Annotated in this window: 84 protein-coding genes and 9 pseudogenes; 32 read left to right on the forward strand and 61 right to left on the reverse strand. The window is 63.5% G+C overall.

Annotated features, from left to right (window positions below; all coding sequences use genetic code 11):
- Positions 1-213: NAD-dependent epimerase/dehydratase family protein (locus Q7V45_RS00245; RefSeq protein ID WP_304845097.1), on the reverse strand; the 213-nt coding region annotated here is incomplete at its 3' end.
- Positions 214-377: 164 nt separating this feature from the next.
- On the opposite strand from Q7V45_RS00245, the gene Q7V45_RS00250 reads away from it, so the two are divergent.
- Positions 378-716, forward strand: a complete 339-nt coding sequence (locus tag Q7V45_RS00250) for a hypothetical protein (RefSeq protein ID WP_304845100.1) — start codon at positions 378-380, stop codon at positions 714-716.
- A gap of 45 nt (positions 717-761) precedes the next feature.
- Here Q7V45_RS00250 and Q7V45_RS00255 read toward each other — a convergent pair whose 3' ends face one another.
- Positions 762-1,124 (reverse strand): hypothetical protein, encoded by a 363-nt coding sequence (locus Q7V45_RS00255; RefSeq protein WP_304845103.1) that lies wholly within the window; start codon positions 1,122-1,124, stop codon positions 762-764.
- A gap of 144 nt (positions 1,125-1,268) precedes the next feature.
- Between Q7V45_RS00255 and Q7V45_RS00260 the strand changes: the two genes are divergently transcribed.
- The 3 genes from Q7V45_RS00260 (at position 1,269) to Q7V45_RS00270 (ending at position 5,719) form a co-directional block, all read left to right on the forward strand.
- Positions 1,269-1,877 (forward strand): J domain-containing protein, encoded by a 609-nt coding sequence (locus Q7V45_RS00260; RefSeq protein WP_304845106.1) that lies wholly within the window; start codon positions 1,269-1,271, stop codon positions 1,875-1,877.
- A gap of 731 nt (positions 1,878-2,608) precedes the next feature.
- Positions 2,609-4,879, forward strand: a complete 2,271-nt coding sequence (locus tag Q7V45_RS00265) for a hypothetical protein (protein ID WP_304845109.1) — start codon at positions 2,609-2,611, stop codon at positions 4,877-4,879.
- 123 nt (positions 4,880-5,002) lie between these two features.
- Positions 5,003-5,719, forward strand: a complete 717-nt coding sequence (locus tag Q7V45_RS00270) for a hypothetical protein (RefSeq protein WP_304845112.1) — start codon at positions 5,003-5,005, stop codon at positions 5,717-5,719.
- Between the two features lie 93 nt (positions 5,720-5,812).
- Here Q7V45_RS00270 and Q7V45_RS00275 read toward each other — a convergent pair whose 3' ends face one another.
- The 4 genes from Q7V45_RS00275 to Q7V45_RS00290 form a co-directional block, all read right to left on the reverse strand.
- The gene (locus tag Q7V45_RS00275; protein WP_304845115.1) at positions 5,813-6,154 is read right to left on the reverse strand and encodes a hypothetical protein; all 342 of its coding nucleotides are present in this window, start codon (positions 6,152-6,154) and stop codon (positions 5,813-5,815) included.
- Between the two features lie 249 nt (positions 6,155-6,403).
- Complete coding sequence (locus tag Q7V45_RS00280; protein WP_304845118.1) at positions 6,404-7,120, reverse strand: FkbM family methyltransferase; 717 nt, start codon at positions 7,118-7,120, stop codon at positions 6,404-6,406.
- Positions 7,121-7,450: 330 nt separating this feature from the next.
- On the reverse strand, positions 7,451-8,089 hold the full coding sequence (locus Q7V45_RS00285; RefSeq protein WP_304845121.1) for a hypothetical protein: 639 nt from the start codon (positions 8,087-8,089) through the stop codon (positions 7,451-7,453).
- A 75-nt stretch (positions 8,090-8,164) separates the two neighbouring features.
- Positions 8,165-9,151 (reverse strand): DUF563 domain-containing protein, encoded by a 987-nt coding sequence (locus Q7V45_RS00290; protein WP_304845124.1) that lies wholly within the window; start codon positions 9,149-9,151, stop codon positions 8,165-8,167.
- Positions 9,152-9,486: 335 nt separating this feature from the next.
- On the opposite strand from Q7V45_RS00290, the gene Q7V45_RS00295 reads away from it, so the two are divergent.
- Positions 9,487-9,771, forward strand: a complete 285-nt coding sequence (locus Q7V45_RS00295; RefSeq protein ID WP_304845127.1) for a hypothetical protein — start codon at positions 9,487-9,489, stop codon at positions 9,769-9,771.
- A gap of 129 nt (positions 9,772-9,900) precedes the next feature.
- Here the strand turns inward: Q7V45_RS00295 and cysN are convergent, their stop codons facing one another.
- Complete coding sequence (cysN, locus tag Q7V45_RS00300; protein ID WP_304845130.1) at positions 9,901-11,799, reverse strand: sulfate adenylyltransferase subunit CysN; 1,899 nt, start codon at positions 11,797-11,799, stop codon at positions 9,901-9,903.
- Entirely contained in the window at positions 11,799-12,713 is a 915-nt protein-coding gene (gene cysD, locus Q7V45_RS00305; protein ID WP_304845133.1) for a sulfate adenylyltransferase subunit CysD, read from the reverse strand. Before cysD (Q7V45_RS00305) ends, cysN begins: the two co-directional genes overlap by 1 nt.
- A gap of 279 nt (positions 12,714-12,992) precedes the next feature.
- Here cysD (Q7V45_RS00305) and Q7V45_RS00310 point away from each other — a divergent pair, with 279 nt between their 5' ends.
- Positions 12,993-13,646 (forward strand): hypothetical protein, encoded by a 654-nt coding sequence (locus Q7V45_RS00310; protein ID WP_304845136.1) that lies wholly within the window; start codon positions 12,993-12,995, stop codon positions 13,644-13,646.
- A 154-nt stretch (positions 13,647-13,800) separates the two neighbouring features.
- Here Q7V45_RS00310 and Q7V45_RS00315 read toward each other — a convergent pair whose 3' ends face one another.
- Together Q7V45_RS00315 and Q7V45_RS00320 are read right to left on the reverse strand one after the other, a co-directional pair.
- Positions 13,801-14,433, reverse strand: a complete 633-nt coding sequence (locus tag Q7V45_RS00315) for a MarR family winged helix-turn-helix transcriptional regulator (RefSeq protein WP_304845139.1) — start codon at positions 14,431-14,433, stop codon at positions 13,801-13,803.
- Positions 14,434-14,522: 89 nt separating this feature from the next.
- Positions 14,523-15,029, reverse strand: coding sequence for a hypothetical protein (locus tag Q7V45_RS00320; RefSeq protein WP_304845142.1), 507 nt, complete (start codon positions 15,027-15,029; stop codon positions 14,523-14,525).
- 172 nt (positions 15,030-15,201) lie between these two features.
- Here Q7V45_RS00320 and Q7V45_RS00325 point away from each other — a divergent pair, with 172 nt between their 5' ends.
- The 3 genes from Q7V45_RS00325 (at position 15,202) to Q7V45_RS00335 (ending at position 18,112) form a co-directional block, all read left to right on the forward strand.
- Positions 15,202-15,747 (forward strand): MarR family winged helix-turn-helix transcriptional regulator, encoded by a 546-nt coding sequence (locus Q7V45_RS00325; RefSeq protein WP_304845144.1) that lies wholly within the window; start codon positions 15,202-15,204, stop codon positions 15,745-15,747.
- Between the two features lie 119 nt (positions 15,748-15,866).
- Positions 15,867-17,012: a DUF563 domain-containing protein gene (locus Q7V45_RS00330; RefSeq protein WP_304845147.1), complete on the forward strand. Its 1,146-nt coding sequence runs from the start codon at positions 15,867-15,869 to the stop codon at positions 17,010-17,012.
- Positions 17,013-17,047: 35 nt separating this feature from the next.
- Entirely contained in the window at positions 17,048-18,112 is a 1,065-nt protein-coding gene (locus Q7V45_RS00335) for a hypothetical protein (RefSeq protein WP_304845150.1), read from the forward strand.
- A gap of 306 nt (positions 18,113-18,418) precedes the next feature.
- Here Q7V45_RS00335 and Q7V45_RS00340 read toward each other — a convergent pair whose 3' ends face one another.
- From Q7V45_RS00340 to rfbA, 5 genes are all read right to left on the reverse strand, one after another.
- Entirely contained in the window at positions 18,419-19,240 is an 822-nt protein-coding gene (locus Q7V45_RS00340; protein WP_304845154.1) for an ABC transporter permease, read from the reverse strand.
- Positions 19,241-19,462: 222 nt separating this feature from the next.
- Positions 19,463-20,854 carry a hypothetical protein gene (locus Q7V45_RS00345; protein WP_304845157.1) on the reverse strand — a complete coding sequence of 464 codons (1,392 nt, stop codon included), beginning with the start codon at positions 20,852-20,854 and terminating at the stop codon, positions 19,463-19,465.
- Positions 20,855-20,963: 109 nt separating this feature from the next.
- Positions 20,964-22,052 carry a glycosyltransferase family 4 protein gene (locus tag Q7V45_RS00350; protein ID WP_304845160.1) on the reverse strand — a complete coding sequence of 363 codons (1,089 nt, stop codon included), beginning with the start codon at positions 22,050-22,052 and terminating at the stop codon, positions 20,964-20,966.
- 48 nt (positions 22,053-22,100) lie between these two features.
- A complete protein-coding gene (locus tag Q7V45_RS00355; protein ID WP_304845163.1) occupies positions 22,101-25,085 on the reverse strand; it encodes a glycosyltransferase family 2 protein in 2,985 nt (994 codons plus the stop codon).
- Positions 25,086-25,193: 108 nt separating this feature from the next.
- Positions 25,194-26,081: a glucose-1-phosphate thymidylyltransferase RfbA gene (gene rfbA / locus Q7V45_RS00360; RefSeq protein WP_304845166.1), complete on the reverse strand. Its 888-nt coding sequence runs from the start codon at positions 26,079-26,081 to the stop codon at positions 25,194-25,196.
- A 90-nt stretch (positions 26,082-26,171) separates the two neighbouring features.
- Here rfbA and rfbC point away from each other — a divergent pair, with 90 nt between their 5' ends.
- The 3 genes from rfbC to Q7V45_RS00375 all read left to right on the forward strand — a co-directional run bounded on the left by rfbC (position 26,172) and on the right by Q7V45_RS00375 (position 28,651).
- A complete protein-coding gene (gene rfbC, locus Q7V45_RS00365) occupies positions 26,172-26,723 on the forward strand; it encodes a dTDP-4-dehydrorhamnose 3,5-epimerase (protein WP_304845169.1) in 552 nt (183 codons plus the stop codon).
- Between the two features lie 2 nt (positions 26,724-26,725).
- Positions 26,726-27,622: a dTDP-4-dehydrorhamnose reductase gene (gene rfbD, locus Q7V45_RS00370; protein WP_304845172.1), complete on the forward strand. Its 897-nt coding sequence runs from the start codon at positions 26,726-26,728 to the stop codon at positions 27,620-27,622.
- A gap of 69 nt (positions 27,623-27,691) precedes the next feature.
- Positions 27,692-28,651: a hypothetical protein gene (locus tag Q7V45_RS00375; protein ID WP_304845174.1), complete on the forward strand. Its 960-nt coding sequence runs from the start codon at positions 27,692-27,694 to the stop codon at positions 28,649-28,651.
- 19 nt (positions 28,652-28,670) lie between these two features.
- On the opposite strand, the gene Q7V45_RS00380 is transcribed toward Q7V45_RS00375, so the two are convergent.
- From Q7V45_RS00380 to Q7V45_RS26995, 3 genes and pseudogenes are all read right to left on the reverse strand, one after another.
- A complete protein-coding gene (locus tag Q7V45_RS00380) occupies positions 28,671-29,606 on the reverse strand; it encodes an NAD-dependent epimerase/dehydratase family protein (RefSeq protein WP_304845177.1) in 936 nt (311 codons plus the stop codon).
- 29 nt (positions 29,607-29,635) lie between these two features.
- Positions 29,636-30,307 (reverse strand): annotated as a pseudogene (locus Q7V45_RS26990) (NAD-dependent epimerase/dehydratase family protein); the annotation flags it as partial.
- Positions 30,305-31,306, reverse strand: a pseudogene (locus tag Q7V45_RS26995) (ABC-F family ATP-binding cassette domain-containing protein); the annotation flags it as partial. The pseudogenes Q7V45_RS26995 and Q7V45_RS26990, both read right to left, overlap by 3 nt.
- Positions 31,307-31,466: 160 nt before the next feature.
- Between Q7V45_RS26995 and Q7V45_RS00390 the strand changes: the two are divergent.
- Together Q7V45_RS00390 and Q7V45_RS00395 are read left to right on the forward strand one after the other, a co-directional pair.
- Positions 31,467-31,709, forward strand: coding sequence for a type II toxin-antitoxin system Phd/YefM family antitoxin (locus tag Q7V45_RS00390; RefSeq protein ID WP_304845183.1), 243 nt, complete (start codon positions 31,467-31,469; stop codon positions 31,707-31,709).
- A complete protein-coding gene (locus tag Q7V45_RS00395; protein ID WP_304845187.1) occupies positions 31,709-32,134 on the forward strand; it encodes a type II toxin-antitoxin system VapC family toxin in 426 nt (141 codons plus the stop codon). The genes Q7V45_RS00390 and Q7V45_RS00395 overlap by 1 nt, the downstream gene beginning before the upstream one ends.
- A gap of 241 nt (positions 32,135-32,375) precedes the next feature.
- Here the strand turns inward: Q7V45_RS00395 and Q7V45_RS00400 are convergent, their stop codons facing one another.
- Genes Q7V45_RS00400 through Q7V45_RS00410 form a run of 3 tightly spaced genes read right to left on the reverse strand, consistent with a single transcriptional unit; the run spans position 32,376 to position 34,989 of the window.
- Positions 32,376-32,552, reverse strand: a complete 177-nt coding sequence (locus Q7V45_RS00400; RefSeq protein WP_304845190.1) for a DUF2256 domain-containing protein — start codon at positions 32,550-32,552, stop codon at positions 32,376-32,378.
- Positions 32,549-34,084 carry a cryptochrome/photolyase family protein gene (locus Q7V45_RS00405; protein WP_304845193.1) on the reverse strand — a complete coding sequence of 512 codons (1,536 nt, stop codon included), beginning with the start codon at positions 34,082-34,084 and terminating at the stop codon, positions 32,549-32,551. Before Q7V45_RS00405 ends, Q7V45_RS00400 begins: the two co-directional genes overlap by 4 nt.
- A 32-nt stretch (positions 34,085-34,116) precedes the next feature.
- A complete protein-coding gene (locus tag Q7V45_RS00410; protein ID WP_304845196.1) occupies positions 34,117-34,989 on the reverse strand; it encodes a LysR family transcriptional regulator in 873 nt (290 codons plus the stop codon).
- 105 nt (positions 34,990-35,094) lie between these two features.
- Between Q7V45_RS00410 and Q7V45_RS00415 the strand changes: the two genes are divergently transcribed.
- From Q7V45_RS00415 to Q7V45_RS00435, 5 genes are all read left to right on the forward strand, one after another.
- Positions 35,095-36,666 (forward strand): proton-conducting transporter membrane subunit, encoded by a 1,572-nt coding sequence (locus Q7V45_RS00415; RefSeq protein WP_304845199.1) that lies wholly within the window; start codon positions 35,095-35,097, stop codon positions 36,664-36,666.
- 26 nt (positions 36,667-36,692) lie between these two features.
- The gene (locus Q7V45_RS00420; protein ID WP_304845206.1) at positions 36,693-39,098 is read left to right on the forward strand and encodes a YbcC family protein; all 2,406 of its coding nucleotides are present in this window, start codon (positions 36,693-36,695) and stop codon (positions 39,096-39,098) included.
- Complete coding sequence (gene cysD, locus Q7V45_RS00425; RefSeq protein WP_304845209.1) at positions 39,095-39,991, forward strand: sulfate adenylyltransferase subunit CysD; 897 nt, start codon at positions 39,095-39,097, stop codon at positions 39,989-39,991. The genes Q7V45_RS00420 and cysD (Q7V45_RS00425) overlap by 4 nt, the downstream gene beginning before the upstream one ends.
- 12 nt (positions 39,992-40,003) lie before the next feature.
- Positions 40,004-40,243: a hypothetical protein gene (locus Q7V45_RS00430; RefSeq protein ID WP_304845212.1), complete on the forward strand. Its 240-nt coding sequence runs from the start codon at positions 40,004-40,006 to the stop codon at positions 40,241-40,243.
- 306 nt (positions 40,244-40,549) lie between these two features.
- The gene (locus Q7V45_RS00435) at positions 40,550-41,557 is read left to right on the forward strand and encodes a DUF808 domain-containing protein (protein WP_304845215.1); all 1,008 of its coding nucleotides are present in this window, start codon (positions 40,550-40,552) and stop codon (positions 41,555-41,557) included.
- 430 nt (positions 41,558-41,987) lie between these two features.
- Here Q7V45_RS00435 and Q7V45_RS00440 read toward each other — a convergent pair whose 3' ends face one another.
- From Q7V45_RS00440 to Q7V45_RS00520, 17 genes and pseudogenes are all read right to left on the reverse strand, one after another.
- The gene (locus Q7V45_RS00440; RefSeq protein ID WP_304845218.1) at positions 41,988-42,335 is read right to left on the reverse strand and encodes an outer membrane protein; all 348 of its coding nucleotides are present in this window, start codon (positions 42,333-42,335) and stop codon (positions 41,988-41,990) included.
- Between the two features lie 8 nt (positions 42,336-42,343).
- Positions 42,344-42,748, reverse strand: coding sequence for a hypothetical protein (locus Q7V45_RS00445; protein ID WP_304845221.1), 405 nt, complete (start codon positions 42,746-42,748; stop codon positions 42,344-42,346).
- 32 nt (positions 42,749-42,780) lie between these two features.
- Entirely contained in the window at positions 42,781-43,761 is a 981-nt protein-coding gene (locus Q7V45_RS00450) for a GSU2403 family nucleotidyltransferase fold protein (protein ID WP_304845223.1), read from the reverse strand.
- A gap of 824 nt (positions 43,762-44,585) precedes the next feature.
- Positions 44,586-45,344 carry an HNH endonuclease gene (locus Q7V45_RS00455; RefSeq protein ID WP_304845226.1) on the reverse strand — a complete coding sequence of 253 codons (759 nt, stop codon included), beginning with the start codon at positions 45,342-45,344 and terminating at the stop codon, positions 44,586-44,588.
- A 24-nt stretch (positions 45,345-45,368) separates the two neighbouring features.
- The gene (locus Q7V45_RS00460) at positions 45,369-47,339 is read right to left on the reverse strand and encodes a DUF2326 domain-containing protein (protein ID WP_304845228.1); all 1,971 of its coding nucleotides are present in this window, start codon (positions 47,337-47,339) and stop codon (positions 45,369-45,371) included.
- A complete protein-coding gene (locus tag Q7V45_RS00465; RefSeq protein WP_304845230.1) occupies positions 47,326-52,152 on the reverse strand; it encodes an N-6 DNA methylase in 4,827 nt (1,608 codons plus the stop codon). Before Q7V45_RS00465 ends, Q7V45_RS00460 begins: the two co-directional genes overlap by 14 nt.
- Before the next feature lie 3 nt (positions 52,153-52,155).
- Positions 52,156-54,921 (reverse strand): DEAD/DEAH box helicase, encoded by a 2,766-nt coding sequence (locus Q7V45_RS00470; RefSeq protein ID WP_304845233.1) that lies wholly within the window; start codon positions 54,919-54,921, stop codon positions 52,156-52,158.
- Positions 54,918-60,098 (reverse strand): DEAD/DEAH box helicase, encoded by a 5,181-nt coding sequence (locus Q7V45_RS00475; protein WP_304845236.1) that lies wholly within the window; start codon positions 60,096-60,098, stop codon positions 54,918-54,920. The genes Q7V45_RS00470 and Q7V45_RS00475 overlap by 4 nt, the downstream gene beginning before the upstream one ends.
- A 148-nt stretch (positions 60,099-60,246) precedes the next feature.
- Positions 60,247-61,263, reverse strand: coding sequence for a nucleotidyl transferase AbiEii/AbiGii toxin family protein (locus tag Q7V45_RS00480; protein WP_304845239.1), 1,017 nt, complete (start codon positions 61,261-61,263; stop codon positions 60,247-60,249).
- Complete coding sequence (locus Q7V45_RS00485) at positions 61,256-61,849, reverse strand: DUF6088 family protein (protein ID WP_304845242.1); 594 nt, start codon at positions 61,847-61,849, stop codon at positions 61,256-61,258. Before Q7V45_RS00485 ends, Q7V45_RS00480 begins: the two co-directional genes overlap by 8 nt.
- Positions 61,850-61,921: 72 nt before the next feature.
- Positions 61,922-63,151 (reverse strand): hypothetical protein, encoded by a 1,230-nt coding sequence (locus tag Q7V45_RS00490; RefSeq protein ID WP_304845245.1) that lies wholly within the window; start codon positions 63,149-63,151, stop codon positions 61,922-61,924.
- Between the two features lie 71 nt (positions 63,152-63,222).
- Positions 63,223-63,552: pseudogene (locus Q7V45_RS00495) on the reverse strand (conjugal transfer protein TrbE); the annotation flags it as partial.
- Positions 63,553-63,562: 10 nt separating this feature from the next.
- The gene (locus tag Q7V45_RS00500) at positions 63,563-63,826 is read right to left on the reverse strand and encodes a VirB3 family type IV secretion system protein (protein WP_304845248.1); all 264 of its coding nucleotides are present in this window, start codon (positions 63,824-63,826) and stop codon (positions 63,563-63,565) included.
- Complete coding sequence (locus Q7V45_RS00505; protein WP_304845251.1) at positions 63,826-64,152, reverse strand: TrbC/VirB2 family protein; 327 nt, start codon at positions 64,150-64,152, stop codon at positions 63,826-63,828. The genes Q7V45_RS00500 and Q7V45_RS00505 overlap by 1 nt, the downstream gene beginning before the upstream one ends.
- Positions 64,149-64,711 (reverse strand): annotated as a pseudogene (locus tag Q7V45_RS00510) (ATPase, T2SS/T4P/T4SS family). The gene Q7V45_RS00505 and the pseudogene Q7V45_RS00510 overlap by 4 nt, the downstream one beginning before the upstream one ends.
- A gap of 139 nt (positions 64,712-64,850) precedes the next feature.
- Positions 64,851-65,291: a CopG family transcriptional regulator gene (locus Q7V45_RS00515; RefSeq protein WP_304845254.1), complete on the reverse strand. Its 441-nt coding sequence runs from the start codon at positions 65,289-65,291 to the stop codon at positions 64,851-64,853.
- Positions 65,292-65,299: 8 nt separating this feature from the next.
- Positions 65,300-66,106, reverse strand: a pseudogene (locus Q7V45_RS00520) (type IV secretory system conjugative DNA transfer family protein); the annotation flags it as partial.
- Position 66,107: 1 nt separating this feature from the next.
- Here Q7V45_RS00520 and Q7V45_RS00525 point away from each other — a divergent pair.
- A pseudogene (locus tag Q7V45_RS00525) lies at positions 66,108-66,854 on the forward strand (type IV secretory system conjugative DNA transfer family protein); the annotation flags it as partial.
- On the opposite strand, the pseudogene Q7V45_RS00530 reads toward Q7V45_RS00525, so the two are convergent.
- A pseudogene (locus tag Q7V45_RS00530) lies at positions 66,842-67,294 on the reverse strand (conjugal transfer protein TraG); the annotation flags it as partial. The pseudogenes Q7V45_RS00525 and Q7V45_RS00530 overlap by 13 nt on opposite strands.
- A 133-nt stretch (positions 67,295-67,427) precedes the next feature.
- The gene (locus Q7V45_RS00535; protein ID WP_304845257.1) at positions 67,428-69,521 is read right to left on the reverse strand and encodes a DUF3363 domain-containing protein; all 2,094 of its coding nucleotides are present in this window, start codon (positions 69,519-69,521) and stop codon (positions 67,428-67,430) included.
- 363 nt (positions 69,522-69,884) lie between these two features.
- Between Q7V45_RS00535 and Q7V45_RS00540 the strand changes: the two genes are divergently transcribed.
- The 3 genes from Q7V45_RS00540 (at position 69,885) to Q7V45_RS00550 (ending at position 72,754) form a co-directional block, all read left to right on the forward strand.
- Entirely contained in the window at positions 69,885-70,805 is a 921-nt protein-coding gene (locus tag Q7V45_RS00540) for a transposase (RefSeq protein WP_304845260.1), read from the forward strand.
- Positions 70,802-71,155: an IS66 family insertion sequence element accessory protein TnpB gene (gene tnpB, locus Q7V45_RS00545; RefSeq protein WP_296321565.1), complete on the forward strand. Its 354-nt coding sequence runs from the start codon at positions 70,802-70,804 to the stop codon at positions 71,153-71,155. Before Q7V45_RS00540 ends, tnpB begins: the two co-directional genes overlap by 4 nt.
- Before the next feature lie 69 nt (positions 71,156-71,224).
- Entirely contained in the window at positions 71,225-72,754 is a 1,530-nt protein-coding gene (locus Q7V45_RS00550; RefSeq protein WP_370692526.1) for an IS66 family transposase, read from the forward strand.
- Between the two features lie 406 nt (positions 72,755-73,160).
- Here the strand turns inward: Q7V45_RS00550 and Q7V45_RS00555 are convergent.
- From Q7V45_RS00555 to Q7V45_RS00590, 8 genes and pseudogenes are all read right to left on the reverse strand, one after another.
- Positions 73,161-74,250: pseudogene (locus tag Q7V45_RS00555) on the reverse strand (IS110 family transposase).
- A gap of 192 nt (positions 74,251-74,442) precedes the next feature.
- Positions 74,443-75,261, reverse strand: a complete 819-nt coding sequence (locus Q7V45_RS00560; protein ID WP_304845268.1) for a lytic transglycosylase domain-containing protein — start codon at positions 75,259-75,261, stop codon at positions 74,443-74,445.
- Positions 75,262-75,263: 2 nt separating this feature from the next.
- On the reverse strand, positions 75,264-75,776 hold the full coding sequence (locus Q7V45_RS00565; protein ID WP_304845271.1) for a S26 family signal peptidase: 513 nt from the start codon (positions 75,774-75,776) through the stop codon (positions 75,264-75,266).
- Entirely contained in the window at positions 75,773-76,237 is a 465-nt protein-coding gene (locus Q7V45_RS00570) for a DUF2840 domain-containing protein (RefSeq protein WP_304845274.1), read from the reverse strand. The genes Q7V45_RS00565 and Q7V45_RS00570 overlap by 4 nt, the downstream gene beginning before the upstream one ends.
- 244 nt (positions 76,238-76,481) lie before the next feature.
- Positions 76,482-77,369, reverse strand: a complete 888-nt coding sequence (locus Q7V45_RS00575) for a replication initiator protein A (RefSeq protein WP_304845278.1) — start codon at positions 77,367-77,369, stop codon at positions 76,482-76,484.
- Positions 77,370-77,509: 140 nt separating this feature from the next.
- Entirely contained in the window at positions 77,510-78,004 is a 495-nt protein-coding gene (locus tag Q7V45_RS00580; RefSeq protein WP_304845281.1) for a DUF2285 domain-containing protein, read from the reverse strand.
- A 16-nt stretch (positions 78,005-78,020) separates the two neighbouring features.
- Positions 78,021-78,266: a transcriptional regulator domain-containing protein gene (locus Q7V45_RS00585; protein WP_304845284.1), complete on the reverse strand. Its 246-nt coding sequence runs from the start codon at positions 78,264-78,266 to the stop codon at positions 78,021-78,023.
- 153 nt (positions 78,267-78,419) lie between these two features.
- The gene (locus Q7V45_RS00590) at positions 78,420-78,683 is read right to left on the reverse strand and encodes a DUF2285 domain-containing protein (protein ID WP_304845287.1); all 264 of its coding nucleotides are present in this window, start codon (positions 78,681-78,683) and stop codon (positions 78,420-78,422) included.
- Positions 78,684-78,922: 239 nt separating this feature from the next.
- Between Q7V45_RS00590 and Q7V45_RS00595 the strand changes: the two genes are divergently transcribed.
- Complete coding sequence (locus tag Q7V45_RS00595) at positions 78,923-79,150, forward strand: helix-turn-helix domain-containing protein (RefSeq protein WP_304845290.1); 228 nt, start codon at positions 78,923-78,925, stop codon at positions 79,148-79,150.
- Positions 79,151-79,581: 431 nt separating this feature from the next.
- Here the strand turns inward: Q7V45_RS00595 and Q7V45_RS00600 are convergent, their stop codons facing one another.
- The 5 genes from Q7V45_RS00600 to Q7V45_RS00620 all read right to left on the reverse strand — a co-directional run bounded on the left by Q7V45_RS00600 (position 79,582) and on the right by Q7V45_RS00620 (position 84,407).
- Positions 79,582-80,664: a Cj0069 family protein gene (locus tag Q7V45_RS00600; RefSeq protein ID WP_304845293.1), complete on the reverse strand. Its 1,083-nt coding sequence runs from the start codon at positions 80,662-80,664 to the stop codon at positions 79,582-79,584.
- 16 nt (positions 80,665-80,680) lie between these two features.
- Positions 80,681-81,301, reverse strand: a complete 621-nt coding sequence (locus Q7V45_RS00605) for a hypothetical protein (RefSeq protein ID WP_304845296.1) — start codon at positions 81,299-81,301, stop codon at positions 80,681-80,683.
- Between the two features lie 11 nt (positions 81,302-81,312).
- Positions 81,313-81,909 (reverse strand): superoxide dismutase, encoded by a 597-nt coding sequence (locus Q7V45_RS00610; RefSeq protein ID WP_304845339.1) that lies wholly within the window; start codon positions 81,907-81,909, stop codon positions 81,313-81,315.
- A gap of 150 nt (positions 81,910-82,059) precedes the next feature.
- Positions 82,060-83,427 carry a chromate efflux transporter gene (chrA, locus tag Q7V45_RS00615; protein ID WP_370692527.1) on the reverse strand — a complete coding sequence of 456 codons (1,368 nt, stop codon included), beginning with the start codon at positions 83,425-83,427 and terminating at the stop codon, positions 82,060-82,062.
- Positions 83,424-84,407 (reverse strand): chromate resistance protein ChrB domain-containing protein, encoded by a 984-nt coding sequence (locus Q7V45_RS00620; protein WP_304845298.1) that lies wholly within the window; start codon positions 84,405-84,407, stop codon positions 83,424-83,426. Before Q7V45_RS00620 ends, chrA begins: the two co-directional genes overlap by 4 nt.
- A gap of 118 nt (positions 84,408-84,525) precedes the next feature.
- On the opposite strand from Q7V45_RS00620, the gene Q7V45_RS27000 reads away from it, so the two are divergent.
- The 6 genes and pseudogenes from Q7V45_RS27000 (at position 84,526) to Q7V45_RS00650 (ending at position 90,650) form a co-directional block, all read left to right on the forward strand.
- Positions 84,526-85,494 carry a Fe-Mn family superoxide dismutase gene (locus Q7V45_RS27000; protein WP_370692528.1) on the forward strand — a complete coding sequence of 323 codons (969 nt, stop codon included), beginning with the start codon at positions 84,526-84,528 and terminating at the stop codon, positions 85,492-85,494.
- Positions 85,491-85,943: a chromate resistance protein ChrB domain-containing protein gene (locus Q7V45_RS00630; protein WP_304845300.1), complete on the forward strand. Its 453-nt coding sequence runs from the start codon at positions 85,491-85,493 to the stop codon at positions 85,941-85,943. The genes Q7V45_RS27000 and Q7V45_RS00630 overlap by 4 nt, the downstream gene beginning before the upstream one ends.
- 10 nt (positions 85,944-85,953) lie before the next feature.
- Positions 85,954-87,342 carry an MATE family efflux transporter gene (locus Q7V45_RS00635; protein WP_304845302.1) on the forward strand — a complete coding sequence of 463 codons (1,389 nt, stop codon included), beginning with the start codon at positions 85,954-85,956 and terminating at the stop codon, positions 87,340-87,342.
- Positions 87,343-87,346: 4 nt separating this feature from the next.
- Positions 87,347-88,261 carry a YncE family protein gene (locus tag Q7V45_RS00640; RefSeq protein ID WP_304845304.1) on the forward strand — a complete coding sequence of 305 codons (915 nt, stop codon included), beginning with the start codon at positions 87,347-87,349 and terminating at the stop codon, positions 88,259-88,261.
- A 183-nt stretch (positions 88,262-88,444) separates the two neighbouring features.
- Positions 88,445-89,737, forward strand: a complete 1,293-nt coding sequence (locus Q7V45_RS00645) for a hemolysin family protein (protein ID WP_304845306.1) — start codon at positions 88,445-88,447, stop codon at positions 89,735-89,737.
- A gap of 101 nt (positions 89,738-89,838) precedes the next feature.
- Positions 89,839-90,650, forward strand: a pseudogene (locus tag Q7V45_RS00650) (sulfite exporter TauE/SafE family protein).
- A gap of 42 nt (positions 90,651-90,692) precedes the next feature.
- Here the strand turns inward: Q7V45_RS00650 and Q7V45_RS00655 are convergent.
- Positions 90,693-91,571 (reverse strand): nickel/cobalt efflux transporter, encoded by an 879-nt coding sequence (locus tag Q7V45_RS00655; protein ID WP_304845308.1) that lies wholly within the window; start codon positions 91,569-91,571, stop codon positions 90,693-90,695.
- An 8-nt stretch (positions 91,572-91,579) separates the two neighbouring features.
- Positions 91,580-91,852 carry a metal-sensing transcriptional repressor gene (locus Q7V45_RS00660; protein ID WP_304845310.1) on the reverse strand — a complete coding sequence of 91 codons (273 nt, stop codon included), beginning with the start codon at positions 91,850-91,852 and terminating at the stop codon, positions 91,580-91,582.
- A gap of 264 nt (positions 91,853-92,116) precedes the next feature.
- On the opposite strand from Q7V45_RS00660, the gene Q7V45_RS00665 reads away from it, so the two are divergent.
- Positions 92,117-92,890 carry a hypothetical protein gene (locus tag Q7V45_RS00665; RefSeq protein ID WP_304845312.1) on the forward strand — a complete coding sequence of 258 codons (774 nt, stop codon included), beginning with the start codon at positions 92,117-92,119 and terminating at the stop codon, positions 92,888-92,890.
- 24 nt (positions 92,891-92,914) lie between these two features.
- Here Q7V45_RS00665 and Q7V45_RS00670 read toward each other — a convergent pair whose 3' ends face one another.
- Together Q7V45_RS00670 and Q7V45_RS00675 are read right to left on the reverse strand one after the other, a co-directional pair.
- Entirely contained in the window at positions 92,915-93,205 is a 291-nt protein-coding gene (locus tag Q7V45_RS00670; protein ID WP_304845313.1) for a hypothetical protein, read from the reverse strand.
- Positions 93,206-93,278: 73 nt separating this feature from the next.
- Complete coding sequence (locus tag Q7V45_RS00675) at positions 93,279-93,557, reverse strand: metal-sensing transcriptional repressor (protein WP_304845317.1); 279 nt, start codon at positions 93,555-93,557, stop codon at positions 93,279-93,281.
- A 94-nt stretch (positions 93,558-93,651) separates the two neighbouring features.
- On the opposite strand from Q7V45_RS00675, the gene Q7V45_RS00680 reads away from it, so the two are divergent.
- Positions 93,652-94,974, forward strand: a complete 1,323-nt coding sequence (locus Q7V45_RS00680) for an MFS transporter (RefSeq protein WP_304845320.1) — start codon at positions 93,652-93,654, stop codon at positions 94,972-94,974.
- 2 nt (positions 94,975-94,976) lie between these two features.
- Here Q7V45_RS00680 and Q7V45_RS00685 read toward each other — a convergent pair whose 3' ends face one another.
- The 4 genes from Q7V45_RS00685 to Q7V45_RS00700 are packed head-to-tail and all read right to left on the reverse strand — an operon-like array spanning position 94,977 to position 100,496.
- On the reverse strand, positions 94,977-96,029 hold the full coding sequence (locus Q7V45_RS00685; RefSeq protein WP_304845323.1) for an adenylate/guanylate cyclase domain-containing protein: 1,053 nt from the start codon (positions 96,027-96,029) through the stop codon (positions 94,977-94,979).
- Between the two features lie 4 nt (positions 96,030-96,033).
- Complete coding sequence (locus tag Q7V45_RS00690; RefSeq protein WP_304845327.1) at positions 96,034-96,342, reverse strand: DUF3240 family protein; 309 nt, start codon at positions 96,340-96,342, stop codon at positions 96,034-96,036.
- The gene (locus Q7V45_RS00695) at positions 96,339-99,422 is read right to left on the reverse strand and encodes an efflux RND transporter permease subunit (protein WP_304845330.1); all 3,084 of its coding nucleotides are present in this window, start codon (positions 99,420-99,422) and stop codon (positions 96,339-96,341) included. The genes Q7V45_RS00690 and Q7V45_RS00695 overlap by 4 nt, the downstream gene beginning before the upstream one ends.
- Positions 99,423-100,496 (reverse strand): efflux RND transporter periplasmic adaptor subunit, encoded by a 1,074-nt coding sequence (locus Q7V45_RS00700; protein WP_304845333.1) that lies wholly within the window; start codon positions 100,494-100,496, stop codon positions 99,423-99,425. It abuts the gene before it with no gap.
- Between the last annotated feature and the right edge of the window lie 442 nt (positions 100,497-100,938).

Genomic DNA, 100,938 nt, shown 5'->3' on the forward strand with positions numbered 1-100,938 from the left:
GTAGATCTCGTCGACCTCGACATAGAGCGGGAAGGTCACGTCGTGGCGCAGCAGCTCGAAGCGCCGGTTGTCGAGGCAGGCCGCGAGGTTGGCCTTGCTGCCCGTGAAATAGTTGTCGACGCAGAGCACGTCGTGGCCCGCATCGAGCAGCCGCTCGCAAAGATGCGAGCCGAGGAACCCCGCACCGCCCGTGACCAGAATACGCTTGCCCATGATGCCTCTTGGAATCGCCTCCGACGTCGCGAGCGACACTAGGCGATCAAGCTCCGGGATTCACTTCAAAATCATTACAGGCACGGGCACACACGGTTTGCCGCCTTCCCCCTTCGCACGACTGTCGCTATCGTCTGAACGCGCCAGCGGCTGGGGAGATGGACATGTTCGAACTCGAGAAAGACGAACGGATTCGCGGCATCGATTCAAGTACGGCCGCCCTCTCGATGGCAATGGCACATGACTTCATCCTCGAGATTCTGCTCACGCGCGACATGCTGGAAACCGGCCATGACGAGGCGCGAAAACTCGCGCGTCTCGCCATCGAGCGTTGGGAGCGGCGATACGGCCAAGGCTCGAACTCGAGCGTCCTGCGCGAAGACGATCGCGACCGCCTTCACAGTTCCGGAAAGGCATTCGTCGACCGGCTGATGAGAAAGGCGCTGGCGCGATCCGATCATATCCGCGAGCAAATGGCCCAGGACGCAGACGACAAGCGTTGAGCCCCCGGCATAGCGAGGCGCTTCGATGGAAAGCTGTCTGACCTGTCAGGCTGCCGAAAGCAGCTTGCGCGCCACCTCGTTGAGATCGACGGTCCCCTGAATCTCGGTCAGCGCACCCGTTGACGGGTTTCCCGTCACCTTTGCAGTGCCGGACTCCGACAGGACTTTGTACAGGCCCGCCGCAAGCCGATCCGGACTCGCCTGCTGGCGCGCCCTCTTTTCCGGCTTGTCCTTGGCATCGTCCTGTTTGGCGCGCTTTTCCTTCTTCAGGGTCTTTGCAGCCTTGCGGATTGCAGTGGCCACGATCTTCTTTTCTTCTTCGGACGCGCCTTTCTGATAGAATTCCATCGCCTTTTTCGTAACGCGCGGGAACTTCGCTGCGTTGAACTGCGATTGCTCTTCGGCCATGGGTACACCTCCGTTGAAGCGATGGTTCGGACTCATCATAGATCGCATGGTATCTGGTTCAAAAGGACAAGTGCTGACCGGCAAACTCACAATGCGACTCCCCTCGCGGGCCGTCCGGCGTCAGCCGAATGACGGCGCCCCTGCATGAAGAAGGCGACATCCTCTCCGCTCATGTGGCCGGAGGCCTGGCAGCGCACGCCGGCGGCGAAGCGCCTCCCCTTCGCCGATGCGCGCAAGGGAATGCCCCTTCCCGCGGCCGTGAAGCGTCTGAAGCGGGTCCTCGAAGGGCTTGGCGCGGGACAGGTAATTGTATCGCTGAATGCCGAGCCGCGAAGGCTGCGCGAGGCCGTCACGCCCCAAGACCCGGGCGCCGCCGTCTATTTCTCGCTGGGATCGCAACACTATGTGCTGGCATGTGATCGCTGGCAGCGCGCCGGCGACAATGTCATTGCCCTCGCCCGCCATATTCGCACGGTGGCCGCATCCCTCGAGCATCTGGGGATCGGCTTGTTGGCACAAGCCTTCGCCGGGTATGCTGGTTCTCCCCCGCCTCCCGATGTATCCGGCACATCGCGGGGATGGCGTGTCGTCCTGCACATCCGCTCAAGCGAGGGTATTACCGTGGAACACATCAATGCGCGCTATCGCGCGCTCGCGAAGAAGCTGCATCCGGACCAGCCCACCGGCTCGCATGGGGCCATGACCGAACTCAACCTCGCGCGGGCCGCCGCCCTGCGCGAATTGCGGCGCTGACACCTGCTCCTTTCATGAACACGCCTCCCCCTTCGGATCGCGACCAGGATATGGCCGCACGGATGCAGGCTCGCGAGGAGCGCCGGGCACGGAAACGCCTGCAACGTGCCGCACGACAAGCCGCCATGAACCAGGCAGCCCATGCGCCAGCAGCCCCTGCCCCAGCGACTCCGGTCCCGATCGCCGTTCCCGCCGCGCCGCCACCCTCCCGGCGGGCGGCCCCGGTCCAACCAAAAGCTCCTTCCTCCTCGCCGATGGGCCCAATGGCGCGCCGTGTCGCAAGAACGGCCGGCAACACGATGATCAAGCAGATCATCAAGACCCTGATGCGAACACTGCTGCGTGGACGGTGATCTGGCGGACGGGCGATCGGATCCGGTCGAACGCCAGGGCACCGCGCCGATCACTTTTGAAATCGGTGGATCGCACGTCAGGCCGATGAAGAGTCGGCCATCAACTCCACAACCTCAAGCAACGGCATCTCGAAATTGGAGCGGCGTGGTCGTGTGTAGCGCCCCACCGCAATCTACCACTGCCGTGCACCAACCATAATGGAGGGCCAAAGGACCCCTCGAGCTCGGCCAACCTTGCATTCCCACGCCATCGTCCAGAGGCGACGACAACAGCCACCGCGGGGCCATATTTCTTCGCGATCTTCACCCCGCCCCAATCCGCTTCCCTATCGCACCATCAGGCGGCATAGAGTGGGCGTTTGAATGTGCGGAGCGGCAATGCGGCTCAAGTTCCTCCTGGCCTTCCTGGCGGTCGGGTACTTCCCGGCGGTTCATGCCCAAGATGCGGCCAGCCCGGCCATCACGGCCGATGACGCGGCAACGAAGCGGCAGGATGCCCGCCCGGGTGCTCAACGCCGAGCAAACCGAGCCGCCGCCGCCGAGCGTCCGGGCTGTACTCTTTCCGTAGCGCCTTACGTCGTTCTCAAGCCGGGGCAGCAGCAGGTCAGGGTGACTTGGACGACAAGGCACGCGACATCCGCGAGCATAGAAGGCATCGGGTCGGTATCGCTCGCCCCGCAGCAGAAGGTGCTGGATCATCCGGATCGCACCAAGATCTACGAGATGGAAGTCTCCGGCCCGAAGGGTACCGGGACCTGCCGTGTTGGCGTCGCCGTTCCCCAGAGGGTCGAACCTCTTCACTGGCCGCCGCTGGCGATGGCGGGCATGCCGGCCGACTACCTGGAACGGGCACGGGCGTCGGTCGCATTGGCGATCACGGGAGCCAAGCTGATAGACGACTACCGGTGGGTGGGCTACGCCACCGCATCGCTGCTCTTCGAGCAGGACATTGAAATCGTCAACGCGTACCTCGCCGGCCCCTGGGAGGCACCGCAGCATCCGGAGTTCGGGTTCGGCCTGTTTTCGATGGACACCGTGCGCCTCTACGGTCTTTTCAACGCGAGGTCCGGAACGTTCCCGGGCCGGCTGACATCCGCCGCACAGCGCCACATGGAAGCGGAGTTCCATAAGGTGGCGTTCCAGACCCGCTTCAATGACTATAGACATTCGAGCAGTCTCGAAGACCTTTGGACGTTTCGCGGGTCCGACAATCATATCTTCGCCTCGCGTTCTTCCTCCCTCCTCGCATCCCAGTTCCTGAAGAACAGCCCGGACTTCGCCGACCGGGCCTTCGAGGACGGCAGAAAGCCCGCCGAACACTACGAAGCCTGGCGCAAGTACTGGTCAAAGGTGTTGGACGAACGTGCCAAGCGCGGCATCTACATCGAAGTAGGCTCTCCTTCGTACGAGGACGAGACGCGCCAGGCGATCCAGAACATCCGGGACTTCGCCGAGGATCCGATCCTTCGGCAGAAAGCCGAGATGCTGCTTGACGTGACCTACGCGCTCATCGCCCAGGACAGCTTGCGGAACGGCGTCAGGGGCGGCGCCAAGAGCCGCGTCTATACCTTCAAGGACAAGTTCTTCTATGGGGGCGACGATCCGAACTACAATCTCATCTTTGGGCCGCCGGGCTCTCCGCCGGCTCGAACGGATCAGGCGACCAGCACATATTTTCCGCCACCCGTTGTCTTGAAGCTGGGCCGGGACGTCTTGGCGCGCGGCATCTATGAGAACGTCCAGAGGGTCCCGGGCGTCGGTGAGCGCAAGGCCAAGGTCAGCACATTGGCTGCGGAAAGAAGCGTCCTTCGTTATGGCTTCGTGACGCCATCTTACGTGATGGGGTCGTTCGTTCTCGACCCCGCGGCGACCTATGCCCCGATCAGCGGCCAGAACCGCTGGCAGGGGATCGTTTTCGAAGGGGATCGCGCGGCGCGCATCGCTCCTCGAATCGCCAGGATAACACGCAACGGAGCACTCGACCGGGAACAGCGGGTCATGGACGGCTTCGCCTCCCTGCAGGACCGCAATGTCCTGATCGTCCAGCGGTCGAAGGGTGTGGGCGGGTCCAACATGCGAGTCGAGGTTTACCTGTCGAGTACCTTCGACCGCGTGGACGAAGAAGAGGGCTGGATATTCGTCAGGGAGGGTACGGCTTTTGGCGCGGTTCGAGTGGTGGGAACCGCCCCCAAAGCCTATCAATGGCTCAACCCTGCGGAGAAGAACAAGAACTCGGACCCCAACAGGAATGTCGTGACGCTGCAGGATCCGGACTCGCCGGTCATCATCGTGGCGGGCGAAGCAAGCGACTACGCCAACGACTTCGCGAAATTCAAGGCGGCCCTGAAAGCCCAGAAGGTCGAGCATGATCGCCAGGGGCTCAGGTTCGCCGACCTGACGTTCTACGGACCGCAGAAGGTCGGAAGCCGAACGGGCCAGACCGTCGACCTGTCTCCGGCGCGCCTGTACGACTCGCCGTTCGTCCGGTCGGAATGGGAAAGCGGAAAGATCTTCATGCGCTTCGGCAACGACGCCGCAAGCTTCGATTTCAGCGACGCGACCAAACCCCGGAAGGACACTTCATCGGCCAACGGCTCTGATTTTCCGCCAGGCGTCGGCCGATCCAGGGCAATCGTCTTTCCGAAATGAGACAGCTAAGGATGCCCTCTCCGCCTCCGTCAATTTCGACGGCTGTCTCTCTTCCCGCAACTTTCCCTTTCCGGCTTGCAGGCGTAGAGTGACGTCTTATGGGGCACCCGATGTCGTGGACACATGATCGCTTCGCGTAAATACGGTTTCATTTTCATCAAGACGATGAAGACCGCCGGCACATCCATCGAGATGGCGATTGGGCCGCACTGCGGTCCGGAGGATATCCTTTCGCCCATCAACCCGAAGTTCGATCGTCAGAGGGTGGAAGCTGGGGTCTACCCGCGCAATTTCGCTCCCGAGGCTGTTGTGACGGCCTATGTCGATGCTTTGAAGCGGAACAAGCCGAAGGCGGCGCGCGAAGCCATGGCCCTCATCCGCAAGAAGGGCAACAGCGCCTCTTCACATGCGAGGGCGGTCAGTATCAAAGCCGTAGCCGGCGACCTTTGGGATACGGCCTTCAAATTCACGGCGGAGCGGCACCCTTATGAAAAGGCCGTGTCCCTCGCCTTCCACGTCAACCGACACGCCTCCCGCCGGGCCCGTGAATTTGGCGAGGCCCTGGAAACCGTCGTGCGCTCCGGGAAGCGCTACGTCGGCTACCCGTGGTACATCGTCGGAGGACAGGTCATCGTGGACGATTTCGTGAAGCACGAGACGATCCAGGCCGACATGCAGCGGATATGCGAACGAGTGGGCCTTCCTGCCATCGAGCTTCCTCGTGCCCGGGAACTCGAACGGGACAGAAAGCCGGCAAGAGAGATGCTGACAGCCGAGCAACGGCGCATTGTTCAAGAGACTTGCGCTCCGGAGTTCGAGCTTTTTGGCTGGGAGCGCTGACAGGCGTTTTTGACGGCAGGCTCCTCACCCTGCCAGCGGGTCGCGCTTCCAGATGCGGCGCCGACTGAAACGGTGTCGGCCCAGTCACGCCCTTTATGCAGGGTCGTCGAGCGATATTATCTGCTGGCAAATCCTCGCCACTTCTCGGTAGTTCTTCAGGTCCATGTAAGCCTGCGCGAGATGCGCATAGGGAGCAGCCTTCGTGTGCTCGATCGCGGCAATGCCGGACAGGAGCTTGCGAGCTCCCGGTCGATTCTGCATCCCGACCATGGCTCTGGCGGCCAGGCAAGTAGCCTCGACACGGGCGTTTCGCGGAAGTTTCCCGAAGCTTCTCACTTCGTCGAACAGCTGAACGGTCTCTTCCCAGCGCCGCTCATCAAAGGCAGTTCGCATCTGCTTCAGCAGGCCATCCAGTCGTTCGGATTCTGTCATCATGACGAACGCCTTCTCACTTTCCTCGATTAGTCCGCTCGCAGAACTTTAAGCTTTGCCACGACGCTCAAGCAAAACACTCCACGAACCCATATCATAGCAAAAATACCCTATTGGTGACTGCGACATCAAAGCTTGGACGCCCTACCCTGCCTGAGCCCAGCCACCCTTTGGCGATGATGTCGATGGATCAATCCGCAATCGGAATGGTTGACCGCCCACACTCGGACCACGCAGCCAGATGACCGTCCTTCATGTCTTCGGCATGGCGGCGTGAACGTCATACCAGCCTCCGCCGTACAAGATGCCTCTGCCCAGCCAAGCGTACAGCACCTGATCCGCCGTCAGCCACCGCCCCGAAAGGTCGTTGCCAAACGGGCCGGACGAATGCCGCATGAACTTATGCCCTACGACCAGACCGTCGGCGGTGGTGATCTTGCTGGGCTTGTCCCGCTTCCCGATCACCGAGCAGCGAACCAGCTTGAATCTCTGATACCCCATGCTCACCAACTTGCACACGACCTCGACCTGGTGCGCCTCGCATGAGATGTTGGAGGGAAGCACTCTGTGTCGATACAGATCCTCCAGAGCCAGCAAGTCCGCGCCCTCGATATCCAGTTTCACGAACTCGATGGAATCGGGCGATTCGAGAATCGATGTCAGCGGCAGCGATTTGCATTCAACCTCGCGCCATCCCGACATATCGGCGGGCTCGTGCAACGTACTGAGGACGCTCTTCTTGTCGTTTACGTAGAACTTGATCACCCCGGCTTCCGCCGCGATCGCTACGTTGTGAACCTGCAGTTGCCCGCTCGCAATTTGCTCGGCAAAACGCGTCTTGGCCGCCTCGCAGAGCGATGGGTTTGCTTCCACGGCAACGACACGGAATCCCTTCTTGAGATAGTACTCCGTGTCATCTCCGTTATGCATGCCGATATCGTAGATAACCTTCTGGTTCACCGTTTCCATAGAAACCTCTCCCATCTCAAACGCCCCCCAGCCGACACGCCTTGGCCATAGCACTCTGCATCATTCAGTACGGTTACTCGTTCAGAACCGCATTTGTGCCCTCGCTGTCTCGACAACTGGCGGCGTCCACTCGGAGCAGAACACCGTCCCCAGCTTCGGAGAAGCCGGACTGCCGGGCAATCCAAATCTCGGCCATGGCGACTTCCCCAATCAACGCTTTCAACGATCAAAGGCCGCTCCCGGGACACGGCCGTCGATCGTCACGACAATCAGCTCGACCAAGGCGTCGAGCCGACGCGCACAACGGTAGCGTCTCAGCGAGCTAACGGATCATAGCGCGGCCAAGGCTACACCCCTTCCAGGTGCAGCGCCGCTGTCCTTCTTCCTGCGGGCGGTCTTGGGGGAGACGCCCCACCAATTGATATCGACTCCGAGAGCCTTCTGGAGCGTCGCCCGAGACTCGTCATTCCTGGTAATTGGAAGCTCGACGAACTTCGGGTCATTGGCGAAGACAGTTCGGCACGCGTGATAGTGATTCTCCATCCAGATGCGCAGGTGCTCATCCTTCTTGCCATAGCCCGTCGGCAGGCCAACTATGTCGGCGTCGATAATGCACTGACGAAGGTCTGCCCAGCCATTGATGCTGGCGATATGGCCGGCGATATCCCTTGTATTCAGAATGAAACAACATTCCGGATGAAAGCGGCGAATGGTAAGCAATAGCGCAATGTCGAGATTCGGCCAGAAATTCAAACCCGATGCGGGACGGCAAATGTCGGCCTGGGCGATCACGTCGTAGGCCTTGAGATCCAACAGAGGATCTTCACCCGCGAGATACCTCTTGTAGATCATCTTGCCGCAGAATCCCTCGGGGACTCGCCAGTGGGCCGACTTAAGCCCACTTTTGATACAGGCTTCATGAATAGTGGTCGTGCCACACTTCGGAAACCCGACGACAAAACCCTTCATTATTTCACCTCTAGTGTTCTCGACGCAATAAAGATGCCACGCGTTGACACAGCCTTGCCGCGCCCCAGGAGCGGATCAGCGAATTTCGAGATCATTCAAGGCCGTCGCCAATGCCGGAAGGTTGACCTCGAACTGCTCCTTCCGAAAGCCGATACCCCCGGCGACGCGAACAAAATGGTGGCCGGCACCCGTGCTGATATTCTCGAAGAACCGGCGGCCGGGTTCGCAGTCTTCCGGGGCGATCTCGACAACCTTACACCCCGGAGGGGAGAATACGACGTTCGATAAGCCAGCTCCATGCGCACCGACAACGGCTTCACACTCGGCAAAAAGCCCAACCTGAGCCTCGAACGACAACTCCTCCAGAGCGACATCTTCGAACCCCCTGCCGCTCAGGAGAGCTACAACCTCCGCCTCATTGCTCGCCCTGCGCTGCGCCGCCAAACGCCGGGATATGTAGATGCGGCGCCCCCGATGACCCGCTCGCCCGCCGACGAAGCGCTCTCTGATCCAGTCGAAGACACCTGGCTCCAGCGCGGATCCAAACTTTCGGAATGATCTTGGAATAACGCTCAGCGCCCTGCAACGCACCGCACTCAAAGGCTTCACTTCTATGAGGCGATCCGGGGTGAGCTCCAGATACCGGGCAATATCCTTCTGGAAAGGATGCTGCATCTCCAATACCAGGAACGGCAGCGACTTGTTGGCGTGCGGACTTCGTTCCACGTAGTAGAGATTGAACATGTAGTCCACCAAGTGGTGGTAATAGTTCGAATAGCCACCCAGCAATATGCAAGGCCGTTCGACGCTGCACCAGGACCGAGGATAGTAGGCCACAGTAGGCTCGGCACGGCCTTTCTGAACCAGCCACTTCTTATGTGCGACTTCGGAATTGACGAGTATTCCCCTTCCCGGCGCGATCACATGCCAGCCGAGCGTCAGAACTCTCGCGTTCTCGATCTCGATCGGGCGCTGAGACAAGGGGGCGGCCGAGCGATGATAGATTCGATTGAGCCCAATCGGGCGAGTGGTTGCGGAGACGCGGAGGTCAGCGACGGTCATGAGCTGACGCGGTTCTAAAGGACTGAAACGGGACTAGCAAACCGCCCGTCATCGAAGCGTCCAATCCCCGGATGCAGCGACCGAAGGCTCCAGCGAAGCCGGCTCTCCTTCATCTTGCAGCATTTGTCCATAACAGCCTACGCTCCAGTCGACTTCAGAATGCCAAGATGGGGCGACGAAGACTATCACATCGGATTTGGGCCTCATCTCCCCAAGTTCAATTTTGGAATGCCTCGACTATGCTGTCCTTCCACTGCTTCAAGAGAAGGATCGTGCTATGCTTGGTATGACGAGCGATAAAATGCACGAATAATGCAATCCCCCGAAGCCATCCAATGTCTGTGATTTACTCCGAAATTCTGTCGTTGGGCGCGATCGTTCTCGTCCTGACGACTGCTGCTCTGATCGGGCTCTGGAGACGTCAGGATCCCCGGGGGTTCGAGCCTGTGAAGCCGCTGCTGCTTTCTCCGGCGGAACGTGAACTGCTCCTTGAGGAGAAGACCTCGACGATCCAAAAGGCCGTGGGTGCCAGGAAGGCCGCAAAGAAGGCGGTCCGGGCCAACCGTCGCGAGCTGCTGAAAAGCCGGCGTGCGGCTGAAACCACTGACCCGACGACGTGAGCGCATAGTCACGCCGCCTCGAATTCAAGCGGACCGCTTCAAGCCCTGAGCGGGCTGGGTCCGCCCCGCTCCCGCCGCCCCCGAGCTCGAGGGCGGCTCCGCAACAGGCCTTGACGGCCTGCATTGCCTTTATACCTTCAAGGTCCCGCTGCCGCTCAGATGAGCGATCAACTGCTCCACCGATTCCTCGACCGACTGCGCGCCGGTCTCGAGGCGGATCTCGGGATTCTCCGGTGCTTCATAGGCCGAACTGATCCCGGTGAAATTGGGAATCTGGCCCTTGCGAGCCTTGCGATACAGCCCCTTCGGATCCCGGGATTCGCAAACCTCGAGCGGCGTATCCACGAAGATCTCCACGAATTCGCCATGACCGATCAGTTCCCTGGCCATCCGGCGCTCGCTGCGGAACGGAGAGATGAAGGACACGATCACGATGAGCCCCGCATCGGCCATCAGCCGCGCCACCTCGGCGACCCTGCGTATGTTTTCCACGCGGTCCGCATCGGTGAATCCGAGATCGCGATTGAGGCCGTGCCGGACATTGTCGCCGTCCAGGATGTAGCTGTGACGCCCCAGGCTGAAGAGTCGCTTCTCGAGCGCGACCGCAATGGTGGACTTCCCCGACCCGGAGAGGCCCGTGAACCAGACCACGGCGGCTTTCTGCCCCTTCTGCAAAGCGCGGCTCTCGCGGCTGACGTCCAGCTCCTGCCAGTGAATGTTGGTGGCACGACGCAGGGGAAAGTCGAGCAGTCCCATGCCGACGGTCTGGTTGGTGACCCGGTCAATGAGAATGAAGCCGCCGAGTTCGCGGCTTTCAGCGTACGGCGCGAACGGAATGGCCTTCGCCAAGGAGAGATTGCAGACGCCGATCTCGTTCAAGGCAAGCGTCTTGCCGGCGGTATGCTCGAGCGTGTTGATGTTGATCTTGTGCTTGAGCGACGTCACCGTCACTTCGGTCGTGGTCGCCCCGACCTTGATCAGATAGGTGCGGCCCGGAAGCATCTCTTCGGGCGCCATCCAGAGCAGCCGCGCGACGATCTGGTCCGCGATCGGCACGGGATGCTGGTGGTCGCAGACCAGATCGCCGCGACTGACATCGATGTCCCGATCGAGGACGAGCGTGACGGCCTGTCCGGAAATCGCCGCCGGAAGGTTACCGTCCGCGGTGACGATCTGCGTTACAATCGCCTCCTGCTCCGACGGCAGGACCTTCACGCGGTCGTCCTGCCGGATCGTTCCGCTGACGATCGTGCCGGCATAGCCGCGAAAATCCGCATTCGGACGGTTCACCCACTGAACCGGCATCCGGAACGGCCGCTTCTCTTCCTGGGGAGCGAACTCGACCGTCTCCAGGTAGGGCAGCAACGCGGGGCCGTGATACCAGGGCATGTGCGGGCTGGGCGCGACGACATTGTCGCCGAGCAGCGCCGAAATGGGAATGCAGGCGACGTCTTCGATGCCCAGCTGCTTGGCGAATGCGATGTACTTCGCGGTATAGGCCGCGAAAACGGCCTGATCGTAACCCACGAGGTCCATCTTGTTGACGGCCAGCACCAGCTTCTTGATGCCGAGCATCGAACAGATGTAGGTGTGCCGCCGGGTCTGCGTCAGCAGCTCCCGGCTGCGATGGACGTCGCCCAGGATGATCGCCAGGTCGGCCGTCGACGCGCCGGTCGCCATGTTGCGCGTGTATTGCTCGTGACCCGGCGTGTCGGCGACGATGAACTTGCGCTTGTCGGTCGCAAAGAAGCGATAGGCCACATCGATGGTGATGCCCTGCTCGCGCTCCGCAGCCAGGCCGTCGACGAGAAGCGCGAAATCGAGTTCACCTCCCTGGGTGCCGACCTTCGCGCTCTCCGTCTTGAGGCTCGCCAACTGGTCCTCGAAGAGCATCTTGCCTTCGTAGAGAAGTCGGCCAATCAGGGTCGACTTGCCGTCGTCGACGCTTCCGCAGGTGATGAAGCGAAGAAGTTCCTTGTGCTCTTGCTGGCGCAGATATGCTTCCAGGCGCTCTTCCGAACCATCCATTAGAAATAGCCTTCCTGCTTCTTCTTCTCCATCGACCCTTCGCCATCGCGATCGATGACCCGTCCGTGCCTCTCCGAATGCTTGGCGCGGAACATCTCCTCGAGGATCGCCGGCAATGTGGTCGCCTCACTCTCGATGGCGCCGGTCAGCGGATAGCATCCGAGAGTGCGGAAGCGCACCAGCTTCATTTCAGGCTTCTCGCCCGGCTGCAGCGGCATCCGTTCATCATCGACCATGATCAGGTTTCCGTCGCGCTCTACGACCGGCCTGTCCTTGGCGAAATACAGGGGCACGATCGGGATCTTCTCCTGATGGATGTATTGCCAGATGTCGAGTTCCGTCCAGTTCGAGAGCGGGAAGACCCGGATGCTCTCTCCCTTGCGCTTGCGTGTATTGAAGAGATTCCACGGCTCGGGTCTCTGGTTCTTCGGGTCCCAGCGGTGGTGCTCGCTGCGGAAAGAGAAGACCCGTTCCTTGGCGCGCGACTTCTCTTCGTCGCGGCGCGCACCGCCGAATGCCGCATCGAAGCCGTGCAAATCGAGGGCCTGCTTCAATCCCTGCGTCTTCATGACATCGGTATGGATCGCCGATCCATGCGTGAAGGGATTTATGCCCCGCTCGACCCCTTCGGGATTTATGTGGACGATGAGCTTCAGCCCCAGTTCGGCCGTAATGCGGTCGCGGAACGCGATCATTTCCCGGAACTTCCAGGTGGTATCGATGTGCATCACGGGAAAGGGCGGCTTGGCCGGATAGAATGCCTTCATCGCGAGATGAAGCATCACAGACGAGTCCTTGCCGATCGAGTAAAGCATGACGGGATTTTCGCACTCCGCCACGACCTCGCGCATGATGTAGATGCTTTCAGCCTCCAGGCGCTGAAGGTGACTTAGACGATCGGTAACAGTGAGCAAATTTCCGTTCCTCTGCTTGGAGACATTTCGGGGCGCCTCGCACTTCGTTTGCTCGACGGCGGCACGCAGCATTCTGCTACTCGCCATCCGATGAAGGCCTTCCCCGCGTGACCTCTGGTGAAATTTTGGATGCGTGCATTCGCTGGTGCCCATAGAATACCGGCTAGCCCAAGCGAATCCAAGAACCCCCCTTCTTTACGGCGCCAGTTGACGATTAATTTATACTCCGTCTCGAAGGTGATCGGACATAGGCGCTTTCAGCGCACGATTGCCCGGGACGTGACGTGGACGATCGAGCCCCGCTCGAAGTACGTCATTCTCAGCCATCAGCAGGCTGCCCTGTCGGTTTTCGTGAATATCATCGCGGGCCTTTCGATACCAAGCGAAGGATGGGTCAAACCCGAAGGCAAGATCTCGCCGCCGGGAGGATTTCTCAGATATTCCAAGGGCGGAACGCCGCCAGAGCTCATTAAGCTTCTCGCGCCTCTTTATCGATTCGACGCCGAACAGGTCATCGATTTCGTAGCGGCCACCGTTCAGTATGATCGCCTGCTCCGCACGCCGACGGGCCAGCTTCCCATCGCACTCAGGCGCGAACTGAACCTGGCTCTAACCTTTGCCATCCCTTGCGATCATTACTTCTTCGTAGGTATGCCCACCGGCGGCCGCTCCCAGTTTCGCAAGCTCTGTCAACAGGCACTGGCCCGCCGAAGCGAAGAAGCGGCCGTGGTGGTCGGAGCTGGCTCAGATCGAGTCGCCAGGTCACTGGGGCCGGATGCCAAGGCTGCCATTCTATACCGTGGCAACTTCACGCTTTATCAGCGGCTGGATGACGCTCTCGCGGTATTCGAACGACTGGAGCCAGAATCGGCTATCCCGAACGAAGCGCTGGAGGATGAGAACTACGAGGACGACGTAGATCTCGTTATCTGAAAACTGCGCCTCCCCTGCTCAGACGACGCGAGGGAGTCATCAGGGGTTCTCAATCCCACTCCAACGGCACAGCTTGCGTCACCTTCTCCCCGGCACGCCGGCCGGGACACCGCCCCGGCCTCGAAGTGCTTGCCAGCGCCTCAGCCGTAGATAATCAGCTCTGCGACGAAGCAGCCTGCGCCTCGGATGCGGCCGCCGCTTGCTTCGCCTTTTTCCCCTTCTTCTTTCCCACCTTCTCGGTATTCACAGCACGAAGACCGCGTCCCAAGGGGGCCATTCGTTTCAACGCAGCACTCAACGTGCGGGCCTTCATCATACCGCCCAGAACCGACTTGAGTTCGCCGTTGATGGCCTCCAACTTGGCCTTGCCTGCGTCCGTGACCTTAATCACTTTCCCGGCCTTGGCCCCTTGGGACTCCGCCTCGGTTGTTTGCCCGACCGAAATCAGTCCGCTCTGCGTGAGCGAACCGGTGATTTGTGAAACGCGCTGAACCGGAACGCCGAGATTCCGACTCATCAACTTGATGGTCGCGCCCTCCTGCCTCGCCAACATGCCCAGCGCCACCCACTCGCCAAGCCCCAGGCCGGCTTCTCTCAGGGGCTTCAGTTGACCAAAACCGACCAGCAGTCGGCTCATGCTGGCAACCAGGCGACCGAAGTCATCGACGTTGATCTCTTCCGCGGGAGCTGCGGCGGCAGCCTTCTCGGCAGGCGCCGCGTCCGCGTTCTGCCCGCCAGGATTCGCCACTGCCTCGGGCTTGTCCTTGCTTTCCTTCTTTATAGCCATAAAGGTCCCTCCAATCGCCCAAACTCGCATACAGATACTAAAGCCGCTTGTCCATATTGGTCAATCTCCCGTCTCGCCGGGCGACCAGACTACTGCGCTTCCCGCCGCCGCTTCCGGCGTCCAGCTGCGGCATCGGCGTCGGCCTGCCGATGCTTCATCTTGCGCTTCGCCTGCGACCCACCCGCATCAATCTCGCCAAGCTGACGCTGCCTCTTCCGCTTCGCGCCCGGGGCTCCGACGCCCATCGCAATGTCGACAAGCTGATGAGCAATCTCGCGATTTTCAGACTCCGCGGCAGGTTCCGCGACCAGGCGTCTCGCCCTGCGCTCCTTTCGCCGCTTCACGAGCGATGGCGATTGCACCTCTCCGCCACCCGGTCTGCCCGCACCTTCACCGGCCGGTTCCACCTGGTGAGTCGCGGGTGGCAACTCGGAAATCGCGGAGGCTTCACCAACATCCACACCTCCGGTCTTTTCGTCGCGCCGGCGTGCAATTGCCTGCTTCAAGGCCAGTTCGTGTGCGGGCGCACCGCGCTTCTCGGATGGAGGCGAGGTCTGCACTCCCAATCCTATCAGATAGCGAAAGAGCTTCTTCATCCTTTGCCCGGGAGCTCAATGCAGTTCGAAGGCAGACAGGCGTCGTACATCGACTGGATCCGCAACATCAGAGGCACCGCTCGCAGCCTCTTGCACAATAGACAAGGGACTTTACAATAACCCCGCACCGGACGCAATTGGAGGCGGAGTGGAATGAGAATGGATTCATGTCATGCGAGCGGCTGACGCGCAGGCGTCCCATGACCCGATCGACATTCTAGACCTGGCAACGCTGGTGGTGGCCGCAAGCCGGCTGATCGGCGGTTTGGCGAGCCTTCCTCTGTTCAAGAACGCCCGCGTAAGCCTGACCGAATGGCTGGCCTTGTCGGTCCTCGCCGACAAGGAGGGTGTGAGCAACAAAATCCTCGCACGGAGCCTGGGTGTAACCGGACAGCGCGCAAACCAGCTGTGCACATCGTTGAGCGAAGCCAAGCTGATATCGATCACTCACGCCGAGGACGACAGCCGAAGGAACGTGATTCGCATCACGGACAGCGGAAAGAAGCAGCTCGGAAGTCTCAACACCCAGTTGCAGGGGCTTTTTACAGAGGCCTTGCGGGGGAAACGACGCCCCCTGACAATGGCAAGCAAGCAGATGCGCCTCATGCTGAGAATCGTCCAGGATGGGACTCCGGAGTTGGCGGCCAAGCGAACCAAGAGAAGAGAAAAGAAGAAGGCGGAAATGGATAGGCCAGACGATGCACTCAGCAAGGAATGAACTGGCTGGGAGCGCCGTGTGCCAGCGAAATGCGGGCGGGTATTCTCCAAAGTTGACGAACGTGAGGACATGCTGTTGTGTATTTTTGTTCTCGGTAGGTTTCGAAATGGGAGGGCCGTGTGAGTCCCAGTGACACATTGCCGGCTGACGTCTTGTCTCTGTCGAATTCCGCGAGAAACAAAGTCGGCGTCTTCGAAGTTCAGAAGGGGGTCTTCCTCGAGGTATTGGAGACCCAGAAGTTCAAGACACATCGGCATTTTCGCGCTTCCTTGCCGGAATCGAAAGGGATCGAGCCGGGCTTCGACTCGGGGCCGGTGTACGTCGTCTACGCCGAGGACACTCACGTCGACATCCAGGCGGGTCTCACGTTGATCGACGGCAATCCGGTGCGGGAAACCGCCGTCGTGCCGAAGCTCGTGACGACCTATCAACGTGCGTCCGCAGAGGATTTGGCGGCAGCGCCGTTGATCGACGACGGACGCATCGTCCTGCCGCTAGCTTCCCAGCGTATGGGCAACTATTGCCGTTGGTGGCTCGACAGCGTCGCCAAAATGTTCGTCTGCGGACGGTCAACCGTGCTCCGCGACAACCTGCGGGGAAGCAATCTGGATGTCGTGATTCCCGAACTGGGAACCCAGTTTCAGAAGCAGGTCGTCGACCTCTTCACCTGGCAGCCGTTCGTTGCCGACCACAGCAATCGCTTCCTGCGCGGCCGCTCGGTCAATTCCTCTGGCCTCACCTTTGGCGGCGGCCAGCGCATCGCCGGATTGGTTCGGGAAATGGCTTCCTTCCTCGACAATCTGATCATCCCTCCGGAACATCGAACGCGCGACAGGTCCGGCGAACTCCTCTATGTCTCCCGCAACGAATCCTCCATGCGCCGTATTCTGAACGAGAACGACCTTCTGCCGGGGCTCAGGGACATGGGGTTCCGCATAATTTCGCCAGGAAAGCTCTCACTCACCGAACAGATCGAGGCCTTCCGCAACGCAAGGATCGTCCTTGCCGCCCATGGAGCGGGCCTCACGAACATCATTTTCTGTCGCCCGAATACGACTTTGATCGAGATATTTCCGGAAGGCGGCGTGCATGGCTCGGCGTTTCTGCGCATCGCGAGCCAACTCAACTTCAACTACTACTACGCCGTCGGGCAGAAAGTTGAGAACAGGCAGTCGAAGAAGAACCCGAACAATTCCGATCTGATCCTCGACAAGTCGTCATTTCTCTCGTTTGTGCGCCGCGCCGTCGACGCCGATCTGAAGTAATGAATGGCCAAGACTACGACACGACAGGTGCGCAAATGACGCAACAGGAACAGGTCGGCGAAGGGCAAGTCCGTACAGATTCCCCGACAAAGACTTCGGTCCTGCCTCCGCTCTTTGTCCATATCGGGCGTGGCAAGTCAGGTTCGTCGACGATCCAGAGCCTTGCCAGCGACTACGTCGAATTCATGAACGCGATGGGGGTTGCCTGCCCTCTCACCGTGCACGGCCTCGCGAATCACTCGCGGTTGGCGGCGGCCCTGCAGACTCCCAAGAGCGACCCGGAAACGATCGAAAAGCTGCGCAAGGATGTTCGTCGAAACAAACGAAAGAAGGTCTTCATTTCCGCCGAGGCGCTGTTCTCGCTGACGACGGACGGCATGGCTCAGTTGAAGCGCCACGCCGGAGGTCGAAAGATTCATCTCCTTTGCTATATCCGCGACTACCCAAGCTGGCTCCAGTCGATCTATGGCCAACGCACCAAGCGGGCGGCCAACATCGAGAATTTCGACGTCTACTACACCGCGATGCGGAAGAGCATATCCGCTCTACCGCGCATAGAGCGCTGGGCGGAAGTATTCGGATGGAAGGCAATGCACGTTCGGCCCCTGCTTCCCGAAGCTCTCCATGACGGAGATCTCATCTGCGATGTCCTGCACGCACTCGGACTGAACGCCATCTCTCCCGATGTCGAGACGCTCAACGTCTCGCCACACTGGATGAGTCTCGAATTGCAGCGTGCCGTTGCGCGGGCCGCCAGGTCGGCGTCAGTGGCCTTTGACCTGCGCTCAGCAAAATTGACCCGACAGCTTTTCGAGAAGTGCACGGAGGGCGTCGAGCCTCGCCGGGTGCAGTATCTCACCCGTGAGCAATGGCTCGACCTCGCCGAACTGTACCGGTTGGACATGGAGGCTCTTGGCCGGCACATGGGCCAGCTGTTCCCCGTTAATCTGACGCCGCCCCCCGAGAGGCCCTTCCTACCCGACTTTTCGGCTGTCCCTGACAAGGTGAAGCGCGACGTGTTGGAAAGTCTGGATCAGGGCTTGTACCAGTCGCGGCTCGACCCAGCCCTGGTCGACGTGCTGCGGAAGGCACTCGGTTAAGGGAGTCGTCCGTCAACCGCCGGCACATCGCGCGATTGCCTGCGGATGGCACGGGACAGCGGCTCACCCTGCGTCCGAGCCCAAAGGTGGCGGTAACGGCGGGCCCGCGTGAGCCCGGCGGAGCTCAATCGGCGCAATCGCGAAGAGGCCTGCCCGCTGATCCGGCCCGGTCCGCCAGCGATATTCGCCGCGAGATCTTCGACAGCTACAGCAGGACACGCCCTACGACGGTGTCAGCTCACGAAACGTCATGGCTCATGAGGAACGAGCGACGCGCCCAGCGTCCAATATCTTGGCGACCGCCGACTATCTGAATCGTCCCAGCGTCCTGATCGATCCGCGGTCAATGACCATGCCCAGAAACAAGCAAACCAGGACCCATGTAATCAGGTAGCCTTCGTCCAATGAGTTGTGGGGATAGCGCTCCCAGACGCCGAGACGAAACCACTCGACTGCATGCGACAGCGGATTGAGTATTGAGTAATACCGAAGGTGGGGGGCTTGAAGATCGACGATCTGCAGGATGCCTGACAGGAACACCAACCCTCTGGTCGCAAGCGAGTAGAAGAGGTTCCAAAATGGAACGTAGCGACTGATGGCCGTGTTCAGCATGCCCACGCCCATGGCCAGCATGATAAGCAGGAAAATCGGCACCGCACACACGGAAATGGAGATATTGCTTATTTCCCGGATGTCCGACAGCCACCACATGCCAAGAAAGAGCGCCACCATCATGGTAATCCAAATGGTGGAATTGACCAGAAGACTGGCGATGTAGGCATCCAAGGCGGACATCCCAGGCAACCGCTTGTCTGGACCGGTGCCGGCATTCCGAGTCCCGCTCGAGAGGCGTAAAAACATGAAGTAGGGAATGAACCCAGTTGCATAGAACAGGAACAGCGATGAGCCGTAGTTCGGCGTGTTCATCTTGAGCAGGCCGCGAATGGCATAAATCATCGACACGGCGACAAGCGGTTCGGCCAGCGCCCAAACCAGTCCCAGACTGTTTTTCCGGCTGAGGCCGAGGAAGATCTGACACATCGCCAGCCAGATCACGCGTCGCCACGCGGAGAGCGCCACGAACCAGTTGGAAATACCCAACCACAAACTGCTGGCCTGACCGATCATTTGAATCTCACCGCAATACTCGCGTAACCTCCCCCGCACTGGTGAATGACCACATGAGGCACCTTCCACATGACCGCCATTGCCACAGCGCTCGAATTCCTCTCACACTGGTTCCTGGACCACACGATGTGGGCCGTCCTGATCGTGGGGGTTGTCGTTGGCACCTTCGCTATAACGCTCCAAATGGATCACGACCAATGACGCCGGGCTTCGTACTGCCCATCAGGTCAGGTGTTCACCGATCGACCGGCTGAGCAGAAGGCTGATCGTCCACAACAGCAGGCTGGCGGCCGCCACGGTCAGCACGGCGATGAAGCGCCTGGGATGGGTCGACACCTGGGGCTCGGCCGGCTTGACGAATGCCGTCACGTAGAGCCGCTTCGCCGCAGCGTTGGCGCGGGCCTGCTCCAGGGACTGCATTGTCGACGTCAGCATGTTCTGCGCAAACAGGCGCTCGAGTTCCAACTGCTCGAATCGACCGACGATCTTCGAAATCGACGAGTCCCCCGACTGCTTGGCTTTGGAAATCTGCGCCTCGACCTCCTTCAACTGCTCCTCGGTCGCCTTGAGCTTCATCTGCTGCGTTTGAAACTGCTGTGAGTTCGTGTTGAGGCCCTGCTTCCTCAGCATTGCCATTTCGGTCTGAATCATGGCCATGGAACTGCGCAGTGTCGCTGCCACCGTGGCATTCGACGTCACCAGGTTGCTCATGGGATCGATCACGCCCGACTGATCCCGGAATGCCGCCAACTCCCCCAGGACGGACCTCAGCCGATCTTCGGCCCGTTTGACCTCGACCTCCGCATACTGAACGGCTTCGCGCTGCGGACGCTGCACAGTCTCGTTGATCAGGTCTTCTGCCAGCGACAACAGCGTCTTCGCGATCAAAAAAGCGTCCTCGGGCGTGAATGCCCGCACCTCTGCGGCCGACGACCCCTGAATGGTGTCGTACTCGACCTTGGTCATGATCTTCCAATACCTGGCGAAGCGCTCCAACGAAGCGTCGTCGGGCAAACGCGACCAGACGTCGATGAACGGCCGGGAATAGCGCGATGAAATGTCGATCCTGCTCTGAAGATCCTGCACCGCCTGACGGCTGAGCATGTACTCCACGACCATGTAATTCTCGATCGGGCTCGTCGAGGCGGTGACGCCGACCATCGCCGTCAGCGCATCGGAAGCCGACGACGTGCTGGTCATCGTGCTGATGTCCCGGACCGTGAATTTGAAGCTGGCCACGAATTGGTCGGTTGCGTAGGCGAAGTAGTAGACGCCGGCGATCAGCGTAGGCAGCACCACACAGAGCAGGAAGGAAACAATACCGCCCCACCGACGCTTCAAGGAGCGTCTCGGCAGTTCAGGCAATGGTATGTCGACCGTGGTGTCCACGGCATCGGCCCGGCCCGTTGGACCAACGGGCGGCGTCCGCGCCTCTTCGGGGCTCAGCAACCCGGCAGGAGCCCCATCCCGCCGGTCCACGCTTCCGGCGCCCGCCGACCGATCGTGGGCCCCGCCAGCAGGGGTCCCGCCCCTCTGCCTGACCTCCTGCTCCCCGCCATCAGAATTGATCGCCTCGAGCAGCGAAAGGTGCTTTCCGGATTTTGGGTTCGCCATCAAGCTCCCGACCGGTTGAAATGATGCGGCTATGTCCTTGTATAGACTAGAACATCCAGGACATCGTTAACAGCCAAAATGTTCTAGGGCATTGTGCATTTCCGGCCTGCTAGCCCCCCGCGAACTGCTGGAGAATCCGCAATTCCGACAAGGCCGCCTTTGTCACAGTGAATTCAGCGCTGGTCTCGAGGGCGGCTTGGCGCAATTCCGCACGGGCAGCGGGCGTCATCGTGATGAAGGTATCGATCGCCGACAAAACCTCCTGGTCGCTGCGCGTATCGACGACAAAGGCATTCCGGCCATGGACCGCGTACTCGCTGGTCCCGCCCAGCACGGGAACGATGGGAATGCATCCGCAAGCCATTCCCTCCAGACCGGTTCGCCCGAACGCCTGATAGTCGGACAGGTCGAGAAACAGGTCACTGGATCGAAGCAGGTCTGGCACCTGTGAGCGCTTCAGGACACCCCAGTTCTTGACGTTGGCCGGCAGCACGATGCCCGCAGCTTCGAGTTCCTCGTCCGAGGCGCCGAACACCTGCATGGACACGTCGCTGTACTTCCCGGCGATCGCCCGCATGATCCGCACCGTCCGCTTTGGCGCGCGCCGCGGGGTCGCCGGTCGCAGCATGGCCACGACCGAGAGAGGCGAGCCGGCGCGACGGAGATTTGGATAGTGAACCTCATGGTCGATCGACGGGATGACCTTGAGGACCTTGATGCCGTGATTGGCGTAGACGATGTCACACAGCCAGTTCGTCTTGGCGAACAACATGGCATCCTTCAACGCCGTGTAGGACTGGCCGGCCTTGACCCAACGCTCGCTGTTGGCAGGATAGAACAACGGCTCGTAATCCTGCACGTAATAGGCAAATTTGGGGGCCGCCTTGGGCTCGCCCTTCATCATCTCCGCACGCGCATTGGCGACATCGAATACCGATGCATTGGTCGTGGCGACTGCGATCTGGCACGAGGCCAAATGCTCGGCGAGCCCCGCACCATCGGCATAGGAGAGAACCGGGATCTTGAGTGCCTCGAGTTCGGGATAGCTTGCGAGAAACTTGCTGTAATTGGGCACGTTGACCGCCAACCGCACGTCGACACCCAACCTCGCCAGCCCCATGGCCTCCTGGGCGACGGAATTGGATCCACCTCCGCCGCCGCCGGAGGGCAGCACGAACATGATACTGACGGCTTCCATGGATGTTGCCCCGTCCCAGAAAACTCTATTGCCGCCTCAGCCTTGGCATCAGGTGACGGCCGTGCCGGTGGAAGCCAACCGCTCGTGCTTCCCGGCCGACGGCGCCGCCGCTTGCGGGGCTTCGCCGCGCAACCGCCGACGCAACCGCTTGCGCAGCTCCGTCAACGATGTCAGTTCCGCCATCTCGCGCTGAACCGCCTTCATATCGACCTCTGGATGCTTGAGCGCCAGCTGGGCTGTCCCCCGCTTGGAAAGTTCAGCCCGACGCGCACTTCCAAAGCTCGCGGATTTGACGTGGTAAACATAGACGTGGTCGGCGACGACCAGCGTGTAGCCAGCCTTCCTCACACGAAGGCACAAGTCGTTTTCCTCCCCATAGCCCATGGGGAACGCAACTTCGTCGAGGTATCCGACCTGCTCGATCACCTCTCGCCTCATGAGCGTACAAAAGCCATTGAGCAGGGTCGCTTCGGGAAACTGCCTGGGCGACAGGGTGTTGACCAGCCGCGACACATCCTCAGGCCGGACTCCCTCCGGCAACGGATTGCTGCTCCAACCGCCCTTCACGTCATGCAGGTCCGGCACCGATTGCCACGAGGCCGCATTCGAAACCGGTCCGATCATCGCCGCCTTGGGGTGGGCTTCGACGGCCTCGAACATTCCTTCCAGCCAGCCTGGCGTGACGATCGTGTCACTGTTCAGCAACACGACCCATTCGGCGGTGGAACGGCTCATGCCGATGTTCGCAGATTTCGTGTAACCGAGATTCGTCTCGTTCTCGATCAGTCGAATCCAGGGCTTGCCTCGTACATACGACCGCAGTTGCAGACGTGTCGTATCGCCCGACTTGTCGTCGATGATCGTGACCGTGTGCGGGACTGACGTATTCCGGGCGATCGACTCGAGGCAGTCCAGAGTCTCCTCGACGGCATTGTAAACGCAAATGACGATGTCGACCGAGTGCTTCGAGTCGGGCAACCATGCCCAGCTGGTCGCCCCGCCCTCTTCAGCGGCAGAACGAGGGGCCATTGCCTGGATGGGCTGCGTCGACTGCCAGTGCTCGAGGCCCTTCACGAGGGCCAGCTGCCCGGCAATGTTGGGGTCCTCCATCCTGACTTCATGAGACTGGGACCCGGCATTCTCCGCCACGGCTGTTCCGCTGCCCAGATAAACGTCGCCGATGGCAATATCGACAACGCCGGCGAACTCGAAGATCAACACAAGCCCGTGGCCGACGTCGCGCAACGTTTCCCTGGCTTTCGTCTCCAGAAGCTGGCGATGGTCGTTCCGAAGCGGCAGCGTATGGTACTCGCCGATACGACTGATCCTGACGTTCTTGCGGATCGTGAACAGGCGCTTGACGTCGAAGTCGGGCCTGTCAGGAGCAATCCGTCGACGCTCGGCGACGATGATCTGCTGGATGACAAGAGCTTCCCGCTTGCCGGCCGACCCTGCCGGCTCGGCCGCGCGCGCGCAGAAGCCGAGCTGGCGTGCCGACGCTGCCAGGATCTGGAGCGAGTCCAGCCCCGCCTCGAGACGCAAGTAGGGTCCCGCGATCTCGCCATGGAGCGCCAGGGCGAGAACGCTGGAATGGTCACGACCATCCCTCAATCCGCGCGGCGCGATTTCGGTGAGCCTCGCCTCGACGGCGGGGCACGGCGACTTGCACGCCAGGAGCCATTCATCCGTGATCTCGGTGCGCCGTGTCGCCAAGGCGAGCCTGAGCTTGCCCGACCAATGCTCGAAACGTCCGTTTACGACGGCGTTCGAGTCGAGCGGCACCTGGCGCGGCTTGAACTCCTCGGCGATCGCCTCGCCTGCGGCGCCGGCGGCGACAAAGGCCAACTGAACGGTGCTGCTCTGTCCGTCGCGAACGATCAGGGCCACTCCCTGCTGCCCCGCCTCGAGTTTCGCAGGCAGTCGCAGCCGTGCCGTGCGATAGAGCCACTTCGACCAAAGTATGACGGTTGTCCGCGCTCCCGGGATGATCTTGCCCGAGGAATTGGTGAGGGCAACCTCCACTTCCGTGCGGGCGTCAGCTCGCCCGACGACCACGACGTCCACGAATTGCTGCGCAGAAAATCCTTCGATCCGTTGGGCAATGGAAACAACGTGGTTTGCCGGCGACTTGCCGAAAACCACCGCCAGACTGGGCGTCGCAAACGGTCGCTCTCGCGTCGGTGACTCACGCCTGATCGTCACGCCAGGCGGTGCGGTCACGCTCCAGTGGGCCGGCCTGTTCTCCGTCCATTTCTCGAATCCCGCATTGAGCAGTACATTGGAGACGGCCGGGCTGACCGGCGACGACGGTGCAGCCGCAGGCTCGATCTTGACGCTCGTGACCTCGGTGGTGCTGGCGGATACGACCAGTGGCGGCTCGACAACCCCATGGCCCTCATCGTGCACTCCGTCGGTGCCAGCCGCCACGGGGGCGGTGCGACGGAAGCCCGTAACCAATTTCGCGGCGAAGCTCTTGGCCGAGGCCAGAACCCTGGTCGCAACAACAGGATCCTCGATGCGACAAAATTCGATTTCGACCGTGCCCGCACCGGAGAACCGCAGCGAGAGATAGCGTTGTCCCGGTGGAGACGTGCCACTTGGCCGCAGCGGGACAGAGAACTCGTGCCAGTCACGGTTCAAAGGAACGGCACCGATCAATCGGCGGTCCACTTTCCGCTGCTCGTCATTGCCATTGAACAAGGCAATCGAATCCAGCTGCAGTTTCGCGCCGTCGCCCTGCACTCCCCTCAGGCGAACCCTTACGACTTTGCTGCCGCCCTCTATCGCTCCTTGGTCCAATGGATGCCAAAATCGCACTTGCTCGGGCGGCGTGGTGAGCAGCAACCGAACGCCCCTCTCCGATCGCGGCTCCAGAGGCTCGAGTGCAATCTGCATCGGCTGACCGCGGCTCACATGCGTTAGGAACCACTCCCTGCAGAAGCGGAACCCGCTTCTCGGGTTCACAACGCTTGCAGATACCCAGTTCTCGAACGTCGAGTTGAAAAGATGCCCGCCGCCGGCGTCGCCCAGCATTCTTTGCCCCGCAGTTCCTAGCGATACCTAGACTTTTAGCAATATGCGTACCGGCACAAAAGGCGGCTAAAGCCGCCGACCACCGGCTGCCATTCCGGCCTTGGCGGGCTACAGCCGTCTATCGCTTGTGAAGCTATTATACACGGACATCAGGTACTGACCATAGCGGCTCTTCCCTGCGGAAGCCGCCAGCTTGAGAAACGCCTCGAGCGAAATGTAACCCAATCGCAGGGCAATCTCTTCCGGACAGGAAACCCGCAGTCCCTGACGCTGCTCGAGAATCTGCACGAACTGGCTGGCTTCCGTCAGTGCTTCGTGGGTGCCGGTATCGAGCCAGGCGAACCCCCGCCCCAGAACCTCGACGAAGAGCTCGCCCCGCTCCATGTAGGCACGGTTGACATCGGTAATCTCGATTTCGCCCCGCGGCGAGGGCTTCAACCTCGCGGCAATATCGATCACACGATTGTCATAGAAGTACAGACCGGTCACCGCGGCATTCGACTTGGGATGGGCGGGCTTCTCCTCGATCGAAATCGCCTGCCCGCGCGCGTCGAGTTCGACGACGCCATACCGTTCGGGATCGGCAACGACATAGGCAAAGACCGTGGCGCCCACCTCTCGCGCCACTGCGCCAGCCAGCGCTTCCGGCAAGCCGTGACCGTAGAAAATATTGTCGCCGAGGATCAGGGCAACGCGATCCGATCCGATGAAGTCACGCCCGACGATGAAGGCGTCAGCGAGACCGCGCGGCGTCTCCTGGACCGCATATTCGAGGCGCAGCCCCCATTGGCTTCCATCGCCCAACAACCTCTGGAAGAGCGGCATATCGAGCGGCGTCGAGATTATGAGGATTTCCCGAATCCCCGCGAACATCAGCGTCGAAAGCGGGTAATACAGCATCGGTTTGTCGAAGACGGGCAATAGCTGCTTCGAGACCACCGCCGTCACAGGATAGAGGCGGCTGCCTGTGCCGCCCGCCAGAATAATGCCTTTCATCCAGTGCCCCGCGCTGCCAGTTCGTCGCCTTGCCATTAGACCAGAATCGTTCCTATAAAAAGGACGTTACGTGTTGGGAGCAGTTGCGGCATGCGGACAATCGAGGCGCCATTGCCAGGAGTGATTGTCTTCGAGCCTCGCCGGTTCGGCGATGCCCGTGGCTTCTTCGTCGAGACATTCCAGGCCGAGCGTTACGCGGCGGCAGGCGTTCCCGGCCCGTTCGTGCAGGACAATCTGTCGAGATCGACTCGCAACGTGTTGCGCGGCCTGCATCTGCAGAATCCCCGCTCTCAGGGCAAACTCGTGAGCGTTCTGCGAGGTGCGGTGCTCGATGTCGCGGTGGATGTCCGGGTCGGCAGCCCGGCCTTCGGCAAGTATTTCGCGATGGAACTCAGCGAGGAGAACGGCCGGCAGATGTTCGTACCACGAGGCTTCGCGCACGGGTTCGTCGTCCTGTCGGAAACGGCTGATTTCTTCTACAAGTGCGACGGTCCCTACAGCCCGACTGACGAGATCACCGTGCGGTGGTGCGATCCGGCGCTCGGCATCGATTGGCGTGTCGACACCCCCCAGGTGTCGGCCAAGGACGCAGCCGCTCCCCTGCTCTCGGAGATACCGAACCTTCCCCGGTACGAGGGCTGACGTTGCGTATTCTCGTTACCGGCGTGACGGGTCAGGTCGGATCGGCACTGGCAACGAAGCTGGCGGCCTTCGGAACCGTGGTGCCCGCCGACCGCTCGGTTCTCGACCTGACACGACCGCAGGATATCGCATCGCGTCTCGACGAGATTGCGGCGGACGTCATCGTGAATCCGGCCGCCTACACGGCGGTCGATCGTGCCGAAGACGAACGCGATCTCGCCTTCCTCGTGAACGCCGAAGCCCCGCGAGCCCTGGCGCAATGGTCGGCCCGGCGAGGGGTCCCGCTGCTGCACTTCTCGACCGACTATGTCTACAGCGGCCGCGGAAGCACCCCTTGGAAGGAAAGCGACGAGACCGGCCCGCTTTCGGTTTACGGCGCCAGCAAACTGGCTGGCGAGGCCGCCATCCGCGAAGTTGCCGGCCCCCATCTCATCGCCCGGACATCGTGGGTTTATGCCCCGACGGGCAGCAACTTCCTGCGCACCATCGTGCGACTGGCCCGGGAACGCGAGGAACTGCGCATCGTCGCGGATCAGATCGGAGCCCCGACGTCGACCGCCATCATTGCGGATGCGCTGGCGGCCTTCTGCGCGTCGCCAGGGGGGCTTGCTTCGGTCATCGAACGCACGGACGGCCTCGTCCACGTCGCCGCCGCGGGCAGCACCAGCTGGCATGGCTTCGCAACGTCCATCGTAGAAGGCCTGCGGGCGCGAGGCGTTCCATTGAAAGTGGAACGGGTCACAGCGATCGGCACGGCCGACTTTCCCACCAAGGCGCAGCGTCCGATCAATTCGCGCCTCGACTTGTCAAAGCTGTCGCAGGTCCTGGGGCGCTCGACGCCGGACTGGTCGGTCGGCCTCACCACCGTGCTGGACGATCTCGCTGCTTCAGGCGTCTAGCGCCTGATCTGATCGCTCGGAACGATCACGGTATAAACGACGGTATGCTTCGTGCCTAAAGTCTGCTTCGTGCCGATCTGGTATCCGCTGGAACAGTACGCCACCTCCCGCCTGAGGGCGAAGAGCGTGGTCGACCTGATGCGTCACGACCCGCGCTGGGAGGTCGAACTGGACTACAGGGACGATGCCGACATTGCAGTCATCGTCCAGCTCTGCAGCGACCGGACGCTCGAGGAGATCAACAGGAATCGCGACCAGGTGGTAGTCTATGACATCTGTGATCGGTTCTTCGCGACGGACAGCATCTTCAGGACCGACGAAGGTGTTCTGCATTCGCAAAGCCGCTGCCTTGAAGTCATCGATCGCGCCGATGTGCTGATCGTCCCGACTCCACATTTGAAAGCCGAGCTCAACAGATTGTTCCCTGCGAAGCCGTGCGTGCACCTGCCCGAACTCGTCGACTACGGCGCGACGCCAGGTCCTGCGAGCCCGGCTGATTCCCGACGCTTCGTCTGGTTCGGCCATACAACGCGCGGCAACTTCGAGAGCGTGCGCTGGATGATCGATCACCTCAGGTCGGCGCACGGCTATCAGCCGGTCCTCGTCACCAACCCGTCCACGCTCCGCCGCCGCTATCCGGCCTATGCCGATTTCTGCACAGAGTGGTCCGGCGATACCGTCAGGTCGGAACTGGCCGCCGCGGCGCTTTGCATCGTGTCACACTCTCCAGCGGAGCCCTTCAAGAGCCCCAATCGCTTTGCGACGGCGATGACGCAGGGCGTCCCCACCCTGGCAAGCGGATCGCCGGCCTGTGACGAGATTCTCGTGGCGGCCGGGTATCCTCAATTTTCCGTAAGCACCACGCTCGACGTGGATCGTGCCCTCGAGTTCATCGCCGATCCCGCGCGGCGCAACCTCTATGTGGCGGACGTGCAACGGGAGATATGGCGACGACATGCTCCCGAGGTCGTGCGCGACGCCTATGTCGGGCTCTTCGAACGAATCCTGCCCGACAGCGACAACTACTGATCGCCTGCCGACCTCGCAGTCATCTCTCCCGGTCGAGAAACCATTGCCATGTTGCCTGCAGACCCGCTTCCAGTCCGGTTTTCGGCGAGTATCGAAAAGCTCTAGCGGCCTTGGCGATGCTTGTATGGGTTCGCCGGACTTCGCCCGCACGCCAGGGGGCATAGCGTACCTCGAGAGGCCAGTCGGGCCCGATGACACGGCCAACCTTCTCCAACAGCTCCGTGAGGGACGTCGGGCTTCCCGAACCGAGGTGGAAAATACCGGAAGCTTTCACGTCCATTGCCTCGACTATGCCGTCGCACAGGTCGTCAACGAAAACGAAGTCCCGAGCCTGACTTCCATCGCCGTAGATGGTGATCGGCTCGCCGGCCAGGATCTGACGGAACAGATGGGCGATGATGCTGCCTTTGCGCGTCGAATAGGGCCCATAGACGTTGGCGAACCGCATCACGGCCGACGGCAAACCATAGGACCCGGCGAAGGCGTGCGCATAGCCTTCCATCGCCAGCTTCGAGGCGCCATAGGGAGAAGACGGCATGGGCAGCATGTCCTCATGAATGGGACCGGCTGCATCGCCGAACATGGCGCCCCCCGTCGAAGCCAGCACGACATGCTCGATGCCGGCTTCCCGGGCGGCCAGCAGCACGTTCAGTGTCCCCCGCGCGTTTACCTCGAAACCAAGAACGGGATCCTGGATTGATTCAACCACGCGCGTCTGGCCAGCGAGATGAACGATCGCGGTACAGCCACTGGCCGCACGCCTCACCGCGGCCATGTCTCGGATATCGCCATCCTGATCGACGATGGTGGCGTCTGCCGGCAGTCCGGGCACCGTCATCGATCCGTTGTCCAATACGACGAGTTCCGTCTCCGGGCTCTTGTCCCTGATCCGGCGAATCAAATTGGTTCCGATGAAGCCACGCCCACCGGTAATCAGGATCTTCTGTCTAGCCACGCGATGAACCGCTGCCCAAATCAGCGCTTCTATTCGGCAGCGATCGTGTCGAAATGCTCGCGTGCAATGCGCGCGCGCTCCGACGTCCAGTATGAGGCGCAAGGTATCTTCGAGAAATCCGCACGGTCGCGATAGAGGCGCGCGATTGCCGAGATTTCCTCGAGCAAGCCCCGCTCCAAAGTCGTCGAAGAGACCCCCAGGGCGTGGAAATTCGGGTTCGAGACTTGAAGCTCGTTCTCCTCGAGCTCGTTGCGCGGATTGGGTATGTTCTCGATGGCAGCGCCGGTCAGTCTCTGCACGATCGCCGCAAGGTCGCGAATTCGATGCGTCTCGGTCATCTGATTGATGATGCGGACGCGATCACCGGCCGCCGGCGGGGATTCGATGGCCCGGCGGACACAATTCACCGTATCGCGAATATGAATGAAGGCCCTGGTTTGCCCGCCCGTCCCGTGCACGGTCAGGGGATAGCCCACCGCCGCCTGCATCAGGAATCGGTTGAGGACCGTCCCGTAATCGCCATCGTAGTCGAACCGGTTGATGAGTCTCTCGTCGAGCACCGTCTCGGGAGTCTGTGTCCCCCATACGATGCCCTGATGCAGATCGGTGATCTTCAGCTTGTCGTTCTTGGCGTAGAACTGGAAGAACAGAGCGTCCTGCGTCTTGGTCATGTGGTAGATGCTGCCGGGATCCGGCGGATAGCCCTTGTGGACGCCTCGGAAGCTCACCACGTCCTCGCCCGAGCGCGGCGGCGCGCGGAACTCGAACCGCACCGACTGGCGGCGCCGCGGCGGCTCGACCTTCTCGATCTTGTCGAGCTTCTTCACCCGGCTCTGCACCTGGGCGGCGTGGGAGGCGCGCGCCTTGAAGCGCTCGATGAACTTCATTTCCTTGGCCAGCATCGCCTGCTGGCGCTCGAACTGCGCCTGGCGCTGCTTCTCGGAGAGCGCGCGCTGGACCTCGTAGAAATCGAAGTTGCCCGAATAGGTGATGAGCGTGCCGCCGTCGATCTCGATGATCTTGCCGACGATGCGGTTCATGAACTCGCGATCGTGGCTGGTCATCAGCAGCGCCCCCTCGTAGTTCTTGAGGAAGGCCTCCAGCCAGATCAGGCTTTCGAGATCGAGATGGTTGGAGGGCTCGTCGAGCAGCATGCCGTCGGGCCGCATCAGCAGGATGCGGGCCAGCGCCACCCGCATCTTCCAGCCGCCGGACAACAGCCCGACATCGCCGTCCATCCGCTCCTGGCTGAACGACAGCCCCGCCAGCACCTCGCGCGCCCGCGCGTCGAGCGCATAGCCGTCCAGCTCCTCGAAGCGCCCCTGCACCTCGCCGTAGCGCTCGATCAGGGCGTCCATGTTGTCGGCCTGCTCGGGATCGGCCATCGCCGCCTCGACCTGGGCGATCTCGACCGCCAGCGCGCTCACCGGCCCGACCCCGTCCATGACCGCGGCGACGGCGCTCATGCCCGACATTTCACCGACGTCCTGGCTGAAATAGCCGATGGTCATGCCGGCATCGATCGTCACCTGGCCGTCATCGGGCTGTTCCTGCCCCGAGATCATCCGGAACAGCGTCGTCTTGCCGGCGCCGTTGGGCCCCACCAGCCCCGCCTTCTCCCCCTTCTGGAGGCCCATCGACGCGTCGATGAACAGGATCTGGTGGCCGTTCTGCTTGCTGATGTTGTCGAGGCGAATCATGGGGACCGGGGGTGCGCGGGAGGGAGCCGGCGGTAGTATCGGTGGGAATGCCGTCGGTCCAGATGACGGTAGCGCGCAGAGAGCCGAGAACGTCCGTGGCGGCTCTGGAATCAGCCGCTCATCCACGCTACATGACCATCTAGATGGTCAGGAGCAGGTCATGGATACCATCACGCTCGCCGAAGCCAAGGCCCACCTGAGCGAACTGGTCGACCGGGTCGAGGCCGGGGACTCGATCGACATCACCCGCCGGGGCAAGCCGGTCGCGCGGCTGACCGCACCCGAGAGGCCGCGCAAGCGGGTCGACGCGGCGCTGCTCCAGGCCCTCACCGCGACCTTGCCCCCGCAGGGGCAGGATGCCGCGAACCTCGTGTCGGCGATGCGGGAGGGCGACCGCTACTGATGCTCTATCTCGACACCTCCCTGATCGTCGCCGCGCTTTCCAACGAGGCCATGACCGCGCGGACGCAGGCCTGGCTGGCACAGCAGGACCCTGCGCAGCTTCTGATCAGCGACTGGACGCTGACCGAGATGTCCTCCGCGATGGCCATCAAGGTGCGGACCGGACAGATCGATCTGGCCCAGCGGGCCACCGTGCTCGCCCTGTTCAACAAGCTCGTTGCCGAGAGCTTCACCGTTCTGCCGGTCACGAGCGCGCATTTCCGGACGGCGGCGAAATTCGTCGACCAGCAGGCGCTCGGGCTGCGCGCCGGCGGTGCCCTGCACCTCGCGACGGCATCGGCGCAAGGCGCCACGGTGCAGACGCTCGATCAGCGACTTGCGACGGCGGGCCCGGCTCTCGGTGTTCCCACGCAGCTGCTGCAGTAAGGACGCTCGTCACCAACGGGGCCTCGCGCTCGAAGACTGGACCCGGGACTGAATTCTTTATGACGTGATCGACCGTCGAAGATCGTTAGGGGGAATCGCCTATTGGATCCCGTCGTCTCGACCGGAGCGCGCAGCGCGGAGTGGAGAGACCTTTTTTTCACCAAAGGTCGTCAAACCGAGGAAAAGAGGTCCCTCCACTTCGCTTCGCTCCGGTCGGGACGACGGGTCGCCCGGAAAGATCCTAAGACACCCGCCCCGCCGCCGGCGCCTTGCGCCTCAGCTCGCCCTTGCAGCGGTCGGAGCAGGTCTTCACCTGGTCCCAGTCGCGCGCCCACTTTTTGCGCCAGGCGAAGGGTCGGCCGCAGGCGGCGCAGATTTTCTGCGGCAAGGTCGACTTGGTGTAGCGCTTCGCGGTCACAGGCCGGCCAGGAAGGCGGCGGCGCTGTCGGCGATGCGCTGTTGCTCCTCGGCCGGAAACTTGTCGTAGGTGCGAACCATCTGCGCCATGCGGGGGTTGCTGCCGATCTTCGCCCGATGGCGCGAGACGAAATCCCAATAGAGCGCGTTGAAGGGGCAGGCCTCTGGCCCGGTCCGCTGCTTCACGTCGTAGGGACAGCCGCCGCAATAGTCGGACATGCGGTTGATGTAGGCGCCGCTCGCCGCATAGGGCTTGGAGGCGAGCAGGCCGCCATCGGCGAACTGGCTCATACCCACCGTGTTCGGCAGCTCGACCCACTCGTAGGCGTCGGCATAGACCGTCAGATACCATTCGTGCAGCGCGTGCGGATCGATCCCGGCCAGCAGCGCGAAGTTGCCGGTGATCATCAGCCGCTGGATGTGATGGGCATAGGCGTGCTCGCGCGTCTGGCTCACCGCCGCGCGCAGGCATTCCATCGGGGTCTCGCCCGTCCAGTAGAAGTCAGGCAGCTTACGCGCATGGCCGAAGAAGTTGCTGCGCTCATAGCCCGGCATCTTCAGCCAGTAGATCCCGCGGACATATTCGCGCCAGCCGATGATCTGCCGGATGAACCCTTCCGCCGCGTTCAGCGGCACCCGGCCCGCCCGCCACTCGCTCTCGACCCGGCGGCAGACGCGCAGCGGATCGAGCAGGCCGCAGTTGAGATACTGCGACATGACGGCGTGATAGAGGAACGGCTCGCCCGTCAGCATCGCGTCCTGGTAGTCGCCGAACTTCGGCAGCGCGCGCGCCACGAAGGCGTCGAACGCCGCCTCGGCATCGCTTCGGGTGACGGCAAAGCCGAACGGCGCGAGATCGCCGAAATGATCGCCGAACCGCGCCTCGACCAGCGCCAGCACCTGCTGCGTGACGGGATCGGGCTCGAACACGGGCGGCCGCGGCATGAAGAGATCGGCCTTGGCGGGCTTGCGGTTCTCCGCATCGAAGTTCCAGCGCCCTCCGGCGGGCGCGTCGCCGTCCATCAGCAGCCCGCTGCGCCGCCGCATCTCGCGATAGAAATACTCCATGCGCAGCTGCTTGCGTCCCGCCGCCCAGCGCGCGAAGTCGGCGGACGAACACAGGAAGCGCTCGTCCGGCAGGATGTCCACCGGCCGCGAGAACCGCTCGGCCCAGGAGGCCTGCATCTGCCGGACCCGCCACTCCCCCGCCTCGGTGACGACCACGCGCTCGGGCCGGTGACGTGCGATGGCCTCGCCCAGCTGCGCGGTGAAGGAGCCGCGATTGTCGGGCGCATCAAGCGTCACGTACTCGACCGTCCAGCCGAGCCCGCGCAGCTCCGCCGCGAAGTGGCGCATGGCGGAGAACAGGAAGGCAATCTTCTTCTTGTGATGGCGCACATAGCGCGCCTCGTCCCCAAGCTCTGCCATGAGCACGAGGTCCCGCGCCGGATCGCCGCCCGCGAGGCTGGTGATCGAGGGCGTCAGCTGGTCGCCGAGGACGAGGATGAGGTTGCGGATGGGCGCCATCGACATGCAGGCAGATACGGGCGAGGCCCCTGCCCGGTTCAGTGCGGGGTCAGGAGAAGCCGGACGAGAGGATTGGGGAACCGCCGCGCCATGGTGACGGCGTAGAAGGTCTCGACGATCCCCGCCAATTGTTCGCCTTCCACCAGCACGCCGGCCGCGATCTCGTCCTTGACCACGATCGGGGGCAGCACCGCGAGGCCGATATCCTCGCGGGCGAGAAGACGCATCATCGCCATGTCCTCGACTTCCGCGACGATCTGCGGCCGGACCCCCAGGCGATCCGCCAGCGCGTCGAAGCCGGTGCGCACGCTGCTGTCCACGGTCGGCAGGATGATCGGATGTTTGTGCAGTCGTTCCGCCAGACCGGCCGCGGACCGCATGCGATCCGGCGTGCCCACCAGGCTGACCGGACGCTCGGCCAGGCGATGGGTGACCAGCGGAGTGAGCGCGTCGCCCGCTGGCGCCCGGTTGAGTAGCACGACGTCGAGATTGAGCGCCTCGAGCGCGCGCAGCAGCTCGGCCGCGCCGCCGGAGCGCAGGATCAGGTCGATGTCGGTGCGGCCGAGAACCGGGCGCAGGAACTCCATCTGGAAGTTGCGCGACAGGGTGGCGAGCGAGCCGACGCGCAGCGCCTGTCGCGCGACACCCGTCTGGCGCAGCGTGCCTAAAAGTTCCTCGCCGGTGGCGAAGATCGCATCGGCATGGTCGAGCACGATCTGTCCCGCCTCGGTGAGATGCAGCTGCCGCCCGCGCCGCTCGAACAGCGCATGCCCGAGACGCTCCTCGAGCTTGCGGATCTGCACCGAGAGCGCCGACTGCGTGAGGTTCAGCCGCTCGGCGGTACGGGTGAGGTTGCCGTCATGGGCGACCGCCCAGAAGTACCGAAGGTGGTTGTAGTTCAGCGACTGCATGACGTTCGATTTTATCGAACGATTTAACTCATACAATGCATTTTATTGAACCATCGGGGAGAGCCATAAGGCGGGCGCACGCCCTCTCCGACCTCTGGTGACCCCTTGTCGTACGCCCTGCTGCCGCTCGCCGCGCCCCTCCTGCTGCTCGTTGCCGCCCTCCTCGGGTTCGTCCGACCGGGCCAGCGGCCGCGCCTGGTGCCGGTCTTTGCTGTCGGCGCGGCGCTCGGGGCGCTGCTGATCGCGATCCTGTCCCTCGCGCTCCTGATCGTACGCGGCGCCGGCACCAGCGCGCTCATCGGATTTGGCGGCATCGGCCTGTCGGTCCGGCTCGACGCGGTGAGCGCCACCATGCTCCTCCTGGTCGCCTTCGTCGGCTGGATCGTCGTGCGCTACGCCCGCACCTACCTCGATGGCGAGGCGCGGCAGGGCTACTTCCTCGGCTGGCTCTGCGCGGCGCTCGCTGCGGTCCTCCTCCTCGTCCAGGCCGGCAATCTCGTGCAACTGGTCGGTGCCTGGATCGCGACCGCGGTCGCGCTGCACCGCCTGCTCCTGTTCTACCCGGAGCGCGCGGCGGCCCGGCGCGCGGCGCGCAAGAAGGCCCTGTTCTCGATGATCGGCGCCGCCGCCCTGATCCTGGCGTCCGTCCTCGTCTGGGCGAGCTTCGGTACGAGCGACATCGCCAACATCAACGCGATGGCCCGGAGCGGCGACGCGACCTGGGCCGGCATCGTCGCGGCCGCCCTGCTGGCGCTCGCCGCGGTGCTGAAATCGGCGCAGTTTCCGACCCACGGCTGGCTCACCGAGGTCATGGAGGCGCCGACGCCGGTCTCGGCCCTGCTGCATGCCGGCGTGATCAATGCCGGCGGCTTCCTGCTGATCCGCTTCGCCGACCTGATGCTGTCCGCCCCCGGCGTGCTCGCGGTGCTGGCGATGGTCGGCGGCTTCACGGCGCTGTTCGGGGCCCTCGTCATGCTGACCCAGCCCGCGGTCAAGACCTCGCTCGCCTGGTCGACGGTGGCGCAGATGGGCTTCATGGTGCTGCAGTGCGGGCTCGCGCTGTTCCCACTGGCGCTGCTCCACATCGTCGCCCACTCGCTCTACAAGGCGCACGCCTTCCTGGCCTCCGGCGGCGCCGTCGAGCAGGTGGCGGCCATTCGCCGGCCGGGACCGGTCGCGGTTCCCAACGGGCTTGCCGTGGGCCGCGCCTTCCTGATCGCGCTGGCGATCTATGCCGCCATCGGCACCGCGTTCAGCCTCGCCTTCGGCTTCGACCACAAGTCACCGCAGGCGCTGGCGCTGGGCACCATCCTGATCTTCGGCGTCGCCTACCTGCTGGCCCAGGGGCTGGCCGATGCCGCGCCGCGTGAACTGACCCGCCGGACCGCGCTCTACGCCAGCGCCGCCGCGATCGGATACTTCGCGCTCCATTCCGCGGCCGAATGGCTGACCGCCGGCGTACTGCCGGCGACGCCGGCACCCGGCCGTCTCGAATGGACCCTGATGGCGCTCGCGGTGCTGACCTTCGGGCTGGTCGCCGTCGCCCAGGCGCTCTTCCCGCTGTGGGCGACGCACCCCGCCGCCACCGGCCTGCGCGTCCACCTCTCCAACGGCCTCTACGTCAACGCCACGATCGACCGGCTGCTCGGCGGCTGGTCGGTGTCGAAGGCGCCGTGATCCCCCGACCGCAAGGACCCAGTCCCATGACGACGACCACGATCCTGCAGGCCGCCGACCGGGCGGCGCGCGCCATCCCGCCGCTCTGGCCGCTCGCGTCGAGCGTCGCCGTGAACCCGTTTCTCGGCCAGACCGGCGAACCGCTGGCGACCGCGTCCGCCCGCCTGCGGCGCACCGCCGGCATCGCGCTCACCATGCCGCGCAGCTGGTACGCGGCGCGGCTGCGGTCGGGCGAGATCGCCGACGCGGATCTGCAGGCCGCCTTCGACGCGGCGCCCCAAGGCCAGCGCCCGAAGACGCTCGCGGCGCTGAAGCAGGCGGCCGCGGCCGAGCGTCCGGCCTCGCAGGCGATCCCGACCGTCGCCGAGCTGGCGCGCGACCTCTCCGCGATCGACTGGCCGCGCCTCGTCGAGGAGCGGATCAGCCACTTTGCCTCCGCCTACTTCGATCAGGGCCAGGCGCTGTGGATCGGCGGCCCGGCGCGCGGCGCCTACGCGGCCTGGCGGGCCGTCGCCACCCACGACCTGACGCCGGAAATCGTCGGCCTCGAGGGTTTTGCCCAGACCGTCGCCGATGCCCCCGCCGATGCCGGGGCCGCGCTGGAGGACTGCGTCGCCCGCCTCGGCCTGAGCGGGCCGGCGCTGGAGAGCTATTTCCACCGGCTGCTGACGACGCTCGGCGGCTGGGCCCAGGTCGCCCGCTACCGGCTCTGGCAGGCGGAGCTGGGCGGCGGGACCAACGGCGCCGTGACCGACCTGCTCGCCATCCGGATCACCTGGGAGGCGGCGCTCCTTCGCCAGTACGGCGGCGCGCTCGAACCCCAGTGGCAGGCCGCCATCGCCAACCATGCCGAGCCGGCCGCCCCGACCCCGGAAGATGTCGTCGACGCGATCCTGCAGGAGGCGGCCGAACGCGCCGCGCAGCGGCGGCTGCACGCCCTTCTCGGCGCGACGCCGTCGGCGCCGGCGGCCCCCGGTCGCCCGGCACTCCAGATGGCCTTCTGCATCGACGTGCGGTCGGAAGTGTTCCGGCGGGCGCTGGAGAGCGTCGATCCCGCCATCCGGACCCTGGGCTTCGCCGGCTTCTTCGGCCTGCGGCTCGGCCATCGCCGCTTCGCCTCGGACGTGGTCGAGGACCGCCTCCCCGTCCTGCTCGCGCCGACGCTGCTGACGTGCTCCGGCACCGCGACTCCCGCGACGGAAAGCGCCGACCGGACGGCGCGGATCGCGGCCCGCGCGCAGCGCGCCTGGGGCCGCTTCAAGCTGGCGGCGATCTCCTCCTTCGCCTTCGTCGAGGCCGCGGGTCCGCTCTATGTCGGGAAGCTCCTGTCCGACGGACTGGCGCTGAAGCGGCATACGGCGCCGAACGACCCGGCACCGCGCCCGGCCGAGAGCCTGGATCACGAAACGAGACTGGCGATGGCCGCCAGCGTGCTCAAGGCGATGTCGCTCACCGAGGGGTTCGCGCGGCTGGTCCTGCTGGCCGGACACGGCGCCAACGTCGTCAACAACCCGCATGCCAGCGCGCTGCATTGCGGCGCCTGCGGCGGCTATTCCGGCGAAGTGAACGCCCGGCTGCTCGCCGTCCTGCTCAACGACCGCGAGATCCGCAGCGGCCTCGCCGCCCAGGGCATCGCGATCCCCGACGACACGCTGTTCCTCGGCGCCCTGCACGACACCACGACCGACGCGGTCACGATCTACGCCGACGACCACCCCTCCGCCGCCCATGCGAACGACCTGGCGCAGGCCGGGCGCTGGCTGAAATCGGCCGGCCTGCTGGCGCGGGGCGAACGGGCGCTGCGCCTGCCCCGGGCCGCGCACGGCGAGGACATCCCGCGCCGCGCCCGCGACTGGGCCGAGCTGCGGCCCGAATGGGGGCTGGCCGGCTGCAACGCCTTCATCGCCGCGCCGCGCGCGCGCACCGCGGGGCGCGACCTCGCGGGCCGCGCCTTCCTGCACGACTATGACTGGCGGCGCGACGAGGGCTTCGGCGTGCTGGAGCTGATCCTGACGGCGCCGGTCGTCGTCGCCAGCTGGATCAGCCTGCAATATTACGGATCGAGCGTCGCGCCCGAGATGTTCGGCGCGGGCAACAAGCTCCTGCACAATGTCACGGGCGGGATCGGCGTGGTCGAGGGCAATGGCGGCCTGCTGCGGGTCGGACTGCCCTGGCAGTCGGTCCATGACGGCGAGGCGCTGACGCACGAACCGCTGCGGCTGTCCGTGCTGATCGAGGCGCCGCGGGAAGCCATCGCGGACGTGCTGGAGCGGCACCCCGAGGTGCGCGCGCTGTTCGACAATCGCTGGCTGCACCTGTTCGCGCTCGACGACCAGGGCCGCAGGACCTGGCGCTATGCCGGCGACCTCGGCTGGGAGGCTGCGACCGGTGAACCGACGACTCAACACGAACCGGAACGGGTAATCGCATGACCGACCTTCCCCGCCATCTCGCCGCGCTCGAATCGGAATCGATCCACATCCTGCGCGAAGGCGTCGCCGAATCGCGCAACCCCGTGCTGCTCTTCTCCGGCGGCAAGGACTCGACGGTGCTGGCCCATCTGGTGCTGCGCGCCTTCTATCCCGCGCGCCCGCCGATCCCCCTGCTCCACATCGATTCGACCTGGGAGTTCGCCGACGTGCTGGCCTTCCGCGACGCCTTCGCGGAAAAGCACGAATTCCGTCTGCTGGTCCACGCCAACGAGCAGGGCCGCGCGGAGAACATCAACCCGTTCGACCACGGCGACGTCTACACGACCGTGATGCGCACCGAGCCGCTGAAGGCGGCGCTGACGGAAGGCGGCTTCGACGTCATCTTCGGCGGCGCCCGGCGCGACGAGGAGGCGACCCGGGCCAAGGAGCGCATCGTCTCGGTCCGCAGCGCCAGCCATGGCTGGGAGCCGCGCGCGCAGCGCCCCGAGCCCTGGCGCGCCTTCAACTGGCGGCTCTCGCCCGGCCAGTCGATCCGCGCCTTCCCGCTCTCCAACTGGACCGAGCAGGATCTGTGGCTCTACATCCTGGCGCGCCGGATCGAGCTGGCGCCGCTCTATCTCGCCGCCGAGCGCCCCGTGGTGATGCGCGACGGGCTGCGCATCGTGGTCGACGACCCGGCGCGCATGCGCTGGCGGCCGGGCGAAGAGGCGGCCCGCGAAACCGTCCGCTTCCGCACCCTGGGCTGCTGGCCCGTGACGGCCGCCGAGCCCTCGCACGCCAACACCCTCACCGAGGTGGTCGCCGAGACCCTCACAGCAAAAGCCTCCGAGCGCCGCGGCCGCATCGGCGACGCCGGCTCGCTCGAGAACCAGAAGCGCCAGGGCTATTTCTGACGGAGGACGCCCATGCCGCCGCCCGATGACGCGCTGAAGACGAACGAACAACGCATCGCCTGGGTCCTTGCGCACCCCAGCACGAGCGCCTGGCTGAAGGACGCGCTCCGGGGCGCCCGGCAACGCGATCCGGTCGAGGTGCTGAACGAGCTGGAGATCCTGACCCTGCTGCTGCGCAACGACTGCGATGCCCGGATTCGTTTGTTTCGTTTGGAGGCGGAGACCGACACGGACGGCCAGAGGAAGGATTGAGCGGGCAAAAGCCGTCGTCTCGACCGGAGCGCGCAGCGCGGAGCGGAGAGACCTTCTCTCGACGATTCGCCGGCTTTTGTTGGAGAGAAGATCTCTCCACTCCGCACCTTCGGTGCTCCGGTCGAGATGACGGGCTGCATTTGGAATTCCTTGCGGACCCATATAGAGAGTCAAACTCAGCAAGGGCTGGCATAACAAGTCATCCCGGCGGCCCGCCGAGCCCCTTGGCAAAACAGGAAATCTCGAAATGGCAGTGACGGGCCCCGTGGGCTGCTCTCCCCGGTCGCTTCGGCGTTCAGTGCGGCCATGAGCGGCGGTCTCGTGGCGCTGCTCGACGACATCGCGTCCCTGGCGAAGCTCGCCGCCGCGTCGATCGACGACATCGCCGGACAGTCGGCAAAGGCCGGCGTCAAGGCAGCCGGCGTGGTCATCGACGACACGGCCGTCACCCCACGCTACGTCACCGAGTTCAGCCCGGCGCGCGAGCTGCCGATCATCGGCCGGATCGCGCTCGGCTCGCTGCGCAACAAGCTCCTGATCCTCCTCCCCGCGGCCCTGGCCCTGAGCCTCCTGCTGCCCGGGGCGATCACGCCGCTTCTGATGATCGGCGGGGCGTACCTCTGCTACGAAGGCGCGGAGAAGCTCTACGAAGTCGTTTTCCCGCACGCGGCGCAGGCTCACGAGGCGACGATCGAGCCGGTCGCCCTCGATGCGCAGACCCTCGAGGATGAGAAGATCGCGAGCGCCATCAAGACCGACTTCATCCTCTCGGCCGAGATCATGGCGATCACGCTGGCCGCCCTGCCCGCGGGCGGCTGGCTGAAACAGGCGATTATCCTCGCCGTCGTGGCCGTCGGCATCACCGCGGCGGTCTACGGCGCCGTGGCCCTGATCGTCAAAGCGGACGATTTCGGCCTGGCGCTGGCCCGGCTGTCGCCGGCATCGGCGCTTGCCGCGCCGTTGCGCGTCACGGGCCGCGCGATCGTGCGGGCCATGCCGCATCTCCTGAAGGCGCTCGCGGCGATCGGCACGGCGGCGATGATCTGGGTCGGCGGCGGCATCATCCTGCACGGCCTCGACGCCTATGGCCTTGGCGGACCGACGCATATGCTGCACGACGCCGGCGCCGCCGTCGCGTGCGCCGTTCCCGTGGCCAAGCCGCTCGTCGCCTGGGGGGTGGAAGCCGCCGGCTTCGGCGTGGCCGGACTTGTCATCGGGCTGCTGGCGATCCCGTTGACCAGCCGCGTGCTGTCGCCGCTCTGGCGCCGGGTCAAACCGCTGGGCCGCCGGATGCTGTCGAGAGGCCGGGCCTGACGGCGGCAAGCGATTCTCGGCGAGGCAGAAATCCATTGCCAGTGCTCAGCCGGTCGCGGAGGACGAGGATGAGGTCGCGGATGGGCGGCATGCGGGCGAGGAATTAAGGCCTCAGGTATCCGCTCAGCCGGCTTACAGATGTTATCGAAGGCAATTAAGGAGGCTGCACTCACCGGGAAGACGCCGCGAGGCAAGCCGCAGCTGGAGCCAATTGTCGCCCCTCGATAAGCGAAGGCTCGGCGAAACGCGGCGCCAAGCGCTATTCTCAAGCCATGCCCAAGAATTCTTTCTTGTCTTGCGTAACGTGTTTGAGCGCGTCCTGGCCAAAAAGGTCGGCAATCAAATGACGGGTAACTTCTCGCGCGTTGCAGGAGATGACGTACAGTCATGCCATTCAGAACCTAACCTGCAGCCCACCAACGAACAGGTTTCAGGATTGCCGCCCCAGGCCCACCGTCCAGGAATCCGTCGGCAAGTGAGGGGGAAGCGTTTCGCCGAACGTGTACTGCGTGGGATTGATGGACAGGTGCCTGTATTCGGCGAACAGGAGCAGGTTCCTGGCCACCTCCCCTTTCACGCCCGCCTTGAATTGCATTGCGAAGGCCGTCGCCGACGCATCCGGTCCTGAGTCGAAATGATTGATGCCGGGCTCGCTGGGATTGGTCGAATTGGCCCCCTGGATGGAGACGCGCGCCACGCCCGCGCCCACGCCGAGATAGGGAAAGATCTTGCTGGAATAAGGCGTCTGGACGGTGAAGACCGCGTTCGCGAGCAACACGCCGACGGTCAGGGGAGGGTGACGTACTGCGTTCCCAGCACGCCGGGGTTGATGGGCATGTCGCCGACCGGCGATTGCTGCCCGATGTAGAGGCCCTCCAGCTCGGCGGCAGGCTTCAGGCTCCATTCCGATGGCCCGAAGGTCTGGCGCTTCCCTTCGTAGCCCGCCTGGAGGCCCAGCACGCCAACGGGTTCGCCGCCGGTCTTGCCCTGCGCATCGACACCGACGCGCGTGTTCAAGGGGCCGGGAAGGTAGAAGCCCCCTTCCTGCCGCGCGCTCATCGACGAGGCCGTGCCGGCGCCGCCGAACACGCCGATGTAGACGCCCGGCTCGCTCGTCGTGTCCGACGCGAAGCACGGGCTCGCGCCGAGCGAACAGATGAGGGCTAACAGGGAAATCAGCCGGCTTTTCATCTGCGGACGCCTGTCCCTTCCGATATCACGCGTCATTGCCCCCGAGCCGCCCAATGCTCGAAATGCCGCTTCAGGGCCTCGGGAAGTTCACCAAAGAAGGCCGCATCGAGCGGATAGTGCGGCATCGTTTGCCGAACGGCGTCGAGCAGCGCGATGCCTTGCTTGCGGTCCTTGGGCTTCTTCTGGGGATTGCGCCCGGGCTTTTCGGCCATCCACAGTTTGTGAAGCGCAAACCAGCGTGGGTCCGGGACGATCATGCGCGCGGCTTCCCCACCGTACACGCCAACCACCCGATCGATCGGGCGGCCGTTCAGCAGCCATTCCTGTTCCGGCAGCGCCACCGGGCGCGGCTTGTCGCGCGCCTGCTGCCCGCCGATCCGGCTGGGCGCCGAGAGGATTTCGACCTCGTAGGCCTTGGCATTGCGGGCCTGGAACGGACGTTCGGCGTTGACGGTATAGGTCATGTCGACCTCCTTGAGCACTTTCCACAAGGTCGGGCGGGTCGTGTCCGCCGCGATCGCGGTCAGGGCCATGTCGAAGTCGAGTGTCGAATCCGGCGCATCGCGGATGAAGGCATTGGCTTCGAGTGCATAGGCGACGAGTGCATTGGTGCCGACGACCATGGCCTGCTCGCCCAGAAACCGAATGCGATCGGCCTCGCGCAGGATCTTGCCGGCTTCGGCGGGAAGCATTGGCAGGCGCAGCGCGCGGTAGAGACTGGCTTGCTCCTTGAGCGTCTTCTTGCTCTGGGCGAGGCGGTCCTTCAGTTCGGCCTTCCCGGTCTTGTAGGTCTCGAACTCGGCTTGCTTGTCGGGGTCGAGCGGTCCCTTGCTCCTCATGTTGCCGGCCCGGTCCGTCACCTCGTAGAGATACTCCCGGCCCGAGACCTCCTTGATCCGCATGTTGTAGGGGATGTCGTTCAGCGTGCGCAGTGTCTCCATCCAGACCTGATAGGCCTGTTCGAGATTTACGATGACCCGCGCCTGTTCATCGGAGAATGCTTCGAGCGCCATGGATTACCCTGCAAATTCTGTATCTAACAATATGCAGGGTAAATACTTATATTTCAATGATTACCCTGCATATTATACATTTCTCTATTTTGCAGGGTAAATCGGAGAAATTACCCTCTCGAACGAAATGACCGAAATAAACGAAACATTCGAAGCCGATGCCGCACCCTCGAATTCGCCGCGAATGGTTCTCATTTCTGGGCATGCGCGGCCGGCAGCGCGTTTCCGGCGCCGGGCACGGGTTCGCGCCGACGGCGCGGGATGCCGGCGCGTTCGGAATCGATTCAGGCACTTGCCTCATCCTGAGGAGCGCCGCGAAGCGGCGCGTCTCGAAGGATGGGTACGAGCACCGCATCTGTTGCCCATCCTTCGAGACGGCTGCTGCGCAGCCTCCTCAGGATGAGGTTGTAGGGGTAAACCTGGCGCGGAGACTCAAGCGACGTAACTCACATCACGTGGGAGCAGATCCCTCGCAAAGGCTCGGGATGACGGCCACGGGCCGTCACTCCCACTCGATTATTTCCTGTCGACATATCACATTGATTTTATTCAAGAAAATAATTTCCTTAGACTTCTATACCGTCATGCACACCGTCAGAAAACGCCGCTGTTGAAAGCATTGAATTTTTTGGCCTGATCTCTGAGATGCGCCTTCCGCCATCTATCGCCAAGCCCGGCTAAGAAAGCCCGCGCAAGGCCCACTCAAATCGACCCCGCCGATTCCCCGCCTGAATAGCCGAGGTTAATGGCGACCTGTGAACTATACCGTCACGGCCGCCCCACCGCCCATGAGCGGCGCGCGCTACCCTCTTCGAAACAACCCGCTAACCAGACGCTTGCAACCGCTCGCGATGACGGGCCAGCCTCCGCCGATGTTCGTCGTTAAGCGAGATCGGCGAGCACCAGCGCAATTCGCTCCGTGCAGCTTCGCTCAGGGTTCGCGAGAGTTCTGGTTTGCCCTCGTCGTCAAAGGTCACAAGCGCGCGGTCGAAGGCGGCATCCCATAGGGCCGACAGAAGTAGTCCGTTGTGCACATCAAGCCGCTCGGCATCACTTTCGCAGTCCGCCCATGGGACGATGTGCGAGGCGCGCAGAAGGGCCGCATCGGAGATACCAGTAAGGGGGCAGCGTCCCTGCCAGTAATCCATCAGGCGCGCCCGAAATATGTCCTGGCCGATTCTCTGCACTACAAGCCGTTCGGCCTCAGTTGTTCGGGGCAGATCTGCGACGCAACGCTCAAACTCCCTTAGCGGTGCATCGGGCAGGCTGACACTTAATTCATATACGCGACGCAGCACCACGTAGAGCGCTCCGAGAGCCTCGAAAAAATAACGAGCGTGGCCGGGACCAGGAACGTCGGCGGCGGGTAAATCCAGTTCTTGGATGACGCCAAAATGGTCGAGGGCCAGAAACCACGGCCCTGACGGTGTTGTAGCAGCTACAAAAATTGAGCCCCTAGCGGTGGTCGAGCCGAAAGCCGCCCAACCCGCTTCTTCCCCGAGAACGCGACGGAAGCCACTCTGCGACGCGACCTTCTGGCACTCCTCGCGGACAACGAACGATTGAGGCGATTCGATTGTCATAGTTTCGGTCGCCTCCTCTGAGAATCAGATGTCCATTCCAAACAGACGCATCTCCGCCGGCGTCGAGCTCATTCGAAGTCTTATATGATTGTCGCCCTGCAGCTCGGGCGGGGGAGCGGTAGTGGTCGTAACGATGTACTGGAAGCATGGTATTTCCACCTCTTTCTCCCATTGATGCACAAGGCTGAAGAGGCGGGCGTAGAGCTGCCCATCCAAGTCCGCTTCACGCGGACTGTCGTGAATGAGGAAGGCTGGCAGGTCGGCTTTCTCCTCAATAGCCATGTGCAAAGCGGCAAGGTCGAAGGCCACAATCTTGAGGGAGTCCAAGGCGGCGGTTGATACCTCACCTCGTCCCGAGAATTCGGCATCAACTTTCAAGCCGTGGCCATCCAGCTTGATGGTGCCTTCCACTCCGTCGGGGAGCCAGGCGGCCATGATCCCTTGGTATCTCTCCTCAAGCGTCCTGATGGCTGCCCGCGCCCGCGAGCGCCCCGACTCCAGCTGCGCGCGAACTGCTTCGAGCGCCGCAGTCCCCGGGGGTGTTGGTTTAGCGGCTGCTTCGGCTGCGCGCAGCGACCGCGCATCATCGAGTATTCGCCTCGATCGATAGATGCGGTCTTGGACCTCCTTCGCAGCCACCTGCGCGGTGCGGCTAGCGGTGTCAGCGGCTTTGGCCTCCGCCTCAAGTGCTTGCCGCCGAGGACCGAGCTGCTGAATCTGGGCTTCGACGCCCTTGGCCGCCTGTTCCGCACTGTTCGCCTCTGCGTCCAGCTCGGCGGCCCTCTTCTGCTTCTCAGCAATTGCGACCTTCAGCGCAGACAGGTCACATGCTTCGAGTGAAATGCCACACCCCTTCGCTCTGACCTCATCTATGCTGACTCTACAGACGGGGCAGACCCGGATCCGTCCCTGAGTGATATCGATCTCGCCCAAAGTTGCTTCGGAACGGTAACGCCCGGCTTCGTCCCGCTTGAAGCGCGTCTCGTTTTCGAACTTCTGTTGTTTCGCAATGAATACTCCGCGCTCCTCATTGAGTGCGTTCAGACGCCCGAAGATCGAACTGACGTCGGGCGGCTTCGGCAGATCGGTTCGCATGGCGTCCGCCAATGCCCTCTCTGCCAACGAGACTAAGCCTTTCTGGTCGATGGTATCGTCGAAACCAACTTCATCGCCCACGCCCAATTCTAGCCTCACGGCTTTCAGACCATCGGCATACCGCTGCTGCTGATAAGCTTGGCGTCGCCGTTCATCCTCGACAGCAGCCACGAGGTCTCGCTCGCGGCCGGCCGCCGCGCGCTCTTCCGCGTCGAGCGCGCGCAAAGCGAGGCGCACCATGGTCAGCTTAGCTGTTTCGCCCAGCACTTGTGCGCGTGAACGGGTTTGCGTCTGTGATGACCGCCACGCCAGAATGTCGGCAAGACGGCACTCCTGATCGCGCGTCAACCAAGCACGAAGGACATCCCAGACTTGGTCATGGCTGACCTCAGGCGGCGTGACTCCTGCGATCGTCGGGAAAAAGGTGTCGATTAAGACAGGGTCGATGAATGTTTGATCCCCGTCGAGACGACCGCGCGCGATAGCCTCCTCTATGGACTCTGCTCGAACGGCGAACTCCCCGCCCAGAAATCCTAACGGGCGGACAATTACCCAGCATGCGCCATCGATTAGAACTTCCGCCGCTATCACGCCGTTCGGCAGCCTTGCCATGATCCGTGATCGCTGCGGATCGGTCGCATAGGCGGGCTCCCCCAGACAAGCTCGAAGCAAACGGCAGAAGGTTGTCTTGCCGCTGCCATGGGCCAAGGCGCGGTTGCCACTGCTCGACATATCCGGCGTCCAGATGATGTTGAGGCCGGGTTTCAACGACACGTCGCGGATGATGGTCTGCGGGTCCTTGAAGACGGCCAGCCGACGAAACCAAAACCGGGGCCCAGTGCGGCCTTCCGGCGCCATCGGCGGGTGCATCGTCGGGGCGAACAGGTCAGGCTGCGCCATGTCCAAACCTCGCCCAGATCACGTTGTCCTCCTGCGCAACAGCCGCGGTAAGGCTGCTGACGTCGAGATCCCGAGTTGCTCGGATTACGAAGGCCGCGCGCTGAGCATCGGCTGAAGCGGCTTGCAGTCCGACTGAACTAAAGTGCGAACCTCGTGTCCACGCCCCGTCGGCGCGTTCCTCCAACTGGCCTGAGGCGATCAGCGTCTCGAACATTGATCGCCACCCCGCGTTGATGGGCGGGCTCAATCGGATCGTACCTTGTGCCGGGCGCGCCTCCGAGCCGACAAGTCTGATCCATTGATTGCGATCGCTGGTTGCCAGCAGAGGCGTGAGCAGTGCGGGCTCTGCAAGACTTGCGATCACGAAGCGCGCTCGTGTACCGTCGCTCGCGGAATCTATCTGCGAAAGCACGTACTGGGCTGCGTAGCGGAGGCGGTCTCGACCTTGAATGCTTGTCGGCCATGCCCATGCGGCGTCAAACAGGTCTTCGAGAGGCTGCAATGTAGTCGGCGCAGGTAGCGTGTCAGACGCCTTATCCGCGTTCATTCGCTTCCACGCCTCTAGCACCAAGCGTTCTGTGCGGTATTCGCCAAACTGGCGGGTCTCCCTATCCTTCAAAACACGGAAGGTTTCGGAAGGGTAGCCCACCCCTTTAGCCTTAGCTGGATCAAGGACGTAGAGGAGCTCTTCCTCTGTGAAACCGTATTTTTTAGCGAAAAAAGCGTCTAGCTCGGCACGGAGCTGGGCGCGTCGATCCTCGTTCCACGCGAATGGATGACCGGAATACCCCAGATCCTCTGCCCAAGGTTTCATGGCGTGGCTGGTATAGGTTAGCTCCAACACACGCGAGCTAAGGAAGTTGAGATCATCCATCGTGTAGGCGGATGGCGGAAGAACAGGAAACTGCTTCAAGTAAAAATACGTGAGAGAAGTCCCTCCGATTTTCTGTCGAGCTATGTAGTCAAATGATAAAGCTGTCATATTTGCAAGAAATGCAGCAGCAAGACGGGGCGGTTGGGCTAGGTAAAACAACGGCATTTTATGATTCGTGCCGACCTTCGGAAACACACTCGCAATTACCGTCCGCTCGACGCTTCGAAGTGCGATGTCCCGCCAACCCATGAGCCAGCTCGGTTGCTTAGCGTCGATTAATAGTTCAGCCAGAGCGAGCGCTTCTTTCGGACCCTCGGCGATGAGGATAAGATCCGCTTCTATCAGCGGCGTCTCGCGCTGCATCTCCCCACCGCTGACGAGCGTCTTGGGATCCATCAGGAAACGCTCGGCCGACACCTTCAGCGCGCCGCGCCAGTCCTGTGTGCGGCCGAGCAAGTGAAAAATGTCAGCCTCCCGCGCTTGGTGGCCTTTGAGGGCAGAAATGGCCCCGGCAAGCCAGGTAACGAGCGCCTTAAGCGCGGCTGCGCGGGCGGGTTCGTCCACATCGGCGTCCGTCTTGCGGCGTCCTTTCCCGCTGTCGCTGCGTGCAAGTCTCACGGCGCTTTTCAACGCCGTCGGTACACGGGCAGCGCGTAACCATACCTCCTCCTCCGGCACCCAGTAACGCGGTGACGGCTCGAATGTCGGTGTCCCTTTTTCGTCGAGGGTGCAATCGCGAGCACCTTCTTCTTCCTCCTGCGCACCGGCACCATAAGTCGCCCAGCGATGATCGAAATGGTGGATCATCTTGGCTTCATAGAGCGGAACGCGACGCTCGACGCCCACCGCTGTCCCCCGGACCCAATCCGCTCCCTCGCGCAACCAGCCCTCAAGTTCCAGCTGCGAAGATGTGCGGAAGAAGCCGGAGTCACCAGACATGTGGAACATCGTTTGGAACGTGATGCCCCAGGGATTGATATCTCCGCCTTCTTCTTGCGGCCGTTCCTCGATCAACACCGGCGCCCGGGCGTAAAGCTTCGCCGTCAGCTCTGCATCGGCACGGGAACGAAAGACAGGAGCGGTCTTGGTATTGGGGTTAATGCGCGCAATTTCGTCTTCCGTTAACGCGAAACGGCGTTCGGGATACTCGATTTCATTGATGGCCTTTATGTCGAAGCAGAACTCCGCTGCCCTTGCGGTACCGCCCGTGCAAATTATGCAGAAAGATTTTCTGTCATCCGTCCCTCTAAACCATCCTCTAATTTCATAAAAACTGAATAGCGACTGAAGCTTTCTAGTTGAGACAAGATATCCGAAGAATGCGGATGTGAAGGAGTCAGTCGCAATTCCCGTCGGCACGATTACGCCCGCACGCCCGGTAGTTTTGACGAGGCGCGAGAACAACTCCGCAAAAAGAGCATAGGTGTTGACATCGCCCCGCCCGGTGAGCGGATAGCGGTCGGATGAACGCGCAAATTCGCTAGCTGCTTCAGCCGCGCGCTTGGCGAAGACAAAATCCCGCCACAAGCGGCCATCTGCGCTGTCAGGATCAGCTTCTTCCAAGGTGTCAATCAACTTCTGCCGCGCCGCCTTGTTGAGCGCGCTGGCAATAGCGGGCGAGCGGGCGGCGAAGAACTCCTGTTCCTGGAGCTTGATCCGCTCCCATGGCGGGTTGCCGATAACGACATCGAAGCCGCCATCGCGTTCCATGATTTCGGGGAATTCAATGAACCAATGGAAGGCGCTTACTTTCTCAGATGTCAGTCTTGCGCCTTGCCGTAGATGTTCGGGAGGTGCTTCGCCTCCGGCGGCTTGCCACACATGTTCAGTAAGTGGCATGGCGTCCGCGCCCATAGCGGCTTTCGGCATAAAGAAAGCCGCCATGTAAAAATTGGCCGAGATATAGAGATCGCTGGCGGTTTTCAGACTCTGCCAGTCCTGCGATGCACGCATGTCTGCAAAGCCAAGTGCTTTTGCCTCGACGCTCTCTAGATCGTCCTGCGCCATCTCCCGCAGCTTGTGATCCCGCTCAGTCAGAATTTCCGGCGGCGCCCAAGTACGGAACAATTGCGGATGATCTTTCGCCCGATCCCGCTGTTCCCTGTTTAGGCGGGCGTAGCGGCGGGAGAGTTCCTTATCGTCGCCGGTCAGCGGCTTGTAAGCCTCATCAGGCAATCCCGCTCGCAACATCGATCGGCCAAAGACGCCGATCAAACTATCACCACAGCGAATCTGCGCATCAAAGAAGGCGAGCGGACGGCCCGGCTCAAGAGCTTCGATCCAAAGCGCCACCTTGGTCAACTCCACCGCCATGGGGTTACGGTCAACGCCGTAAAGGCAGCGGCAGGCGACCTCGCGCAGTGCATGGCGGAAGTCGGCGGCCGATGGAATCCCACCGGCGCGATGGCGGGCGACGCGAGTGGCGATGCGCCGTGCGGCCGCAAGCAGGAAATGACCAGAGCCGCACGCGGGGTCGATGACGGTCAACCCCAATAGCTCCTCGGCAGGATCCGCCGCCTGCGCTTCTCGCTCATCCAGCACGGGATTGAGAGTGTTATCGAGCAGAAGCTGCACCAGGGTGTCGGGCGTGTAATAAGAGCCCGTCGTCTTCCGCTGGTTGCCCCGCTGCTCAGAGACTTCAGAAGCGAAGAAAAGAGTCTTACCGTCGTCGCCCAGTTGCGGTTGGAGTTCGAGCAAGGATTCGTAGACCGAACCTAACTCCTCGGTCTCCATCGCGCGCCAGTTCACCGGGACAATACCGGTTTTGTCGGACAGCCACGAGAGGCGGTAGAGTGTCTCCATGAACGCGCGATTGCGCAGGCGAGCGGTTTCTAAATGCGGCAGCATGTCGGCGCCGAAGAGCCCGCCAAGGGCGGGAAGTCCGAGCGCCTCCTGACCATGGGCAAGCGACCGGAAGACGATTTTGACGCCTTCGTAACGGTCGTGATGCTTGTCCCAAGTGATCGCGCGGACGCATTGTGCACGCAACGCAGTCAGGCTGTAACCCTCAGCATAGAGCTTTCGGACGATCGATTTCACATTCTCGGGGTGAAGCAGATTCCGATCCTCTGCTACCATCAGGAAGATCAAGCGATAGACGAGGCGTAGAAGCTCATTGAACCATTTGGTTAAGTCGACCTCACCGGACTTCAGCCGTGCAGCCAGATCGGGGTTGGCTTCCAAGAAGCCGGAGCCGAGCACTTTAAGCGCTGTTTCTACCTGGGCCGCCAGTCGATCGCGGACAGCCTCGCCTTCGCGTGAGCCGGCCTCACGCCAGCGTTCGAGCGCACAGTCGGTCGCGGATGTGTCCGCAACGCCGAACCGGGTTCGATGAATCAGCGACCAGAGAACAGCGAAAGAAGTGGCGTCCTCGTTCGTGAAAATCTGGGCAAGGTCGGCTTCGACATAGGCCGGCCGGGTTAACGAGGCGTTATCTCGCATGAGGCGGATGACGACACCATTAGTGACAAGACCCCAGACCGCATCGCCGTTGTCGTTGAGGTAATCCTGGAGCGCGAAAGCCGGAGACCGTGAACGGTCGGCGGAAAGCGTCGGACTACGTCTGTCGAGCTTTTCGTCGGAAGGCGGCACGACCACGATCGCAACACGGCTGCCCGCTAGGAAAGAAACTACACCGTCGGTCGAGACGAGATCGTCAAAGCCGAAGGTTTCCGCAAGGAAACCGCGCACGAAACGGCGTGTTGCTTCGACCGAGGGGTTCTCCAGTTTTGCGAAGGAGTCAAAATGAGACTGGCCGACACGAAAGGCGGTCGAGATCTCCTCGCGAATGGTCAGCCCTTTGCGGATCCGGTAGTCTTCTTCCGTCTGCTCAGAGGCTTGTCCGCGGTCGATGTTCGCGACCATCGCCGGTGCGATGAGATTGCCTTCGAGTGTGAGCGAAGGCCAGGCCGAAACATCGGTGACGAGCTTGCGTGCCATGGCTCAGGCCTCAGCCGGCATGAGCACGAACAAACCGATCATGTCCGGCGGCAGCACGACTTCCACTGAGACGCGCGATGCCGACCCTGACGCGGCGCGAAGGCTTGCATGGTCCCCCATGAGTTCTTGCGCGCGCGCCTGACCAAACTCGGCGATTGGTCCGTCGAGCAGGTTCGGGAGACCTTCCCTAGCCTTCGCGATGAACCTGTCGCGTGCGACCGGAGCCAGATCGGCCATCGCTGGTGTGTTCAGCAATCTCTGGGCAGCCTCGCCAACCGCAACGATCCGGCCGCCCTGGAGCGCAACGATGGCCGCCTCCTCGGCTAGCAGCAACCTTTCCTTGCGGGCATGAACGGTCAGCTTGAAGCGGACACGGAGAAGAGCAAGGCAAGTTATTTTGTCCACAGCAGTTGTCGGCCAAGCGCCGACACGGCCGATCCCGAGACCTGAAAGCGTCTCGGGATCGAGCGACGCCTCGACCAGCGCTTCGGCAAGCGTGGACGTCAGAGGATGGGTTCTGGTCAACAGCGCCGTGCCCGATGGTGCCGGCTCGGTCATCGCCAAGCGCACTGATCCTGTTAGGCCGCGTCCGCTCAAGCGTTCGCGCAGGCCGGCGTCAAGCGCATCAACATGGGCTAGGAGCACCGCCTTCCGGACTTCGAGGGGGACCCCAAAGCGCGCCATCGCCCGCTCGACGAAGAGTCTCGCATCCGTCGGAGAGCCGAGCAGCGTTCGGACTTTCTCCCATGCAGGGGCGACCTCCTGCGGCTTCATTGCGTTCTGGGCGAAACGCGCGCGGGATTTTTTTTCGTTCTCGGCAGCATCGCGCCACCGGGCCTCCATGACCTTGCCGCCGTCGCCGAGACGCAGATCTAGCGTAAGCTGGCGGGGCACGCCGCGGCGCAACATCATCGACGCCATTAGCGCTTCCGTCACCGGCCCTCGTTCATCCGGAAGCGGAACGGTTACGCCCGTCGCGTCGCGGATCTCCGCCGCTTTGCGCAGGATGACATCGAGCACGGCGCCATCGATCGCACTGTCCGGCGAAAACATCATGATCGATCGGACAAGCTCTGCCGGTTGACCGAAGCGATTGACCCGTCCCTCGCGCTGCTGATGTCGGGTCGGATTCCATGACAGGTCGTAATGGACGACCGTATCGAACAGCTGCTGCAGGTTGATTCCTTCGGAAAGACAGTCGGTGGCGACGAGGATGCGCTGAACCTGCTTTTCCTCATCCACCGACGCCATGTCCGCCACGCGGTCTCGGCGTTCGTCGGGCGTAAGAACACCTGTTACGGCTTCGACGATCAGCTTTGGGAAGGCCTTGCGCAGGCCATCGCGGACATGTTCGGCGGTTGCTAGATAGCGACAGAAGACGACGGGATTGGCGCCCTTCTTGATGAGGGGGGTCAAAGCATCGACCAAAGCGATCAGCTTCGGGTCGGGTTTGCTAACCATTTCCTCGGCGCGCTTGACCAAAGCGAGAAGATCCGTATCGACGTCGAAGGCTGTACCTGGCTCGATGTCGACCGCGTCCTCGTCGTCGCTGTCCTCGTCAAAGATTTGCGGCTCGAGGCGGTCACTCTCGCTCGACATACGGTTCCGCAGCGCGCTCTTAGCTGCAGCCGGCGAAGAGCCGACACAACGCATCAGGGCCAGCGTACCCCAGAAGGCCAAGCGTCGCTCACGCTGACCGGATCCTACTCGGGAAACGATGCCGAGGCAGTAGTCGAGCGCAGCTTCCTGGAATTCGAGGTGGGCCGGAGAAAGACGATATGGAAATTCCGTTGTCTCGTGGTTTGGGAAGGCGCGATCCTCGTCCCAATCCCCTGAGACGAGATCGATCCGGCGCCGCTGCACGAAGTGTCGCGCCAAACGCTCCCGGTAGCGAGCGTCCTCGAAGTTCATCGAGGTGAATGATGGCTCGACCAGGGAGAGAAGGCGCGCGAAGGCTTCTTCATCTCCGGAATGCGGCGTCGCGGTTAAAAGGATCATCCGACGATCCGGATTCCGGGCCAACCCTGCCAGAAGCTCAAAGCGCTGCTGCCGACCCTTGTGCGTGCCTATGCAGGCATGCGCCTCATCGACGATAACGAAATCCGGGCATGCGCGTGCGAAGTTCTCCCGGCGCTTCTCTGCTTTAATGTAGTCGAGACTGACGATCGTGAAGGGATAAGCATCAAACACGGTCTGAGCGAGTGGCAGGCTGCGCTCCAGCCTAGCGGCAGTACCCGACGTCACTGCGACGGCTTCTATCCCGAAACGCACCTTCAGCTCCCCGACCCACTGTTCAACGAGATGCGGAGGACAGAGCACTGAGAACGCGTCCACTTCGCCCCGATCCATCAGCTCGCGTAGGATCAGGCCAGCTTCAATCGTCTTGCCGATACCAACATCGTCCGCGATGAGCAGGCGCGGCACCGGCAGCCGAAGGGCCATGAGCAACGGGACCAGCTGATAGGTCCGAGGTTCGAAGGCGAGTTGCGCTGCGGAGCGAAAAGGACCCGCACCACGGCGCAGCGTCAGACGCATTGCATCCGCGAGGAGCGCCGCCTTCGTCTGAACGGTTGTCGCAGCGTCGGCAGGCAAATCGAACCGTGCGGGCTCGACCGGGAGGATCTCAAAGTCCGGGTCAAGGATGACCGCGTCGTTCTCACCGCCTGAGAGTGGGCGGAGAGCCAGAACGCCATTGTGCGGGGAAGGTAATGCGACCCATTCACGCCCTCGGGCGCGCACTAGGTCTCCGGGGGCAAAGTTCACAGTCATCGGGTCTCCCCCCCAAACATCGAGATCAACGCTTGAGGCACACCTGCTGCGACCGTGTCCGGCAGCTCGAACAGCATCCAGCCCTTGATTTCCGCCGCCTCGCGCGTTGCCTGGCTGAGAGGAGTGAGACAAGCGGCGACGAAATGACTGCGCCAGGCGAAGCTCATCTCCTGATTAGAGAAGCTCACAGTGGAGGCGTCGGAAGCCGGAAGCCCAATCTCCTTGAAGGCGCTCGGCCATCCACTACCTTCAGCCGACTGGCCCGGCGCGACAGCGAGCATCACCTTGCCTCGCGCCAGATCGATCAGCATCTGCTTCGCTTCATCGCTCGTTCGGTCGATCAGCTCGTGATCTGGCTGATTGAAATAGGAGAGTAGGCAGCGATAGCACCCGCGGACACAGGCCTCCCCATCATGAGCGGCGAGCAGCTTGGCATCGCCCGCTGCGATCGCTTCATCGACCTTCTCAAAGTGCATAAGGATCAGCGCTTCTCGGGCGACTTTGCCTAGGGCTAGCGGATCCTCGATCAGACGGCTCAACACCCCGGCGCCGCCCTCCGCAGCTTCGTAGGCTAGGACGGCGCGGCGGTTGTCACGGGCAGGCAATGGCTCGCCAAGTATCTCGCCCTCTTCCAATTGAAAGACGACCGCAATCCCTCTCATGAGGGCGTGCTGAACCGTGGGGATAGTTTTTGGCGCGTAGGCTGCAGGCTCGTTAAAACGGAAGAGAAGCGCGTTCTTGTGGTCGCGGACGATAGGCACGATCCGAACCGGCCTCACGACGTCCGGCGGCACATCGACATCTGGATCTTCGTCTTCGGACTTCGACCAGTAGCCGCTGCGCGGATCGATATAAAAACCGAACTTGGTCTGTTGTGCCCGGCGTTTCAGCCCTTTGTTGATCCGGCTGATCTCGGCGCTATTGGCATATTGCAGATTGATGATCGAGGTGTCCTCGCAACGAAAATCCGCCTCGGTGATCTGGACTCGGCCGTCGCGCTTTGGCCAGGAGAAGACGGTCTGAATCTCGAAGCCCTGCCGGACGCGCTCTTCGTCATTTGCCGTGATCCGCTCGGTAGGCGCGGCTTCCACGTTGTCGATCCGGAGCGTCCTCTGCACCGGCATCTCGCCCGCCATCGGAGCATTGCAGGCGTGGCAGCGCTCGACCTCGCCATCATGACAGCCGCCGCAGTTCGAGCAGATGAAGATGTCTCGAGTGGCGAGCTCCGACCCATCATCCGTTCGGACTTCCGGCGGCAACTTCGCCTTCATGACTCTGTAAGCGCGGCCTTCGTGATAGATCAGGCTGCGCGGCCCGAACTCTGAGATTGCCAAGAAGCGGGCACGCTGGAGGAACGAGCCACTTTTTCCATCTCCAGGGATGAAGGCATAGAGCGGCAGCCGAGGAAAATTGTACCCCGGCAGGAAGCCCTCCGTCGCGAGATAGCGGTAGGAGTAAAAGTCCGAGCCGTTCGTGGCCTTGCCCTGCTCTAGGATCGTGATCTGATCGCTCGCCTGCATTTGCGCAGCCTTGATTCGACGACGGTCTGCGCCCGAGAGACCCGTAATCTCGGAGCGGGCATTGGCCTCCATCAGCTGCGTTCGTGCTGAGTTATACAGTTCCCGCCAGCGACCGAAGGCACGATCGAATTCCTGCGGCGCGCGCTGGGCGACCGCGGAGACGAAGTCATCTGGCTCACTCATCCAGACCGGTTTTCGACCAGCCACCGAGCCGAGAATCTGATCGAGAACGCGCTTCATCGGGAAATGCGCAGCAACCACCAACTCAGGCCGGTCGATGACGTCTTGGATCTCTTGCTTCAGCGGAGAGCCTGGCTTCGCTAAGTCTAGGATGTCGGGGATGTCAGGAGACAGAGCGAGCTTCGCTTCGGCAAGCCAGACAGCATGTAGATGCGAGCGCACGAGCTCTTCATTGGTGATGTCGAGCGCCGGGGGACGAACGACACCAGCCACCATCTCATTGCGCCGTTCGAAGAAATACTGGTCGTGAGGTGATTGAGCCGCGCAATAGGTCACAATGACGGCGGCCTGCCCGGAGCGGCCGGCACGTCCGGCGCGTTGCGCGTAATTCGCCGGCGTAGGCGGTACGTTTCTCAGATAGACGGCATTGAGCGCAGAGATGTCGACACCAAGCTCCATGGTTGGCGAACAGAATAAGGCGGGCAGAAACTGCTCCGACTCTCCTGCCGCTTTGAGATCGGGGGCATTCTTCGTGAGGTTCTCCCGGTCTTCCTTCTCAAATCGGAAGCGCCACTCGCGCCATTCGCGCTGTTTTTGGGAAACCTGGGCTGTATGTTCGCGGCCTTCGAGACCCCAATAGCTGCTATGGCCTGCCTTCAGATGGACAGCGATCTCATTGTAGAAATCGTGAAAATAGCGGTTGCCCTGCGCCGCCCCTGTCCTGATGGCTTCCCCAGGAAAGATCCGAACCGCTGACGGTGACAGACGCCAACCTTGCAGGTCGGCCTCGATGTCGACGCGCGACACCAACCCCTCGCGAGCCAGAAGTTCCATCAGGCCCGTCATGACTGTCAGGTAGTCTGTCTTGCTGAGCTTGGTCCCAATGACGCTTTTTCGATTGATGAGACGTCCGATACGGGAATTATGCCCAGCGCGGACGATCGTCTGTTCTTCCCGTAACCCAACCCGGTCCTTGCCCGGAGCTTGCAGAAATAGGGTCGTGCGGCTTCTCGGCGTCTCTTTCGCGTCGATGGCCCAGGGGACGCGCAGGAGATTTCGGGATTTTTGAGCGACGGCGTCGAGGACGGTCAGATCGAGCGCCTCCGTCCCAACGGCCAAGCCGTCGAGCATGGCGCCGAGGAGCAGCTTCAGCATCGCCTTGCGCACGGGCGCATCGAGTGTCCCGAAATCCGGCAAGATAGCCGTGAGGCGGTCCGTATCTTCCGCGATGTCATCGAGCCCAACGAACGCAACGTCGATGAGCTTGAGGACGGAGAGGCTCGGGTTGGTGTAACGCCATCCTCGACGCAGATCTGTCCAGAGCCGATGGGCGAGAACCTTCGCGAGAGAGCGCTGGGCGTCCTCGCGGACTACAGCGCCCGCCTCGGGATCCAACATCCAATGAACCCGCGCGACCTTATTGCCTGCCGTAAATCCGAGCGCCTTTACGACCCGCAGACCGAATTCGTCCTCGGCTAGGCCATCGTCGCCAGCGTCCAGCACTGCTCGCAGGATCGCACCACGCAATAGGCTGACGAACAAATAGTCGTTGAAGTGGCCAGCCTGGAGGGCGGCGTCCTGCCGGTTGTCCGTGAAACCTAGGAGTTTGCGTTTCTCTTTGGGAACGCCGCTGTTGTTCCCGTTCATCCATTCCAGGGCGGTCGAAACGAGGAGCGTCGTTGCCGAGCTGCGGCCCTCACCCGACAACCCGGTGAGCTTGGTGCGTTCGCGCATGTTGGGATGCGGCTGGTCGAGACAGCATGGGCAGAAACCAAATTTGCCCGGTATGAACCAAAAGCTTTTACCCGCCGAATCACAGCGCCCATCCGGGGCCACCGTGATCATCTGGGGCATCCTGCGTTTCCTGTTCGCTCGGAGTCGCTCGACGCCGTTGCGCTCCTCGCGCCAGTCCTCGGGGTACGCTTCGACCTCGCCTGTAAAGACGTACTCAGGATCGCCGTCGCCTGTAGTGGTCAGGTAGCCCGCCGTTTCACCCTCTTGATCGTCGAGCGGCGCATCATCGATGCCCCTGGGCAGAAACAGGGTGCCTTTGGCATCCTCGGTCTTCGTAATGACGTGGACCTCATGTCCGCATTCCCGACAGAAGCGGGTGGGATAGAGGCGATGGCCCGGGGCACTTGGATCTTCGAGTTGACCTTCGAACAACACATTCCTGGGTTGGCCAGTCAGTGTAGTGAAAATCTCGCCAGCGCCCGAGATGAATCGATGGAGCTTGAACGCCAGGAATGCGCCGGTTCCCGAGCCGCCGCGCTCAGTTTCCGGGAGGCTGACGCGCGTCAGGAATGCCTCGAGCCCGCTTCGACAGGTTTCGACGTTGACGCCACTATCTTTTGAAAGCAGCGCTACTGCCTTTTCAAAAGGGATCGGCTTCTTGCGCTTGAGCTCCTGTGCGTCGTCCAGGCCAATCGCCAGTTCGGTCCAAACCGCCAGCGGGTGTTCTTTCAGAACCTCATCTGTCAGCTCCGCTGGAAGTACGGATGTCAGGACAGGCGCAAGCTTCCGCCGCACATCGTCGAGCTTCAGCCGATCATCCGTCGCCCTTCGAAGCGACTCGTCTATGACGGATTCCGGCCCGATGGGGGTCCCGAAAAGGCGCGACGCAACATTCGCCACGGCCTCAGCGCGATTGATATCGGATCCTTCGCTTGCCATGGTGGCAGAGGTTCCGATGCAGATAGGTGCCTTGTCTGGTGCGCATCGGTTGCGAAGACGACGAACGAGGATCGCGACATCGGCGCCCTGGCGGCCGCGATAGGTGTGCAGTTCGTCAAGAACGATGAAATTCAGTCCGTTCGCATTCTCTATAACCTTGGTATCGAGCTGGTCCTGCCGCGTCAGCAGAAGTTCGGCCATCATGAAGTTAGTCAGCAGAATGTCCGGCGGGGCGTCTGCAATTCGTTGCCGATCTTCCTGGCTTTCCTGGCCGGTGTAGCGACGCACAACCGGCTTAAGCTCGGTCGGCAGGCCAGACTGCGCGATGAATTTCTCGATCTCGTTGATCTGGCTGTTGGCCAGTGCATTCATCGGATAAACGAAAATGGCACTGGTTCTGCGCGGCCTCCCGGCCTTGCGGGCACGAACGATCGCGTCGACTACGGGTACGAAAAAGCAAAGCGACTTGCCCGAGCCTGTCCCCGTCGTAACCACGTAACTCTGACCCGCCTGCGCCTTGGCGATGGACTGGGCTTGATGGCGATGGAACCGCAGCGGCTCTGACCCGAACCGGAATATTTTGCCCGTCGCTTCATCAAGATCGCCCGAGTTGACCAGGTCATCGACGGTTGGACCCTCGAGAAACTTCGGGTTGAGAGACAGCATAGCATCCGGCCAGAAACGCCCGGCATCATACTGGCGATCAACCTCAGACTTCAGGTCATCAGATCGAATGATACTGAAAGACCGCGAGAACCTGGCGTAAGAGTCGACGAGGCGATGATCGAATTCAAACGCCCGCATTGCCGCCCCCCGTCATCGTTGTTCGGTAATTCGCGTTCTCTAGCAATGCGCTACCGTTGCCCCACCGCACGTCCATCTTCAAGGAGTCGGCGATGTTGCTGATTTTTATCTGTACAATATCCACACTTCCCCCTCCCATTTTTCTTCGTTATTTACAGGCGCTATTGGCGCGCTCAGCTATGTCGGCACAGCGCGTCATGAGAGCCTCGAAAGCCTCGGCGTCTTCCAGAAGAAGTCCGTCGTCGACCATGCGGGCGTAGTCCTCTTCCAGCGCCTTTAGACCATCGCCCACGGGCGCAAGCCGCAGACCGCCGTTGACGGCCACGGTGTAGTCGACGGGTGTCCGATCGGACGCCTTCTCGGCGAAGAACATGGTCTTGTGGCGCGCCACTGCGTTCGCCAGGTCGCGATCAGCGAAGGCGGACGCGGCAAAGCCGGTTTCGTCCAACCGCGCGACATCGTGCCAGTGACGAGCAAAGCGATCGCCGCGCAGCCGCTCCTGCAGGCAGAAAACATGGATGGCCGTCGCCTTCTCCCAGAAGGTTCGCTCTGCATGCATCACGCGTGGGCGAGCCGTGGGAAAGGTCACGCCCTCGATCAGGCCTGACGCGTCGCAGGCGATGTCGCGCAAGCTCGCGGGCTCGCCCGTCGATCGTGCTCCGAATTCGAGCATCACGCTCGGCGCCACATAGCCGGAGCCAGCCGTCGCGGCCTCGTAATCGATGAACAGCTTCTCGCCTTCGACTCGGATGGTGGCCGCCAAAGCTTCAGCCGCGAGCGCCTCTGCGATGATCGGCTGAACGCTTCCTTCAACCCACTCGGGCAGGCGCTTGCGCACCTCGCTGGACCAGCGTTTTTCCTCGCTACGGGTCTTGGGCAACCCTTCGCCGTTTTCGCGCACCAGATCAGGTGCTATCGCCCGGATGTCGTAAGTCAGGTCGACATCCTCAGAAAACCGGCGGATGACCTGATAGGCTTTGGACAGCGACGTGCCGCCCTTGAATACCAGATGTTCGCCGAGCGCCGAGCCGTAAAGGGTGGCGAGCGCCCAGACCACCCACACGTCCTTCTCGAGAAGATGCGCCGGCCGGCCAGACCGATCGGCCGCGACGCCGAGCGCCTCACGCCGATCCTCGATCGGGAGGTGGAGAAACGGATCAGCCATGTGCAGCCTTGCCCACGCTGCGCGCCAGCCAGGTCGGAAGCTGCGGCGCTACCGCGACCAGCTCGCTGAAGGCGCCCGGCGGGAGTTTCCGCTTCAATGTCTGGAGGGCGGCCTCAGCCTTCTCCGGCCCAAGCCAAGCCAAGGCTCGCACCGCCTCGCCAGCGGGCCGATGCGCCATGGCGAGCTGCCAACGGGGTGCGTGGCGAAGCTCGACGACCTGTTTGCCGAGGCTCATCTTCCGGGTGCGGCCGGAAGTCAGATAGACCGACCGGATCGGCACCTGTGTCGTGAGACCGAGGGTGTTGGCGGCAGCGGCCCCACTCGGGACGATGATCTCCCCGCGCTGGCTGGCAAGCGCCTCCACCGCTTGCTCCACGGAGGGAGCCCGCGTGCCGAACCGGCTCGTAACCGGAAGGAGATAGACGCCGCGGCCCGCGCGGATCAACTGCGTCCGCTCGGCTAGACGCGACAATGCCTGATCCACCGCGGCGCGATTCCCGAGGTGAAGCAAGCTCTTAGCTGCGACGGACGTGCCCTCTGGCAGCCCTTTCGCGTGCGCAAGAATCTGTTCGGTCAACCGTTGCATGGCCATTCTCCTGTCAGAACTATACGCAGTTTTCTGACAGTTTGCAACCGACAGCTTGGCGGGTCAGCGCCGCTAGATCAGCGGCGCGCCCTTATCGAGCAGGCTGTCCAGAAAATCCTCGCGCGACGGGAGCTGTCCCGATTGCGTCGCCAAGATCAGCGCCTCTACGACCTGACGAGCCAGCGAACGGGCCATTACCTGCTCTCGGGTCGAGATGTCCGTCATGGCGCAGCCGTGCAGGAAGGCGCTTCTTATGTCGAAGAGCTGCTCATACTGGTCAGCGTGGCTACGGTTACCGAGCAAGCCGGCGACACGCCCTCGCATCCGGTTCGTCGCGCGCATTCCCTTATGGCGATCAGGCGCAACACGGAAACTCTTCTGATAGTCGGCGCGCAGCCCCAGCGCCGCCTCGATCGTTGTGATGTGGGCGAGAAATTCATCCACGCCTTCGGCAAGGAAGGCGCGGATCAGGAAATGGGCGACCGGCGTCTCAAACAGAACCGATTGCTTCGCCTGCTCAACGATCACCCACCGGCTCTGGTCCCAAACAGTCAGCTCGGTCGTAGCGTTGTCCTCAAGGCGCAGCTCGACTGGCCGCTCTTCTTCGTAGGTTCCGCCATAGCCGTCATCATAAATGCGATCTTCCCAGCTCAGCGTGTCGGGTGATGGCGGCGAGCCTGGACGCACGAAAATGTCGCTGTCGACGGTGTAAACCCACGGCACGCGGAATCCTCGCCAGTCCACTTCCGGCATCGTCGACCAACTCTCCCAGGGCGCCAGCAGGAGGAAGAACAGCGCTTCGTCGAAGGCGCCTGGAAAACGTCCCTTGTGCGGCTCGATCTGCCCCAGATCCTGGCTGAGATCCATCGAGAAAAACGGGACCGCCCGCACTTCCGGCCCGTGCTTGAACGCCACCGTCTCCTCGATGACCAGCCAGTGAAACTCCGACAGCCGTTCGGCGTCCAGTTCCAGCCGCGGATAGACCCGCTTTAGGCGGCGCTCATCGAAGAGCACCCGCAACTCGTCCGGCGTCAGCCGGCATAGCTTCGCCCGGCCGAAAGCAAGCGGCGATAGGTCATCCGCTAGATCGAGCGGCGCGAGATGCACCCGCGTGGAACGCGTGGAACGGAGCGCCGCGTCGAGACCCGCCGCCGCCTCTTCCACTGGAAGCGCCAAATGGACGGTGTCCTTTTGCAGATGGCACGGCAGCCCCAACGCCCTCAACGCCGTCGAGAGCGCGAATGCGGGGCCCGTCTTCCCCGTGCCGTAGTAGTCGTCACGGCAGGCCTCGCGCAGACGCACGAATGCCGGATGCGCGAGGATATTGTTAGGGCCAGGCGGGCTGAGCCGCCAGAGCTCGGCGATCGCTCCTCCTCCTCGAACGCCGCCTTTCGCTCGGCGTCTATCAGGGCGGACCCTGCATCGGGGAAGCTGCTCTCCGGGTAGGTGCTGGCCGGCAGTCGCTGGGCCTCGACGAAGATCGCCCAGCCGGAGCCCAGGCGGCGCAGCGAGTTGTTGAGGCGCCCGGCGACGCCGACGAGTTCCGCGGGAACGGCCGAATCGAGATCGGGCCCCCGGAAATGCGCACTGCGTTGAAAGGACCCGTCCTTGTTGAGAACGACGCCGGGAGCGACCAGCGCCGCCCACGGCAGGAAGTCGGCAAGGCGCGTGGCCGAGTTTCGGTATTCGGCAAGGTTCATCATGCCCTGGTCCTCACACGCCGAGTCGAGCGGGGATGCGCAGGTGGCGGCGCACTACCTCGACGAAGAGCGGGTCGCGCCGGGCTGCCCAGACCGCCAGTCCGTGGCCGATCAGCCAGATCAGAAAGCCGGCGATCCACAAGCGCAGGCCGAGGCCCAAGGCGGCGGCCAGAGTGCCATTGAGGATCGCAATCGATCGTGGCGCGCCGCCGAGCAAGATCGGCTCGGTCAGGGCGCGGTGAAGCGGCACCACGAAGCCGGGAACTGGGTCGATCATCAGACGAGAACCCCGCCGCCGAAGGAGAAGAACGACAGGAAGAAGCTCGACGCGGCAAAGGCGATCGAGATGCCGAACACGATCTGGATCAGACGTCGGAAGCCGCCCGACGTGTCACCGAAGGCCAGGGTGAGGCCCGTGACGATGATGATGATCACGGCAACGATCTTGGCCACCGGGCCTTCGACCGATTGAAGGACCTGCTGCAATGGTTGTTCCCAGGGCATGCTGGATCCCGCCGCGTAGGCCGCGGATGAGTAAGCCAGCAAACTTGAAGAGAAGATGACGGTCGCGGCGACGGCGCGCCGTAATGCGATGTGCATCATTGAAAGTCTCCTGCAGGTGAAAGTGCGTAGTCCGAGTCGATGCCGAGACCGTCCACGCGGGTGAGCTCGGTCAGCCGGCGCGCGTTGCCGCGACCCGACAACACGGCAATCACGTCGATCGTCTCGGCGATCAAAGCGCGCGGAACAGTGACCACCGCCTCCTGGATGAGCTGCTCGAGGCGCCGCAGAGCGCCCCGCGCCGTGCCGGCGTGAATGGTGCCGATGCCCCCGGGATGGCCGGTGCCCCATGCCTTGAGGAGAAGCGCTCGCCCGTTTCGGGCAGCTCCGCCGACACGCGGGGACTGCCGGGGTGGACCTCGGCCCCGACATGATGGGCAACGAGCCGGACGATGCGCTCGCCTTCGGCAGCGTTGAGACGCTCCTCAGTCTCGACCAGACCGCTCGACAGCCGGTCGATCCAAAGTCGACCGTCGGGATTGAGCATCACCTCAACCACTGACGGATCCTCAAGCCATGCCGCGATAGCGGGCCCCAAGGCGGTCCGCAGCATGCGCGCGCCGCGGGAGATCACCTCAGCCTGGAAGGAATGGACCGTCATTGTCACCCCGATTGCAGGACCGTGCGAGCAGCGGTCGTTGAATGGGGTCGATTAGAAAGAGGAGGAAATGGGTCGGCGCAACAAGGTCGAGGGGGACGTAGTGCACTGGCGTACAAAGGCAGGCGGACGGCGGCTCGGCTCAGGACTGATCGCTTCCTTCATCCGCCACTTCATCCGCAGACGCGAGTTCCTGGGAGATCTCGTCTGCCAACGCCCGACCCTTGGCCAGGCGGCGGCCGAGTGCCTCAACATACCCCTCGTAACGTTCCCGGCCCTTGGCTTGCGCGGCAGGCTGGGCCGTATCCGGCAAAGAGGGCGTCGCCGTCAGCCAGAAGCGCACAAAGAGCGCCAGCGCTTCGTTGGAGATCGTGACGTTGCGCTCCAGGCGCTCAACCTGCCGGACGAGCCGGTCCAACCGGCGGCCGAGCGCCCCTTCCAGTCTTTCGGACCCGTCCGGCGACAGGAAGGATGCGAGGGCGGCTTCCACGATGTGGGCCTGCGGAACGCGCTTGCGGGTGGCGTAGTCGGCAAGCTTCAACGCCAGATCGGGTGAAAGGCGGAATGTATGCTTGGTTCGCATGCCACAGCTCAGAGGTCGATGCCGTCGCCAGGATCCAGCGCGGCCTGGCGCGCCAGACCTCGGGCGGTTGCGCGCAACGCACGCACCCGCACGGCATCTTCGTCGGCCTCATCCTCGCCAAACAAGAACTCCGCCGAAGGCTTCGGGGGTTCGGGTGCGATGTCTTCATGCTCGGCAAGCTCCGGCTCTCGCCGGATTCCGCCGTTGGCAGGATCGTCGACGGGATGCACCGCAGGGCCCGCAACACCCTCACCGGCGGCCGAACTCGCTGGAACGGGAGCTCCGCTCCAGTCATCTGATGACGGGCCGGCGACCTTCGGCTCGTCTGGCCTTGGTGGCGGAAGCAGACGCTCGGTCAGCCGGCGGTCCTCGTAGTACCGTGCCTTCCTCGCCCGAATCGGTGGGCAGCCGGACACCAGCACCAATTCATCGGTGGCCGGCAGTTGCATCACCTCGCCGGGCGTCAGCAGAGGTCGGGCCGTTTCCTGTCGCGAGACCATGAGATGGCCGAGCCAGGGGCTCAGCCTGTGGCCGGCATAATTCCGGGCGTCTCGAATCTCGGTCGCTGTGCCGAGCGCATCCGACACGCGCTTGGCTGTGCGTTCGTCGTTGGTGGCAAAGGACACGCGGACATGACAGTTGTCGAGAATGGCGTTGTTCGGACCGTAAGCCTTCTCGATCTGGTTGAGCGATTGGGCAATGAGGAAGCTCTTCAGCCCATACCCCGCCATGAAGGCGAGCGCCGATTCGAAGAAGTCGAGGCGGCCCAACGCCGGAAACTCATCCAGCATGAGCAGCAATCGGTGGCGCCGGCCCTTTGCGCCGACGCGAAGCGGCAAGGGTGTCGGCCTGGTCGTGCCGACCCTGCTGACCTGGCCGGGCAGCTCGATCGTCCACGACATCAAGGGCGAAAACTGGGAACTGACTTCGGGCTTCCGTGCCCGTCATGGTCGCGTGCTCCTGTTCGATCCGACCAATGCGCAATCAGCTGCCTACAATCCGCTATTGGAGGTTCGCCGTGGAGAATGGGAGGTCCGGGACGTCCAGAACATTGCGGACGTCCTCGTCGACCCTGAAGGAGCACTGGAACGGCGAAACCACTGGGAGAAGACCAGTCACGCCCTGCTGGTGGGTGCGATCCTGCATGTCCTGTACGCCGGGGCCGACAAGACGCTGGCCGGGGTTGCGGCCTTCCTGTCAGATCCGAGGCAGCCGATCGAGACGACGCTGCGGGCGATGATGACGACGCCGCATCTCGGCGAAGCCGGCGTCCATCCGGTCATTGCCTCGGCGGCGCGAGAGTTGCTGAACAAGAGCGAGAACGAACGGTCCGGTGTGCTGTCGACCGCCATGTCATTCCTCGGACTGTACCGGGATCCCGTCGTCGCGCAGGTCACGCGCCGGTGCGAATGGCGCATTTGCGACCTCGTCGAGGATGAGCGGCCGACGACGCTCTACCTCGTGGTGCCGCCGTCCGATATCAGCCGGACCAAACCCCTGGTTCGACTGATATTGAATCAGATCGGCCGCCGTCTGACGGAAGAGCTTCATGCCAAGCACAAGACATGTTCAGGTCCGTCATGGCGCAGGTAGTCGGTATCGAGCTTTCCGAGCACGACCCCGTCCGCGCCGATCAGTCCCGCAGTGCGCGCCTCGCGCACGGTCGCCCAACGAGCCGAGCCGTAGGTGGCGACGTTCGTGGCTTCGCGAGCGCGCCAGACCGACATGCCGATCGCGACGCCTATCGAGATGAACCCGCCCGAGACCGCAATACAGGCACCTTCGACGAAGATGGCGGGCGCATAGGCGTCGAAGGCGTACCACCACCAAAAGAAGGTCGGCGGGAAGTAGAGCGGCAGGCCAAAAAGTTCGAACCAGGGTGGGCCAAGCTGAGTTTGATAACCCAGCCGCCAGGCCGTCCATTGCGTCGCCGCCCACAGGGTAACGAGTACGATAGCGAAGACGAGGGTGATCTGCCCCCACAGGATCTTGGTCGCGGACATGCGACAAGATCAAATCGTCAGGCTTCATCGATGCAACAGAGAGCTCGCGCGGAGCGCTTGCGCGGCGGCGCAGGCGTGCAATTCGGACAGGCACCAGAAATGCCTACGCGCCATCGTCTCGCTCGTTCATCGGTCAGAGCCCCAGCCCCCGATTTCGCCCGAGCGACCAATTCACGTCTCCGCCTGGCAACGCGATGCCCGAGACGACGCGGCCGATGCGCTGCTCGAGGACCGGCCGCCACGGGACCAGGCTGAAGCCCAGCCCGTCATCGATCATGGCGAACCGGCCACTGGCGAGCTGGGTCGAGCCGACGAGCTGACCGTTGACGGGGCTGCCAGGAACCGCGGCCCACCATTCCCGTCCCCGGTCCGCGGCGAGCGCCCTGCCGGCGCGTTCGATCTCGCGGGCTTCCAGCCGCGCCACCAGATCCCGTGGCGCACGGATGCGGCCGTTGCCCAGGTCGGTGGCGTACCCCTCGTTGACCAGCCAACGGCGACGCTTGGCCGACGCCTCCATGACTTCGAGTCCAAAGCCGCTGTCTGTTAGAGTGGTTCGTTGGCGTGACGCCAGCTCGCGGTCGAGCCAGGTCGCGCCGTCGTGGCTGATCTGCTGGTCGAGGCCGCTAGAAGAGAGAACACTCACCCGCCCGGCCGTCCGGTCGCGCGCCAAATCGAGGGCCTGTCCACGCTCGGGAAGGTCGGCCGGGATGCGCCACTGATCTTTATCGATGCGCTCGACGTGACCCGCGCGACGCAACGCCTCCAGGCGTCGCACATGGGAACCGACGTAGGCGGAGGGATCGCCGCCGAAGCGATCGATCGTGGCTACGGCCTGCTCCAGATGCTTCGAGGGCCGATAGATGCCCTCCTTGCCAGCAATCGCCAGGATGTTGCGATCCGAGGCCCGGGGTCCAGTCTGCGCGGCGCCGGCCGCCACGATCATGCCGCGCTGGATATCATCGGCGCGCGTGGGATCCATCTCGAAATGGTGGACACGCCCGTCGACGCCGTCGATCACCAGCCGCACCCGCTCGCCCATCTCGTCGCCGCCCAGCCCCTTGTCGATCACACGCCCGACAATCGACTCGGTGACGTGCTCCCGGTGAACCACATAGCCTGCCATCGAACGGGCATCAGCCAGCCCCTCCCGGTCCAACGCCCGGTGCATAGACTTGATGATATCGCCGCGCTCGCCCAGCTCCCGCAACACGGACTCCGCCCTGGGTGACACCGACCAGCGCCCAGGCTCCACCTCACTAGCCAATCCCATCCGTTCCAGTTTGCGGGCCCGTTGGATCAACAGGGCCCGATTCTGCCGCACGCTCTCGAGCGTATCCCTGTCTGGCCGCAGGTCGGCGAACTCGTTCCGGCTCCGCTGCTCGGCGAGCAGCATGCGGTCAAGCCTGGTGAAGCGATCGGCATCAACCTCCCGCTCCAGGCTGCGGGACACATCCTGCTCGGACTGGCGACCGAGCTCCCGGGTCACCACCTCGCTTGCGCGCTCCCGGATTCCGAAGGCGATATAGTCGCCGGCGATATTGAGCGTTTTGCCGTCGTCAGTGACACCCCGGACGATGATGTGGGTGTGAGGATGGCCGGTGTTGTGGTGATCGACGGCGATCCAGTCGAGCCTGGTGCCGAGATCGACCTCCATCTGTTTCATCAGCTCACGAGTGGTAGTCTGCGGATCGGAAAGCTCGACACCTTCCTCGGCGGACACGATGAACCGGAACTGGTGACGATCCTCGCGACCGCGCTCGACGAAAGCTCGCCCGTCCTCGACATCCCGGCTGGCCGAATAGACCTGCCCTTTCGCCCCGTCCTTCGTCACGCCATCGCGCTGCAGGTAGCGCAGGTGGGCGTCGACCGACTTCGCACTGGCGAACTGTCGCCCTCGGGCGCCGCCGCGCTGTGGATTGAGCTTCACAACCCGGGCTTTGACCGCGACGCGCCGTGATCGTGAGCGAAGACCGCCGGTCCGGCTCCAGGGACTGCGGCCCCTCAGCGCCGCCGCTGCCGCCACCCCGCGACCTCGGTCATTGAACCTGCTGCTTCTCTTCTCGGCCCCGTTCAACCGTGAAGGATCGCCGCCAGCTCGCCGGATGGCCTGTTGAACCTGTCCGGTGAAGCTCGGCGGACGGCCTTGAACACGGCGGCCGCCGCTCGCCCGGGCATGATCCCGGATCTTGCCCGGCCGAAGTCGAAAATCATCGTCGTCGCGTGCCATGGCATGACGATCGGAAGCCGCCGGAATATCCGCAAGAGGTCAGCCACGCGTATCGGGTCGGAGCGTAGAAAAGGGTCGTTCGGGGCGGGGTCGATCTTGTGCGACGGCGGTCAGAGCGTTGAAATTAAACGACAAATCGATTCGAGAGCCGCTCACGCACGACTCCATAGCGATCTAAGTTGCTCGAAAAACAACGTGCAGACAGACACTTAGGCGCACCGCGCCGACAGCGGGGCAACCCGCTTTATCTTGCCGTCCTAATCGGGGGGATGAGTCTGATCGTAAGCGTCCGAGTCTTGCACGACCTTCAGCAAGTGCACCGTCGGTCCAAATCGGGTTCCTTCGTTCATGGGAGGTTCTCCGGTGGCAACGAAACATTTTGAGAATGCGGCGCGCCGAGAGTGGTGGGCTGTGCACATCGAGGCCTGGCAGCGCAGCGGCCTGTCGCAGCGCCGCTACTGTCGGACGCACCATCTCACGGACACGACGTTTACACGTTGGCTGCGTGCGATCGCCGATGTTGAAGTGGCCAAGATCCGTGTGCAAAACGCCCGAATCCTTGCCGAAACCGAGCACGACGAGCATCGCAGACGTCGCAAGGGGCGCCGGTTCAAGCTGTCCGAAGACAAGCGCAACCAGGCGGTCCAGGCGTACTGGGCGATGCATGTCGAGACGCTGAACTGGAGCGGCATGACCGTCAGGCAGTATGCCGCGGCGACGAAGCTCTCGCAGCACAGCCTGCGCCGCTGGCGAGATCTGATCGACAGCGGCGAGGTTGCGATCGACTGGCGCGCCCGGCTTCATCCCAGTGCTCGCCCGAAAATAAGCAGCGGTGTTAGCAGCGCTGCTAAGGATCTCTCCGTCGAAACGGCGTTGACAGAACCGCCGACGGCCGGGCCGCAGTACGATCGGCGGTCGAACAGACGCAGCTTCAGCGATGAACAGAAGCTGGCGATCGTCATGGAGTCGGAGGCGCCTGGAGTGAGCGTGGCGGCGGTGTGCCGGCGCCATGACATCTCCACCAGCATGGTGTTCCGTTGGCGCATCCAGTTCGGCTTTGGTGCGGAGCAACCGGCCAGGCTGGTGTCGGTCGCCGTGGCCGGGACAGAGAAGACGAGCGGCGCGGGTGTCAACGGAGGTGCGCTCGTGCTGCCGGATCTTCTCCCGGTTCCCGACGGCATGACCGCGGTCGACCTGTCTGACGGGCGCCGTGTGTTCGCACCCGAGGGCACCGACCCAGAGGCGGTCCGGGTGCACGTCGCCGAGCAGGAGAACAAGCGATGATGATCGTTCCGGCGGGCGTGAAGGTGCACCTGGCGCTTGGTTACACCGACATGAGGAAGGGAATGGACGGGCTTGCCGCGTTGGTCCAGGAGCAGCTGAAGCGAGACCCCTTCTCGGGCCATCTGTTCGCCTTCCGCGGTAAACGGGCGTCGATCCTGAAGGTGTTGTTCTGGGATGGGAACGGGCTGTGCCTGTTCACCAAGCGCATCGATCGGGGCGGCTTCGTATGGCCACGCATGTATGAACCCGGCGGCGCGGTGACGCTCTCGCCGGCGCAGCTGGCCATGTTGATCGAAGGCATAGACTGGCGCTCGCCCGAACGCGTCTGGAGGCCTGCGAGAGTCGGCTAAAGCGATGCAACTGAAGCACCAGGAAGGAAAAGTTCTTGGTCGCCGACTCGAACAAAAGTAGAATCGGGCATGCGGCTCGATCTCGACAATCTGCCGTCCGACATGGCCCTGCTGCACGGTCTTCTGCGCGACATGGCGGCCGTCGTCGAGCATCGTGACGGCGAGATCGAGCGACTTCAGACGATCATCAAACAGCTTCAGCGGACGCAGTTCGGCCGCCGTTCCGAGCGCCTCGATCCCGATCAGCTCGCCCTCGGTCTGGAAGATCTCGATAGCGACATCGGGCGCGCCGAAGCGAGCGATCCGAAGGAAGCCGTCGAGATCGCCGACAAGCGGCCACGGCGCAAGCCGCTGGCCGATCATCTGCCTCGCGAAGAGGTCGTGATCGACGTGGCGAACGGCGCTTGTCCGTGTTGTGGAGGTGTCCTGCACAGCATTGGCGAGAGCGTCAGCGAGATGCTGGACTGGGTTCCCGCCCAGCTCCGTGTACTGCGCATCACGCGCCCGAAATACGCCTGTCGCACGTGCAAGACCGTGGCCCAGGCGCCCGCGCCGGAACGGCCGATCGCCGGTGGGCTGGCGACACCGGCGTTGCTCGCCCAGGTGCTGGTCAGCAAGTACTGCGACCACACTCCACTCTATCGGCAAGCGCAGATCTTCGCCCGCCACGGCGTCGAGCTGGAGCGCTCGACTCTCGCCGGCTGGGTCGGCGGCGCGTGCTGGTGGCTCGAGGCGCTGGACGATCGCCTGCGCAAGGACGTGTTCGCCTCCGATCATCTGTTCGCCGACGACACGCCAATCCCGGTTCTCGATCCGGGCCGTGGACGAACGAAGACTGGGCGGCTTTGGGTCTATGCGCGTGATCAGCGACCATGGGGCGGACCGGCGCCGCCCGCGGCGGTCTACATCTTCGCGCCGGACCGGAGGGCGGAGCGGCCAGCGGCGCATCTGGAACACTTCAAGGGAGTGCTGCACGTCGATGGCTATGCCGGCTTCGAGCGGCTGACGATACGGGGCGACGTCGTGCTCGCCGCCTGCTGGGCCCATACGAGGCGCAAGTTCTATGAGGTCGCGCAAGCCGAAGATACGCCGTTGGCACACGAGGCTCTGCGCCGGATCGCCGGCCTCTATGCTGTCGAAGCGCAGGTGCGCGGTCAGTCGTCGGCGCACCGGCTGGCCGCGCGACGGACGCTCGCCAAGCCGATCATCGACGGGCTGCAGATCTGGCTGGAAACACACCTCCCGCATCTGCCTGGCCGCGGAAAACTCGCCGAGGCGATGCGGTACGCACTCGCGCGCTGGAATGGGTTGACCCGATTCCTGTACGACGGCCGCATCGAGCTCGACACGAACCCGGTCGAGCGGGCCATCAGGCCGGTGGCGCTTGGGCGCAAGAATCATCTCTTCGCCGGCAGCGATGGCGGCGGAGCCCGTTGGGCGACGGTGTGCACGCTCATCGAAACCTGCAAGTTGAATGGCGTCGAACCATACGCCTATCTGCACGATGTTCTGACGCGGATGGTCGGCGGGCACCCAATCAACCGAATCGACGAGCTGCTGCCGTGGGCTTGGAAGGCCGCGAATCACGTCAAGACCTGAGCGACGTGCGAAAACCGGACGCATACGTCTGATCTTCTTCGCCATCGTCGTCTCTCCTCTATAGCACGCAACGTCCTTGTTCTCTTCGCGGCAGTACGCTCGGCCACGACAGCAGAGAGTTCTGGTGCGCCGTGCAGTCCTCCGCGCTCATCGACGGGTTGGATTGGCTGCGGTCGTGCAGCGCTCGAACCGTCGCGGCGCATTTTTCCATCGGATTGACGGAGCATCATCACAGGCAATCGGGCGTGGTCCGAAGATACCGTGACGGTGTCGGCCACAGGCAAGATAACGTGCGTTCCGTCGTCCTTGGTCTGCACCAGTCCTCATCCGCCGCAGCGGAGCTCCATCGTTCAGGTGGCGGCCGTCGGGATGACGGGCCGCAGCATCGAAGGTGTCGGGCGTGCGCTCATGCCTGGGCGCCCAGCAGCTTGCCGTCCTTGCGGGCGGCGCGCGCCGCACGATCGCCGGCGCTGGCCGCCGCGTCACCGACGTAGCAGGTTCCGTCCGTCCACATGGCGTGCATGATGACAGCCAGCTTGCGCGCCACGGCCACCGTCGCCTTGCGGTGGCAGCTGCGCTTGGCCAGCGCCAGACCCCAAGTGCGCACCTTGTCGCGGCCCTTGAAGCGCGTCATCAAGGCCGATGCCGCCTCGTACAATGCGCGACGAACATCACCGTCGCCGGCCTTGCTGATGCGTCCCTGCACGTCTACCGAGGTGCCGGACTGCCAGCGTCGCGAGGTCAGGCCGAAGTACGCCGCCACGTCGCGCGAACGACGGAAGCGCAACGGATCGTCGATCGCCGTCACGAAGCTCAACGCCGTCACCGGACCGACCCCCGGGATCGCCATGAAGCGCCGACAGACCTCGTGACGGGCGACGAACTTCACCACCAGATCATGCAGCCGGCAGTATTGCTTCCATAGCACCGCCCGTGCCGCCAACATGGCGTCCATCAGCTCGCTGGTCAGCGCATCGCCTGCCACCGCTTCGCGCACCGCCGCGTCGAAGCCGGTGCGCCCGGTGCCCTTGATGCGGATGCCGAAGGCCTTCAGCGAATGCCGAATGGTGTTCTCGAGGTCCAGCACCCTTGCGCTTGAGGTTGCGCCGCTGCGTCAGCAGAAGCCGCAGCCGATAGCAGCTCTCCGTCTTGATATGGGCCTGGCGGAACCAGCCGGTCCGCACGATGTGCGCCAAGGCCAATGCATCCGTGGCATCGGTCTTGTTGCGCTGGGCCGACATGGCCGCGCGCACATGCCTGGTCTCCAGGCAGACGGCCGGCAAGCCGCGCCTGGCCAGCTCGGGCTGCAGCCACGGTGACAGCGACCCTGCTTCATGACCGGCGCGCCGCAGCCGCGGCAGGAACCGCTTGAGAGCGGCCGCGATCGTGTCCGGATCGGTCACCACCTCCGTCTGCATCTGCACCTCGCCCTTGTCGTCGACCACGCAGATCGCCGTCCGCTCCATCCCGACGTCGAAACCCGAGAAGAATTCCATCGCCCGCCTCCCGCGATGCTGCTTCACCGCAGCGACGTTAACAGCAGGCGCACCGGAGAGCTGATCGTCACCGACATCGCACGGAGCACACCGATTACGGGCCGCAGTCCATGATTCAGGATCCTGGGCCGAGAAGCCTCATGAGCTCCTTCGACAATCTGACCGAATGCCGGCATCCACGAACGCTCCGCATCACGGCAACCGACTTGCGGTGCCGTGGCGTACAAACAGTCCATCAGCTGGCGGCGCCAGCGCAGATGCACCGCCAACATAACGACCGGCCGATGCTCGCTCCGATGACGTGCGCCGAGACGACGGCATGGCTGCGGGGCTCTCACGGGTACGCGCTGCAAACAGCGGCGACTCCTGCCATCTCATGACACGGCGGGTAAGAGTCGCCGCGTTGTTGACCTGTTCGTCTCCGATCAACGGGGCGAGCATGTCGACGTAGCGCCGAGTTTCCACAGGCAGCTCCCGCCCCGCCGCCAGATAGTCATCGTAACGCCGCGGGCCTGCATTGTAGGCGGCCAGGAAGCCGGGGACGCCGTAGCGATCATGCATCTCGCGCAAGTACGCGGCGCCAGCGAGAATGTTGTCGCGAGGATCATAGGGGTCGGCGCCCAACCGATGACGAGCACGCAAGTCAGCCCAAGTATCCGGCATGATCTGCATCAACCCCATGGCGCCTTGCGAGGAGAGTGCGCGCACATTTCCGCCACTCTCTACAGCCAATACGGCGCTGATCCAGGACGCCTGCACACCAAAGCGCTGCGCAGCTTCGTGGACAAAGGCGGCATAGGGATCGACAGCCGCTGCGCTCGCCGACTGCGCAGCGAGAGGCGGCTCGGCATGTGCCTTCTCGGCAAATCCAGCTGCGGTCACCACCAGCGTGATCACCGTTACCAAAGCGAACGATCGCACGACGGCTCCCGGGGACTTGGCCGGAAACGAGGGTGGGTCGCAGCGCGTCGTCAACAAACGCAACATTGTGTGGGCGTGAATGCGGTGCATGATCACTCCTTCTCGATCCAGACGGGACGCGCATAGGCAACTACGGCAGACGTTGGGGTCGGACCAAAGTATCGTCCGTCCAGCGAGTCAGCCGATTGCCAGTTCATCAGGAAGAGTTCGTCTGCCGCGACGACGCGGCAGCCTTGCCAGGACGGAAGTGGTCGGCCCCGTCCGTCGCGCTCGCGGGCCAAGCCTACCAACTTCGCATCGATAAGGATGGCAAGCCCTCGTCGGCAGACGGTCTGCCCGGGAAGCGCCAGGACGTGCTTGAGCATGGGAACGCCGCGCGGCAGGTAGTTGCCCTCAACGAGGAAGCTCGCGAGCGGCTCTGGTGGCACGACGACGACCAGCTCAGCAGCGTAGAGTTTGTCGATCGACTGCAGCCGGTAGAGTCCCACGGGCACGCTTGCCGAGGCATTCCACATGAAGAGTGGAAGTGCACCTTTGCCAGCGCTCACCGCCAGGATGACGACACCGGCGAGCATGGCCACAAGCACGCGCTTCCGCCCGTTCATGAGCCGATCCGCTGCCGCAGAAGCCAAGCCTTGTGCCGCGCCAAGGTATAGGGCCGGAGCGCTTCGCCGACCGACAGGCGATTGTGAATGTGACGCCAATAGTCCGGGGCGGCATCGGCCGCATCGATGCCCAGCGCCTCAACGATGTCGATCATCTGCAGCACGTGCTTGACCTTGGGCCAACCGGACGTCCGCAGCAGGATGTCGGCGCCTGGTCGTACAAACGGAACGGTCGCGCAGGTTTCGCTGGCCCGGACGGCGCGCAGGATGTCGATCCGCGACGCGACCGTGCCGTACTCGTTGGCCGCCCAGCGCACGAAGGCGAAGACGCTGCCCGGAGCAAAGGAGAGCACGCGCCGCCGCCGATCGAGGATCTGCTCCTGTGCGGCACGGCCAAAGCGGATCCAGTGTTCGGCCTGCTTCTCGAACCACAGGAGCTCGACATGCGTGAGGTCGCTCAAGCAAGACCTCCCTCACGTGTCGCAAGCACGCTCAGCCGCAGTCCCTTTGCCGGGCAACCTGTTATCCCAGACGGTGGATGAATGCGGTCCGTTAGACAGATTCCGAAGGAATCTGAGTTAGGGAAGTTAAGGCCGCGCCAAACTGTTGAGCGCGAACGACTTTTCCCTGATTGCGGTCCCCGATAGCACGAGGATCGGGTCCCCGATGGCACGATAGTCGCCGTCCCCGATAGCACGAGGCGACTCACAGTCCGTCCCCAGGACGGAAGGTTCGCCCGTCTCGCTTCAACGTCGTGACGAAGGGGTCGCTGAGGACCGACATGAAAGCGAGACGCTCCAACCCGCGCGGACCACGATCGACGACCAGCCGGTAACCTGGCAGCGCCTGACGACGCACGATCTCGCGCACGTCGTAGGCAAAGTGTTTGAGCGGCGAGAGGCTGCCGGACTTCGCGTGCAGATGCAGAAAATCGAAGCTCCAGCCGCCAGCCTGGCGTCCGCCATGCTTGCGCACGACGCGGTAGAGCCATCGCTCCAGGCCACCCGTCAGATCGAAGTAGGCCCGGTCGATGGTGAGCACCAGTGCGTCGTCCAGCACGCCGGCATAGAACCAGTCGGGCAGAACCAACTCGAGGCCGAGGGGTCGCCCGTCGGCATCCGTGGTCTCCTTCCATTCGTTGATCCAGGAGAAGCGGTGACGTCGCCGTTCTGCAGGCTGGCGGATCGACGTCAGCACGCTCGTTGATTGGAGTCGGTCGAGCGCGGCCTTCAGACGCTCGTAGTCTCGTGCGCCAGTGCCGCGGCCGACGAAGGTCAGAATCTCGTAGGGCGTCGCCGCCATCAGGCGGGATGTCTGCAGTCCGGCGTCTCTCGCCTCGACGATCTGCGAGGCGGCCCAGATCAGCACGTCTGCATCCCAGATGGTCGCCATGCCGTGGTCAGGAACGCCCTCGACACGGATGGCGACGGTGCGGGTGCGGTAATCGATCGGCAAGACGCGCTTGGACTTGGCCAACGAGAAGAAGGGATAGGCCATGAGGTTCTGCTGGTCCCGCGGCGCCAGGTCACCCGGCAACGCGCGAAACAGATGCAGCTGATTGCGCTCGCTGGCCCGCTTCTGCTGAGAGGTCATGCGCTGGCTCCGATCAGCGCCGAAGCCGGGCGGCATCGGCGGAAGCCACGACATGCCGCTTGGCGGAGGACGACGGCGTAGGAGGATGACGGACTGGCGTGCCTTGTAAGCGGCACCCCGAGCTTCGGGGAGAGAGCCTGCTACCGCCCGCCTCGCAGCAGCTTCCGATAGCCTCCGTTCATCATGGCCACCGCATCTGTGACCAGCCGAATGGTCTGGCCCCTGATAGATGACGTCTTCCAAGGGAAACGGGCGACGGTCTCCGAGCCGTAAAGCACCAGCGCAATTTCCCGATAGCTCGCTCCCGCTAGGTGACCGTCCAGCGCACGGATCATGCCGAGGAGCCGATTCCGCAGGCGGGGCGTTATCCGCCAAGCGGGCGGAAGCGCGCCTACGGGTTGGCGGTCGAGCCGCCGCTTGAAGCGCAACAGGCCGGCAAGGCGCAGCAGAACGGTCTCATCCAGCGGGACGAGCGCCGCCATCGGCAGCGCCGGCTGCATGCCTTGAAGCCAGAGATGATGTGGGCCGCCGGCATCATCCACAACGCAAGGGCGCTCAGTCAACGGCGACAGGTCAGCAAGCGAGTCGAAGCGATAGGCGTTACCAAATCCCTCAGGTGCAGGAACAAGAATCACTGCATGAGGTATCAGATCAGGCCGCCATAAAACCGGCGCCGCCGACCCACTGAGGCCCGGATTGCAGGCGAAAGGAAAGCCCCCAGTTCCCTCCCACTGTTTCCGAACTCAGTTCCGATTTATCCGGGTCTTCGGCAATTCCGGCATAGTCGTCTCGGTATGCGGGATTGCGCCGGAGGAACTCCCACGCGAAACCAGCACGATCCAGATTCTTCAGCGCGTCGACATAATCCGGCGACCTCCAATCGGGTCTCTTCGTCATCGAAGACTCCGTTTACACACGATTACTCAGGGCTAACCGAAGCAAGCCTTTCATGCGACCAACGGTTGTTGAAGAACCCAAACACCGAACGCGCGATGTCGGCTGAAGAGGTCCCAAAGCGTCTATCTGAAGGCGCTTCTTTGATGATAACTGTCAGTTGCGCGATGCACGCAACAGATGCCGAAAGCCCTTCTCGGTCATCCACCGAGCCCGCGCCAAATGACTGTCATGGACCAAGCGTGCGCGCTGTGGTTCTTGCGCCGGATCGAGGCCAAAGACAATTTGCACTGCTTCCTGCCAGTTCGCGGACTCAGCGGAAGCGTCCAGCAGACGAAGATAGGTTATGAAATGCCGCTCATCATAGGCCGTCACCTGATCGCTTTCAGGGGGGCTGTCGTCAAAGGAAGGTGTAGTCATCGCGGCTCATAAGCAGGGAGAGTTTACCGGGATCCCAGCCACCGCATAGTCACAGCCTAAGGGGCCCGTGGCGATGCACGCGGCGCATCACATCAGTCAATTCATATGATCACCATGTGAGCGGTGAAGGCCATCGAGGCCTGATCTGCATAAAAGCATAGACACATCGGCACGCCAGCAAAATGGCCGCGTATTATAGTACGTAGCGTCAAAATACGCGATTGCCTCCTATCCTGCGAATGGACATTCGCAAGGTGTTCGGCGCCAACGTCCGCTCATATCGACTGGCGGCGGGCCTCAGTCAGGAGGCCGTCGCCGTTCGCATGGGCGCGGACCGAGCCTATATCAGTGCGATCGAGCGTGGGCTGCAGAACTTCACTCTGCTGTCGATCTGGGAGATAGCGCAGGCCCTGAGCGTCCGTCCCGCTGACCTCGTGATGGAGCCTGCTCCGAAATCGAAGTCGTGACCGCAAGGGATCGTCACCGTCAGGCGAAGACGCCCTGCCCCGCTCCAACCGAAGGGCGGCTTCGGGCGGCCGCCATCCCCTCCCAGCCGGCCGCGTTGAGATAGGTGCGTTGCCGCCAGGTTGCGACATCTCTTCCACGCGGGCCTCCAGTGCCCCCATCGTCGATCAGGTTGGCAATGATCGGCGCATTGAAACTCGGATCGTCGAGATTGAGCGAGAGTTAGTCGGGGTCTCGCGCTTCGACCAGGGGGCCCTGTCGAACCGGATGTCCAACGTCACCAAGTGCAAACCGGGAGTCTGTACGATGGGCCGCGCTAATAGTCTCCCCCGAGACCTCTGCAGACTGCACCTATTCATGCTTCCCGGCAGAGAATCCATTGGAGAGTTAGCACCGGAACATAGCAGTCGCCGGTCTGTGGGCCGCCTACAGTCTATCGCGAAATCAATCGCGCCAGGCTGAGGCGCGCAATGTCGGCGGGGGCGCCGTCGGGAATCGGAAAGACGCAACTGACATTGATCTCGCAGAGAACATAGCTGTCGTCGCCTGCCGCCGTTCTGGGTCCATAGAGAAAGTCCGCGTCCCAGATGATCGGCAGCGATGCCCGATCGATATCCAAGACCTTCGTCATCTGCGGCACCCAGTCCGTTTCCATCTTCCGCCGCAGGGCCTGGAAGGCAGGCGCCGCCGTATCGTGCATGATCCGGGGACCGGGCTCCGCGGGTGGTCCATCGACCGGCGACGTCACCAGCGCCTTGATGAGCTGATGGCCGAAGCCAACGACTTTGTCGGCCCCCATGTAGCAGCGGATCATGCCCTCCGGCAGGCGGGGTTGAAACGCCTGATCGATGATACAGCCATCGCCTTCGAGATAGCTCTCGCAACCCTCCATGAAGCGAGCGAGCGCCACCTCTTGCGGGACGCTCCCCTTCGTGGCCTGCAGCACCGTCACGCGATCGATCGACGAGGGTGAAAGCTCGACCTTCCAGACACCCTCTCCACCATTGCCGCGATTCTGCTTGAGGACGCGCGGTTCGGCCGATCGCAGTGTAGACGGAAACGCGCTCCGGAACTCGTCGCGTGTCCTATAGAGCCGCGTATCTGCTCCCCAACCGAGATGCTTCGTCCTGAAAAGGATTTCCTTCGTGCCCATCTTCAGGATCATGTCGGGATGGGCACTCACCCATATGCCTTTCGCGGCGACATCGCGCAGCATTGCATCGAGCACGGCACGATTACCGCCATCGAAAATCGGATTAACCCAGACGAGCACGCCATCGACCTGGAGCAGCTGCTCACGGACCTCCGACTCCATGTCGTCCGCATAGATGGCCGGGACCGCGTCGATTCCCAGAGCCGCGAGCTCAGCGAAAATCCGGCTGTAGCGATTGTTGTCGGGCGTCGCGCTGCTCCGGAGAGCTCGATCGCCAGACCATAGCACCGCCAGCTTGAAGGGTTTCGTCGTTGTCAGGATAGATCTCCGATCATGCACGCAAAACGCGGCACCGCCGCTCATCCGCTACCGCCCCTCTCTAAGGCGCGGGCTGGTAGATGAAATCGTCGAAGATCGTGACGCTGTCGGCCTTGGTCCAGACGCCGACCGCGCCGGGGCCGGCGATGTGGCCATCGTCGAGTTCGATATAGGCTTTTCCGTCGAGCAGGATGCGAATGTGGGAGGCTTTGAATTCGGCACGCAGCGTGTGCCAGACATTGCCTGGCACCGGTGCATCGACGTACTTGATCGTCCTGCGCCGGCCACCTTCGGTGTAATAGAGCGCGATGTTGTTCTCGAGCGCGTTGGCGCGCGCGACATAGTAATTGTCGCCGTCCTTCCAGCGCCAGACGACACCGCCGGCCTGGTCCTCGCGGCCGGACAGCGACTTGAATTTCACCTCGACGACACCGTCGGCAAGCGACGTGCCCTGCCTGATGCACCACGGGAACGGCCCCGATCCCGATTGCTTCAGCACGTTGGGCGGGCTGGCCGCCTTGGCAACGGCTTCGACCGACCAGCGCGACGCGCCGCCACCGGTGCTGCCGCAAAGCCAGCCCGCCGGCAGGGCGCCCGGCAGGTCACTGTCGAAGTTGATCGTTTGTGCCTGGGCACCGGCCGCAATACCCACGACGGCGAGGCCGGCGATGATTTTCTCCATGATCATCTCCGTCAGCTTTCCCTGGAGAAGCGCTCGTACAACGCCTGGGCGTTGCTCCAGCGGATGCCCTGCATGAAGGTGTCGACATAGGCGGCGGCACGGGCGCCGTAGTCCATGTGATAGGCGTGCTCGTACATATCGAGCGCCAGGATCGGCCGCCCGCCCGCCGGCGTCATGGTGTGGTCGGCGGCCCAGCTGTTGATCAGCCGCTTGTCGTGCGGCGAATAGCTGAGAAGCACCCAGCCCGAACCGCCGCCCAGTGCCTTGCCGGTGGCCGAGAACTCGGCCTTCCAGCGCGCGATGCTGCCGAAATCGCGGACCATCGCCTCGGCGAGCGCGCCCGTCGGATCGCCCTCGCCGGCCAGGCCATCGAAGTAGAGCTCGTGGATGATCATCGAATTGGCCGCGATCAGCTCCTCGCGCTTCAGCCCGTTGACCACGAACACCGGTGCCGCGGCGACGTCGAGGGCCGCGAGCTGCGCCGTGATGGCGTTCAGCCGCTTCACCGCGCCGCTGTAATTGTTCTCGTAGTGGCTCACCAGGAGCTTCTCGGAGAAGCCTTTCACCTTGGCCGGATCGAATGGCAGCTTCTTGATCGCATATTCCATCTTCGGCACCGCAGGAGCGGTCTGCGCTCCTGCTCTACCCGGCAGCGCCGTCGTGGCGAGCGCCACGGTTGCAACAGTGGCGGCACCGATCAGATCGCGTCTCGTTGGATGCTTGGTCATTCGTTCCTCCTGTTGAAAGGGTCGATTCACCTACGACATGCTGAGAACCTGCGAATAGACGATGCCGGCCACCGAACTGGCGAGCAGCACGGGAAGCATCCCCATCTTGAAGCGGAAGATCGCGATCGCGGCGGCGATCGACAGGACGAGCGTCGGCACGTTGATCGAGCTCAACACCGGCAGGTCGACGGCGGCCCCCAGCCAGCGCACCGGCACCAGCTTCGCGAACAGGACGTGGAGCGCGAACCACACCGCGAGGTTCAGGATGACGCCGACCACCGCCGCCGTGATGGCACCCAGCGCCGCCCCCAGCGCCTTGTTGGCCCGCAGCGCCTCGACGAAGGGGGCGCCGAAGAAGATCCAGAGGAAGCACGGCACGAACGTGACCCACGTGGTGAGCAGCCCGCCCAAGGTCGCCGCCAGCAGCGGCGGCATCGCGCCGGGCTCGCGCCAGGCGGCGAGGAAGCCCACGAACTGCGTCACCATGATCAGCGGCCCCGGCGTGGTCTCGGCCATGCCGAGCCCGTCGAGCATCTCGCCCGCCGTCACCCAGTGATAATTGTCGACGGCCTGTTGCGCCACATAGGCCAGCACCGCATAGGCGCCGCCGAAGGTGACCACGGCCATCTGGCTGAAAAAGATCGAGATCTTGGTGAAGACGTTGTCGCCTCCGAGGACGACGTAGAGCGCCGCCACCGGCACCAGCCAGAGTGCGAGGAAGAGCGCGGTGATCGATAATGACCAGCGGACGTTCGGCCGTGCATGTGCCGGCGTTTCCTCGCCCAACAGCGAGTCGGCGTCGGCCAGTTGCCGGTCGCCCACCTTGCCGTGCCCGCCGCCCGCCAGGAAGGCCGGCACCCCGGCGCGTCCGCCGAAATAGCCGATGAGTCCCGCGGCCAGGATGATGAGCGGGAACGGCACGTCGTAGAAGAAGAGCGCGATGAAGGCCGCTGCCGCCAGCCCGCGCATCGTGTTGTTCTTCAGCGCGCGCTTGCCGACCCTCAGCACCGCTTCGATCACGATGACCAGCACGGCAGCCTTCAGCCCGAAGAACAGGCCCTGCACGAGGGTCACCTTGCCGAGCAGGACATAGATCCAGCTCAAGGCCATGATGGCCAGCAGGCCGGGCAGCACGAACAGGATGCCGGCGAACAGCCCGCCCCGCGTCTTGTGCATCAGCCAGCCGATATAGATGGCGAGCTGCTGCGCCTCGGGGCCGGGCAGCAGCGTGCAGTAGTTGAGCGCCTGCAGGAAACGCTGCTCGCCGATCCACTTCTTCTCCTCGACGATGATGCGATGCATCACCGCGATCTGGCCGGCCGGGCCACCGAACGAGAGCGCGGCGACGCGGGCCCACACCTTCATCGCTTCGCCGAAGGGAACGCCATGGTCTTTCACTTCTTACCGCCTTGCGTGCTTGCGAACGAATTGTAGAGATCGTCGAGGAGGACGGCGCCGCGCGTCAGACGCTGGGTGTCGTCATCGTGCGCGGCGGCGATGCCGGCGATCAGGCTGCGGACACCGGCGGTTTCCGCGCGGCCGTACTTGCCGTCCTTGAGATCGATGTCGTGGATGATCTCGCCGATCGCGATCAGCGCCGGATCGTCGAGCTTCGCCTCGGCCAGCAGCACCTCGAAGGTGCAGCGGTCGCCGCGGTGGGTGAACTCGCCCTCGAACATGTCGAAGCGCAGTTCGCCCGGCTGGGCTGCATAGCCGGTGCCCGGCACGAACTTGAAGCGCGCCGCGGCGTCGATGAAGCGGCGGATCAGCCAGGCCGAGGCGATGCGATCGACCTGCACGCCCTGGCGCGTCACCCAGACGCGATTGTTCAGCGGGTCCGATGAGGGGCTGGAGCCCGTTCCGGTCGTGGTCACGGCGTCGACCTCCTTGTGCAAGCCGGCTTCGAGGCCGGACACCAGCCCTTCGGCCGGTTCGCGCCCGTCGGCGCCGAAGAAATCGATCGCGACGATGTCGTCGAGCTGCTTGCGCAGCCGCGCCACCTGCGTCGCGACCTCGGCGCCGGCCTCGCCGGTATGCTTGCCGCCAAGCTCGCGCGCGGCCGCGGCGATCTCGGCGTAGTCCTCGTCGCGTGCGGCCTCGAACAGGGCCTGCACTTCGCCGTCATCCAGACCGTCGACCAGGTGCGCCTCACAGACGAAGGCCTCGCCGCCCAGCTCGGCGATCTCCTTGACCAGCCAGGTGAAGTCTTCCTGCGTCTCGGCATTGGCCGGCAGCACATAGACGGAGTTCTTCACCGTCACCGCGCCCAGCCCTTTCAAGCGCCGCCAGATCTTCACCCGCGCGTAGGCGGGCTTGGCCGGCAATTGATGGATCAACAGAAGCCACCGCACGCCCTCCGGGGTCTCGTTTCTCGACATTGTTCACTCGTATCATGGAAATAGAGATTCTTGCAACACTCGTATCATTTTTCTCTTGCGTTCCTGGCCCGCAAGCGTATTTTGCCGATGAAACGAGTGTATCACCGAGGGGAACACCATGTCTTTCCAAGCCCGGCCGATCTCTTTCAAACCGCCGCGCCTAAAAGGCCTCTCGGCCCGGCTGATCGCCAGCCACTACGAGAACAACTATGGCAGCGCGGTGCGCCGGCTGAACGCGATCCAAGGCGAGCTGGCCAGCCTCGACCCCGCCGGCGTCCCCGGCTTTCGCCTGAACGGGCTGAAGCGCGAGGAGCTGATCGCCACCAACTCGATGCTGCTGCACGAGATCTATTTCGAGAATTTGGGCGAAGGCGGCGGCGGCGATCCCTCCGGTGAAAACGGCGGCGGCGCTCTGGCCGAGGCGATCGTGCGTGATTTCGGATCGCTCGCCAGATGGCGCGCCGAGTTCGTCGCCATGGGCAAGGCGCTGGGCGGCGGCTCGGGCTGGGTGGTGCTGACGCGCTCAGCCCCCAGAGGCGATCGCGACGGCGCGCTCTCGAACGTCTGGTCAGCCGATCACACCCATGCCCTGGCCGGCGGCACACCGTTGCTGGCGCTCGACATGTACGAGCACGCCTATCACATCGATTTCGGCAGCAACGCCGGCGCCTATGTCGATGCCTTCATGGCCAACATTGCTTGGGCGCGCGTCGCCGCCCGCTTCGCCGGCACGGCGCCCGAGAAGAAGCCGCACACCGTCACGACGCCCGACGCGCGAAAGATGCTCGAGGCCGATCCCGACCTCATCGTCATCGACGCGCGCCTGGAAGCCGACGCCACGACGGTGCCGTTCCGCCTGCGCGGCGCGCGCCGGGCGCCGCCCGACAGGATCGACGAGATCGCGGCGTCGCTGCCGCCCGGCGCCAAGGCGCTGGTCTACTGCGCCTGGGGCTTCGAGATCGGCGGCGATGCTGCCGCCAAACTACGCGCGCGCGGCATCGATGCCGTGGCCGTTGCCGGTGGCATCGGCGCCTGGCGCGCCGATGGACTGCCAACCGAACCGTTGAAAGAAGGAGACGCAAAATGAAGTGGGTTACGCGCGAACGTCCCAAGATCGACCGCATCGCCTGTCCGTGGCTGATCAAGCGCTTCATCGAGAAGGAGCCGGAGTTCCTCTACGTGCCGGCCGACAAGGTGCTGGCCACCGCCAAGGAAACCGGCGCGGTGCCCTATGACATTCCCGGCGTGAAGTTCACGCATGTCGGCGAGAAGTGCAGCTTCGACGCCTTCATCCTCGAGTACAAGCTCGATGCCCCCGGTCTCGACAGGCTGGCCGACATCGTGCGCGGCGCCGACACGTCGCGGCTCGATCTCACGCCGCAATCGGCCGGCCTGTTCGCCCTCTCGCTCGGCCTCAGCCACGTCTACACCGACGACCACGAGATGCTGAAGCACGGCATGGTGATGTACGACGCGCTCTACGCGTGGTGCCGCAGCCTCACGGGCGAGACGCACAACTGGCCGCCGAAGATGTGAGGCGAAGGCCATGACCGACACCGCCGCGAAACCCGTATCGCCCGCCACGTCCCCGGCACAGGCGCGCACGCGCCTGATGCTGGAAGGCCCGATCGTCTCCACCCTGCTGCGGCTCGCCGTGCCGAACCTGGTGGTGAACGTCGTGCTGATCGCCGTGACACCCGGCGTCGATGCGCATTTCATCGGCCGGCTCGGTCTCGATGCGCTCGCGGGTCTCGCTCTGGTGTTTCCGCTGATGATGCTGATGCAGCAGATGGCCAACATGGCGATGGGCGGCGCGATTGCCGCCGCCATCGCCCGGGCGATCGGGGCGGGCCGGCGCGAGGATGCAGCGTCCCTCGTCATCCACGCGCTGGCGATTGCCGCGGGCGCCGCGGCGCTGTTCAGCGCCCTCTTCCTGCTCGCCGGCCCGCATCTCTACGCCCTGCTCGGCGGCCGCGGCCCGATCCTCGCGGCGGCGCTCGAATATTCCAACGTGATCTTCGCCGGTGCGCTGATCTACTGGCTGCTCGGAACCCTGACGAGCGTTGTGCGGGCGACCGGCCATGTCGCCATCCTGGCCTGGGTCTATGTCGGCGCCGAACTGCTGCACATCGCGCTGGTGCCGGCCTTCGTGTTTGGCCTGGGCCCCCTTCCCGCGCTCGGCATCACCGGCGCGGCCCTCGCCACGTTGCTTGCCTTCGCAACTTCGACCGCGATCCTGGCGTGGTATCTCGCCTCCGGCCGGACGTCGGTCGCCCTGTCGCTGCGCGGCTTCAGGTTCGAACGCCGTCAGTTCGGCGAGATCCTGCGCGTCGGCGCGCCGATGTCGCTGGCGCCGGTGCTGAACAACGCAGCGCTGGCGACGCTCACGGCCTATGCCGGCATGCTCGGCGCCACCTGGCTCGCGGCCTTCGGCGCGGCGGTGCGGCTGGAATATCTGCTCTATCCGCTCAATTTCGGGCTGGGCGCGGCGGTGCTGGCGATGGTCGGCAGCAACATCGGCGCGCGCCAGTTCACGCGCGCCGCGCGCATCGCCTGGATCGCGGTGGGGCTTTCGGCCTGCGTCATGGCCTCGGTCAGCGCGCTGGCGATCGGCGCGCCCGAACTGTGGATGGGCTTCTTCAGCCAGGACCCGGCGATCCTGTCCGCGGCGACCGGCTATCTCATGGTGGTCGGCCTCGCCTATCCGTTCGTCGCCGCCAACACGCTGATGTCGGCGTTCCAGTCGACGCGCCAGCCGGAGTGGCCGTTGGCCGCCATGAGCTGCCGGCTGCTGATCGTCGTGGTGGGCGGATGGATCGCCATCGACGTTCTGCAGGCGGGCCTCGTCGGCCTGGGCGTGGTCACCGCCCTCGGTCTCGCGGCCTGGGGCATCGTGCTGCTGTCGGCTTTCCGCTTCCACGCTCGCCTGAGGTGACGCCATGACGCTCGTTCTCACCGGCTACATCGATCTGCCCGCGCACAAGGCGAAGGGCGGCTTCGACCACGCAGCTCCGCATGCTGCGAGCGGCCACATCTATGTGGCGCACACGGCAAACGACGCCGTCGATGCCTTCGATGCGCAAAAATACCTGTTCTCCGTTCCCGATCTGCGCGGCGTCGCCGGCGCGCTGGTGAGCGACGAGGCGAACCTCATCTTCTCGTCGAACCGGGCCGAGAATACAGTCGGCATCTTTGCGCCGGGCCCCAATCCCGAAGTGACCAAGATCAAGGTCGGCGTCGGCCCCAACGGCCTGGCCTACGATCACGGCCGCAAGCTCCTGCTCGCCGCCAATGTCGGCAATCCGGCGATCGCGGATTCGCATACCGTGACGATGGTCGATACCGGCGACCGCGCCGTGCGCGCCGAGATCGCGGTGCCGGGCCGCACGCGCTGGACGGTGTTCGATGCCGAGGCCGCGCTCTTCTACGTCAACATCGCCGATCCCGCCGTGATCGCCGTCATCGATGCGAGGCAACCCGACAGGGTCGCCCACATGTTCGCCGTGCCCGCGGCCGGGCCGCACGGCCTCGATCTCGATCCGGCGACGCACCGCCTGTTCTGCGCCTGCGATGCCAATACATTGGCCACGCTGGATGCCCGCTCCGGCAAGATATTGGGCACCCTGCCGCTCAGCGGCACGCCCGACGTGATCTTCTTCAATCGCCATCGCCAGCACCTCTACGTCGCGATCGGCGATCCCGGCGTCATCGACGTCTTCTCGACGTCGCCGATGGAAAAGCTCGCGACGATCCGGACCGAGCCGGGCGCCCACACCACAGCCCTCAGTCCGGCAGGCGACCGCCTCTACGCCTTTCTGCCGCGCACACACCGCGCGGCGATCTACGCGACCTGACGATCGATCGGCAGCAGCAGGCGCGGCGGGTGAAGAGGTCCCGGCGGCCTGCCGTCGGAATTTCGTATCGCCATAGGAGCGGAGAGCAACAAAGCGGCAATTATTCAACGGATATGGCAATCGCCGTCTCACGCCAGCCTCCAGCAGATAGCCTATAGTGACCGCTTCTCTTGGGGAGCTGCCATGCTTGTCGTCGAACTCGCAATCGTCGTCGGATTGATCGTGCTGAACGGTCTTCTGGCGATGTCCGAGCTCGCGCTGGTTTCCGCCAAACGCCCGCTCCTGGAGCAGATGTCGCGCGACGGATCGCGCGGCGCCGGCGTCGCCCTCGACCTGACGCGTGAACCCGGCCGGATGCTGTCGGCCGTCCAGATCGGCATCACCCTGGTCGGCATCATCGCCGGCGCCTTCAGCGGCGCCACCGTCGCCGGGCGCGGCGACGCCTGGCTCGAGAGTATGGGCGTGCCCACGCGCTTTGCCGAACCGGTGGCCTTCACCGTGGTCATCGTGACGATCACCTATCTCTCGGTCGTGCTGGGGGAACTCGTCCCCAAGCAGTTCGGCCTGCGCAACGCCGAGCGGGTCGCGGTGATCGTCGCCCGGCCGATGCAGCTCGTGGCCAGGGTCGCCAGCCCGGTGGTGAGCCTGCTCGACGTGTCGGCCCGGCTGGGCCTGCGCCTGCTTGGCCAGTCGCAGCGGCAGGAAAGCGGCGTCACCGACAAGGAGATCATGACGATGATCGACGAGGCCGAGCGGACCGGCCTGGTCGAGCCCGAGGAACGCTCGATGCTCTCGCGGGTCATGCGCCTCGGCGACCGGCCGGTGCGCGCCATCATGACGCCGCGGCCCGATGTCGAATGGATCGATCTCAACGACAGCGAGGACGAAATCCGGGCTGCCATCCGCACCGCAAAGCATGGCCGCATGCTGGTGGCGAACGGCGATGTCGACGAGATCGTCGGCGCCCTGCCCATCCGGGCGGCCCTCGTCGCCCTGATGGACGAGGGTGTCAGCGCGATGTGGATCCTGGTCGAGAAGGTGCCGGCCGTGAGCGACCGGCTGGCGGCCATCGACGTCGTCGAGCAGCTCCGCCAGTCGCCGCTCAACCTCGTAGTCGTCATCGACGAGCACGGCAGCCTCGAGGGAATCGTCACCGAGGGCGACATCCTGAAGGCGGTGGTCGCCGACATCGAGGAAGAGGAAGAGCCGCACGTCACGGAGCGCGACGACGGATCGCTGCTGATCGACGGCAGTTGCCCGATCGACGAGATCGCCGACCGGCTCGGCATCTCGCTGCCGCCCCACCACTCCTACCACACGGTCGCCGGCTTCGTTCTCCACCGCCTGAAGCGGCTGCCGCGCATCGGCGAGTCCTTCGACCACGGCCTGTGGCGCTTCGAGATCGTCGATATCGACGGCACACGCATCGACAAGCTGATCGCGACCCAGAATCCGACGCTGCATCGCAGCGTCTGACGCACGAATCGACCTCCCCCGCCTTAGAGGGCGGGGTCGGCACCCTATTACCCCAAAAGCCTCGAAGCGACGTAGTATCCTCGGCGACATAGCGGGGATACATGGCGGAATCAGTTGGTCTGGGCGCGGAGAATCGGGGATCCGTCGCGGCATTTGCCGGCGGGGTGGGTATCGGGGCGCTGGGAGGGCTAATCGGCCTCGGCGGCGCCGAGTTCCGGTTGCCGTTGCTGATCGGTGCATTCCGGTTCGGCGCGCTGGAAGCCGTCATAGTCAACAAGGCCATGAGCCTTATCGTCGTGTCGTCGGCCCTGCCCTTCCGTACCAGCACCATCTCATTCGCCACCATCGGCAGCCACTGGATGATTGTCGCCAACCTCCTTGCCGGCAGTCTGCTGGGCGCGTGGTAGGTGCGTCGTGGGCGACTCGACTGAAATCTGAAACGCTTTATCGCGTGCTGGCGCTTTTGCTGGTCGCGATGGCGGTCGTCCTGCTGATCGGGCACGGCTCGGAGGGCGGCGGCACGCCCCTGTTCTCGGGGGCCGCCCAAATCGTCGCTGGTCTCGTTGCGGGCTTTGCCATTGGGGTTGTCGCTTCACTCATGGGGGTCGCTGGCGGCGAGCTGCTGATCCCCACGCTGATCCTGCTTTTCGGTGTGGATGTGAAGCTGGCCGGCAGCCTGTCGCTCGTCGTCAGCCTGCCGACGATGCTGGTCGGCTTCACGCGTTACAGTCGTGACAGCACCTTCGCCGTGCTTTCGCGAAACCGTCGCTTCGTGCTGGTTATGGCGGTCGGCTCGATCGTCGGCACCTTCTTCGGCGCGATGTTGCTGGGAATCGTCGGAGTCACTTTCCTGCTGCCGCTCCTGGCCGCGATCCTCGTCATTTCGTCTTTCAAGGTGTGGCGACACAAGTAGCCGGACCTGTTCGTCCCGCGGCCTCGAGTCCGATCGGCTGGGTCAATGCGCCGTGCCTTGCGCCACGAGCGTGGCCACGCCGTGATAGCCGACGTACAGGCCGATGCAGACGATCAAGGTCCCCGAGAAGTAGGGCGCCCGCCGCGCCAGCTTCTCGAAGCCGTCCCAGCGACGGCCGACATGGCGGGTCGCGATGGCTGCGGCGACGCCCGTGCCGACCATGACGGCGGCCAGCCCGAGGCTGAAGCACAGGACGAGTGTCGTCCCGAGCGTGAATTCGCGAAGCTGAAGGCAGAGCAACAGGACGGTAATCGCGGCCGGGCATGGGATCAGCCCACCGGTCAGTCCGAACAAAACGATCTGCCCCGTCGTGACATGCCGATTGGCAAAGCGACGGCTTATCGCGGTCGCGTGTTCCCGCTCATGCTCGTCCTGGTAACTTGTCCCCGCGACGTTCAATCCCGCCGGTTGATGATCGTGATGTGGATTTGGATGTGGATGCGGGTGATCGTCGGCGTGTGGATGGTCATGGCCGTCGTGCGCGTGTTGGTGGCCACCGGCAGGCTGCTCCGCCTGCTGGGCTCGCCAGGTCCGCACGATCATCCAGAGGGCGACGCCGATGATGGCCACCGCGGACGCCACCTGGAAATACGGCTCACTGCTTTCCGGATCCCATTGAGAGCCGAAGTAGAGCCCGGCGAGAGCCACCGCCCAGACCACGGCGGTATGAGAGACCGTTGCCGACAATCCGAGCAACACAGCCTGCCAGGCCGTTCCGCGAATGGCCACGATGAACGCGGCCATCATCGTCTTGGAGTGGCCGGGTTCGAGCCCGTGCAGGGCTCCGAGCAGGATCGCGCTGGGCACGAACAGCCAGGCATGTGCCGCGCCCTGGCGGAGCAACTCGGAAAACGACTCCATGACCGGGCCTACAGATACTTGCTGAGCTGCCGGAACTCGTCGAGCGTGGCGCGCTCGGCCTTGTTCTGCGGCCCGATCGACTCTTCCAGGCAATGATCGATGTGGTCGTGAATGAGTGTCGTCTTGGCGTTGCCGACGGCCTTCTCGACCGCGTGAAGCTGTTGCGCCAACTCCAGACAGGACCGACCCGACTCGATCATTTCGATGACCGAACTCAAGTGGCCCTGCGCCCGCTTCAGCCGCTTGACGATCTCGGGATGGCTTTCGTGCTTTCCGCTCATCTGTCACTCCGTTGCCACTAGACCTATCCCCCTGGGGGGGATATAGCAAGCCTCATGATTGCACTGGCACTGTCCTTCAATCGGCCACCGATACCTGAAGATTTTCTGCCATTGCCGCCGCTCGACGCGGGATACCGAGGATGATCGGCCGCGTCTCGATCGACCGAGAGACGAACTAGACCTATCCCCCGGAGGGATATAGCAAGGTCGGCAAGTGCAGCCACGGTAAACGCGTCGCCTGGAGCTTCGAGCGGAAATGTCGGTTTGATCCACGTATTCGAGACCGTGCTGGCGCTGCAGCTTCAGCTCCAGGGCCTGCTGTCGCAGCGGTTCGCGGAGCTGTTCTCGAACTTTGCGACCTTCGCGTCGGGCATGCTGGTGGCAGTGGGACTGGGGCTCGTCCACGCGCTGACGCCCGGGCATGGCAAGGCGGTGATCTTCTCCCACTTTCTTGGCCAGCCCGGAAACATCCTGGCCGGATTGCGGGTCGCGAGCCTCGCGGCGTTGACACATGGCACCATCGCCGTCCTTCTGGTTCTGGCGACGGGTCGGGTGATCAGCCCGTTGGGGAGGCCGACCGGAGCCGGCGCCTGGGTCGAGGTGGTCGCGGGCGCCATCGTGGCATCCATCGGCGCGCTCTATGCCGTGCTGGCGTTGCGCGGCCTGAGGCGGCGCGGAACCCCGTCGCACGGGCACGGACATAAGCAGGAAGGATCGCAGACGCCGCGGTCGGTGCTCGCCATCGCCATGGGCCTGCTGCCGTGTCCGCTGACGATCATCGTCGTCGGATCTGCCGTCGCGCGCGGGGCGACGGGCGCTGGGATTGCGCTGGCCGCCGGTATCAGCATCGGCGCGGCCATCACCATCGCCTGCTTCGGCCTGCTGGGCATCGCGCTTCGTCGTGCCGGCGTTGCCGCCGCCAGCGGCCACGTCCGCGGGCTGATGCGTGTCCTCAGCTGGCTCGAATTGCTGACGGCGATCCTGATCCTGCTGCTGGGCCTCGGCATGCTGGCCGGAAGCTTGGGGCGGATGCGCTAGCGCCGACCGCTCAGTTGCCGCCGCTCACCGGTCATCCAGGTTGCTATCGAGGCGCTCGATGATACGTACCATGCGTGCGTCGCGGCCGAACATGATCGTGACGCTCGCGTATTCGGTGCCCTCGGGCGTGTCCTCGAGGTAGTGCCAATGGGCGACCGTGCCCTGGCCATAGCCCTTCACATGGCTGGCGACGCCGAGCTGCTTCACGGCATCCTCGTAGGTCGACTTGCCCGGCGTCAGTACGTTGGCTGCGGCGACGTCGAAGGGTTCGCCGATCGAGCGGCCGCACGCGGCGAGCGCCAGCGCGCATGCCACGACAGCAATCTTCCAGTGAGCGGGACTCAATACCCCCTGTGGCGAGCGCACGCGACTCTCCTCAAGATGACGCTCAAAGATACTTGGCGATTTCCTTGAATTCCTGGATCGAACGGCGGCGTTCCTTGGCGGGCTGGTCGACGGTCTCGTCGAGGCAATGGTCGAGATGGTCCTGGATCAGCGTTTTCTTCGCCTGACCGATGGCCTTCTCGACCGCGTGCAGTTGCTGCGCGAGGTCGAGGCACGATCGACCCTGGTCCATCATCTCGATGACACTGCGCAGATGACCTTCCGCGCGGCGGAGCCTTTTGGCGATTTCAGGGTGCGTTGCGTGAAGGTGATCGGCAGTCATGGAAGAATCTCCTATCCCCCTGGAGAGGATCAGTCAATAATCACACAATGTTCCCACCACAGGATCAAATTCCGGAAAAGCAGGTGGTCATCGCATGCTGAGTGTACTCGCCAACCGGACGTACCGTCATCTATTCGCCGCCCAGGTCATCGCCTTGGTCGGCACTGGCCTGGCGACGGTCGCCCTTGGGCTCCTCGCCTACCAGCTCGCGGGACCGTCTGCCGGCGCGGTGCTAGGTACGGCGCTCGCCATCAAGATGGTCGCCTATGTCGCCGTCGCGCCGATCGCGTCGGCCTTCGCCGAGCAGCTCCCGCGCCGCGCCATGCTGGTGGGGCTCGACTTGATCCGCGCCGCGGTCGCTGTTCTGCTGCCGTTCGTCACCGAGATCTGGCAGGTCTACATCCTGATCTTCGTGCTGCAGTCGGCCTCGGCCGCCTTTACGCCGACCTTTCAGGCGACCATTCCTGACGTCCTGCCCGATGAGCGAGAATATACGCGGGCATTGTCGCTCTCGCGGCTTGCCTACGACATGGAGAGTCTGGTCAGTCCGATGCTGGCGGCGGCGCTGCTCACCGTCATCTCCTTCCATAACCTGTTTGCCGGCACGGTCGTGGGCTTCATCGCCTCGGCGCTGCTCGTCATATCGGTGTCGCTGCCTAGTCCCAAGCCGACAGCGCGGCGCAGCATCTATGAACGCACGACACGGGGCCTGCGCATCTACCTCGCCACGCCACGCCTTCGCGGCCTGCTGGCGCTCAGCCTCGCGGTGTCGGCAGCGGGCTCGATGGTGATCGTGAACACGGTCGTGCTCGTCCAGTCGACCTTTGGCCTGGAGCAGCACGACACCGCCCTCGCCCTCGCAGCGTTCGGCGGCGGCTCGATGGTCGCGGCGCTGGCATTGCCCGGCCTGCTCGACGAAATCTCCGACCGGCGAGCCATGCTCGTCGGCGGCCTCGTCCTCACCGCCGCCCTGTTGGCATCGATGCTGGTCTCTAATTTCCACCTGCTGGTCATCTTCTGGCTCGTGCTGGGGCTGGGATATTCGCTGACCCAGACGCCGTCAGGACGGTTGTTACGCCGGTCGTCGCAGCCTGAGGACCGGCCGTCGCTGTTCGCAGCCCAGTTCGCGCTGTCGCATGCCTGCTGGCTGCTCACCTATCCGCTCGCCGGATGGTTGGGCGCCACGGTCGGCATGCAGGCCACCTTCCTGGTGATGGCCGCACTTGCAGGCGCGTCAGTCCTTGCCGCAATAAAGGTGTGGCCGGTGCATGACGAGGAGGTGCTGGAACATGTGCACGACACACTGGCTCCCGACCACCCCCATGTGGCAGGCGCCGAGCGTCTGACGAACGGCTATCGCCACCGCCATGCCTATGTCATCGACAGCCACCATCCAGACTGGCCGAGCGCCGCCTGAACTCAGCCGGCCGCAAGATCGAGGCGGTAAATGTCGATGGCTCCCTGTTTGCCGCGCAGCACCCAATTGCCGAGGGCCGTCGCCTTCAGCAGGTCGTGAGGCAAGGGAAAGCGCTCGAGCACCTGGCCCGTGATCAGCGCGCAGGCGGAGTAGCCCTCGGCAAGTTCCTCGACGCGCGCGGCGGTGTTCACCGTGTCGCCGAGGTAGGCGAGCTTGGTGCGAAACTGGCCGACTTCGCCGACGATAACCGACCCGACATGCATGCCGACGCGCAGGTCGGGGATCATCCCATAGGTCGCGTCGAAGGACTCGCGGCCCTCGGCGATCTCGCGCGAAAGGTGGGCGATCCAGTGAAGAGGGTCGGAACCGGATGCTGGCACGGCCGGCCACACCAGCATGACCTGGTCGCCGATATAGTCGTTCACCTCGCCTCCTGCCTCAAGGGCTGTCAGCTCGATGATGCGGAACAGTTCGACGAGATAGGCCTGAAACCTGAGATCGCCCAGCCGTTCGGCCGCTGACGTAGCGCCCCGGACATCGACGAAGGCGAACAGCCGTTCCTCGCGGTGGGGTCGGCGATGGCGCCCCGACACGACCGACAGCAGGGTCTTGAGGCCGATCAGGCGGCCCGCCGACAGGAAGACGTTGATGGCGATGGCGGTGATGCCAGCCGCAACCAGCGTACCCTTGTGCAGCAACAGCTCGTCCCAGGACGTCTCCTCGTGCGCATGGGTGAAGGAACCGGCAATCGCTACGCCTGCCACGATCCAGGCCGCGTAACCGATGGTCTTGAGAGCAAACATGGCGGCGAATGGCAGACGTTGGCGTCGTGCCGTGCCGGCCACGAACGCCAGGATTTCAGCCGCTGCCAGCGGCACGCCGATAACGAAGGCGTAAATCAGCGATTGCACGGCAACGACCACGGCCTCCTCGATCGAGGCGACAGGCTTCGCCGTCAGGGCGTAGATCGGCGCCACGACCACCGCCGTCAGGCAGAGGAACGCAAAGCGCCGCGTGGCAAGGCGGCGAACCCACACCCGGCCGAGAGTGGGCAAAGGATCAGCCGAGAGTGCCGGAGGCCGAAACCGTCGCGACCCGCCAGGTCACGCTGCCATCGCCGACGGCCGACCGAAGCCGTTCAATCAGCGGAGGCGCGACATCTGCCGTCAAGGCCAAGCGGATTTCGATCTGCCGAATGCGGCCGCCGATACGTTCGGAGACGGTGCGAAACTCGAGCGCCCTTCCGTACGCCACCGACTCGCGGATCGTGAAACCCGCGGCACCGGCGACCTCGTCTTCGAGGAGGAACTTCACAAGCTTCTCCTCCAGCGCGCGTGGCGCCGCCAGGGTCAGCGTCACCGCAGTCATGCGAACCTCGCTTTTCTGGAGACGCCGAACCGCCGGTAGAGCAGCGGCAGGATCAGCAGCGTGAGCAGCGTCGAGCTGACCAGCCCGCCGATCACCACGATGGCAAGAGGCCGCTGCACTTCCGAGCCTGGACCTGTCGCGAACAGGAGCGGCACCAACCCGAAAGCGGTGATCGAGGCGGTGAGCAGCACCGGCCGCAACCGGCGCAGGGCACCGTTCAAGACCACGTCCTCGATCTTCTCGCCCTCCGCGACCAGCTGGTTGAAGTAGGTCACCAGCACCAGCCCGTTCAGCACGGCGATGCCCAGCAGGGCGATAAAGCCCACCGATGCCGGCACCGAGAGATATTCGCCAGCGGCCGACAAAGTAAAGATGCCGCCGACCAGCGCGAACGGAATATTAACGAACACCAGTGACGCCTGCCGGATCGATCCGAACGTCGTGAACAGCAGGAGGAAGATCAGCGCCAGTGCGATCGGCACGACGATCTCCAGACGCGCCGCGGCGCGCTGCTGGTTCTCGAACTGGCCGCCCCAGGCCAGCTCGTAGCCTCGCGGCAGCTTGACCTGCTCGGACACGATTTTCTTTGCCTCGTCGACGAAGCCCACCAGGTCGCGGCCCTTCACGTCGCTCTGCACCAGGGCGAGGCGCCGGCCATTCTCGCGATCGATCTTCACGGGCCCATCGATCCGGTCGAGGCGTGCGAGCGAGTTCAGCGGAACGTTGCCGCCATCGGGCAGAGTGACGCGCAGGTCAGTGAAGGTGGCGCTTGAGCCACGCACGCTCTCGCTGCCTCGCAGCAGAACCGGCGTGCGCCGTCCTTCCTCCAGCACGATGCCGAGCGGCACCCCCTCGATCTGCGCGCGCAATCCGTCGGCGATGTCGTCGACGTTCAGGCCGAGCGCGCCAGCCTGCAGCCGGTCGACCGCGACGCTGAGATACTGCACCCCGTCGTTAAGCACGGTTCTCACGTCCTCGTTGCCGGGCACTGTCTCGAGCTTCTGCGTGATCTCGACGGCGAGCTTGTTGAGAGTGGGAATGTCGGGGCCGAAAATCTTGACCACGACGTCGCCGCGCACGCCAATGATCATCTCCTGCACGCGCATGTCGATCGGTTGCGTGAAGCTGTAGGAGATGCCTGGCAGCTTATCCAGCACCTTGCGCAGTTCACCTTCCAGCCATTCCTTGTCGTTCGGCTTGCGCCATTCGGAGGGCGGCTTGGTGAGCAGGTAGGTGTCGGTCTGGTTGAGGCCCATCGGGTCGAGGCCGAGTTCGTCGGCGCCGGCACGGGCCACGATGCCGGTGACCTCGGGAATCGCCGCCATGATGGCCTTGTGAATCTTGAGATCAACGGCGGCGGTTTCCTCGATGCTGACAGAAGGAATCTTCTCGATGCCGACGATGATCGAGCCTTCGTCCATGGTCGGCATGAAGGTCTTTCCGGACAGCGTGTAGACCACACCGGCACCGGCCAGCACTCCAAGCGCTAGCGTGAATACCAGCTTCTCGTGGCGCAGCGACCAGCGCAGCGCCGGCACGTAGGTCGCAATCGCCCGCCGGGTCAGCCAGGTGTCGGCATGGCTTTCCCGCTTCAGCAGGAACGACGACAGGACGGGAATGACCGTGAGCGACAGGATCAGCGAGCTGCTGAGCGCGAAGACGATGGAGAGCGCCACCGGGATGAACAGCTTGCCTTCCAGCCCCTGCAGGGTAAGCAGCGGCAGAAACACGATGACGATGATGGTGATGCCCGACGTCACCGGCACCGCGACCTCGCGCGTACCGCGAAAGATGATGTTGAGCAGCGGCACGTGGCGCGAGGCATGAGAGCGGTTGACCTCCGACACGACGTTCTCGACCACCACGACGGCGGCATCAATCAGCATGCCGATGGCGATGGCCAGGCCCCCGAGGCTCATCAGGTTGGCCGACATGCCGAAGACGCGCATCAGGATGAACGTGCTGAGTGCGGCCAGCGGTAGCGTGGCGACGACGACCAGAGCGGCTCGCCAGTCACCGAGAAACAGCACCAGCAGCACGACCACAAGCGCCGTCGCTTCCAGGAGCGCGGTTGAGATGGTCGAGACCGAACGCTGCACCAACTCGCCGCGATCGTAGAAGGGCTTGATCGTTACGCCGGCCGGCAGCGAAGGCTGCAGCTCGGCGAGCTTCTTCTTCACGCCCTCTACCACGATGCGCGCATTGGCACCGCGCAGGCCGAGCACGAGGCCCTGCACCGCCTCGCCCTGCCCGTCCTTGGTTACGACGCCGTAGCGGGTGACGGTGCCGAACTCGACCCTTGCCACGTCGCCGACGCGGACGATCTTGCCGTCGCGCGAGGCCACGACGATGGCCTTCAGGTCGTCGAGGTTGCGGATGTTACCCTCGGACCGGACGAGCAGTACCTCCTCACCGTCGCGCAGGCGGCCTGCACCGTCGTTGCGGTTGTTGGCCTCGACCGCCTTTCTAAGCGCGTCGATGGTGACGCCGTGCGCCACCAGCGCGGCATTGTCCGGAATGACCTCGAAGCTGCGCACGACGCCGCCCAACGAGTTGACGTCGGCGACGCCGGGCAGGGTCCGCAGCGCCGGGCGAATCGTCCAATCGAGCAGGGTGCGGCGCTGTTCCAGCGTCAGCGTGCCGCCCTCGACGGTGAACATGAACATCTCGCCGAGCGGGGTGGTGATCGGCGCCAGGCCGCCCGTCACGCCGGCCGGCAGGTCCTTGGTGATGGCGGTCAGCCGCTCGGTCACCTGGTTGCGCGCCCAGTAGATGTCGACATTGTCCTCGAACTCGATGGTGACGTCGGTCAGCGCGTACTTCGTCACGGAGCGCAGGAACTTCTTGTAGGGGATGCCGATCATCTCCAGCTCGATCGGCGCGGTGATGCGCGCCTCGACCTCTTCCGGCGTCATGCCCGGCGCCTTCATGATGACCTTCACCTGAACGGGCGAAACGTCGGGGAACGCATCGATCGGCAGCTGCTGCAGCGCATAGGCGCCGCCGGCGCAAAGCAGGACCGTCAGCAGGCAAACCAGCAGGCGCTGCGCCAGCGCGAACTCAACGATACGGGCAAGCATCTATTGCGAGCCCCCGAGACCTTGCCAGGCGCCCTTGAGGGCGACGATGCCGCGGATCGCGATGCTGTCCCCCGCCTGTAGCGGCCCCGTGACCCGGGCCGCGTCGCGGTCTTCCTCGATCACGGTCACGGGCTGCACGCGGAAGCCTTTGTCGGTGCGCACGAATACGACGGTGTCGCGGCCGCGGCGCACGATCGACTCAGGCCGCACCGACCAGGTCTTCTCGCCGGCGGCGAAGGTCACGAAGGCCTCGACGAACTGTCCCGGGCGCAGGCCGGATGAGGTGTCGGTCAGCTCGGCGCGTACCGTGACAGCCTGGGTGGAGCGGTCCGCACTGCTGCCCACGGAGATGACCTTCGCCGTCGCGCCGAAGGCGGGAATGTCGACGGTCATGCCGGTGCGGAAGGCGCCGGCGCGACGCGGCGGGACCTGCAGCTCGATCCATAGCGGCGTCATGCGGGCGATCTTCAGGAGCGGCGTCTGCGCCTCGACGCGCTGGCCCGGCGAGACCGCCAGGTCGATTACCGTTCCGGCGACCGGCGCCACAATCGCGGTCTTGCTGTCGAAGACGCGCGACGTCACGAGGCTCTCGATCGCGTCCGGCGACATGCCATAGTCGCGCAGCATCTGCCGGCGCTCGGCCACGCTTGCCGTTGCCTGGGCGTGCTCATTGCGTGTCGCTTGCATCTGCTTCAGCGACACGGTGCGATCCGACGACAGGGACTGCTCGCGGTTCAGCGTCTCCTGGAGGAAGCGCTCCTGGTTGACCGCCTGCAGGAACTCCGACTGGGCGCGAATCAGGGCCGGGCTGTTGAGCCTTGCCAGCACCGTGCCCGGTTCGACCGGCTGATCTTCGACGACATCGATCGATTCGATGCGGGCCGCGATCGGCACCGCGACGATGCTGATCTGGTTCGGCGGAATGGCAACGCGGGCGGGAAAACCAGCGCCTCGGCTGGCCGGCATCGCGGCAAGCGGTACCACCTCGATGCCGACGCTGGCCGCCTGCTCGGGCGTCATTGCGATGTCGTCCGCCGCCGCTGCCGACGCAGCCCAGAAGGCTGCGAGCAGCATCGAGAGGCCGGTCCTTCGCGCCGCGCGCCATGCCGTGGTGGAACCCGTTCGAGATCGCATCTTCATTTGATCCTTGCATCGCCGTGTCGACCGGCTACCCTGGGAACATCCTATCCCCCCGGGGGGGACCATAGTCAATTCAGAACTGGACCAGACGCTTCATGCTTGGCCTCTCGTTTCGACGACTGATACCGCTGCTCGCGACCGGACTTGCCGTTCCATTGCTGGTGAGCTGCGCATCGTACGTCGCTCGGCCGATCAGCCCGACTTACACGGCCGGCGCGCTCGTAAGCCGCACCTTGAGCGAGCCGCGACTCGCGAGATTCATCGCCATGGCGTCGCCCACACATGCCGGCGGCGTGGCGGTGTGGGACATCTCGACGTTGACGCTGGCGGCGCTCTACTACCATCCCGATGTCGACATCTCGCGCAACCGTCTCGC

The organism is Reyranella sp. (assembly GCF_030651995.1).
Classification (GTDB): domain Bacteria; phylum Pseudomonadota; class Alphaproteobacteria; order Reyranellales; family Reyranellaceae; genus Reyranella.

Excerpts from the sequence above, each read along its gene's own strand:
- Q7V45_RS00355 (WP_304845163.1), bottom strand. The coding sequence starts at position 25,085 with ATGCTGGGCGACGCCGGCGGCGGGCATCTTTTCAACTCGACGTTCGAG.
- Q7V45_RS00500 (WP_304845248.1), bottom strand. The coding sequence starts at position 63,826 with ATGATCGACCCAGTTCCCGGCTTCGTGGTGCCGCTTCACCGCGCCCTG.
- Q7V45_RS00485 (WP_304845242.1), bottom strand. The coding sequence starts at position 61,849 with ATGCAACGGTTGACCGAACAGATTCTTGCGCACGCGAAAGGGCTGCCA.
- Q7V45_RS00645 (WP_304845306.1), top strand. The coding sequence starts at position 88,445 with ATGCTTGTCGTCGAACTCGCAATCGTCGTCGGATTGATCGTGCTGAAC.
- Q7V45_RS00515 (WP_304845254.1), bottom strand. The coding sequence starts at position 65,291 with ATGCGAACCAAGCATACATTCCGCCTTTCACCCGATCTGGCGTTGAAG.
- Q7V45_RS00565 (WP_304845271.1), bottom strand. The coding sequence starts at position 75,776 with ATGAACGGGCGGAAGCGCGTGCTTGTGGCCATGCTCGCCGGTGTCGTC.
- tnpB (WP_296321565.1), top strand. The coding sequence starts at position 70,802 with ATGATGATCGTTCCGGCGGGCGTGAAGGTGCACCTGGCGCTTGGTTAC.
- Q7V45_RS00475 (WP_304845236.1), bottom strand. The coding sequence starts at position 60,098 with ATGCGGGCGTTTGAATTCGATCATCGCCTCGTCGACTCTTACGCCAGG.
- rfbA (WP_304845166.1), bottom strand. The coding sequence starts at position 26,081 with ATGAAAGGCATTATTCTGGCGGGCGGCACAGGCAGCCGCCTCTATCCT.
- Q7V45_RS00420 (WP_304845206.1), top strand. The coding sequence starts at position 36,693 with ATGACGACGACCACGATCCTGCAGGCCGCCGACCGGGCGGCGCGCGCC.
- Q7V45_RS00445 (WP_304845221.1), bottom strand. The coding sequence starts at position 42,748 with ATGAAAAGCCGGCTGATTTCCCTGTTAGCCCTCATCTGTTCGCTCGGC.
- Q7V45_RS00590 (WP_304845287.1), bottom strand. The coding sequence starts at position 78,683 with ATGACTACACCTTCCTTTGACGACAGCCCCCCTGAAAGCGATCAGGTG.
- Q7V45_RS00455 (WP_304845226.1), bottom strand. The coding sequence starts at position 45,344 with ATGACAATCGAATCGCCTCAATCGTTCGTTGTCCGCGAGGAGTGCCAG.
- Q7V45_RS00255 (WP_304845103.1), bottom strand. The coding sequence starts at position 1,124 with ATGGCCGAAGAGCAATCGCAGTTCAACGCAGCGAAGTTCCCGCGCGTT.
- Q7V45_RS00430 (WP_304845212.1), top strand. The coding sequence starts at position 40,004 with ATGCCGCCGCCCGATGACGCGCTGAAGACGAACGAACAACGCATCGCC.
- Q7V45_RS00405 (WP_304845193.1), bottom strand. The coding sequence starts at position 34,084 with ATGTCGATGGCGCCCATCCGCAACCTCATCCTCGTCCTCGGCGACCAG.
- Q7V45_RS00480 (WP_304845239.1), bottom strand. The coding sequence starts at position 61,263 with ATGGCTGATCCGTTTCTCCACCTCCCGATCGAGGATCGGCGTGAGGCG.
- Q7V45_RS00550 (WP_370692526.1), top strand. The coding sequence starts at position 71,225 with ATGCGGCTCGATCTCGACAATCTGCCGTCCGACATGGCCCTGCTGCAC.
- Q7V45_RS00630 (WP_304845300.1), top strand. The coding sequence starts at position 85,491 with ATGAAGTGGGTTACGCGCGAACGTCCCAAGATCGACCGCATCGCCTGT.
- Q7V45_RS27000 (WP_370692528.1), top strand. The coding sequence starts at position 84,526 with ATGTCTTTCCAAGCCCGGCCGATCTCTTTCAAACCGCCGCGCCTAAAA.
- Q7V45_RS00295 (WP_304845127.1), top strand. The coding sequence starts at position 9,487 with ATGTCTGTGATTTACTCCGAAATTCTGTCGTTGGGCGCGATCGTTCTC.
- Q7V45_RS00465 (WP_304845230.1), bottom strand. The coding sequence starts at position 52,152 with ATGGCACGCAAGCTCGTCACCGATGTTTCGGCCTGGCCTTCGCTCACA.
- Q7V45_RS00655 (WP_304845308.1), bottom strand. The coding sequence starts at position 91,571 with ATGGAGTCGTTTTCCGAGTTGCTCCGCCAGGGCGCGGCACATGCCTGG.
- Q7V45_RS00610 (WP_304845339.1), bottom strand. The coding sequence starts at position 81,909 with ATGGAATATGCGATCAAGAAGCTGCCATTCGATCCGGCCAAGGTGAAA.
- Q7V45_RS00620 (WP_304845298.1), bottom strand. The coding sequence starts at position 84,407 with ATGTCGAGAAACGAGACCCCGGAGGGCGTGCGGTGGCTTCTGTTGATC.
- Q7V45_RS00315 (WP_304845139.1), bottom strand. The coding sequence starts at position 14,433 with ATGGCTATAAAGAAGGAAAGCAAGGACAAGCCCGAGGCAGTGGCGAAT.
- Q7V45_RS00605 (WP_304845296.1), bottom strand. The coding sequence starts at position 81,301 with ATGGAGAAAATCATCGCCGGCCTCGCCGTCGTGGGTATTGCGGCCGGT.
- Q7V45_RS00675 (WP_304845317.1), bottom strand. The coding sequence starts at position 93,557 with ATGACTGCCGATCACCTTCACGCAACGCACCCTGAAATCGCCAAAAGG.
- Q7V45_RS00595 (WP_304845290.1), top strand. The coding sequence starts at position 78,923 with ATGGACATTCGCAAGGTGTTCGGCGCCAACGTCCGCTCATATCGACTG.
- Q7V45_RS00270 (WP_304845112.1), top strand. The coding sequence starts at position 5,003 with ATGATCGCTTCGCGTAAATACGGTTTCATTTTCATCAAGACGATGAAG.
- Q7V45_RS00640 (WP_304845304.1), top strand. The coding sequence starts at position 87,347 with ATGACGCTCGTTCTCACCGGCTACATCGATCTGCCCGCGCACAAGGCG.
- Q7V45_RS00260 (WP_304845106.1), top strand. The coding sequence starts at position 1,269 with ATGAAGAAGGCGACATCCTCTCCGCTCATGTGGCCGGAGGCCTGGCAG.
- Q7V45_RS00680 (WP_304845320.1), top strand. The coding sequence starts at position 93,652 with ATGCTGAGTGTACTCGCCAACCGGACGTACCGTCATCTATTCGCCGCC.
- Q7V45_RS00700 (WP_304845333.1), bottom strand. The coding sequence starts at position 100,496 with ATGCTGCTCGCAGCCTTCTGGGCTGCGTCGGCAGCGGCGGCGGACGAC.
- rfbC (WP_304845169.1), top strand. The coding sequence starts at position 26,172 with ATGCGGACAATCGAGGCGCCATTGCCAGGAGTGATTGTCTTCGAGCCT.
- Q7V45_RS00505 (WP_304845251.1), bottom strand. The coding sequence starts at position 64,152 with ATGATGCACATCGCATTACGGCGCGCCGTCGCCGCGACCGTCATCTTC.
- Q7V45_RS00250 (WP_304845100.1), top strand. The coding sequence starts at position 378 with ATGTTCGAACTCGAGAAAGACGAACGGATTCGCGGCATCGATTCAAGT.
- cysD (WP_304845209.1), top strand. The coding sequence starts at position 39,095 with ATGACCGACCTTCCCCGCCATCTCGCCGCGCTCGAATCGGAATCGATC.
- Q7V45_RS00560 (WP_304845268.1), bottom strand. The coding sequence starts at position 75,261 with ATGCACCGCATTCACGCCCACACAATGTTGCGTTTGTTGACGACGCGC.
- Q7V45_RS00290 (WP_304845124.1), bottom strand. The coding sequence starts at position 9,151 with ATGACCGTCGCTGACCTCCGCGTCTCCGCAACCACTCGCCCGATTGGG.
- Q7V45_RS00450 (WP_304845223.1), bottom strand. The coding sequence starts at position 43,761 with ATGGCGCTCGAAGCATTCTCCGATGAACAGGCGCGGGTCATCGTAAAT.
- Q7V45_RS00660 (WP_304845310.1), bottom strand. The coding sequence starts at position 91,852 with ATGAGCGGAAAGCACGAAAGCCATCCCGAGATCGTCAAGCGGCTGAAG.
- Q7V45_RS00575 (WP_304845278.1), bottom strand. The coding sequence starts at position 77,369 with ATGACCTCTCAGCAGAAGCGGGCCAGCGAGCGCAATCAGCTGCATCTG.
- Q7V45_RS00410 (WP_304845196.1), bottom strand. The coding sequence starts at position 34,989 with ATGCAGTCGCTGAACTACAACCACCTTCGGTACTTCTGGGCGGTCGCC.
- Q7V45_RS00320 (WP_304845142.1), bottom strand. The coding sequence starts at position 15,029 with ATGAAGAAGCTCTTTCGCTATCTGATAGGATTGGGAGTGCAGACCTCG.
- Q7V45_RS00325 (WP_304845144.1), top strand. The coding sequence starts at position 15,202 with ATGCGAGCGGCTGACGCGCAGGCGTCCCATGACCCGATCGACATTCTA.
- Q7V45_RS00340 (WP_304845154.1), bottom strand. The coding sequence starts at position 19,240 with ATGATCGGTCAGGCCAGCAGTTTGTGGTTGGGTATTTCCAACTGGTTC.
- Q7V45_RS00585 (WP_304845284.1), bottom strand. The coding sequence starts at position 78,266 with ATGACGAAGAGACCCGATTGGAGGTCGCCGGATTATGTCGACGCGCTG.
- Q7V45_RS00390 (WP_304845183.1), top strand. The coding sequence starts at position 31,467 with ATGGATACCATCACGCTCGCCGAAGCCAAGGCCCACCTGAGCGAACTG.
- Q7V45_RS00535 (WP_304845257.1), bottom strand. The coding sequence starts at position 69,521 with ATGGCACGCGACGACGATGATTTTCGACTTCGGCCGGGCAAGATCCGG.
- Q7V45_RS00635 (WP_304845302.1), top strand. The coding sequence starts at position 85,954 with ATGACCGACACCGCCGCGAAACCCGTATCGCCCGCCACGTCCCCGGCA.
- Q7V45_RS00350 (WP_304845160.1), bottom strand. The coding sequence starts at position 22,052 with ATGGAAGCCGTCAGTATCATGTTCGTGCTGCCCTCCGGCGGCGGCGGA.
- Q7V45_RS00695 (WP_304845330.1), bottom strand. The coding sequence starts at position 99,422 with ATGCTTGCCCGTATCGTTGAGTTCGCGCTGGCGCAGCGCCTGCTGGTT.
- Q7V45_RS00600 (WP_304845293.1), bottom strand. The coding sequence starts at position 80,664 with ATGAGCGGCGGTGCCGCGTTTTGCGTGCATGATCGGAGATCTATCCTG.
- Q7V45_RS00275 (WP_304845115.1), bottom strand. The coding sequence starts at position 6,154 with ATGATGACAGAATCCGAACGACTGGATGGCCTGCTGAAGCAGATGCGA.
- cysN (WP_304845130.1), bottom strand. The coding sequence starts at position 11,799 with ATGGATGGTTCGGAAGAGCGCCTGGAAGCATATCTGCGCCAGCAAGAG.
- Q7V45_RS00265 (WP_304845109.1), top strand. The coding sequence starts at position 2,609 with ATGCGGCTCAAGTTCCTCCTGGCCTTCCTGGCGGTCGGGTACTTCCCG.
- Q7V45_RS00690 (WP_304845327.1), bottom strand. The coding sequence starts at position 96,342 with ATGACTGCGGTGACGCTGACCCTGGCGGCGCCACGCGCGCTGGAGGAG.
- Q7V45_RS00470 (WP_304845233.1), bottom strand. The coding sequence starts at position 54,921 with ATGACTGTGAACTTTGCCCCCGGAGACCTAGTGCGCGCCCGAGGGCGT.
- Q7V45_RS00460 (WP_304845228.1), bottom strand. The coding sequence starts at position 47,339 with ATGGCGCAGCCTGACCTGTTCGCCCCGACGATGCACCCGCCGATGGCG.
- Q7V45_RS00395 (WP_304845187.1), top strand. The coding sequence starts at position 31,709 with ATGCTCTATCTCGACACCTCCCTGATCGTCGCCGCGCTTTCCAACGAG.
- Q7V45_RS00335 (WP_304845150.1), top strand. The coding sequence starts at position 17,048 with ATGACGCAACAGGAACAGGTCGGCGAAGGGCAAGTCCGTACAGATTCC.
- Q7V45_RS00345 (WP_304845157.1), bottom strand. The coding sequence starts at position 20,854 with ATGGCGAACCCAAAATCCGGAAAGCACCTTTCGCTGCTCGAGGCGATC.
- Q7V45_RS00280 (WP_304845118.1), bottom strand. The coding sequence starts at position 7,120 with ATGGAAACGGTGAACCAGAAGGTTATCTACGATATCGGCATGCATAAC.
- Q7V45_RS00435 (WP_304845215.1), top strand. The coding sequence starts at position 40,550 with ATGAGCGGCGGTCTCGTGGCGCTGCTCGACGACATCGCGTCCCTGGCG.
- Q7V45_RS00285 (WP_304845121.1), bottom strand. The coding sequence starts at position 8,089 with ATGAAGGGTTTTGTCGTCGGGTTTCCGAAGTGTGGCACGACCACTATT.